The sequence below is a fragment of the Mesorhizobium sp. M0292 genome, from assembly GCF_040321695.1.
Taxonomy (GTDB): Bacteria; Pseudomonadota; Alphaproteobacteria; order Rhizobiales; family Rhizobiaceae; genus Mesorhizobium.
On the sequence record NZ_JAMYSB010000006.1, the window covers coordinates 275,504 to 390,006 of the forward strand.

Below are 114,503 nucleotides of genomic sequence, written 5' to 3' on the forward strand. Positions count from 1 at the left end.
GGCCCGACATGGCCGATGCAGAAACCGCGCGTCGCGCCCGAAAAACGACCGTCGGTGATGAGGGCGACCTTGCCGCCCATGCCCTGGCCGTAGAGCGCCGCAGTCGTCGACAGCATCTCGCGCATGCCCGGGCCGCCGCGCGGACCTTCGTAACGGATGACGAGAACCTCGCCTTCCCGGTAGTTGCGGTGCGTGACCGCCTCGAAACATTCCTCTTCCGAATCGAAACAGCGCGCCGGACCTGAGAATTTCAGCTCCGTCATGCCCGCGACCTTCACGATCGCGCCTTCGGGGGCAAGGTTGCCCTTCAAGCCCACGACACCGCCGGTTTGGGTGATTGGACGGTTGGCGGGACGGACCACATCCTGGCTATCATTCCAGGCAACATGCTCCATGTTTTCGGCCAAAGTACGGCCAGTCACGGTCATGCAGTCGCCATGGAGATAGCCGTGGTCGAGCAGCGTCTTCATCAACAGCGGAATGCCGCCGGCCTCGAACATGTCCTTGGCGACATATTTGCCGCCCGGCTTGAGGTCGGCGATGTAGGGCGTCTTCTCGAAAATCGCGGCAACGTCGAACAGGTCGAACTTGATGCCTGCCTCATGCGCGATCGCCGGCAGGTGCAAAGCCGCATTGGTCGAGCCGCCGGTGGCCGAAACCACGGTCGCCGCATTCTCCAGCGCCTTCAGCGTGACGACGTCGCGCGGCCGGATGTTCTTGGCGATCAGCTCCATGATCTTTTCGCCGGAGGCGAAATTGAAGCGGTCGCGCATCTCGTAAGGCGCCGGCGCACCGCAGGAGTACGGCAGCGCCAGGCCGATCGCCTCGGCGACGGTGGCCATGGTGTTGGCTGTGAACTGGGCCCCGCAGGAGCCGGCGGACGGACACGCCGCCTGCTCGATCTCGAGCAGTTCGGCATCGCTGACCGTGCCGACCGAATGCTGGCCGACTGCTTCGAACACGTCCTGCACAGTGATCTGGCGGCCGCGATAGGAGCCCGGCAGGATCGAGCCGCCATAGATGAAGATCGAAGGCACGTTGAGCCGCACCATGGCCATCATCATGCCGGGCAGCGACTTGTCGCAGCCGGCAAGGCCGACCAGCGCATCGTAGCAATGGCCGCGCATGGTGAGTTCGACCGAGTCGGCAATGACATCGCGCGACACCAGCGACGACTTCATGCCCTGGTGGCCCATGGCGATACCGTCGGTGACGGTGATGGTGCAGAATTCGCGCGGCGTGCCGTTGGCGGCCGCGACGCCTTTCTTGACCACTTGCGCCTGGCGCATCAGCGAGATGTTGCAAGGTGCCGCCTCGTTCCAGCAGGAAGCAACGCCGACCAGCGGCTGCGCGATCTCGGCTGCCGACAACCCCATCGCATAGAGATACGAACGATGCGGCGCACGCGCCGGACCAACGGTCACATGGCGGCTAGGCAGCTTGGCCTTGGAAATGACTTTGGCGTCCATACTCTTCCTTGCCGCGGGCGGTGCGGCCTGCCTCATCGCCGAGCCTTCTGGCGCGTGTCCCGAGACAAATTCGAGGTGCGCCGGGTTTATGGCGGGAAATGGGCAATTTGGTCGAGCGGGACCGTAGTGCGGGGGTTGGTCGGGAACTGTTGCCAAAACGTCACAATCGCGAGAGGCCAAAGTTGTGCGGCGGATTTGCAACGCAGGCCCTTGCCGATCCGATCTGACGCTAACCGCGCAACAAAAAGGCCGAGCGCTACCCAGCCTTTTGTTTTTATTTCCAAAGACTTAGAACTTAATTTTAACGCCACCAGAAATAGCTGTGACCAGATCGTTGCCGAAATCATAGCTGGAGTCTTCGCCAGCAACATAACCATTCTCTCCGGCCAATGTGCCGGAATGGCCGCTGGTCAGCACGCCGACCGCACCGCCCAAGCGAACTTCAACGTTTGGGGTCGGTGTATAGGCGACGCCGCCACCCAACGTCCAAGTGTCGGTCTGCGCACCGTAGCCATGCGAAGTTCCCCTATCCCAAGCTAGCTGACCGGCAGCACTCCACTGATCGTTGAACTTGTGACCAATACCGCCCGAAACAGTCCAGCCATCACGATACATCAGATCGAGCGACGTCACTTGACCCGGACCGTTCGTGAAACACACCGCTGGGGGAGCGAGGCCGGTCGGGCAGATTGGAACACTTTGCAGCACACTCCAGTTCACCCACTTGATCGAACCGAAGGCTAGCCAGCCTGGAGCGATACCCGACTGCAATTTCAACTCCAAGGAATCAGGCATGTACTGCGTGGAGCCGTAGATGGGCCTGACGATGGTCCCTCCCAAGCCATCCGGCAAAGTCAGCGAGCCAGAGATATTGTCGAGCTTAACCTGTGAATTGTAGACCAGACTCGCGCGCAGCGCGATGTCGGGGATTTCGTAAGCAACGCCAGCGCGCCAGCCCCAACCGCTGGTCTCCAGGTCGACACGACCTGTCAACGCCGGAAGGAGGTTCACTAGGCTTTCCTTGAAGCCCGAGATATCCTGATAGAACACGCCACCGATAAAACGGAGCTGACCCTTACCGGCATCAAACTTGTATGAGCAGGTGCCGGCGTAGTTGTTGCTCTTGATATCGGTTTCTGTATTAGAAAACGCACCGTTCCAAGCGGCACCCGGCGCAGTGTGGGCACCCCAAGGCTGCGAATAGTCGACCATGCAGTCGACACCCTGCACAACCTGAACTTTCATTCCGATACGCGGCACCCAATAGCCCTCGGCACCATCGGCCGAAGTGCCCAGGCCAAGGTCTTGCTTCGCTGGACCGAGGGCATTCTTGTACTTGCGATCCGGCATCACATAAGTCGCTTCGGCTTCCGTCGCGAACGGCGAGGCATCGAACAGCAGATCGATATCGTAGCCGCCGCGCTCCAGGCCGCCGGCATGAACGGAACCGATCAGGCCCAGCGAAAAACACCCCGCCCCCAGCAGTGTTTTCAAACGCAAATTGTTCATGGATGTCCTCCCCGAAATACTAGTGCGTCAAGCTAGAACCAATTCGGGTTAACGGCGCAACAATGAATTCAAATAGCGTACATGTACACTCTTGCGGACCGCATTTCGAACACAGTGGCCGCCCTGGCCGGCCGGTCCGAAAATGACCATTTGAGCGGCACACTGGGAAAAAATCAGAAAAAGTCGCTCAAAACGGCACGAAAACCGGCTATTTTGCCGGCATTCGGCCCCATTGTTACATTATGGCAACAATGGGGCTGAAACTTTCCGTTTACGTCAATATTAACGTTACGGAATGCCTATTTTTCGAGCAAAAGAACCTTCGCGAAGCGCTGCAAGCGTCTCGCGAATCCGGCGCTCAGCCGGCGTCGCGCACCCGGGTCAACGCCACCGAAAGCTTCTCCTGCTGATCACGGTATTCCGCGAGTTTTTCGCGCTCGGCCGCGACGATCTCTTCCGGCGCGCTGGCGACGAACCGTTCGTTCGACAGCTTCTTGTGCAGCCGCGCGATTTCCTCGGTCACCTTGGCCAGTTCCTTCTGCAGCCGCGCCGCCTCGGCGGACAGATCGATCAGGCTGCCGAGCGGCAGGCAGATCGTCGCCTCGTTGAGCACGATCTGGGCCGAGCCCTTGGGTGCGCCGTCCTGCAGCGAGATGTCGCCTACCCGCGCCAGCCGCTTGATGGCGGACGCATGGCGTTCCAGCCTCTGGTGAGTCTCGGCGCTGGCGCCGACCACCACCAGCGGCGCGATCGCCGCCGGCGGCACGTTCATTTCAGAGCGCACGGAGCGAATACCGGAGACCAGATCGACCAGCCAATTGATGTCGGCGGCTGCATCGGCGTCCTCGAAGTCGGGCGACGGCCAGGCGGCGTGGCACAGCAGCGTTGCGCGCGTCCTGCCCTCACCTGCCGTCTGCGCCCACAGCTCCTCCGTCATGAACGGCATCATGGGGTGAAGCAGCTTGTAGATCTCGTCGAGCACGAAGGCGACGCAGGCGCGGCTTTCGGCTTTGGCCGCCTCGTCAGTGCCCATGAACACCGGCTTGAGCAGTTCGAGATACCAGTCGCAAAACAGGTTCCAGACGAAGCGGTAGGCAGCCCCTGCCGCCTCGTTGAAGCGGTATGAGGTGATGCCCTCGGTGATCGCGTGCGACGCCCGGGTCAATTCGGTCAGGATCCAGCGGTTGACCGGCAACTTGGCGTCGTTCAGCCAGAAATCATCATTGCGCGCGACCTCGTTCATCTCGGCAAAGCGTGTCGCGTTCCACAGCTTGGTACCGAAATTGCGGTAGCCGGCGATGCGCGCCGGATCGAGCTTCACGTCGCGCCCCTGCGCCGCCATCACCGTCAGCGTGAAGCGCAGTGCATCGGCGCCAAACTCGTCGATGAGGTCGAGCGGATCGATGACGTTGCCTTTCGACTTCGACATCTTCTGCCCGTTCTTGTCGCGCACCAGCGCATGCACATAGACGGTGTGGAACGGCTCCTCGTGCATGAAATGCAGGCCCATCATCATCATCCGGGCGACCCAGAAGAAGATGATGTCGAAACCGGTCACCAGCACGTCGGTCTGGTAATAGGTCTTCAGCTCCGGCGTGTGATCCGGCCAGCCCAGTGTCGAGAACGGCCACAGTGCGGACGAGAACCAGGTGTCGAGCACGTCCTCGTCGCGGCTCAGGATTTCGCCCGGCTTGAAGGTCTCGAGCTTGTCCTCGACCCAGGCCTTCCACGGGCCTTCCAGCGCCAGATAATATTCAATCGCGGCGCCCAGCGCCTCTTCCTCGGTCTTCTCGACGAAGACGCGGCCGTCCGGCCCGTACCAGGCCGGGATCTGATGACCCCACCACAGCTGGCGTGAAATACACCAGGGCTGAATGTTCTCCATCCAGTCAAAATAGGTCTTTTCCCAGTTCTTCGGCACGAAGTTGGTACGGCCTTCACGCACCGATGCGATCGCCGGCTTGGCGAGCTCGGCGGCGTTTGCATACCACTGCTCGGTCAGAAACGGCTCGATCGGCACGCCGCCGCGGTCGCCATGCGGCACGGCGTGGCGGTGCGGCTCGATCTTGTCGAGGAAGCCGCCGGTCTCCATCAGCTCGACGATTTTCTTGCGCGCGACGAAACGGTCGAGACCGTCGAGCTCGTCCCAGACGGCCTGACGCTCCGGCGTCACGTCGAGCCCGGCGAGAAAATCCTCATTATCCCTGAGCGTTATTGCCGCCTCGATGGTCAGGATGTTGATCGCCGGCAGCTTGTGGCGCTTGCCGACCTCGAAATCGTTGAAGTCGTGCGCCGGCGTGATCTTGACCGCGCCGGAACCCTTTTCCGGGTCGGAATACTCGTCAGCCACAACCGGGATTTTCCGGCCGACGATCGGCAGCACGACATTTTTCCCGACCAGATGCCGGTAGCGCTCGTCGTCCGGGTGCACGGCAACCGCCGTATCGCCAAGCATCGTCTCGGGCCGTGTCGTCGCCACGGTAATGAAGGTCGCCGAATTTTCCGGATCGAAAGTCTCGCCTTCGATCGGATAGCGGAAGTGCCAGAGATTGCCGTTGATCTCCTGGGGCTCGACCTCCAGGTCGGAGATCGCCGTCAACAGCTTCGGGTCCCAGTTCACAAGGCGCTTGTCCTTGTAGATCAGCCCTTCCTTGTAGAGGCTGACGAATACTTCGAGCACGGCCTTGGACAGGCCTTCATCCATGGTAAAACGTTCGCGCGACCAGTCCGCCGAGGCGCCGAGCCGCTTCAGCTGGTTGAAGATGGCGCCGCCGGACTCGGCCTTCCACTCCCAGACCTTCTCGATGAACTGCTCGCGGGTGAGATCGCGGCGATGGATCTGCTCCTCCATCAGCTGGCGCTCGACCACCATCTGGGTGGCGATGCCGGCATGGTCCATGCCCGGCTGCCACAGCACGTTCTTGCCGCGCATGCGCTCGAAGCGCACGAGTATGTCCTGTAGCGTGTTGTTGAGTGCGTGGCCCATATGCAGCGAGCCGGTGACGTTGGGCGGCGGGATGACGATGGTGAAGGCCTCCGCCCCCTCCTCGGCGCCGGCGCCGGCGCGAAATGCGTCCGCCTCTTCCCAGATTTTGGCGATCCTGGGCTCGACGGTCTTGGCGTCGTAGGTCTTTTCAAGCATGGGAAAGTGGTCCGCGCGGTCGGGAGTTTTGCTGACCCGGTGTAAATCGGAAGGTTTTGGCCAAGTCAACCGCGAGGGCTGCCTCAGTCCTTCAACGCAAATAGGCGGGGCCCTGGTCATTTCAACGGGAAGGCCATGCGTGCACCTTCATCGTCAGCGATCCCGACGGTAACCTGATCGTGTTCGCGACATCGGCCGGAAGCTGACCTGCAGCGAAAGCTCCGCCCGAAGGCGGCGCTTTAATCCGGAACGGGCTGTGGTAGTGCCTACTGCGCGCCGCGCGCGACGCGCTCGATTTCCTCGCGCACCAGCCGCTCGACCAGCGTCGGCAGGTTGTTGTCCAGCCAGTCCTGCAACATCGGCCGCAGCATCTCCTCGGCCATCTCGTCGAAGGTCTTCTTGCTGCGGCTGGCAAAGGCGTCGGAGAGCTCGCCGAAGGCCGCAGCGACCTGCCGTCCCGTATGTTCCGAAACGATCGCCGGCCGAACCGGAGTTGTATCGGCCGTGCGCGCGTGCTCGCTGCGCGAAGGATGAGGCTCGAAAGCCGGCTCGGCAGCGAGATCGTCTTCGAAAGCCTCGACCTCCGCGATTGCTGCCTGCCGATTTTCAGTCTCTGGCTGCCTGATCTCCGGCTGCCTGATCTCGGGCCGCCGTACTGTGTCAGCCGGTTTTGCCTGATTGCCAACGGCCGCGATTTCGCGGCGCCAATCCGTGACGATCGAGTCGGTGGTTTCCGCCTTTGCCCGCACTGCAGCTTCTGCCCTGACGGCGGGAGCTGGCTCACTGGCTATCCTGGCGCTTACTTCCGCCAATGTCATCGGAGCATGCGCGGGTGGCGCGGCGGTCGTGGCATTTGCCGCAATGGCCGGCTTCACTGGCGACGGGTCGGAGCGCGGCTCCAGCCGCGCAACCACCGGCTCGGCCAGTTGGGCCTGCACCTCGGCCAGCGTCACCGGCTTCTTGCTTTCGGTCGAGCTGTGCAATTCGCTGCGGAAGGCCTCGACATCCGAAACAGGCCCGGCGGCCGGCACAAGGTCCTGTCGCAACTCATCGGCGTCGCCCGGCAGCTTGCGGCCGGTGTCGCTGTCTTCGATGATCCTCCTGATGGAAGCCAGTATTTCTTCCATGGAAGGTTCGCGCTGTGCGCTGCTTGCCGTCGCCATCGTCACATCCGCCGCCCCCGCGCATGATCCCGAAAATCGATCTTCGATTTTCGAAGAGGATCAGGCGCAAAATCAAAGTTCTACAGCCTCCTTTGCGCATCCATCGGACGCGTGGCGCTGTAGTGACCCGTTCCTGGATTCCTGTCCGGCAAAGCCGGATACGAATCATGGCGACAGCGTAGCCGACGGATCGCCATCCGAGAATCCCCAATCTCGGAAGACGCCGGATTTCAACAATTTAGGCTACAAAAGACAAACGCCGCACATCCTTGGGAAGCGCGGCGCTACGATACTTTCAATCTTGGCGGGATTTGAACCGCTCAGTCGCGATCAACGACCGTCCGGCGTACGCAGCCCGATCCATTTGTCCTTGACGGCTCTGTAGTGCTCTTCAGGCTTGTACTTCACCACATTCAACGCCAGGCGATCGGCCGACAGGCGGCCCATGGCCGACAGGATGGCGTAGCTCGCTACAACCACATCGCGCTCGGAGCTGGCGAGGTCGATCTTTGCCGAGATGACGGCGTTCTGGGCATTCAACACGTCGAGCGTGGTGCGCTGTCCGACATTGCGCTCCTCGATGACGCCGTTGAGCGCCAACTGTGCGGCCGCGATCACCTGCCGATTAGCGTCGACGCTTTCACGCGCTGCGATGTATTGCGTCCATGCCGAGGTCACGGCCTGGCGCACCGAGTCACGGCTGACATCCACCTCGATGCGAGCCTGGCTGAGCGATTCCTTCGACTGACGAACGAGTGCGGAGGTACGGCCGCCCGAATAGATCGGAACGGTCAGCGTCGCGCCGACGGTGGCGGCATTGGAATCGCCGTCCGAATCCCCCGCGCCAGGTACGGTATTTTGATAGACATGGGAAAGGCCGGCACTGGCAGTCAACTGCGGCAGCAACGCACCCTCCTGCGTCTTTACATCAAATCCGGCTGCATCGACGGAATGTAGGGCGGCCAGGATGGCCGGATGCTCGTTCGATGCAATGCCGATCGCCGCCTCGAGACTCCTCGGCAACAGCTTCGCCAACGGCGACGCGGCCTTCAGCTTGCCCGGCTCGTCACCGACGATCTGATGATAGGTTGCCGCACTGGCCAGAGCCTGCGCACGGGCAGCACTCAATTGCGCCACCGCGGCCGAACGCGACGCGTCGGCCTGCGCCACATCGGTGCGCGTGCCCTCGCCGACCTCGAAGCGCGAGCGTGCCGCGCGCGCCTGCTCGGTCAGGAACTGCAGATTCTGTTCGGTCAGCACCGCCACCTGGCGGTCGCGAATCACGTCCATATAGGCGCTCGCCGCGTTGAACAGCGTGTTCTCTTCGGTGTTGCGCAGGCCCTCGACCGAGGCCCTCACCTGTGCAGCGGCCGACGCGACCCTGTTCTTGGTCTGGAAGCCGTCGAACAGCGTCTGATCAATCCGAACGCCGAAGCTGCCGGTGGTCAATGCCAGGCTCGCGTTCCTGCCGTTTAGGTGCCTGGAGGTGTAATCGATATCAGCCGAACCAGTGATCACCGGGCGATAGCCCGACTTGGCGATCGCCACGCCCTCATCGGTGACGCGCACGCCGGCACGGGCCGAATTCAGCGAGGAATTGTTCTGGTAGGCCTTGGAAAGCGCGCCGAGAATGGTTTCCGCAGAGGCGGCTATCGGCGAAAGCGCTGTCGCGGAAATGAGGACAGTAACAAACAAACTCTTGGCTAAGGACGGCACTTTATATCCCTCATTCGTTTTTGCACGGGAACCACGCCACGCCAGCCCATCCCTAGGGATCGGCCAGCGCCGCGTCGATGTATCGTTCCCCCGCTGACAGCCTCCCGAAACCCCGGTTAACCAATCAGCAACGATTGTTCAATCGCAAGCCAACATGACAGAGTCTTTGCTGCAAGGCAAAATCACTTAGAACTCGAAGGCATGAATGCGTTCAAATCCGGGTAGTGGCTTAATTGCCGCATTAAATGCCCGTCTTCCGGTTACAACCCCCCCTGCATTGAAAAAGAGCCGGGCTACGCCCGCATTGCCCTGCCCTTCCACAGCCACCAGCCGGCCGCCTTCGGCAAGCTGGTCAAGCAGCGCCGCAGGCACTTTCTCGACGCTGCCGCCGATGAGAATCACATTGTAGGGCGCCTTGGCGGCATGACCTTGCGGCAGTGGGCCGGTGACCACGGTGACGTTATCGCAGCCCTGCGCCGAAAGCGCCGCTTTGGCTGCTTCCGCCAGTGTGGTATCGCTTTCCAGCGCCACGACGGATTTGGCCAGCCTGGACAGCAGCGCCGCGGAATAACCGGTGCCGCAGCCGACATCGAGCACCGAATCGCCGGCGTCGATCTCGGCCAACTGCAAAAGCTTGGCCAGTGGCGACGGCTCCATGAGGTAGCGCGCACCGCTGCCATCGGCGCCGTCGGAGATGCGGATATCCTCGTCGATATAGGCGAGAGCCTGTTGGCCGGCCCCGACAAAGGCCTCGCGCGGCACGGCAAGCATGGCATCGAGCAATGCTGCGTCGGTCACATCGGTGGTGCGGACCTGGCCGTCGACCATCTTGACGCGAAGTTCGGAGAAATCAGCGCTCATGTCCCAACCAATCCGTCAAAGCCAATGCGCTGAAATGCGCTTGTCGCGCCGACACTGCGGCGCATTCGACCGGAACTCAAGCCCCCGGCATGCGGGAGTTGAAGCGATTGGAGGCCTCGCCCGGAATCGAACCGGGGTGCAAGGATTTGCAGTCCTCTGCGTAACCACTCCGCCACGAGGCCTCATCGCTCCCGGCGAGCGAACTCAATATGGTGGCAGCGAAAGGTCGTCAAGCGTCCGCGCGGCATTCCGGCGCGCTTTCCTCATCAGCCGCCGCAACGGGGTTCCCGAGCGGTTTCAGCGCTTGGCGCACCGGCATATTGGCCGCTCCTCAAGCATGGCTGCGCGACCGGCGAAACTCGAACCCGCGGCTTTACGCAGCGGGTGCAAACTGGCTTCCACCGTAAACGCGCGGCTGACACCAGGGCTGCCGTTCTCAAGGAGATATTCGAGGGGAAGGTCTGCGAGGGGCTGGAAGCGAAGCGTCCACTGAACCGGGACCGCGCGCCATCGCTTTCAATTTGGCCGGCGACGCCGTTCCCACCAGACGACGAACCGGCGCCGCAGGCGGCGCACCGCGGCAAATTCGTAGGAAAGCACCAAAAGGCCGAGCGGAATCATCCAGAAGCCGAGAATCGGCAGGAAACCGAGAAGGCCGAAAAACACCAGCATGATACCGATGGCGATCCTCAGCCCGCGCGAGCGCGGCATGGTGAACTCGCGCCCGAACACCGAGATTTTCCGCGCCGGTGCCTGGTTTTCGTCTGCTGCAGTCATGTCGAAAGTCGATCCGGTTGCCTTCGATAAAGCCATATGCGCTAAAGGCTGCAATCGCCTTTCAGGTTCCGCCGACCAAGGTCCGACGGCGCCCAAGACGGCTCATATGTGGTGTCATCCGGCGATTGCCAGAAACCATTGGGTGAAAATGCGCTAAAAAATGCGAAATGCTTCTTTGCAAAGCCGAAAAGGGTTTGCTATAGGCTGCGCCACTCACATGAGAGCCTCTATTCCCCGGTAGCTCAGTGGTAGAGCAACCGGCTGTTAACCGGTTGGTCGCTGGTTCGAATCCGGCCCGGGGAGCCACCGCCTTTTCTAAGCCGTGGTGCGATCTTGTACACTACAGCGCCATTGTCCGCGCACTTCGGTCCGCTTAGTTTCTGCCAGAACGGCTGGTAACAGCTACGAAGCCGATCGAGGCAGTTTGGTGGGCATCGCGCCCCTGCCCTCGCCCGAAGGCAGCCTGATAACGCCCGGTATCACCTATGAAAATACCAAATCGGGAGGACGTTGGTGCAAACCAAGAAGATCATCAATGACGGCAATCGGGCCGTCGACGAGATGCTGGAAGGCATCCTGGCTGCGCATCCCCGCCATCTCAAAGCCGTTGACGGAAGCCCGCGCTCGATCATCGCCCGCGATGGACCGCGCCAAGGCAAGGTAGGCCTCGTCATTGGTGGCGGCTCGGGCCACGAGCCGAGTTTTCTCGGCTTCGTCGGCAAGGGGCTGGCCGACGCGGCGGCGATCGGCAATGTCTTCGCCTCTCCGCCGCCCGACCCGATCCTCGAATGCGCCAAGGCGGCGAGCGGCGGCGCCGGTGTGCTGTTCATGTACGGCAACTATGCCGGCGACGTCATGAATTTCGACATGGCGGCCGAGATGGCCGCGATGGACGACATCGAGGTGCGCACGGTGCTGAGCACCGACGACGTCGCTTCCGCGCCCGTTGGTGACAGGCACAAGCGGCGCGGTGTCGCAGGGAACTTCTTCATCTTCAAGGCGGCAGGCGCCGCCTGCGACCGCATGTTGTCTTTCGATGAATGCGAACGCATTGCCGGGAAAGCCAACGACCACACCTTTACCATGGGCGTCGCATTGGCGCCCTGTTCGTTGCCGCAAACCCGCCGGCCGAATTTCGAAATCGGACCCGACGAGATGGAGATCGGCATGGGCATCCATGGCGAACCCGGCATCGCACGCGGAAAACTCAAAACGGCCGACGAGATCACCGACGAAATGTTGGACAGGATTCTCGCCGAGATGGCGCCGGCACGCGGCGAGAAGGTCGCCGTGCTGGTCAATTCGCTGGGTTCGACACCGCTGATGGAACTCTACATCATGAACCGGCGCGTGAAGCAGCGGCTTGACGATATCGGTGTATCCATTCACGCAAGCTGGGTCGGCAATTACTGCACCTCGCTCGAAATGGCCGGCGCTTCGATCACGCTGCACCACCTCGACGACGAGTTGCAAACGATGCTCGACCACCCTTGCGACTGCGCCATGTTTCGCGCCGGGTAAACTGGGGACGGCAAGGAACAACAGATGACAACAATCGACACCACCCGCCTTGCCGCGATGTTCGTTGCCATCACCGACGCCATGTCAGCCGACCGGGACCGGTTGTGCGCGCTTGACGGGGTGATCGGCGATGCCGACCACGGCATTGCCATGGAGTTGGGATTTGCCGCGGCACGCGACGCGGTGGCCGTATTGGACGACGGGACCACCGATCCGACCATCTTGCTGAACACGGCGGCGAAGTCGTTCCTCAACGCCGTCGGCGCCTCCTCGGGCCCGCTCTATGCCACGGCATTCATGCGCGGCGCGGCCGCCGTCAAGGGCAAGGCGACGCTCGACGACGCCGACGCGGTCGCTATGTTCCAAGCGATGGCCAGAGGCATTCAGGATCGCGGCAAGGCCGAGCCTGGGGAAAAGACGATGATCGATGCGTGGGCGCCGGCCGCGACGGCTGCGGGCGAGGCACTGGCCGCCGGCAAGGGGCTGGCCGGCAGCCTCGCGGCTGCAGCCGAGGCGGCAAAGGCCGGCGCGGAGGCGACCAAGGCGATGATCGCCACCAAGGGCCGGGCCTCCCGCCTCGGCGAACGCTCGCTTGGCCATATGGATCCAGGCGCGGCGTCCGCCGTAACCGTCATCGAGGCGATGCGGATCGCCTTGACCGGCTAGGTCGGGAGCGGATCCTCAGCGCTTCGCGTCGAGCTTGTCGACAGCCTGCACGTTGGCGGCAGAGGGACCGTTCGGATCGAACTCCGAGGCCAGCCAGGCGTCGGCGATCGATTTGGCCAGTTCGGGGCCGATGACGCGCGCACCCATGGTGATGATCTGGGCATTGTTGGATTTCGCAGCGCGTTCCGCCGAATAGGTGTCGTGGGTTAGCGCGGCACGGATTCCGGGCACCTTGTTGGCCGAGATGCTGACGCCGATGCCGGTGCCGCAAAACAGGATGGCGCGGTCGTAATTGCCGTCGACAATTTCGTGGCCGACCGCAGCGGCAATATCGGCGTAGAATCCGGCCTGGCTGAGATCGACGACCTGCAGTTCTGGCTTGGTGGCGAGATGCTTGGCGATGACATCGAGCAGCGGCTTGCCGGCGCTGTCGGCTCCGAGTGCGATCTTCATGGCAATGAACTCCTTCGTTTTCGTGGTCAGCGCGCGATGGCGGCCGACGCCTTTTTGAGAATGTCGATATAGTCTTCCGCTTGCCATGCCGAGCGGCCGATGAACAGCCCATCGATACGCGGCTGGCCAATCAGTTCAGCCGCGTTGCCGGGATTGACGCTGCCGCCGTAGAGCACAAGCGGGGCGGTCGGCAACCGGGTTGCTGCGACCTGCTTGATCAGCGCCTGCTGCTTGTCGGCATAGTCGGCGCTGGCCGGAATGCCTTTCTCGCCGATCGCCCACACCGGTTCATAGGCAAAGAGTATCTCTGCCGACAACTCATTGTTTGCGAGACCCTGCAGCGCGCCCAAGACCTGCGCGGTCAGAATTTCGTCGGCGCGGCCGCCCTCGCGCTCGGCCAGCGTCTCGCCGACACAGATCAGCGGCACAAAGCCGTGCCTGACCGCCGCCGCCGTTTTCAGTCCTACGGTCCTGTCCGTCTCACCAAAATGCTCGCGGCGTTCGCTATGGCCTAGTTCGATCAGGTCGAGCCCGCAATCCCTTAGCATCACCGGCGAAATCTCGCCCGTCCAGGCACCGGCATCGGCCCAATGCATGTTCTGGGCGCCAACCTTGACGCGGGTGTTGGCGAGCGCCGCCTTGACCTGCCGCACCGCGGTGAAGGGCGGAATGACGAAAGGCTGTATCGCCGGATCGAAGCCGGGCACGAAGGCAGCCAATGCCTCGGCGAACTGCAGCGCCTCCGCCAGCGTCTTGTTCATCTTCCAGCTCGTGCCGACCCAATATGGGGCCATTCTTCTCTCCTTCGATCCGAAATTCGAATGATGCGTGTTTCCGGGTCTGCGCCGGCCTTCGGGCCGGCGGTTTGCCTCAAGCGCGAGGCTTGAGACTTTCGCGGCCGCTGTCGATGTAAGGCGCCCAGAAATCCACCGACTCACGGATCATTGCAATAACCTGATGATCGACCGGTTCCCTCTCCCGGAAGGAAAGTTCAAGGCAGATTTCATTGTCGGTTCCGCCACCCGCCCGCACGGCGTCGAGCAGCTTCTGCGGGATGATGCGGCCATCCTTGTTGTAGGCGGCGGTGAACGGCCAGTGCCCGCCCTTGTTCATCGACGATTGCTTGATGTGGATGATCGGCGATTGCAACGGGAACGCTTTCGCCCAGGCATAGGGATCAGTGTCGTCAGGATTGGGCGAGGTCACGTCGCCATGGTCGATGTCGACCATCATCTGCATCGGGATCGGCAGCTTGGCCGCATCGATGGCGCCCTGCAATTCGACGCAGCTTTCGATCGTGTGGCCAAACTCGCGGCCGACCGACATCGGTTCCCAGAAAAGGTAGGTCAGGCCCGCCGCCTTGGCGTGCTCGGCCACTTCGCGCCAGCATTCGAGCGCGATGTCGAGAAGCGCCGCGCGCCGCTGCGGATCGTCAAAATCCTTGTAGGTGAATATGGCGAACTGCGTGCCCATGCCCGACGCGCCGAGTTCGGCGGAGATGTCGGCGAAGGTCTTGAACCAATCGACATAATAGCGGCGCACATCCGCGTCCGGATGGCCGAAATGATTGAGCCGGCCATAGGGACCGGTCATACCCGAAGTGATCCGCACGCCGGTCCGCGCCAGGGCGCTGTTGAACAGGCGAACGAACTTGGCGATCGTTGCCGCCGGCCAGCCCGGATTGACGAATTCATGCGTCAGTTGCACGTCGCGGATGCCGATGCCATAGGCAATGGCGTCGATCAGATCGTCGGGATCGGCGAAGCGATTGACCAGCGGGTTGGTGTTCAGCGAAAGCGTGAAGGCCATCAGTTCACCGCCGCCATTGTCTTTGTGCACCAGTCTTCGAATGTTTTCCGCTCGGCCGCATTGATATGCAGCCCGTGTTTGGTCCGGCGTTCGAGAACGTCGGCGGCGGTCATCGCCCATTCGGTCTCGAACAGGAAGACAGCTTCGAGCTCATAGAAATCCGGGCCGAAACGACGGCCGAGATCGGCTTCGCCTTTTACGCCTTTCAGCAAGGCGCGCGTGCGCGTGCCGTAGCTGCGGGCATAGTGCTTCACCAGCGACGGGCTAAGCCACGAAAACTCGGCGTGCAGATCGCCCAGGAACTGCTCGAAATCCGCGTTGGGCAGGTCGCCTCCCGGCAGGGGAATTTTGGCTGTCCAGGCCTTCTTCATGGTCGGAAAGAAGGGCTGGATCTTTTCCAGCGCATGTTCGGACAGTTTGCGGAAGGTGGTGATCTTGCCGCCGAACACAGAAAGCAGCGGCGCGCCACCGTTCGGGGCGTCGAGTTCGAAGATGTAGTCGCGCGTCACCGCGCTCGGGTTGTCGGCATTGTCGTCATAGAGCGGCCGCACGCCCGAGAAACTGTAGACCACGTCCTGCGCGGTGAGTTGGCGCTTGAAGTAGCGGTTGACCACCTTGATCAGATAATCGATTTCGCTGGCTTCGGCCGCCACTAGCTCAGGCCTGCCTTCATAGGGTATGTCGGTGGTGCCGATCAGCGCCAGATCGTTCTCATACGGATTGACGAAAATCACCCGCTTGTCGTTGTTCTGGATCAGATAGGCCTGCCGTCCCTCCCAGAATTTTGGCACGACGATATGGCTTCCTTTTACCAGGCGAACGTTGCGGGTGGAATTCTGTCCGGCGACGCGGCTGACGATGTCATTCACCCATGGCCCGGCCGCGTTGACCAACCCGCGTGCGCGGACCCTCGTCACAGCGCCCGTGCGGCCGTCCTGCATGTCGATCGACCACAGGCCGTCTTCGCGCCAGGCAGCAATACAGGCAGTGCGAGTGAAGACTTTTGCGCCGCGCTGACTGGCATCGAGCGCATTGAGCAGCACCAGCCTGGCGTCATCGACCCAGCAGTCGGAATATTCGAAGCCACGCTTGAATTCGTCCCTGATCGGCGCCCCTTCCGGCGCCGTTCTCAGGTTCAGTGTCCTCGTTCCCGGCAGCCGCTTGCGGCCGCCAAGATGGTCGTAGAGAAACAGCCCGAGCCGCACCAGCCATGCCGGCCGGTCCTCGGGGCTGTGCGGCAGCACGAAACGCATTGGCCAGATGATGTGCGGCGCCGCCTCAAGCAGCACCTCGCGCTCGATCAGCGCTTCGCGCACCAGCCGGAACTCGTAATATTCGAGATAGCGCAGGCCGCCATGCACCAGCTTGCCGGAACGCGAGCTGGTGCCTTGCGCCAGATCGTCCTTCTCGCACAGGATGACCGACAGCCCGCGACCCGCGGCATCGCGCGCTATGCCGGCGCCGTTGACGCCACCGCCGATCACGAAGAGATCGACAATATCCGTTGTATCGCTCAAGACTTAGCTCCTGTGCGGTGCGCCATCGATTTCCACACCGGATGCAGCGCCTGACGCGCCGCGACAAAAGACGGAAACAGCGCATCGTAGGTTTGCGAAAGCGCCTCGTCATAGGCGTCGCATTCGCCCAGAAGCGGCGTCACCCATTCGGCGCAGCAATCATCCATCGAGCGATAAAAGCCGAGCCCGACCGCGGCCATCATCGCCGCACCCGCGGCACCTGCTTCTTGGCGGCTGCTGGTTCTGACCTGCGCGCGGGTTGCCGCGGCGATAATACGGCGCAGCGACGGACTGCGCGCCGCGCCGCCAGACAGGCGGATCTCGCTGGGCATGCTGCCCATGGCCTGGTAGCAATCGCGGGCCGCGAAGGCCAATCCCTCGAGAACGGCGCGCGCCAGATCGCCAAAACCGTGCTTGACCGAGAGGCCGATGAAGCCCGCGCGTGCGTCGGGGTCAACGAACGGTCCGCGTTCGCCGGCGAGCGAGATATAGGGCTGATAGACCAGCGATCCCGGCTCCGATCCTTCGACCCAGACATCGAGCGCTTTCAGCAGCTCGTCGCGCGAAGGTTTTGCGCCGCTGGCGGTCAGCACGTCGCGCGCCAGGCCAAGCAGCCAGTCGATGTTGAGCGTCGCCGCCATATTGGATTGCAGCTGCGCATAGGCGCCCGGAACCGGCATGGCGATCGTGTAGCCGGAGGCATTGTCGTTGAGGACGACATCATCAGGAGTGCGCGCTAGGCGTGTGTGGATGCCGGTCGAGCCGATGACCGTGCAGCCGACATTGCCGCTTGGATCATAGAGGCCGGCGCCGAGCGCGGTGCTGACCATGTCGACGTAGCCCAGCACCACCGGCGTGCCCGCAAGCAGGCCGGTCTCGCCTGCTGCCGACGCAGAAAGCGGATGATGGTCGGTCGTGCCTTCGAGCATGGGGGGCAGCAGGCGGCGGTGCGACGTCAGATCCAGAATGTCGAGCACCTCGTCGGAATAGCTGCGCGCGCGGAAATCGCCGAAGGTGAATGTTCCCTCCGAAGGATCGGTGGCGCGCTCGCCGGTCATCTTGAAATAGAGCCAGTCCTTGCAGTGAAAGGCAGTGGCGGCGCGCTCCAGGATTTCCGGGCTGTTTTTCTTCAGCCAGCTGAGCTGAGCGCCCTGCTGGCAGGCGTTGAGCCCGGTGCCGGTGATCTCGAACCGCGTGCGATCCCGGGGATCGCCGCGCATCTCGTCCACCAGATGTCCGGCGCGCGCATCGAGCCAGAGCCACGCGCGCCCGACCGGCATGCCGTCGCCATCGATCAGCCAGGTGCCGTCGCCCTGCCCGGTGACCGCGACGGCCGCGGTTCGCCGCGCGAGGTCTGGAATTTTCGTCGCCAGATCGAGAACGGTCAGCACCATGTCGCGCCAGGTCTGATTAAGGTCCTGTTCGGCGCCGCCGCCTTCCAGCGTGACGAAGCTGTTGGTCACCGATGCCATGGCGAGCTGCCGCCCCGATAGATCGAAAGCGACCGATTTGATCACGGACGTTCCCGCGTCGATCCCGATCAGCAGGTCTTTCATGCCGCAAGTTCCGGATGGTTATGAAGGCAAGTCACAAGGAGCAGTCTTTGTTGTCTCGAAGCCATGGAAGAGCCAGGGAGTGTCCGCGAAGGACACCCCCTGAGCAGGTTTTTATTCCGACAGCACGAAGGGTGCGGTGTACTTGTCCACATTGTCCTTGGTGATGAGCAGGCAATCGAACAGTTGCTTCTCGCTGGTGGCGCCGGTAGCGCCCGTCTTGATGAACGAGTCGGCCTGCTGCACGGCCTTGGCCGAGAAGATGGCCACCGGCTGAAGCACGGTGTACTGCAGTTCGCCGGACTTGATGGCCGCAACCGCATCCGGGGAGCCGTCAAAGCCGCCGACCTTGATGCCGGCGAGCTTGCCGGCTTCCTTCAGCGCCGCAACCGCGCCAAGCGCCATTTCGTCGTTGCCGCTGATCACCGCGATGATGTCGGGATTGGCCTGCAGCATGCTCTGCATCTTGTCGTGTCCCTGGGTACGATCCCAGTTGGCGACCTGCGAAGCGGCCTTTTCGAGATCCGGATACTGGCTCAGCACAGTCGCGTAGCCGTTCGAGCGCGTGGCGGCGTTGTTGTCCGAGGGGGCGCCGAGCAGTTCGACATACTTGCCCTTTTCACCGACCGCCTGCACCCACTGCTGGGCGCCGAGAGCCGCACCCTGGGCGTTGTTGGAGACGAGCTGTCCCTTGGCAAGACCTTCCTGGTTGATCTCGGCATTGACGAGGAAAACCGGGATGTTGGCGGCAATCGCCTTCTTCACCGCGCCGACCGAACCATCGGCATTGGCCGGGTCGAGGATGATCGCCACCGACTTGTTGGTGATGGCGGTGTCGATCAGATTGCTTTCGGTATTGGTGTCGCCCTTGTGGGCGGCGACGTTGGCTGTATAGCCAAGCTTTTCGGCTTCGGCCTTGGCGACGTTGCCTTCGGTCAGCCAGTAGGGGTTGGCCGGATCGTTGACGATGATCGAGATCAGGCCCGCGGCCGATGCGGCTGCGCTAAACCCGACCACCATCGCGGCGGCAAGCAAACTTCTAAGCACGATTTTCATGTACATTCCTCCAATGATTTTACGCGGTCTTGCTGCCAGTCAGCTGGCAGTCTTCCCTTGGGCAGGATTGGCCGGTTCGGCCTTCCCCCGTTTCTGAGAAGTCGGTTGGCCGCCCGTCGAAGCTGGAAGCTTGCTACGGCGGCGATACTGAACGGCATTGAGGAGCACGGCGAGCACGATGACGGCGCCGGTGAACACTGTCTGCCAGTAGGATGAGATGCCGATGATCACCAGACCATCGGATAGGAAGCCGATGACGAAGGCTCCGAGCAAGGTGCCGCGAATGTTGCCGCGCCCGCCGGTGAGTGCGGCGCCGCCGATGACCACGGCGGCGATGGCCGTCAGTTCGTAGGTGGTGCCGGCGGTCGGCCCGGCCGAGGTCAGCTGCGAGGACAGGATCAGGCCGGCAATGGCGGCGCAGATGCCCGACAGCACATAGACCGAAATCTGCACGGTCTTGACCGGAACGCCGGAGAGTTCGGCGGCGCGCTCATTGCCGCCCGAGGCGTAGAGCCAGCGTCCAAAGGCGGTGCGGTTCAGGACGATGCTGCCGATCAGCGCGATAACCGCCAGCACCACCACGCCGGTCGGCACGCCGAACAGGCGGTTGAAGCCGAGAGCATCGAAACCGGTGTTGCCCAACTCCGGCTTGCCGCCGAGATTGTTGTAGGTCAGGCCGCTGGTCATCAGCAGTGCCAGGCCGCGCGCCATGTACATGACGCCGAGCGTGGCGACGAAGGCCGGAACCTTGAACCGCGCGATCAGCACGCCGTTGATAAGCCCGACGGCCGCACCCAGCATGCAGGCCAGCACCGCGACCATCCAGACCGGCGGGTAGAGAACGACGCCCAGCCAGGTCAGCGTCACGCCCTGCATCAGAAACCCAGCGACGACGCCGGCAAGCCCGAGCGTCGACCCCACCGACAGGTCGATGCCGCCATTGAGGATGACCAGCAGCATGCCGACGGCGAGAATCCCGAAGATGGCGACATGCGAGGCCATGGTCAGGAAATTCGCCACCGAGAGGTAATAGGGCGACAGGATCGAGAAGACGACAATGATGACGATCAGGGCAAAGAAGGCCCGGCCTTCGAGCAGCAGCTTGGCCACGTCGAAGCCCTCGCCGCCCGCATTGGGGCTGGACTGTTTGCTGGCCTGGCTGACATCGCTCATGGGTCGGGGCTCCGAAATTCTATGGTCAGGCGACCACGGCTTCGCCGGAGGCGGCCATGATCTGCTCTTTGGTGGCGTTGGCGCCGAATTCGGCTGAAATCTTGCCGCGCCGCATCACGACGATGCGATGGGCGATGCTGAGGCACTCATTGACCTCCGAGGTCGAGAAGACGACCGCCAGGCCTTGCGCGGCACGCTCGCTGAGCAAGCGAAAGACTTCGGCCTTGGCGCCGACATCGATGCCGCGGCTCGGCTCGTCGAGAAGGATGACCTTGGGATCTGTCGTCAGCATCTTGCCGATGACGACCTTCTGCTGGTTGCCGCCCGACAGCGATCCGATCATGGCGTTGCCGCCCGCGGTCTTGATGGTCACCTTGCGGATCGAATCGTCGATCAGTGCGCGTTCCCTCGGCCGGGAGAGGAACAGGCCTTTCGCGAACGCCTCGATGCTGGCAAGCGACAGATTGCGGCCGACGGTCATGGTCTGAACCAGGCCGTCGCGCTGGCGATCCTCGGGGACCAGAACCAGACCTCGGGCGATGCGCTGGGCAATGGTCAGCCCCGAAACGTCCTCACCCTCCAGCAGCGCCCGCCCGCCCGCCATGGGCACACGGCCGGCGACGGCCTCCAGCAATTCCGTGCGGCCCGCGCCCATCAGCCCATAGATGCAGACGATCTCGCCCGCTTTGACATCCAGCGACAGATGATCGACGACGTAGCCTGAACCCGAAGCGTCGGTGACGCTGACATCCTCGATCGACAGCGCGACCTCACCAAACGCATGGCCGGTCGGCGGCGAGCCGAGGTCGAAATTCTCACCCACCATGTTGCGGACGATCCATTCGAGGTCGATGTCCTTGGCTTCGGCCGTCGCCGTGATCGCCCCGTCACGCAGCACGACGGCGTAGTCGGTGACCTGCAGCGCCTCTTCGAGGTGATGCGAGATGTAGACGATGGAGACACCGCGGCTGGTCAGATCGCGGATCACCTTGAACAGCACTTCGACCTCCGTGGCGCTCAGCGCGGAGGTCGGCTCGTCCATAATCAGGATGCGGCTGTCGACCGATAGCGCGCGTGCGATCTCGACGATCTGCTGCTGCCCCAGGCGCAGGTCCTCCACCAAGGTCATCGGATCGATGTCTTCTTCGAGGTCGGCCATCAGCGCCCGCGCTTGGCGCGACTCCTCGGCGAAGTCGAGGCCGGTTCTGGTGCGCAGTTCGCGGCCCATGAAGATGTTGTCGCGAACGCTCAGATTCGGCGCCAGGCTGAGCTCCTGGTGGATGATCGAAATGCCGCGGTCGCGCGCGTCCGAAGACGAGGAAAAGCTGACGAGATTGCCGTCGAGCACGATGTCGCCGGATGTCGGCGTGACCACGCCGGACAGGATCTTCATCAGCGTCGACTTGCCGGCGCCATTCTCTCCGAACAGGGTGGTGACCTTGCCGCGATGGATGTCGAAGTTGACGCCCTTGAGCGCGTGGACGCCGCCATACGACATGACGACATTGCGCGCCGAAAGCACGGCATCGCCAGTCGCGGGTTCTGTGCCGGCAGCCATTGTCATTTGACGTCCAGCCTCACCGGCGTGACCAGCCAGCTCTTCGGATTGACCAGCTTGAAGACGCCGACCACCGCTATTGTCTTGCCGGTCAAGTCACTGGTATCGACTTTCGCCAGCACCTCCTTCTTCATCTCGTTGTTCAGCGCCGAGCCGGCGTCCTGATACTCGATCTGGTTGGTGAACTGACCAAAGGTGATCTTGCCGGTGGCGTCGCGAAGCTCGGTGCCGTTGATCGCCGGCCCAGTCTGTACGCGGACGGTCAACGTGTCCGGCAAACCGTCGACCGCGACCTTGTAGATGCCCGATTTTCCCTCGCCGACGACGCCGGTGAACTTGACCGAGATGACCGGTCCGACTCCCGCCGGCACGCCATATTCCTTTTCGGCCGTCGCCCTGTCCTTGGCGATCGCCGTTGCCACTGTTGCGGCGTCGGCGGCACGCGCTTCGACATCGGCCTGCACCTTGGGAAATTCAGACTTGCCGTAGTCGGCGGCCGAAAACACCGCGTTGCGAACATCGCCGGCAGAGCCGATCTTGATCACCTTGGTATCGAGCGCCATGGCGCCGAGCAGAACCACAACCGCAGCGCCGGCAAGCACCCGGCGCAGGCCGGGCGAAGCTTGCCGGGCGGTGGCCTTCGCGCTCATGATGCAACCACCAGCGGTGCGGATTGTCCGTTGTCACGCATTCGAAGTTCCTCCGTTCACGCAGCGCTTCGCGGTCCCGGCTGCATCGTCGAGCTCGACCAGCGCGCGGGCCGTGCATTCGTCGGTGATCAGGCCGCTGAGATAACGGCTTTCGAGTACTGCCTTGATGGCGCGCACCTTCACCTTGCCGCCGGCGACGGCAACGATCCTGCGGCCCTTCAACTGATCGCGCGGAAGCGCCAGTATTCTTTCCGACAGCGCCGTTTCGACCGGACGCCCCTTGTCGTCGAAGAAATGCGCCAGCAATTCACCAACGCCGCCGTCACGCTTGACCTCGTCGATTTCGGAAGGCTCGATCATGCCGGTGGCGACCAGCGACGCCTCCCGCTCGGCCGTGCCTATTCCGACGAACATCAGGTCGGACCGGCTGGCGAGAGCGAACACATCGCTGATGCCGCGCTGGCCAAGCAGCACTTCGCGGTCCTCGGCGGTATTGGCGACAAAAGGCACCGGCATGACGAAAGCCTGCGCGCCGGTCCGCTCTGCCAGGCGATGCATGACGTCGTGCGGGTTGGCGGCGAATTTGCGCGTCACGCCGCCAAGCAGCGAGACGAAACGGATGTGAGCAGCAGTTGCGCGCGTCAGATATTCGACGCTGGCGGCAAGCGTGCGGCCATGGCCGACGCCGATCAGCATGTCTTCGCCGCGATCGATTTCGCGCTTCAGGAACTGGGCGCCGGCAATGCCCAGCCCCTTGAGCGGCAGTTCGTCCTGATCGAGATCGGGAACCACCTCGCAATAGTGGAGCCCATAGGCGGCGATCAGGCGCTGTTCCAGGTCGACGCATTCGGCGACGTCGCCGTCGATGAAGACCCTGACCAGACCTTCCTGGTTGGCCTTGGTGATCAGCCTATGCGCCTTGAGGCTGGTCAGGCCAAGCCGCTTGGCCACCTGGGCCTGGGTCAGACCACCGGCATAGTGCAGCCAGGCCGCGCGCGTGGCGAGGCTGGATTCATGGTCGCGGTTTGCGCTTCCGCCGGAATTCAAGCCATCCCCTCCCCAGGGTGATAATATTATCTTTGTGTGCAAAAATTTTCATACCTTTGCACCGCTGTCAATCCCTCCGCAGATGGTTGCCTCAGCCGACGTTCGGCAGCCAACGCGAGCCTATTAGAAGGTAAGCATACAATATGACCATACGGTAGTGTTAATTTAACGTCAATTTGTGTTACCGGATCCAGTGACGGCATGAGCCCGTAGGCGCCGGCAAATCCCAATCCGGGTGCAAAATGGGAAGGTTGATGCACAGGGCGCAACAAGGGCAAATCGATCGGATTGCCTCAGGAAAAGCTAGGCGTCGGCGATCAAGCGATCAGTCCAGCCGCATCAGGTTCCTGCCTTCGAGCTCGACAACAGCGGCTTCGACCTCCCGCGTGAGGCGCTCGGTGCTCCACCCCAACGCCCGCCCCGCGATCGCGGCAATCTCCTGCAGGTCGCGGCTCGTCAGCGAGCCGCCTATCGCCAACGTGCTGCGGCGCATAACGACATCGGCCAGATGTTCGACGAACTCGTTGCGCGCGATGTAGTCGATTTCCGCCTTGCCGTAGCCGCCGGAGTCCGGCAGGCAACCCTCATCATCCGACCCGTGCCTGGCGATCTCAACGGCTCTGGTCCCGTAGCGCGACAGCAATTGATCAAGGCGCCCTTCCCCGGCGCCCGTTGCCTGCTGTGCCTCAGCCAGCCAGTCCGCGCGCGCGGCGGCATTGGCCGGAAAATCCCGCCCACCGCCGATCGGCATCGACTGAGTCGACATCTTGCGGCTGCGCTGCAAGCGCTTGAGTACGGTATCAGTGACTTCCTCGGCAAAGCCGCGGAACGTCGTCCATTTGCCGCCGACCAGCGAAATGACTGCAAAGGGCCTGTTGCCGTCCGGCTCGGCAACGGGCGCCGAATGATCGCGGCTGATCAGTCCGGGCGTCGCTGCTTCAGACGTCGGCAGCGGCCGGATGCCGCTATAGGCGTAGACGATCTGGTCGCGCTCGAACGCCATGCCCGGCAGCAGCGTTCGCACGCTGTCGAGCAGATAGTCGACTTCTTCGGGTTCGCAGCGGACCGCGTCCGGATTGTCGGCCTTGATGTCGGTCGAGCCGACCAGCGCCAGGCCGAGATAGTCGTAGACCAGGCAGATGCGGCCGTCATCGGCCTCGAAATAGAGCATGCGCCCGGCGAGGCTTTTGACCAGTTCGTCATGCCTTAAAAGGATATGCGAGCCCTTGGTGCCGCCGATCATCTTCGATGGAGCACCAAGCAGCGCGTTGACGTCGTCGATCCACGGACCGGCGGCGTTCACCACCAGCTTCGGCCGCACCGAAAAGGCCGCGCCGTTTTCCGGCTGGAAGGTGAGCACGCCATTGGCTGAAGCCGCCAGTGTCGTGTAGTTGGCACCGGCAGACGCCGCGTGAGCCTGCAAGCCGTCGAGGATCAGTTCCAGCACCAGCCTTTCCGGGTGACTTATCTTGGCGTCGTAGTAGGTGCCGGTGGCGACGATCGCCGGATTGAGCGCCGGCATCTCAACAAGCGCCTGCCGCCGCCCGACCATGCGGTGGCGCGGCATGACCTGGTTTCGTGAACCGTAGAAATCGTAGATCATCAAGCCGATCTTGATCAGTATGGCGCCGCGGCTGCGCGGCGCGCTGGTCGAGCCGAACAGCGTTCGCAACGCCGCGAGCATGCCCTTGCTCCACGAGAAGATCGGGATGACGGTCGGCAGCGGGCTGACATAGTGCGGCGCGTTTTGAAGAAGCAGATTGCGTTCGAGCGTCGACTGCGCCACCAGCCCGAACTCGCCGGTCTCGAGATATTTCAAGCCGCCGTGGATGAGCCTCGACGGCGCGGCACTGGTGCCCGAGCCGAAATCCGCCTTTTCGACGATCAGGCAGCTGACACCTTGCGCGCACAGATCGCGAAACAGCCCAGCCCCGTTGATGCCGGCGCCAAGAATGACGACGTCGACTTCGCCGGTCCCGGCCATCGCGGCGAGACGCCCGGCGGGATTGTCCGCCGCTGCTCCATCTGTTGGGTTCATGGCGCCTTCGTCTTGACGATGCGCAGTTTCACCCCGGCTCGCTCGAGGCTCTGCGCCTGCGCATCGCCGAGGCCCTCGGTCACCAGCACGGCGTCGAAACTGGTCAAATCGTCGAAGACATGCAGCGCGATCCGGTCGAATTTTGCGTGGTCGACCAAAAGGATGCGCTTCACGGAGGCGGTCATCATCGCCTGCTTGACCCGCACGACATTCGGATCCTGGATGAAAGCCGTGGTTCCGGTGACGGCCGAAGCCGAACAGATCAGCACATTGGCGCGCAACTGCGCCACGGCGTTCTCGCAGACGATGCCGATATAGGCATTGTAGGTGCCGTGATACTGGCCGCCGAGACAGATGAAGTCGAGGTCGTCGACATTGATCAGCAACGCAGCCGTCGACACGCTGTTGGTGACAACCGTCAGCGGCTTGACGTCGAGCAGCAGCGTCGCAACCGCGTTTGCCGTCGATGAATCGTCCAGCATCACCACCTGGCCGGCCTCGACATAGTCCAATGCTGCCCGCGCCAGCGCATCCTTCTCGGCTCGGTTGACCGTCACCCGGTAGCGGAAGGCGCTCTCATAGAGACCGGACGGCTGAACCGTCACGGCACCATGCAGCTTGCGCAGCACGCCCTGCTGCGCCAGCCGGTCGATGTGCCGGTGGATGGTCATGCGCGATACGCCGAAATGCTCGACCAGATCGTCGATGCGCACCTGGCCCAGCTTGATCACATAATCGGCGATCTCTTCGCGTCGTTCGTCGGCCTTGATCATGCGTCTCCCCTTGGCCGCGCCAGCCTTTCGATGTCCGGCCAATGCGACTTCAGCTGCTCGGCTATGCGGCAGTAGAGCGAAAACCGCTCATTGAACACAGCACTGGAGGCGGGCACCGGTTGATACGTCCGCTCCGTCATCCCAACCTGCCTTGCTCCCTCTTGCGGCGTCTTGAACAAGCCGACCGCAGCACCTGCGCAAAGCGCGGCACCGAGGGCCGCGGTCTCATCCGTCGAGGTGACGGTGACCGGGGCGTTCAGCACGTCGGCAAACATCTGGACGAAGGCAGGATTGCGCGAACCGCCGCCGGTCAGGCGGATCTCGCTGACGGCAAAGCCGTCGCGCAAAGCCTCGACATGGGTGCGGTGATTGAAGGCGATGCCTTCCAGAACCGCCTTCAGCATGTCGCCGCGATTGTGCCAGCCATGCAGGCCGACAAAGCTGCCGCTGGCCAAATCGCCATAGGGAGAGCCGAACAGATAGGGATGAAACAGGATGGTCGAAGGCTTGTTCAACGCCGCGTCGATCTCTCCCGCCAGCAATTCGTGGAGGGAGCCGCCATCCGTCCTGTCCTGCTCCGCGCGGCAAAACGTGTCGAGAAACCAGTCGTAGTTCGCGGTCGAGGCCGGCGAGATCGACATGTTGTTCCAACGGCCCGCGTCGATGGCGTTGCGGCAGAACCAACGCCGGTCGACGCGCGGTTGCGAAGAGACGACTTCATTGATGGAATAGGTGCCGGCGACGATGGCGAGCACGCCGTCTTCATGGCCGCCCATGCCAAGCGCCGAGGCGGCCACGTCGTGCAGGCCGCAGGCGACCGGTGTTCCCTTGCGAAGGCCGGTCCTTTCGGCGGCATCGGCTGTGACTTGACCGGCGACGTCAGCCGAATGCCCAACCGGCGGCAGCGCGTTGAACAGATCCTCCAACCCGAAGATGCGCAGCGCTTCAGGCGCATAGGCTTGCGTGCGAAAATCCGTGAATGAAGTGCTGGCCTCCGTGCGGTCGGTCCCGATCGTGCCGGTCAGGCAAAAGCGCAACCAGTCCTTGCAGGCCAGCACACGGCCGATGCGGCCATAGCGATCAGGATCGTTCTGCTTAAGCCACGCCAGCAGCGCCGACGGCGCCGAAACATGCGGCGTCTGGCCTGTCGTCGCCAGCGCATCGGTGAAAACGGTACCGGCGGACCACCTGTCGACAATGTCGCCGGCGCGGCTGTCGAGCGACAGGATGCCTGGTCCCAAAGGCTGACGATCATGATCGAGCACATAGAGACCATCGCCATGCGCGGTCGCCGCCACCGCCTTGATGTCTTCCGCCGGCCTGCCGGAGAGCGCGATCGCCTCCTTGATGGCGTCGGCTGTTGCTTGCCACAGGCCTGACATGTCGCGCTCCACCCAGCGCGCGTGGGGCATCGATTGCGGCACCCGGCGACGCGCCACGGACAATTGCGTGCCGTCGGCATCGAAGATGACCGCCTTGGTGACCGTGAGGCCGTTATCGATTCCGAGCAGGCTGGGCATGATCACCGCCTCTTTCAGCATTGGCGATTGCTACAGGGCGATCCTGCAGTCTGATGCAAGGGCGAAACACATGGCGACAACCCCGATAGAGCAAGGCGGATAAATGGCAAAAGTACCTTGCCCCGACAAAACACCCATATCTTTATGTGAATTTAACGTCAACATGCGCGACAAAAACCGCTACCGCGCCGTTAGAGGGCATGAATGGATCTCGCGGTTGCCAGGCGACGCGTAATCAGCTGCTAAGGCCGTCACGGATGGCGCTGAAATAGCGGTCGGTTCCAACCTGCCCGCCCTTGAGTGCCACCTCCAGCCCATCGATCGCCTTGACGCGCGAGTGAGCGACGCAAAGCGGCGAGCCCGGCGACGCCGGCAACGGCATCCGCACGGTCAGCGCATCGACACCCATCTGGCCGAGCGCGTGGCTCGACGTATCGCCGCCGGCAACGACCACGCGCTGCAACTTCTGCTCGATGGTCAGCGCGCGAAGCAGTTCGCCGAGGCCCCGCCCGAGCTTGTGGCGGGCGCCTTCCTGGCGGTCGATTTCGCCCCCCCTATCGGCCGCGGGTCCAAGGGCCGTGTAGAGAACGACGCTGCGCCCGGCTTCCAGACTGGCGCGACCGGCTGCCGTCGCGCGTGCGATCGCATCTCCGGAAGCTTCGGAGACCAGTTCGACGGGATCGACCTCGATGCCGTCGAAGCCGTCAGTCAAAGCGTGACGGATCTGTCGTTCGGTCGTCGACGAACAACTGCCCGAGACGACCGCGATCCGGTCGGCGGCACCCGGCGGCGAAAATTCTGGTTCAGCTCTGACTGTCCCGTTCGACACCCATTCGGCCAGCAGCGCATATTCGATCCCCGACGAGCCGACGACGAACGAACCGCCCGGCTTGCGGGCGCGCCATATCTCCTTGCCGGCAAGCGCCTGCGTCTCGAGGCTGTCGACATCGACAAGTACGATGTCGGTGCCCTTTGCGAGCAAGCGGTCGAAGGCTTCCGAGCGCGACGCCGACTGCAACGTCGCGAGATCGACCAGCCCCGACGTGAGCTCCGTCTGCCGCGACAGATGGATCAGCAGGTCGGATTCATCCATCGGCGTCGTCGGGTGGCGGCTCATCACCGGATGGCGGTCGATGCGGAAATACTTTTCACGATAGGCCGCGAATAGATGACCGAAGGCAGTGTAACGCTTGAGTTGCGGCGCCCCGACCAGCAGCGGCACGCTGTCCTGCGCGAAGACCGAGCGGCCGATCTCGATCGCCCGGCCGATGCTGCCGATCGCCGGGCTGGAATCGAAGGTGGAGCAGACCTTGTAGTGATAGATCGCGGCATTCAGCGTCTTCAGCCAAGCGAAGGCATCGCTCAGATGCGTGTTCATCCATTGCGGCGTCTCGCTGCGGCTGGTGCCGGCCAGGCCAATGGCGCGGCAATGGCTGAACTGCTCAACCATAGCCGCGTCCGGCTGGCGCATGAACAGCACGGTCGGGACGCCGCCGAGTTCAAGCGCTTCCATGACGTCGGTCGAACCGGTGAGGTCGTCGCCATAATAGCTGAGCAGCAGGTCTTGCATCGCTTCAGGCCGCTTTGCCGTCGCCGAATTTTTCGATCGACCGCGCCAGCTCCGGATGGCTCAAGGCGAAATCCGCCAGCGGAATGCCGTCGACCGCCGCCTGCCAGGCTTGCTGCACGGCACGCACCCCGGCGCCCGGTCCATCCGGATGGCTGACGATGCCGCCGCCGCACAGATAGAGCAGATCGACCGTCCGGCCGGTCCGTTCATAGGTCTCGGGCGCTTGCCCGCCCCATTGGCCGGAGCCCGCCACAGGCAAGGCGCAATCCTCAGGCGCAAAAATCGGCGTCGTCACCGCCTTGAAGGACTCGACGAAAGACGCGTCCGGCTCCCAGTATTTCGATTGGATGCCGTTGATCTGGAACTGGTCGACGCCGAGCAGCCGCCAGAATTGCTGCCAGACCTTGAAATCCATGCCGAGGCCGGGATGGCGAGTAAGAATGTCCCAGCCGTTGCGATGGGCATGCAGCACCAGGGTGGAGCGTCTTCTAAGAAACGCCATGCCACCGAAGCCTATCGAGTTGATGTTGACCACCGCGCAATTGCCGCCGGCCTTGGCCACCAGATCGTGATTGCGCATCATCTCGTCCGGGTCGGCATGCGAGATGCCGAAGGCATACATCACCTTCTTACCGGTCCTCTGCTCGTGGCCGAGGATCAGCGGCATGATTGCCTTTACCCGCTCCGCCAGCGGCGAATAGGCCGGGCTCATCAGCTTCTCATCGTCCTTGATGAAATCGACACCGGCGGCAATCAGCTCGCCCACCATCGCGGCGGTCTCGGGGGGCCGCAGCCCCAGCGCCGGCTTGACGATGGTGCCGATGATCGGCCGATCCGTGACACCTGTCAGCCTGCGGCTGCCGGCGACGCCGAATTGCGGACCTGGATGCGCGCCGCGGAATTGCTCCGGCAGCTTCATGTCGACAACGCGAATGCCGGTTAGGCCCTTGATCGAATAGGCGCCGCCGATGGCAATGGTTATCAGAGCCGACAGGTCGTGGCCGATGGCATCGAATGGAAAGGCGATGTCGACATCCGCGCGCTTGAACGGCCCGTTACCGGCCTCGGGAATGGAGGGGCGAAGTGCGTCCGGCAGGTGCCGAATGGCCAGAACGCGCGCGGCCACCCGGGCCTTCAGTTCCTCGGTTTCGCCGGGCAGCGCGACGAAGGTTCCGGTCGACTGGTCGCTCGCGATCTTGGCTGCCAGCGCCTCGATGCTGCCTGATGTTTCGATGCGGTAGGTGAGCGTGATCATGGTTCGTTGTCTGAGGGCGGAAGGTTCGAAAAGAGTTCCTTGATCGTCGAAATCTGGTATAATGAGTACATAAGCTTTGCAAGCAATATCCTGTCTTGCGGCTATGGCCGATGGGGGCGACGGCCATTCCGGGAATGGCTGTGGCAATGCTAGATAGAGACAGGTCAAGGGAGTGATTCGCGACGATGAACCGTTCGGAGCCGATCGTCCGGCGCAAACTTTCCGACGAAGTGTTTTTGCGGCTGAAGCGCCTGATCACCAGCGGAGAATTGACGCCGGGCGACGACATGCCGTCGGAGCGCGAGTTGATGGAGCGCTTCGAGGTCGGCCGTCCCGCGATCCGCGAGGCGATGCAGGCGCTGAGCAATATGGGCCTCGTCGCGATCTCGCATGGGGAACGCGCCAAGGTGCTCCAGCTGACCGCCAAGTCGATCATCAAGCAGGTCGATGGCGCAGCCAAGATCATCCTGTCGTCGTCGAAGGACACGTTGGAACACCTGAAAACGGCGCGCATCTTCTTCGAGCGCGGTATGGTCAGGGAAGCCGCCGAAAACGCCACTGCCGAGGACGTTGAGCAGCTGCGGGCCACAATTGCCGAACAGCGTGGCTTTCGCGGCGATTCCGAAGCCTTCATCTCCGCCGACATGAAGTTTCACACCCAGATCGCGGCGATCTCGGGCAACCCGATCTATATCGCCGTCAGCGAGGCGATGCTCGGTTGGCTGAAGGAATATCACACCGAAATGCTGATCTGGACCGGCAAGGAACAGTTCACGCTGACCGAGCATGAAGAGATCATCGGCCGCATTGAGAAGAAGGATGCCGACGGCGCCGAGAAGGCGATGATCAAGCACCTCGAGCGCTCGCGCGCGCTTTATGTGATGAACTCCGGCAACTGATTCAGCCGATCCGTGTGATCGCGTAAGGGGTCATCACCAGTTGGCCTCGGCCAAACGCTGAGATGTCGACCGTCACGTCGTTCGCCGTCAGGTTCGCCAGCCACGCCACGGTCTTGCCCGAAGCGGAGCGGCCGGCCAGCGCCAGCACCTTCGTCTGATCGCTCGTCCTTGCCGCCACATGCGCAAGGCCGGCCAGTTCGCAAAGCCCCTTGATGGCACCGAAGATCGGCCGAGGCGATCCTTCCGCGACGGGTTCGCCGGATGCTGCGAGCACGCCGAAGGGCCCGGCGAAGCCGGACAGCGTGAGCAGTTCCAGCCCAGCCGGCGCCACGCGCGCGGCATAGCCGATCGCCCATGCGGCTGCGAAGAGGCCGGCATGGCGAGGGTCGCGATCGGCCATGGCGATGCGCTGTCCCCCGGGATTGCCCTTGGTCGCGCCGCCATAGGGGTTCTGGCGCATGGCGATCGTCGACGGACCGATGCGGTAAGGCTTTGCCCCGAAGATCGCCCGCGCCGACGCGGTGATGAAGGGCAGCGCCTCCAGTGACTGCATGACGCTGAGATCGTCGGCGGCGTGCACGATCGGACACGTGCAGTGGGTGACGAAATCGAGCAGGCCCCCCGGCACGCGCTTGCGGTTGAGCTCGGTGAAATAGCTGAACATGCCGCCACCAAGCCGGATATCGGGAAAGGCGCGCCGCGCCGCGTCATAGACGTCTTCGAGCGGCGGACAGTCCGGCCACGCACTGCCCGGCGGTGTCGACTGCCGGTCAACCGAAGGCGAGACGGCAATGGCCGAAAGCTTCAACCCGGCTTGACGCACCATGTCGGCAACGCCTGACAGCTCGGCATCGAGGTCGCCCGCGCAGGCAACGACGCATTCCAGCGTCGTCTGCACCGGATAGGCGGCGGTGAGCCTTGCATAAGACTGCAATGCTTCGAGACCGTGGCCGCGCGTCGGATCGTAGTGGAAGACAAGTTGCTGCGGGCCGAGCTCGGTCAATGTCGAAAGATTTGCGAGCGCTGCTTCGACCTCATCCGGGTAGATGATCACGCCGAGATCCGGCAGCCTCTGCCCGGTCTCGCCGAGTTCGACGCTGACCGGTTCGGCGGCAGATGCTGCGGCCGACATTCTCCCCTCGCTGGTGATGAGCAGGCTGACCGTCTGGCTTACAGTTTGGCCGGCCGGCAGCACATAGGGCCAAGGCAGCGCCAGTGGCCGCACATAGGTCTTGTAGGACGCGTCCGACCAGTTGCGCTGGTCCTCCATCTCGAAAGTGTCGCCCTCCATCCGGCATTCGGCAGTGATGCCCGGCCGGACCTCATGAGTGATCGCGCGCAAATCCTTGAAAGGCTGCCAGGGATCGATCAACAGCGGCAGCTTCGCCGCCACCAAGCTGCCGTCCGTATGCTCGACCGTGACCGGGCTGCCGGCGAGGCCGGCGATCGGATGCAGGACGCAAAAACCGCAGCGATTGGTCTCGAAATCGCTTTCAGGGACCGCGCTGACGTCGAACACCAGGTTACCGTTGGCGGAGCCCTTGATCGTAGCGCGAAAGTCGAGCCGGCTTCCGCCCGGTGCTAAGCAAGTTGCGGAGTAGCTGACGGAGAAGCTGTCGGCGTCCTGATCGACGGCAAGGTCCGTCAGCGCCGGTTCATAGGTGCCCCAGTCGCGGTCGCGCACGATGTAGGCGATGGCGCGCAGCACTTCGATGCCGCCGTAACGGATGGTGCGCAGGCTGCCGTTGACAAAGTCGGCGCTGAGCAAGCCCGCACTCAGCCTAACCGGCTCGGCCTCGACCACGCGTGTGCCGTATAGGAGGAAGGCGTCGGCTGTCATGTCAGCAAGCCATCCAGGTGGACAGGTTCGTGGCTCGCGGCGCCCAGATAGGCCGCCTCGACCAGCGCGAATGTCTTGAGATTGTCGGCGCCCGAGGTCGCCGGCTCGGTTCCCTTTGCCAGGCAGTCGACCCAGTGCTGCTGGATGGCGACGACGCTCTCCTGGATGTTGTGCCATGGGCGCGATGCCCAGGCGAGTACGGGCGGCGAAACGTCGGTGATCTTCGTGCCGCTCCTGCCGGTGACGGTGAGCCGATATCCCTGCGCCAAGCGGATCGTGCCGTCGCTGCCGTCGATCTCGATCAGCGTTTCGGGAAACGGTTCGGTGGCGAGCTTCGTCGCGTAGCTACAGTCGACCACTGACGTCGCCCCGCTCTTGTGGTCCATCAGCATCGTCGCGACATCTTCGCCCGCGATGCCGGGGTTGATGCGCGCGGTTCGCGTCGTGATCGTCGACACGTCGCCCAGTAGAAAACGGGCGATGTCGAGACTGTGGATACCGAGGTCCTCGATGATGAAGCGCTTTCCCTTGGCGAGATAGGGCTGGCCGGAAAACACGTCATAGGCAGAGCGGAAGGAGATGCGCCCGAAGAACGGCGTGCCGATCTCGCCGCTGTCGAGCACGGCACGCACCGCCTGGATCGCCGACTGCCAGCGAAAATTCTCATGCACCATCAGCGGTACGCCGGCTTCCACGCAGGCCCTCACCATCGCCTTGGCGTCGGCAAGCGTCGGCGCGAACGGCTTTTGGCAAATCACCGGCACACGGTGCAGCGCCGCCATCTCGACCAGCGGACGATGGCTGGGAACGGTAGTGGCGATATCGACGAAGTCGAGGCTTTCGCTTGCAAACATCTCTGCCGCGTCGGTGTAGCGCTTCGCAATGCCGAACTGGTCGCCGATGATGCGCAGCCGCTCCGGGTCGCGGTCGCAAATGGCGACCATCGCGGCGCCTTCAATGTCGCGCCAGGCATGCATCTGGTTGATGGCAAAGAAGCCGCAGCCGATGAGCCCTCCCCGCAACTCCGCCATGCTCAGCCTGCCTTTGCCATCTGCATCAACGTCACCCGGCTCTGCAGCCGGCGCTGCGCCTGGTCGACGACGACGGCGACGATGATGACAAGGCCCTTGATCACCATCTGCCAGAAGGAACTCACGCCCATCATCACCAACCCGTCCGAAAGAATGCCGATGACGAAGGCGCCGACAATGGTGCCGCCGATCGTGCCGCGCCCACCTGACATCGAGGTGCCGCCGAGCACTGCCGCCGCGATGGCGTTGAGCTCGAAACTTTCGCCCGTTGCCGGGTGCGAGGCCATCAGTTCGGACGAGATGATCAAACCGACGATCGCCGCGCAAAAGCCGGAGAACATGTAGACGAACATTTTCACCACGTTGACACGAACGCCCGAAATTCGCGACGCCCGTTCATTGCCGCCGACGGCGAAGATGTGGCGGCCGAGCGGCGTGTATTTGGCGAGATATGCCGCCGCCAGCGCAACGACGATCAGGATCCAGATCGCCACCGGCAGGCCGAGCAGCCGCCCGGCGCCGAGGAAACCAAACCCGGTGGTGCCAAGCTCCGGCTTGCCGACCAGGTTGGGGAAGGTGCGGCCGTCCGACGACAGCAACGCCAGGCCGCGCGCGACATAGAGCACGCCAAGCGTGGCGATGAACGGCGCGACGTTCAGCCTGGTGATCAGCAATCCGTTGACGGCGCCGATCAGGATGCCAACCGCCAGCGTGATCAGCGCGATCTCGACGACGTTGAAATAGATAGTGTAGCCGAATTGCAGGTCGATGCCGTTCAGCACGAGGTAGCCGGCGACCATGCCGCACAGGCCGACGATCGAGCCGACCGACAGGTCGATGCCGCCGGTGATGATGACGAAGGTCATGCCCATGGCGAGGAAGGCGTTCAGCGCCACATGTTTCGACATCAGGATCAGGTTGGCGGTCGACAGGAAATTCGGCGCCGCGATCGAGAAGAAGATCAAGACGGCGATCAGCGCGATGAAGGTCCTCGCCTTCATCAGCGTCAGCAGCAGCGAGCCGCTCGAAACGGAGGAGACAGCCGCCTTGGCCGGGATGTCAGTCATGGGTTCTCCGTGTGCGGGGCCGGTCCGTGGCCAAGTGCCGAGGCGGCGACAAGGGCTGCCTCCGTCGCCTCGGCGCGATCGAACATGCCGGTCAGTTTTCCATTGCTCATCACCGCGATCCGGTCGGACAGCGCCATCACCTCATCGAGATCGGAGGTGGCGAACAGAATACCGAGCCCATCGCGCGACAGTTTGCGCATGGTGCGGAAGACGTCGGCCTTGGCGCCGACATCGATGCCGCGGCTCGGCTCGTCCATCAGCAGCACCTTCGGCCCGGTGAGCAGCGCCTTGCCGATCACCACCTTTTGCTGGTTGCCGCCCGACAGCGACGAGACCTCCTGCGCCGGGTCGGCAACCTTGATCGCCAGTTCCCGCACCATCTGCGTCACCGCCTGCTTCTCCTGGCCGCCACTGATGTGGAACAGGCGGACAAAGCGCGACAGGCTGGCCAGCGTCAGATTGCTGGCGACGGAGAGGATCGACACCAGCCCTTCGCGTTGGCGGTCTTCGGGGATCAGCGCCAGCCCGCGCCGGATACGCCGCGTCGTGTCGCGCTCCTTGACCTTTTTGCCGGCGATGAAGATCGCGCCGGTCGCCTGGCCATGGCGGCCCATGATGCAGTCGAACAGCTCGCTCCGCCCAGCGCCCATCAGGCCGTATATGCCGAGGATCTCGCCGGCGCGCAGCGACAGCGAGACGTGATCGACCGCCAGCCCGCCGGTGGCGCGCGGCAGGCAGATGTCCTCGGCGCGGAATATCTCTTCGCCGGGAACATGGCCGTCGGCCTTGGCGAAATCCTTGGCGTCGGAGCCGATCATCTGCCGCACGATCCACCGGGTGTCGACGTTTTTCATCTCCTCCTGGCCGGTGATGTGCCCATCGCGCAGCACCGTGATGTAGTCGCCGATGCGGATCAGCTCTTCCAGCCGGTGCGAGATGTAGACGATCGCCACGCCGCGCGCCTTGAGGTCGGCGATCACCTTGAACAGGATCTCGACTTCCGCCGCACTGAGCGCCGAGGTCGGCTCGTCCATGATCAGGATGCGCGCATCGAGCGAAACCGCCTTGGCGATCTCGACCAGCTGCTGCTGGCCGATGCGCAGATCCTCGACCAGCATGTCGGGCCTTATCCCGGCCTGCAGGCGTTCGAGAAATTGCGCCGCGCGACGCTCCTGCTCCTTGCGGTCGATCTTGCGGAACCGGTTGGTGATCTCGCGCGTGGCGAAGATGTTCTCGGCGACGGTCATATTGCCAAACAGGTTCAGCTCCTGGAACACCATGCCGATGCCGCGGTTCACCGCGTCGCCCGATGACGAGAAGGAGACCTCCTCCCCTTCCAGGAGGATCCGGCCGAGCGTCGGCTGTTCGACGCCGGCGATGATCTTCATCAGCGTCGATTTGCCGGCGCCGTTTTCGCCGACCAGCACATTGACCGCGCCCTTGCGCACCTCGAAATTCGCGCGCTTGACCGCGACGGTGCCGGAATAGACCTTGGAGACGTCCTCCAGCTTCAAGACGACATCGTGAGCAACCGCAGCGCTCATGGCTTCCGCCCGATTTCTGCCTCCGCCGGCGTCACCAGCGGCAGGTCCTGGCCGCTCTCGAGCGTATAGGCGCCGAGAACCTTGGCGGTCCGGCCTTCCAGCGCGTCACGCGGCAGTTTGGCAAACAGGACCTTGACGGCATAGGCGTTGAACGCCTTGCCGAACTGGGCAAAGTCGATCTGATTGGTAAAATCGTTGAACTGGATGAAATCGAGGCTGTCGCGCAGCGCGGTTCCCCGCATCGCCGGTCCGATTTGCACCCGCGCATCGGCCTTGCCGTCGCCGTCGACATCGACATCAATGGTCGCTGCCCGCGACTGCGTGTTGGCGGCGATGATCTTGCCCTCGACGCGAACCGCGAAGGTCCAGGGCGAATTCGCCTGCTTGTTCGGATTGCCATATTTGGCGCCGGCGGAAGCAGGATCGGTTTTTGCCAGAGCGTGGACTTGCACAAACGGCCCGGCTTTCTGCTGGAGGTAAGGCACGACCTTCGCCGCCCATATCTCCTCGACCATCTTGTCCGGGTTGAAGACGGCGGCATTGCCGCTGTCCCCCGAGGCGGTCGGGAGGATCTTGCAGGCGGTCAAGCTGATGCCGAGTATCACGGCAAGGATCGGCCAGGTCGGCTTGTTGTTCAGCATGATGGCTTGTTGAGCATGGTGATCAGTACCCACGGAAAATGGCGACGAGGGACGACCCTTGGGTCGCCCCTCGCTATTCATGTCACGCCGGCTCAGTTGGTAAGCGCAAAAGTTTCCAGCTTGGAAGCATTGTCGCCATTGACCAGGACGCAGTCCATCAACTGCTTTTCCTTGGCCGGCGACTTCTTGTTCTTGATGAAGTCGTTGGCCTGCTCGACCGCCATCTGCGCCTGCGCATAAGCCGGCTGCAGCACGGTTGCCTTGATGCCGCCCGCGGTGATGGAGTCGCGCACGTCATTCGACCCGTCGAAGCCGACGACGATGACGTCCTTGCGGTTTGCCGCGACCAGCGCCGCATAGGCGCCCATCGCCATCGTGTCGTTGCCGGAGATGACGCCCTTGATATCCGGGTTGGCCTGGAGGATCGATTCCATCTTGGAATACGCTTCCGTCTGGCTCCAGTTTGCCGACTGCTGGGCGACCATCTTCAGATCCGGATAATCGTCGATGACGTCGTGATAGCCCTTCGAGCGAATGCCGGCATTGGTATCGGATTCCTTGCCGACCAGCTCGACGAAATTGCCCTTCTCGCCCATCAGCTTGACGAACTCCTGCGCGCCGAGCTGGGCGCCCTGGTAGTTGTTGGAGACGATCTGAGCCACGGCGACGCCGGTGGCGTTGATCTCGCGATCGATCAGGAACGACGGCACGCCTGCGTCCTTGGCCTTCTGCACGGCAGCGACAGTGGCGTCGGCGCCGGCATTGTCGAGGATGATCGCCTTGGCGCCGCGACCGATCGCCGTATCGATCAATTCGGATTGCTTGTTGGCATCGTCGTCATGGACGAGCACAAGCGCTTCGTAGCCGAGTTCCTTGGCCTTGGCTTCGGCGCCGACGGCTTCCGCCTTGAAGAACGGATTGTCGTGCGAGGGCGTGATGATGGCAATGAGGTCGGCCGCATAGGCGGGTACCGCCGTGCCAAGCGCCAGCATGCCGGCGAACGCCGCAAGTGTCATTCTGCGTGTGAGTTTCATGATGTCCTCCCGTTTGAAAAATTGCCTTGATCAATCAAGGCCTCTGCATTCGAATTCGTCGCGCAGCGCGGGCCGCCGATCGGTTCGGGCTGAAATGCCGTTGCCGGCTTCCCAAACGATCGCTGCTCCCCCGCCGTCCCTCCACTCGCCCAGGCTTCGTACTTCCCGCGGACCCTTGCTCAAGCCATCAACAGCTAAGCCAACTGGTATGATGAGTCAATCATGAATTGAGGTGACGTGTGCCCACCGAGCAAAAACATCTGGGCGTCATGGCGGGTGTGTCGAGCCATCGAGGCGCTCCGGCAAGCCCCCCGACTCGGCCTGTCTCAGGTAATGCGCCGAATGCTCGCGGCGATCTCTTCCGGCTCGAACACCCGCTTCCAGTCGTCGCGCATCAGCACCGGCTTGCCGAATTCGATCGCCTTGTTGCAGGCATCCGAGAATACGCCCTTGGTCTCGCCGAAAATCACGGCGCCGAGCACGTTCATGTGGCCGAGCAGGAAATCGAGCGCCGCCTGTTGGTCGACGCCTCGCGCGACGACCTCGTCGACGGCTTCCTTCATGACGACAAGCAGTGACGCGCACACCGTCTCCGATAGACCGGGCTCCAGCAGCGCCATCTGTTCGACGGTGACACGGTGCGAGCGCATGACCGGCGCCCAGATGATTTTTGCGACCGCCTCGCCCTTGGCGTAGTCCGCTTCCGGCCCCTGCATCAGCGCGCTGACCATATGCTGCTTGGCCTTGACGCCGCCAAAATAATCCTTCTTGGCCGCCATGTCGGTCTCGTCGTTGAAGATCGGCGGATGACAGGGATGGGTGACGAAATAGGTCAGGTCCGGCCGGTTGGGCAGATGGCCGGCGAAGGGTGCGGCCGCGTCGAGCACTATCACCATCGTGCCAGGCGCGAGCTTGCTCTCGATATCAGCCGCCACCTTGCCGATATGCGTGTCGGGAACGGCCAGGATGACGATATCCGCCCCGTCCAGCGCCGCATCGGCACTGACCGCGTCAAAGCCCAGTCCGGTCTTCAGCCGATCGCGGCCGGCCTCGCTGACCTCGACATGGCGTACCGTGTAGGGCGATCCGCGAAAATTGGTCGACAGGCGGTAACCCATTTTGCCGCCGGCACCGAACAGCGCAATCGTCGTCATCTATCCCTACTCCCGCTTTGAACGACGGCCGCGCCGATCGTCATGTTATTAACTGGTATAATCACCTTACCACGAATTGAGGAGTTGAACAGGGCTTTGATGAGCGGCTATGCAGTCGCCGTTTGGCTTCCGTCCGCACGATTTCCGCGGTGGCGGCCGATAATTCAACCAAGCCAGAGCGCCGTTGCCTTTCCAGACAATCGATGCCCGCGCTAGAAGCCTCCAGGTCCATTTTCTCGGGGGCTCGGTTGCGAAGTGACGGTGGGGGCGTCACCAGCAAGGCGAAGCGCGTCCGCGCGGTCCGGTCGCGTTTTCGGGCCGTGAGTTCTCACGGCGATTTGGCGAAGGGGCTATAGAGAATTCGCGCTTCGCCGGGGTTCCGGCGAGCCAAATCACTTCTAGTCGATCATGCCGACAACTATTTACCGGTAGCTTCCCGAGTCCTTGGCTTTCTCCGCCCGACAGCTGTCCGTGCGTTGCGCCGCCGTGCGGTAAGCGCCTTCATAAAACCTGATGGCTCTCTTGAATTCGGGGGGATTGGGTATCAGGTGTTTATCTTGCACATCGTACAAGATGTATATCGCCGTTATTTTGGATTTTCCGTCTGGAGTCAGCTGCAGCGCCGGGCATCGCGTCGTAACGGCGATGACGTTAGCTGACCATGTTACGACCAATTTCAACTGGGCGTCGGACAGCCCGGCCAGATAGTTGATGTTTTTTTGATAGGCAGGGTCGATGTGTTGTCGATTATCTTTTGCAGACGCAGCGGAAGACAGGACACCTACCACGCCGAGTATAATCAATATGCATTTCAAAAGCTGCCTCCCCCAATGTTACGGCCATCTCGACCACGGCATTGTCCGTCCCCACAAAGCAGGTTGAAACAAGTCAATTCGAAAAGCAATTGGGGTTCGCGACCTTATACGGATCACCGCACCTTCAGAACCCGGTTGCTCGCGGACGCCCTTCTTCAACCAGGTGAAACCGGTAGCGATCGCGCACGAACTCGTTGAAAAATTGCCCTTTCGAGAAGGCGGCGCGGAACGCCGCGTAGGTCTCGGGCTCGACCTCCTCGTAGTCGTAGCGGGCTCCGCTCGGGACGAACCAGACCGAGAGGATTTTCGTCGACGGGTCGTAGTGGGTATTGCGGATGGCAGTGGACGGCATGTCGAAAATCCCGCTTCGTCCCCAAATCTTCTCCAAATCCTGCTTCGAACATGCGTAATGCCGCAACGATGCGGAGGTTCCGACAGGGAGGCGCACCACAACGCCGAAAATCTTGCCCGGGTGGCGAGGCTTCCTATCTCTCCGTCAGATGGCACAGACGAAATCCAGTACAACAGCGTATGCCAGCCCGGGCGATCTCTTCGGCGCGGCCGACACGCTGCCGGAAGGATTTTCTTACCGGCCTAGCCTGATCACAACGGACGAAGAGGCGGAACTGGTCCGTCACCTCAATGAACTGTCCTTCAAGCCGTTCGATTTCCACGGCCACCTTGCCAACCGGCAGGTCGCCGGCTTCGGCTGGCGCTACGACTACGACCGGCGCCAGGTCGTCGAAGCGCCGCCCATCCCGAAATTCCTGCTGCCGCTTCGCGACAAGGTCGCGGATTTTGCCGGCAGGCAGGCCACGGAATTCGCGCAAGTGCTCATCAACGAGTATCGGCCGGGCGCGGGCATAGGTTGGCATCGCGACAAGCCGCATTTCGATCTCGTCGCCGGCGTCTCGCTGCTGGCGCCCTGCAGCTTTCGGCTGCGCCGAAAAAACGGCTCGAAATGGGATCGCGAGACGATCGAGGTTCAGCCGAGATCTGTCTATCTCATTGACGGCCCGGCGCGCCACGAGTGGGAGCACAGCATTCCGCCGGTCGCCGGGCACCGCTATTCGATCACGCTGCGCACTCTGAAATAGGCCACACTCCAAGCCACGCAGCAGCCGCTCTGGAAGGCCGAGCGCAGTTGTGCTTGGATCGCACATGAGCGTGGATCGCAGCAGAGTTTTGGTTACCCGCGTGGCGCTCTTTCTGTGGGCATGCCTGTCCTGCGTTCTGGCTCTGCAGTGGCTCGTCGACCTTGGCATGGTCGGCTTTCCCGACGGATACATAACGCCCTATGCCCGAGCAACGAGCACGCTGTTACATGGCCTTGTCTGGGCATGCCTGGCTCAAAGTCTCTACTTCGCTTGCCGAGCCTTGTTTGGCAAACGCTTCGAGCCTGCTCCTCTCTTCCTGCAAATCCTGATCGCCGCCGCACTGACTGTCGTGCCGGTATTCATCGTAAAACACTGTCCGCGGTCCCAGGTATGCAGCAACATCTATGAAGCGCTCACGAATACGATGATGGACGACGGCACCGGCGGATGACGTTGTGTCTCCAGTAACTGACGAGAGTTAGAACCTTGGCGTCGCGCCGCGCGGTGGCGGTAAAACCTGGAGGAACCATGCGAAAGATCCTGGCATCGATGCTGCTGTTCGCGGCAGCGCTATCTGCAAACCCCGCTCGGGCGCTGGACAGTACCATCCCGCCGGTTGTCGTCACGCCGCTTGCCGATCGCAGCCAGACGGCGTCCGGTCAGCCGATCGTGCTGCCGCAGAAAAATGTCCAGGTCCTGGTTTCAACCTATGACATTGCGGTCGGCGCCACTCTGCCGGTGCACAAGCACCCGTTTGCCCGCTACGCCTATGTCGAGGCCGGGACACTCAAAGTGACGAATGTCGAGACCGGCAACAGCAACACCTACAAGACGGGCGATTTCATCATCGAGATGATCGGCCAATGGCACCAGGCCACCAACATCGGCGACGCCCCGGTCAAGCTGCTGGTCATCGACCAGGCCGAACAAGGCGCCAAGAACACGGTGCTGCAGAAACAATAGATCTCTCGCTACGGACCTAGGCAGGGTTGCCGGGCTGGCCCAAGCAGCGACGGGCTGTTCCGGCTTCCCCACCAACCGAGCCGATGCTAGGGCTGGCCGTCATGCAATCATGAAGGATCGCCCCTTGGCCGGAAATGCTCGCCCCCTGATCGAAATCTGCGTCGAAGGCATCGATGGACTGCTGGCCGCGCAGGCCGCCGGCGCCGACCGGGTCGAGCTCTGCGCCAGCCTGGTCGAAGGCGGCATCACGCCCAGCCTCGGCACGGTGCGCGCCGCACTCGAGAGCGCGACAATTCCCTTCCATGTCATCGTGCGGCCGCGCGGCGGCGATTTCCTCTACAGCGAGGCCGAATACAGCTCGATGCTCGCCGATGTCGCAGCGCTTCGTGACCTCGGCGTCGCCGGTGTCGTCGTCGGTTGCCTCAATGCCGACGGCACCATCGATGAAACCCGCATGGGCGCACTGGTCGATGCCGCCTGTCCGCTCGCCGTCACCTGCCACCGCGCCTTCGACATGACGCGCGACCCGGCCGAGGCGCTGGAAGCGCTGATCCGCTGCAAGGTCGGCCGCGTGCTGACCAGCGGCCAGAGGGACACCGCGGTGGAAGGCGCCGGCCTGTTGGCGGATCTCGTCCGCCAGGCCGACGGCCGCATCATCATCCTCGGCTGCGGCGCGCTGGAGCCCGAAAACATCGCCGGGGTGCTGGCATCAACCGGGCTGACGGAACTGCATTTCGCCGCGCTCAAGGACGTACCGAGCGCCATGGCCTACCGCAACCCGCAAGTCGGCATGGGCGGCGCCGATCTGGACCGCGAATACCGCACCACAGTCACCGATGGGGCGCTGGTTGCCGCGACGATTGCGGCGGCCAGAGCATGATGAGCGAAGCCGTGACTGGGCCGTCGCCGATCAGCCGTGTCTCGCCTCAGGACGAAGCGGCCATCCTCGCACTCAACAATGAGCACGCCGCCGAACTGTCATGGCTCGAGCCCGAACGGCTGTCTTTCCTGCTTGGCGAAGCGTTTTACGTCAGGCGCATCGGCGCGCTCGAAGCCTTCATCATGACCTTCGACCAAAATGCGGCCTACGACAGCCCGAATTTCCTCTGGTTCCGCGAGCGCTATCCACGTTTCGTCTATGTCGACCGTGTCGTCGTCGCGGCGCAAGCACGCGGCCGCGGCCATGCCCGCCGGCTCTACGAGGATCTGTTCGGGGAAGTCGCCCGCGCGGGCCACAGCATCGTCACCTGCGAGGTCAATGTCGAACCGCCCAATCCGGCTTCGGACGCCTTCCATGCGGCGCTTGGCTTCGGCGAGGTCGGCGAAGCGGCGATCCATGGCGGCCAGAAGACCGTGCGCTACTACCTCAGGCAGATCGCGGGCTGACACATCGCTGGGCGCCACAGGCCCTTGGTGGCCCGCCTGTCACCAATTCCGGTTCAGCCAGGCCCGCGCGGGCTTCTCGACCAGATAATAGCTGCATAGTGCACAGGCGAAGACAGCCGCCAGCATCGGGATCGGCGCACTGCCCTGCTTGGCGACGAATTTGTAGAAGGGCTGTTGCCAGAGATAGAGCGAGTACGACCATAGCCCGATCATCACCATCGGCCTGGATGAAAGCAGGCCGGTAAGATGCCAGTTGCTGGTGTCCAGCGTATTGACGGCAAGCGCCAGCAACGGCACCGCCAGTAGGTAATGGATCGGCGTCGGCACCGGATCGAGGAACAGCAATATAGCCGCCGCCGCCGACACGAGGCTGACATAGGGGCTCGTCAGGAATGCCGGCAGCCGGTCATCGTGCTTGAGCAGGCAGATCGATGCCGACAGCAGGATCGAGGCGATATGCACATCGGTGCGCCAATAGCTGTGCTCGTAATCTATGCCGAGTGCCCAGTACGAAATGGCGCCATTGGCCATCGCCAGCAGCGACAGCGTCACCAGCAGCCGAACGACATTACCCCGCCCGGTCACCACCACGCTGATCAGCGCCAGGATGATGTAGGCATGCTCCTCTACGCATAGCGACCAGATGTGGTCGAGCGCGCCGGCGCGGGTGATGAGAATTCCGGCATAGTTGTAGGTGAATGTCAGCGCCGTCAGCGCCGCCTTCCATTTGAAGCCGATAAAGGTGCCGGAGAGCCCGATCATGGCTGATGTCACGAACACCAGCAGCGCGGGATAGATGCGCGAAAAGCGACGCTTGAAGAATTTTTTCAGCGGAAAGCGTTCGATGAACAGTATCTCGCCCATCAGCCGGCCTGAGAGCACGAAGAAGAACTCGACGCCGAGCACGCCGAGATTGATCCCGGGAACGGGGAAGAAATGGCCGATCAGCACCAGTGCGATCGAAAGCCCGCGCCAGCCATCGAGATAGGCCAGTCTTGCTCTGGCTGCTTTGTCGGCTGTGGCCCGCGGCAGGGCAACAGACGCTGCGGAGATGTCGGCCATGCCGATCCTCTACGACGCAAGATCTTGGCGCAGCTCACACCGCCGCGCGCAGAATCCACCCCGTGTTCCGCCAAGCTATACATATTGCAGTGCAATATCAGATTGTGCAAGTGCGAGAATGGGGCTAGGCAGTCCCTTGGGAAGTATGCGCCTGTTCTTGCACGGGAATTACCTGAAACAACGGATTTGCGCGTGGCAGCGAACCCGCAAGGACTGGGCAGTTACAGCCCGCCGCAGACGAACAAAGGGGCCGCGATGGCCCCTTTCCTTGTCAGTAGCTTTATGATGTCAGGCGTTGGCTGCCGCCACCGCGCGCTTGGCCATCACGGCGATCAAATTGGCACGGTATTCGGCCGAAGCGTGGAGGTCGGTCATCAAATTCTTCGCCGGCACTTTCACGCCGTCGAGCGCCGATGCGGCAAAATTCTTCGCCAGTGCGGCTTCGATCTCCTTCGAGCGGAACACGCCGTCATCGCCGGCACCGGCAACGGCAACGCTGACCCCGTCCTTGCCCTTGGCCACGAACACGCCGACAATCGCATAGCGCGAGGCCGGGTTGCGGAATTTTTCGTAAGCAGCCTTGGCCGGCGCGGCAAAACTCACCGCGGTGATGATCTCGCCTTCTTTCAGCGCCGTTTCGAACAGGCCGGTGAAGAATTTCGCGGCTGAAATCTCGCGCTTGTTGGTGACGATGGTGGCGCCCAGCGCCAAGAGCGCCGCCGGATAATCGGCGGCTGGGTCGTTGTTGGCGACCGAGCCGCCGATCGTGCCCTTGTGGCGCACCGCCGGATCGCCAATCACCGACGCAAGGTGCGCAAGCGCCGGACAGGCCTTCCGCAGCTTCTCGTCATTGGCGACGTCGTAATGGGTTGTGGCGGCGCCGATGGTGACGGTCTTGCCCGACACCTTGACGCCTTGCAGTTCCTTGATCCGCGACAGGTCGATCAGGTCGGAGGGTGCGGCGAGCCGCGTCTTCATCGCCGGGATCAGCGTCATGCCGCCTGACAAAAGCCTGGCGTCGCCGCTCTTCACCAGCTTGGCGGCGTCGGCGACCGAGGCGGCGCGGTGGTAGTTGACTGCGTACATGGGATCCTCCCCTGAAGTGGTTAGGCAGTAGTGAGTAGGGAGTAGGGAATAGGGACGCTGTCATCTCCGGTAATGCCCATTCCCTACTCACTACTCCCTACTCACTCATTTCTTCGCCCTAATCGCCGCCCACACCGTCGACGGCGAGGCCGGCATGGCGATGTCCACAATCCCCAAAGCGTCGGTGATGGCGTTGATGACCGCCGGCGGCGAGCCGATGGCGCCGGCCTCGCCACAGCCCTTGATGCCGAGCGGATTGCTCGGACACGGCGTGTTCGAGGTCGACACCTTGAATGACGGCAGGTCGTCCGCGCGGGGCATGGTGTAGTCCATATAGCTCGCCGTCAAAAGCTGCCCGCTATCGTCATAGTGAGCGCCTTCCAGCAGCGCCTGGCCGATGCCCTGGGCGATGCCGCCATGCACCTGGCCCTCGACGATCATCGGGTTGATGATGTTGCCGAAATCGTCCGCGGCGACGAACTGGACGATCTCGGTCGTGCCGGTTTCCGGATCGATCTCGACCTCGCAGATGTAGCAGCCGGCCGGGAAAGTGAAGTTCGCCGGATCGTAGAAGGCGGTTTCCTTCAGTCCCGGCTCCATGCCTGCCGGCAGATTGTGAGCGGTGTAGGCGGCAAGAGCCACCTGGAACCAGGGCAGGCTCTTGTCGGTGCCGGCGACCTTGACCTCGCCATTCTCGATGACGATGTCGCCCTCGTCGGCTTCGAGCAGATGGGCGGCGATTTTCTTGGCCTTGGCCTCGACCTTGTCGAGCGCCTTGGCGATTGCCGACATGCCGACCGCGCCCGAGCGCGAACCGTAGGTGCCCATACCCATCTGCACCTTGTCGGTGTCGCCATGGACGATCGAGACCGAGTCCAGTGGCACGCCAAAACGCTGGTTGACGAGTTGCGCGAAGGTCGTCTCATGGCCCTGACCATGACTGTGCGAGCCGGTCAGCACCTCGATCGTGCCGACGGCATTGACCCGCACTTCGGCCGATTCCCACAGGCCGACGCCGGCGCCGAGCGAGCCGACCGCCGCCGACGGCGCGATGCCGCAGGCCTCGATGTAACAGCTCATGCCGATGCCGCGCAGCCTGCCTTGGTTGGCGGCGGCAGCCTTGCGTTCGGCAAAGCCGGCATAGTCGGACGCCTTTGTCGCCGCATCGAGCGAAGCGCCATAATCGCCGGCGTCATAATTCATGATGACCGGCGTCTGGTGCGGAAACTCGGTTATGAAATTGATGCGCCGCAACTCCGCCGGAGAGACCCCAAGTTCACGCGCGGCGGTCTCCATTGTCCGTTCGAGCAGATACGTGGCTTCCGGCCGCCCTGCCCCGCGATAGGCATCGACGGGTGCCGTGTTGGTGTAGACGGTGCGCACATTGGCGTGGATCGTCGGGATGTTGTACTGGCCCGACAGCAGCGTCGCGTAGAGATAGGTCGGCACGCAAGACGAGAACAGCGACATGTAGGCGCCGAGATTGGCGATGGTGTCGACTTTGAAGCCGGTGATCTTGTTGTTCCTGTCGAAGGCCATTTCGACCGTCGAGACATGGTCGCGGCCATGTGCGTCGGTGAGGAAGCTTTCGGTGCGGTCGGCGACCCATTTGACCGGCACGCCGGTCTTCTTCGACGCCCAAAGGCAGACGATCTCTTCGGGATAGATGTAGATCTTCGAGCCGAAGCCGCCGCCGACATCGGGCGCAATGACGCGCAGTTTGTTTTCCGGTGCGACATTGTAGAAGGCGCTCATCACCAGCCGCGCGACATGCGGGTTCTGCGACGTCGTCCAGCAGGTAAAATGGTCCTCGGCCTTGTCGTAATGGCCAAGGGCCGCGCGCGGCTCCATGGCGTTGGGAACCAGCCGGTTGTTGACGATCTTCATGCGGGTGACATGGGCCGCCGCCTGGATCGCCGCGTCGGTCGCCTTGGCATCGCCGATCTCCCAGTCGAAGATAAGATTGTCCTCGGCTTCGGCATGGACCTGCGGCGCACCTTTTTGCAGCGCCTTGGTGGCATCGACCACCGCCTTCAATTCCTTGTAGGTGATCTCGACCGCTTCGGCCGCGTCGCGGGCCTGGCCCTTGGTTTCCGCCACCACGATGACGACCGCGTCGCCGACATAGCGCACCTTGTCGACGGCCAGCGGCGACCACGCGCCCATCTTCATCGGCGAGCCGTCCTTGGAATGGATCATCCAGCCGCAGATCAGGTTGCCGATGCCGTCGGCCTTGAGCTCCTTGCCGGTCAAGACGCCGATGACGCCGGGCATCGCCTGCGCTCGTCTGACGTCGATCTTCCTGATCTGAGCATGCGCGTGCGGGCTGCGCACGAAAGCGGCATGCTTCATGCCGGGAACCACCATGTCGTCGACATAGCGGCCGGCGCCGGTGATGAACCGTTTGTCTTCCTTGCGCACGACCCGAGCGCCGATGCCTTCAATGCCCATAGGAATTCCTCCGGAATAGCGAATAGTGAGTAGCGAATAGTGAACAATGAGTAGGGAATTGTGCTCGGAGCGGTTCGGCTAAACCGACTACTCGCTATTCACTATTCACTACTCGCTTCCTTCTTACGCTGCCTGTTTCGCCCTGCCCTTCGGCACCTTCGCCATCGTCTGCGATGCGGCGAGGATCGCCTTGACGATGTTGTGGTAGCCGGTGCAGCGGCAGATGTTGCCTTCGAGCTCGGCGCGCACCGTCGCCTCGTCAAGGCCTTCGGGATGGCGCGCGATCATGTCGGTCGCCGTCATGATCATGCCCGGCGTGCAGAAGCCGCATTGCAGCCCATGATGTTCCTTGAACGCGGCCTGCATCGGATGCAGGTCGCCGCCATTGGCAAGCCCTTCGATCGTCACCACGGTCGACCCGGAGGCCTGCACAGCCAGCATCGAACAGGACTTCACTGCCCTGCCGTCGACATGCACGACGCAGGCGCCGCATTGAGAGGTGTCACAACCGACATGCGTTCCGGTGAGACCAAGATTTTCGCGCAGGAAATGAACCAGAAGCGTTCGGTCCTCGGCAGCGCCGCTGATCCGTTTTCCGTTCACGACAAACGAAACGTCCGACATGCATCCTCCCTGGGTATGACCTTGGTAGTCATGCTGCCGATGCGGCTTTGGCGCTCGGCCATGCCCTATTGGTACACTGCACAAAGCGCAAAAAACACACGGCGCTCATTGTACTTTCGGTCATGGACAAAACGAAAATCATGGGCCTGTCCGCCCCATTGCCAAAGAGCGAATAGGGGGCAACAATGCCCTCGACGCCAGCGCGCCGAGAGACATAAAACGGGCGCGCGCAGGAAGCGTCGGAGGATATCGGGAGGAAGCCTCTGGCCAGTTCACGGACGAGCTATGCATCCGGTCTGTCGGCGCTCACCACCGACGAGCCCGACGCCGATGCATTCGCCCTGGCGGTCGCCGTCGAGGCCGCAGCCATCGATGCCGGCTTTGCCCTGCTGTTCTTCTCCCAGAGCCTGTTTGACGCGAGCGTCCTTTCGCAAGGGCTGAAGACCCACGCGCCGACGCTGGCCTACGCCGCCTGCTCGACCGCCGGCGAGATTACCCCCCAGGGCCTGGAGGAAGGCCATGTGCTGGCGCTGCTCTTTCCCTCCGCGTCGTTTTCGGCGGTCAGCACCATGGTCGACAATCTCTCCTCGTCGGGCATGGACAGGATCACTGATGAAGTCGAGGGCTTGCGGCGCCTGCTGCGCGGACGCACCGGCAGTTGCCATGCCAAAAGCACTTTCGCGCTCTGCTTCATCGACGGCCTGTCCTTTGCCGAGGAAGCTGTAACCTCGGCCATCCATTGGGGGCTGGACGACATCCCGCTGATAGGCGGTTCGGCGGGCGACGATTTGAAATTCGAAACCACCAGGCTGATTTCGAACGGCAAGGTTGCGTCCGACAGCGCCATCATTGTGCTGATCGCCACCGAGATCCCGTTCCATGTCTTCAAGACCGACAATTTCATCCCAACCGACGAGAAGCTGGTGGTGACGGCATCCGATCCGGACCACCGCACCGTGCGCGAATTCAACGCCACCAACGCGGCTGAGGAATATGCAGCCTCGGTCGGCATCGTTGCGCAGAACCTGACGCCGATGAGCTTCGCCTCGCACCCGGTGGTGGTGAAAGTGGGCGGCGAATATTACTGCCGCTCGATCCAGAAGATGCATGCCGACGGTTCCCTGTCATTCTTTTGCGCCATAGACGACGGCGTCGTGCTGTCCATCGCCCAGCCCAAGGACATGGTGGAATCCACGCGCGCCGCACTGCGCGACGTCGAGCAACGGCTCGGCGGCATCGACATGATCCTCGGCTTCGATTGCGTGCTGCGCCGGCTCGACGCCCGCAACCGCCAGGTGTTCCGCGACATTTCGGAGCTCTACCGGGTCAACAATGTCATCGGCTTCGGCACCTATGGCGAACAGTACCGTTCGATGCATCTGAACCAAACCTTCACCGGCATCGCCTTCGGCGAACGCCAGGCGGCGGAATAGCGCATGCCGCTCAGGGACATCAACGACGTCGACAGGCTGAAGAAGATCAACGCCGCTCTGGTCAGCCGCGTCGAGCGCTCAATGGACCAGCAGGGCAACGCCTTCTCGCTGTTCCAGACCGCAATTTCACTGGAAAACCGCGTGCGCATGCGCACCGAGGAACTACACTCGACCTTGCGCCGGCTGGAACAGTCGAACATCGACCTCAGCGCCGCCAAGGAAAACGCCGAACTGGCAAACCTGTCCAAGACCAGGTTCCTGGCCGCCGCCAGCCATGACGTGCTGCAGCCGCTGAACGCCGCCCACCTCTCCGTCTCGGCGCTGGCCGAAGTGCAGACCAGCGACGAGGGCAAGAAACTTGTCCGTCAGGTCGAGCGCTCGCTGGAGACCATGGAAGACCTGTTGCGCACGCTGCTCGACATTTCCAAGCTCGATGCCGGTGTGGTGCAGCCCGACATCGGCGATGTCAATCTGGAGACGCTGTTTTCCTCGCTGCGGTCGGATTTCCTGCCCGTGGCCGAGATGAAGGGGCTGGCGCTGAAGTTCCGCCCGGTCAGCGCCGTGGTGCGTTCGGACCGCACGCTCTTGCGCCGCATCCTGCAAAACATCCTGTCCAATGCGCTGCGCTATACCCCTTCGGGCGGCGTGCTTGTCGGCACAAGGCATCGCGGCGATACCATCCGCATCGATGTCGCCGACACCGGCTGCGGCATTCCCGACGACCAGCGCGAGGCGGTGTTCGAGGAGTTCCATCGCGGCTCCGCCATTCCAGCCGACACCGGGATCTCCGGCGGCGGGCTGGGCCTGGGCCTTGCCATCGTGCGGCGCATGGCTGCCGCGCTCGGTCATCCCGTGACGTTCTCCTCGAGGGTTGGGCGCGGCACCATCTTCCACATCGACGTGCCGGTCGGCATCGGCGCCAGCGCCGACGCCATCGCCAGCCTTGCCGAGATGGAGCGGCCGCGCGGCTACGGCCTGTTCGGCACCAAGGTGCTGCTGGTCGAAAATGACGCCGACGTGTTGCAGGCGATGACCTTCCTGCTCGAGCGCTGGCAGTGCCTGGTGCGCGCCGCGACCTCGACCGAGGCTGCGATCAGCCTGCTTGGCGACACCGACTGGGTGCCCGACATCGTCATTGCCGACCAGCATCTCGACGACGGCGACCTCGGCACCGCAACAATAGCCGAAGTGCGCGATTATCTCGGCCGCGCCGTGCCGGCGCTGATCGTCACCGCCGACGGATCGGAGGCCGTCGCCAAAGCCGCCCGCGCCGCCGGCATCGAACTGATGCGCAAGCCGCTGAAACCGGCGCAGCTAAGGGCGCTGCTGGCGCATTTGCTGGCTTGAGCCCCATACCCTCCCCTCGATGGGGAGGGTCGGCGCGCAGCGCCGGGGCGGGGTGCAGCGCCAAGCTCCCCCACCCCGCTCCGCTTCGCGGATCGACCCTCCCCACAAGGGGGAGGGTAAAGATCAAAACCCCGCCTGATCCCTGAACAACTCCGCATTGTCCAGCTTCGACACCTCGATCACCGCTTGCGTGCGGCTGTAGACGTTTAGCTTGCGTAGGATCTCCGAGACGTGCGCCTTCACCGTGGTCTCGCCGACCTGCAGCTCGTAGGCGATCTGCTTGTTGAGCAGGCCCTGGCGCAGCATCTGCAGCACCCGCAACTGCTGCGGCGTCAGTTTCGCCAGCCGCTGCACCATGTCGGCGCGGTCAGTGCTGTCGGCGTCCGGCGGCTGTCCCTCATAGTTTTCCGGCACGTAGATCGCGCCTTCCATCACCGAGCGTATGGCGGCGGCGAGATCGCTTTTGCGCGCCGATTTCGGGATGAAGCCGGCAGCGCCATAGGACAGCGCCTCCGAAATGATCTTCGGCTCCTCATAGCCCGAGACGACGACCACCGGCAGCCGCGGATGGCGGGTCCTGAGCTGCAGCAGGCCGTCGAAGCCATGGACATCGGGCATGTTGAGATCGAGCAGCGCCAGATCGAACGGTTTTATCCCACCCAGGAGATCGAGCGCTTCGGCGATCGAGCGCGCCTCCACCGTGTCGACTTCCGGGTACGCCATCTGCACGGCGCTGTGCAACGCCTCGCGAAACAGCGGATGGTCATCGATGATCAGAAACCGGGCGCGATCGTTGATTGCGGTCATGGTGTTCGTTTCAGTCCTCCCTGGGCAGGATACTCCCCGGACCATGGGCAGCTTATTGGCAAATAGTCTATCGCCATCTTAACCCCCGAAGGCGAAGCCGACTTTATCCGACAATCAAGGCGCAGCCGATGCTTTTGCGGACGCCGATGCCTTGCCCGGCGGTTCAAATCGGTCAAATGTGCCGGCAGCTGAAGCAGAAAGACCTGGCATGACAGACTTCGTCCTTCCCTTGCCCGCAACCTCGTCGGTCGCCATAGCAGGCTCGTCGGCTCGCTTTGCGGTGCGCCGCATCTTCTGCGTCGGCCGCAACTACGCCGCGCACGCCCGCGAACTCGGCAATGACGAACGCGACCCGCCCTTCTTCTTCACCAAGCCGGCCGATGCGGTGGTCGATAGCGGCACCACGGTCCCGTACCCGCCTTTGACCAAAAACCTGCACCATGAGATCGAGCTGGTGGCGGCGATCGGCAAGGCCGGCTTCCGCATCCCGCGCGCGCAAGCGCTCGACCATGTCTGGGGCTACGGCGCCGGTATCGACCTCACCCGCCGCGACCTGCAGGACGAGGCCAAGAAAGCGGCGCGGCCGTGGGACTGGTCGAAGGCCTTCGACCGCTCGGCGCCTTGCGGCCCGTTGGTATCAGCCGCCAAATCCGGCCACCCGCAAAAGGGCCGCATCTGGCTCGCCGTCGACGGCACGGTGAAACAGGAGGGCGACCTCGCCGAACTGATCTGGCCGATCGCCGATATCGTTTCGATCTGCAGCGGTGCGGTTGTACTACAACCGGGCGACCTGATCTTCACCGGCACGCCGGCCGGCGTCGGCGCGGTGGTGCCGGGCCAGACGATGACCGGCGGCGTCGACGGCATCGGCACCATCGAGATCACTGTCGGCCAAGATTCGATCGGCCAAAATTCCACCGACAAGCCGTGATCCAATGAGCGACCTCGTCCTCCACAACTACTACCGCTCTTCCACCTCCTATCGCGCACGCATTGCGCTGGAGATGAAGGGCCTGACCTACGATTACGTGCCGCATCATCTGCGTCATGGCGACCATCTGGAGCCGGCTTACCTGGCGGTCAATCCGCAGGGGCTGGTGCCGGCGCTGATCCTGGGCGACGGCACGCTTTTGACGCAGTCGCTGGCGATCATCGAATATCTCGACGAGACCCATCCCGAACCGCCGCTGTTGCCGAAGGACGCGCTCGGCCGGGCGCGCGTGCGAATGTTGGCGCAGATGATCGCCTGCGACATCCACCCGGTGAACAATCTGCGCGTGCTGACCTCGCTGCGCACTTTGTTCGGCGCCGGCGACCAGGATGTCATCCACTGGTTTCGCCACTGGGTGAACGAAGGGTTCCAGCCGCTTGAAAAGATTCTGGCTTCATCGGATGAGACCGGCACATTTTGCCATGGCGACGCACCGGGCCTCGCCGACATCTGCCTGGTCGCCCAGATCGCCAGCAACGCCCGCTTCGGCGTCGACCTGACACCCTACCCCGAGATCTCGCGCATCCACGCCGCCTGCATGGCGCTGCCGGCCTTTCAGAAGGCGGCGCCGGAGAATCAGATAGATGCCGAATAGGCTCACAATGCCGGAGCAGAGCACGGGGAGTTGCCGATGAAAGCCGTCGTCTTCGAAAAATTCGGTGAGACGCCGAGAATCCTGACCGTGCCGGATCCGAAACCGGCTGCCGACGGCGTCGTCATCAAGGTCGAGGCGACCGGGCTCTGCCGTAGCGACTGGCATGGCTGGATGGGTCATGATGACGGCATCACGCTGCCGCATGTGCCGGGCCATGAACTGGCCGGCATCGTCGTCGCCGTCGGCAAGCAGGTGACCCGCTGGAAGGCCGGCGAACGCGTCACCGTGCCGTTCTGCGTCGGCTGCGGCCGCTGCTTCGAATGCAATTCGGGCAATCATCAGGTCTGCGAACAACAAACGCAGCCGGGATTCACCGCCTGGGGATCGTTTGCCGAATATGTCGCCATCGAGCATGCCGACACCAATCTCGTGCGCCTGCCCGAGGAGATGGAGTTCGCCACCGCCGCCAGCCTCGGCTGCCGCTTCGTCACCTCGTTTCGCGCCATTGTCGACCAGGGCCGGGTGACGCCGGGGGAATGGGTGGCGGTGCATGGCTGCGGCGGCGTCGGCCTGTCGGCGATCATGATCGCCAGTTCCATGGGCGCCAATGTCATCGCCATCGACCTCACCGACGAGAAACTGGACTTCGCCAGAAAGATCGGCGCCGTGGCGACCATCAACGCCTCGACCACGCCGAACGTGGTCAAGGCGGTCAAGCAGATCACCAATGGCGGGGCGCATATGTCTATGGACGCGCTCGGCCACTCCACGACCTCGTTCAATTCGATCGCGAACCTGCGCCGGCGCGGCCGCCATGTGCAGGTCGGCCTGATGCTGGGCGAACACGCCCGCCCGCAAGTGCCCATGGACAAGGTGATCGCCTTCGAGCTGGAAATCCTCGGCAGCCACGGCATGCAGGCCTACCGCTACCCCGCAATGATGGAGATGATCCGCACCGGCAAGCTCAAGCCCGAACTGCTGGTCGGCAGAAAGATCAGCCTCGACGAGGCGCCTGCGGCGCTGATGGCAATGGGCGGGTTCGAGGGGATTGGCATTGGGGTGGTGACGAAGTTCTAGGGCGGAGTCGCCCTCCACCACCAAACCCCTAGCGTGCAAACTTCTTCGCCCCGAACACGCAAGCCACCACGCCGAGCGTGACGACCACCATCAGCGGGCTGACCTGCTCGTGCAGCAGCGACGCTGCCAGCGCGAGGCCGAAGAAGGGCTGCAGCAGTTGCAACTGCCCGACCGCGGCGATGCCGCCTTGCGCCAGGCCGCGATACCAGAACACGAAGCCGATCAGCATGCTGAACAGCGAGACATAGGCGAGACCGACCCAGGCGCCGGAGCCGACGCCGGCAAAGGATGGCGGCAGCGTCGCAAAGGTCAGCACAAGCATGATCGGCAGCGAGATCGCCAGCGCCCAGCAGATCACCTGCCAGCCGCCCAGCCTGCGCGACAATGCGGCCCCCTCGGCATAGCCCAATCCGCAGACGATGATTGCGGCCAGCATCAGGCCGTCGCCGACAGGTGAGGCCGTCACGCCTTGCATCAGGGCAAAACCGGCGACCAGCGCGCTGCCGATGCAGGAAAACAGCCAGAAGGCCGGGCGCGGACGCTCGCCACCGCGCAGCACGCCGAAGATCGCGGTGGCCAGCGGCAGCAGGCCGACGAAGATGATAGAGTGGGCAGAGGTGACGTGCTTGAGCGCCAGAGCGGTGAGCAAGGGAAAGCCGACAACCACCCCAAGGGCGACGATCACCAGCGACAGAAAATCGCTGCGCGCCGGGCGCTTCTGCTGGAACAGGACGAGCATCGCGAGACCAAGCAGCCCGGCAATCGCGGCGCGGGCCGAGGTCAGGAATGTCGGATCGAACTCCGCCACGGCGACGCGCGTCGCCGGCAGCGAGCCTGAGAAGATCAACACGCCGATGAATCCGTTCACCCAGCCGCTCGCGGTCTTGTCCATTCCAGGCTCCATTGCTTTCGCCCTCTATCGGGCACGTGCCTATGGTGCAGCCAGAGACAATGCAGTACAATTCCATCAAACTGTAATGGCTGATTGAGCAATACAGATGACTGGTCTCGTTCTGGAAGTCGACACCGCACGCACTGTTGCCGCGGCCACTCTGGTCGAAACTGTCATGGCGACCATCCGCCAGCGGATTGCCGCGCGCAGCCTGACGCCGGGCGCGCGGCTGCCTTCGATCCGCGCCTTCGCCAAGGCCATGCAGGTGTCCAAATCCACCGTCGTCGAAGCCTATGAGCGGCTTGCTGCCGAAGGCGCGATCCGCTCGCGGCCGGGCTCGGGTTTCTATGCCGCCGGATCGCTGGCGCCGCTATCGCTGGCCGAGATCGGCCCTCGGCTCGACCGCGCTGTCGATCCGCTTTGGGTTTCGCGCCAGTCGCTGGAAGCCGGCGACGAGATGCTGAAACCCGGCTGCGGCTGGATGCCGGCCTCATGGATGCCGCAGGCGGCCTTGCGCCGGGCGCTGCGCACCGTGGCGCGCGCCGACGATGTCGACCTCGCCGATTACGGCACGCCGCTCGGCCTGCCGCCGCTCAGGCAATTGCTCGCGCGGCGCATGGCTGGCCACGGCATCGAGGTCTCGCCCGAACAGATCATGCTGACCGAATCGGGCACGCAGGCCATCGATCTTCTGTGCCGCTTCCTGATCGAACCCGGCGATACCGTGCTGGTCGACGACCCCTGCTATTTCAATTTCCACGCGCTGCTGCGCGCCCACCGCGCCAAGGTCGTCAGCGTGCCCTACACGCCATCCGGGCCTGATATCGAGCTGTTCGCCCAGGCACTGGCCGAGCACAGACCGCGCCTCTACATCACCAATTCCGCCATCCACAACCCGACCGGCGCGATCCTGTCGCCGGTCACCGCGCACCGGCTGCTGAAACTCGCCGACCAGTCGGACCTGACCATCATCGAGGACGATATCTTCGCCGATTTCGAGCACAGCCCCGCGCCCCGGCTGGCGGCGTTCGACGGCCTCAACCGCGTCGTCCATATCGGCAGCTTCTCCAAGACGCTATCGGCATCGGTTCGCTGCGGCTTCATCGCGGCACCGCGCGACTGGATCGAGCAACTCACCGACCTCAAGATTGCCACCACCTTCGGCGGCGGCCGGCTGGCGGCCGAACTGGTGCTGACGCTGCTTAGGGACGGCAGCTACCGCAAGCACATGGAATTGCTGCGCGCGCGGCTTTCCCGCGCCATGGGCGAGACGGGCGCGCGCCTGAAGGCGATCGGCATCACGCCCTGGATCGACCAACCGGCCGGCTTGTTCCTATGGTGCAGCCTGCCGGATGGCGTGGACGCGGCTGAAATGGCACGCCGCGCGCTGGCCGACAACATCGTGCTGGCGCCCGGCAATGCATTCAGCCTGTCGGGAACCGCCAGCCGGTTCCTGCGCTTCAACGTTGCCCAATGCCAAGACGAGCGGATTTTCAGGGTGCTCAAGGCGGCAATGGCGCGCTGAGCGCTCAGCGGGAGGCCGCGCAGACCTCCCGAATGCAATCTCGCAGCCAGCGTTGCGCCGGATCGGCATCGAGCCGTGGATGCCAGAGCATCGAGATGGTGACCTCCACCGTGGCAACCGGCAGCAGAAAGCTGACCATGTCGGCGCGTGCGCCTTGCGTGTGCCGTTCGGGCACGCTGGCAATAAGGTCCGAAGCGCGCGCCATGGAGAGTGCAGCCGAAAAGCCGGAGACCATGCACGCCACGGTTCGCTGCAGGCCGAGCAGCGCCAAAGTCTGATCGATCGGCCCTCTTTCCCGACCCCGCCGTGAAACGCTGATGTGGCGGCCGGCCGCGTAGCGTTCAGGCGTTACCGCGCCTTCACTCAAAGGGTGGCCGGCTCGCACAGCACCGACGAAGCGGTCGCGAAACAGCGCCTGTATCAGCACTTCAGGTCCGGCCTCGCCGGCAACGCCGATTTCGAGGTCGATGTCGGCGTCGCGCAATGAGGCGACATCCTTGTCGGCTTTCGGCGCAAAGCGCAGCCGCACGCCCGGCGCCTCGGCCTGGATGCGGGCGACAAGACGCGGCCCGAATTCCTCGACGAACCCTTCATTGGTGCGCAGCGTGAAGATCTGTTCCAGCTTCGCGAGATCGAGAGGCCTGGCAGGGCGCAGCAGCATTTCCGCTTCCTGGACAACACGGCCGGCCTGCTGCCGCAATGCCTCCGCGCGCGGCGTCGGGACCAGGCCGCGGCCGGCGCGGACCAGCAGCGGATCACCGGTCGCTTCCCGCAGCCGCGCCAGCGTGCGGCTCATCGCCGACGGGCTGAGCCGTAGCCGGCTGGCGGCGCGCGCCACGCTGCCTTCGGCGAGCAAAACGTCGAGCGCGAACAGCAGATTGAGATCGGGCGATGCCATCGGCGGATTGTAGCACATGCCATGGCGTTTGGCGCACGAATAAGATGCAAATGCTGCGCCTTCCGCCATTCCACCCCGACGACTAGATCTCGGTTGCGGGACTGACAAGGAGGAAATCGCCATGGCAACTGCCGAGCAGAACGAGTGCGCATCGGCGCCGCAGAAAACCCGGTCCGCAGGCCTGGCCCACTCTCCTGTCTTGGCATTGGCCAGCCTGTCGTTCGCCACGCTGCTGTCGTCGCTTGGAACCAGCATTGCCAGCGTCGGACTGCCTACCCTGATGCAGGCGTTCGGTGCGTCGTTCCAGTCCGTGCAATGGGTGGTTCTCGCCTATCTGCTCGCCATCACGGCCCTGATCGTCAGCGCTGGCCGACTGGCCGATATGGTCGGCCGCCGGCCGTTGCTGCTCGGCGGCATCGCGCTGTTCACGCTGGCTTCGGTGCTCTGCGGCCTGGCGCCCACGCTCTGGCTGCTGGTCGCGGCGCGCGCCGTGCAAGGGCTGGGTGCCGCGCTGATGATGGCGTTGACGCTGGCCTTTGTCGCGGAGACCGTGACCAAGGAGAGAACCGGCAGCGCCATGGGCCTGCTCGGCGCCATGTCGGCGATCGGCACGACGCTCGGACCCTCGCTCGGCGGCTTGCTGATCGCCGGCTTTGGCTGGCGGGCGATCTTCCTCGTCAATGTGCCGCTCGGCCTCCTGACCTTTGCCCTCGCCTGGCTGGCCCTGCCTGCCCGCGGCAAGGCTGCGGGCGTTCAAGGCGGGTTCGACGCGATCGGGACGGTCTTGCTAGGCCTGACGCTCGCCGCCTATGCACTGGCCATGACGCTCGGCCACGGCCATTTCGGCGCCCTCAACACCGGCCTGCTGGTTGCCGCCGGCATCGGCGTCGTTCTGTTCGGCGTCGCGCAGAAGAGGGCGAAGAATCCCTTGATCCGGCTTGCCCGGTTGTACGACATCCGGCTCAGCGCCAGCCTCGCCACGAACCTCGTTGTCGCCACAGTGATGATGGCGACCCTGGTGGTCGCTCCATTCTATCTGTCGCGAGCGCTGGGGCTCAGTGCTGCGATGGTCGGCGTGGTCCTGTCGACAGGTCCGCTGGTCTCCGCGCTCTCGGCGCTCGTCGCCGGCCGCCTCACCGATCGCTTCGGCGCGCACAGGATGATGGCCGTCGGACTGTTCAGTCTTGCCGTCGGAACCTCATTGTTGTCGCTCGCCGCAACAAAACTCGGCATTGCCAGCTATATCGTGCCGATCGCCGTCACCTGCTTCGGGTACGCCCTGTTCCAGACATCCAACAATGCCGCCGTCATGAGCGGTGTCGCTGCCGGCGAGCGCGGCGTGGTGTCCGGCCTGCTCAATCTGTCGCGCAATCTCGGCCTGATCACCGGCGCATCGCTTATGGGCGCCATTTTTGCGGCTGCCTCGACGGGAGAACGGCAAAGCCAGGACATGCTGACCTCAGCGGCAGCCGCGCACGGCATGCAGGTTACCTTTCAGACGGCAACGGTCCTGGCGGTGGCTGCGCTGTTGCTGGCACTGCTCTCGACCCGCGCCGGCGGCAGGCTGTCGGTGCGGCAACAGCCATCATGACCGAAGATAGGGAGCTTACGCTCCCGCCCGCTTGCGCCGCTCATAAAGCATGACCAGCGTTTCGGCGGTCAGCGCCGGCCTCTGTTCGCCCTCGATCTCGACCGTATTGGCGGCCTTCATCAGATACTGGCCCGGCCCCTTGTCCTCCACCGACAACAGCGTCGTGCGCAGCCGGATGCGTGCGCCGACCCTGACGGGCGCCAGGAACCGCACCTTGTCGAAGCCGTAATTGAAGGCGGCTTGCGTGTTTTCGGGGACGATGCCCATGCCCAGCGCCAGCGCGCCGATGATCGACAGCGTCAGATAGCCATGCGCGATCGTGGTTCGAAATGGGCTCTGCCGCTTCGCCCGCTCCGGATCGACGTGGATCCACTGATGGTCGCCTGTGCATTCGGCAAACTGGTTGATGCGGTTCTGGTCGACGGTCGTCCATTCCGACACGCCGAGCTCCTGCCCGGCCATCGCCCTTAACTGCTCGAAGGTCGGCGGCGTTTTCGGCCGTAGTTCCGTCATTCCTGCTTTCCCGGTGGCTCCCAGTGCCTCGGACCACGAACGGACGGCTCCTGTCAATTCGCCCGTTGCGATTCCGTTCCGCCATTTTCCGCCAAACAGCGTCCCTCGTCCATGCTCATGCGCCGCAACCGGCCCACTCCTCTCATGGTTGCGTTGAGAGTCACTTCTTGTCATAGCCCGAGCGGATTTCCTCCATCGCTTCCTTGATGCGGCTGCGCAGGATTTCGATCGATTCGGTGCCGGATTTCTTGACCAGCTCGGCCACTTCGCCGGCATTTTTCAGGGCGGCTTCGAAGGATTTCCTGGCGAACTCCGCCTGTTTTGTCATCAGTTCCTGGGGATTGCCCGGCGCCTTGTAGCTCTGCGCCATGTCGCTGACTTCACGCAGCGTGTCCTGCAGCATCTCGCGCTGTCTGGACAACAATGAGGTCGCGCCGGCAGCTCCCGCCCGCGCCGATCTTTCCAGCGCCTCGAGGTTCTTGCGGTGATGCGCGAGGATCGCCTCGACATTCGGCACCTTCAGGTCACGGCCGAACCGGCTGAACATGTCCAGGAACGAATCGGAGTCGGGTTGTTTGGCCATTGCTCGTGCTCCCCAGTTGTCGCAAATGCTGAACCTCGAGCAATTCCAGGAAAAGTGTGAAACGGTTTTCCGTCAGGAATTGCGTCAAAACAAAGAGTTAGAGCAGGTCGCCGTTTCCTTGAAACGGTGAACTGTTCTGTTCTGGACAATAGCACTCGCGCGCCGTGTGTCCATTCGGACGCCCAAGCAATTCAGCGGCAAATGCAGCATCAGCCAGCGAGAAACAGCCTCTCCGCCGTGTAGAGCACGAGACCGGCCAGGCCGCCGATAATCATGCCATTGAAGCGGATATATTGCAGGTCCCTGCCGATGTTCATCTCGATCAGCCTCGTCAGCTGGGCAAGGTCCCAGCGCTTGACCTGATCGGCGATGAACGTCGACACACCGCTCTTCTGGCTCTCGACGAATGACGACAGCGCCACGACAAAGCCCTGGTTCATGTCGGCCCTGATCTGCGGATCGCCTGAGAGATGGCGGCCGACCTCGACGAACATGTTGGCGAGATGCGCGCGAACAATCGAATTCTCCGCCTTGGCGTCCTGTTCGATGAACAGGCTGAGGCTCTGCCACATGTCGCCGGCGAGCGACTTCACTTCCGGCCGCGCCAGGAAATCGCGCTTCAGCTTCTCGGCCCGTTTGGCGTATTGCTTCGAGGTTCTGAGCCGCTCGATGAAGCTGTGCGCGAAACGGTCGAATTCGGCGCGCATCGGATGGTCGGGATCGGCCCGCACCTCGTCAAGCAGCGAACCGGCGGAAGCGACGATCTTCTTCAGCAGATAGGCGTCGGCTCTGAACAGGTTGAACAGCGACGGCAATTCCTCGCGGATCTTTTCGCGCATGGTCGCCAGCGCTTCCTCGTCGTTCAGGAACCGGCCAATCACCCTGGTGAATTCGTCGAACAGTTTCTGGTGGCGGCGGTCGTCGGTGAGCGCCGACAGCAATTCGGCGGCCAGCGGCGCCAGCGGCACCTTGTCGATCTGCTCCAGCATGCGGCTGGTGACGAAGCCGCGCAGGCCGGATTGCTCGATCGCCGCAAGCGTCTGCGGCACCAACCGCACGACGAAGCGCGACAGGCCGGCAGAGCGTTCGGCGTCAGTCAGCCAGTCGGCGACGAGTGCTGCAAAATCAACCTCGGCCAGCTTTTCGCGCACCGGCTCCGGCGCCAGAAAATTGACCTCGATGAAGCGGCCCAGATTATCGGCGATGCGGTTCTGGTTCGCTGGGATGATGGCGGTGTGCGGGATCGGCAGGCCCAGCGGCCGCTTGAACAGCGCCACCACCGCGTACCAGTCGGCCAGGCCGCCAATGGTCGCCGCCTCCGCGAAGGCCGCCACGAAGCCCAGCCACGGATACTTGGCCTCGAACGATTTGGCCACGGCAAAAACCACGACGCAAAGCACCAGCGCAGCCGTGGCGAGGAACTTTGTCCGCCGCAACGCGAAAAGCTTGGCGCCCGTCTCGGCATCAAAACCGCCAGGCGCCAGGGACGAAGCCGATTGGGACATGATACGCCGCTCCTCATCGATCTCTTGGCTATCTGGCATGGGCTATTTAGGGGGTGTTTGGGCCCGTAGCATGATCGGATGGGCCGATTTCGTCCGGGAATTGCCGGTTTCGCACGCAAAGTTGACAAGAATGTTCATCTATCATGCAATCCCAGTCTGGAATTGTTCCAAGGTATAGGCCATATTCCGATCAGGCCAGTGTGGGCGAATCCGAAACTCCGGGTGAGAAAGCCGCACCAGCACAATCTAAAATCTGGTGCAGTTCCAACGCGCCAGGACTCGGGTGAGGAATGAAATGCGGCTGACGCGCCAGACCAACTACGCCATGCGCATCCTGATGTATTGCGCCGCCAACAACGATCGCCTGAGCCGCATCCCCGAGATTGCGGCCGCCTATTCGGTGTCGGAGCTTTTCCTGTTCAAGATCCTGCAGCCGCTGGTCGAGCATGGCCTGGTCGAGACGGTGCGCGGCAGGAATGGCGGCGTGAGAATCGGCCGCCCCGCCGAGCAGATCAGCCTGTTCGACGTCGTACGGGTGACCGAAGAGAGCTTCGCCATGGCCGAGTGCTTCGAAAACGACGCCGCCGAATGCCCGCTGGTCGACAGCTGCCAGCTGAATTCGGCGCTGCGCGAGGCGCTCAACGCCTTCTTTGCCGTACTCTCCCGCTACACTATCGCCGATATGGTGGCGGCGCGCCCGAATGTGCGTCATTTGCTCGGCATCGACATGCTGGTCCAGCGAGCTCCGGCCGCCTGAGTTTTCTAGTGCATGTCGCTCAAAAGTGGCCCCGGTTTTGAGACAACGACATGCATAAAGACAAAGACCTAAAGCGCGTCGCCTGAGTCCGTTCAAACGCGACGCGCTTTAGGCGGCTGACTGCGGCAAGACGAACGGCATGTTCGCCGCCGGTAACACACCGACCCTTAGCCGACAATCGAACACCTTTTCGATCAGATCGTCGCTCAGCACCTCCTGCGGTGAACCGTCGGCGGCGAGCCGGCCGCGATGCATGACGAAAATCCGGTCGGCATACATGGCCGTCAGATTGAGGTCGTGCAGGATGGCGATCACACCGCCGCCGCGCCGGGCGAAATCGCGGGCGATGTTCATGATGATCAGCTGGTGCTTGATATCGAGGCTGGAGACCGGCTCGTCGAGATAGAGATAGCGCGGCTTGCCGTCCAGCACCGGCGCCCAGACCTGGCACAGCACGCGCGCCAGCTGCACACGCTGTTGTTCGCCGCCCGAAAGCTCCTGATAGAAGCGGCCGGCAAAGCCGTCGAGGTCGACCCGCGCCAGCGCCCGCTCGGGCAGACGATCATCTTCGCCCGGCAGAACGCCGGAACGGCCGCCGATAAGGCCGAGCCTGACCACTTCGTGCACGGTGAAGGGAAAGGACAGCGTCGCGGCCTGCGGCAGCACGGCACGCACGGTGGCGGCCTCCACCGGCCTCATCGCGGAGAGGTCGCGCCCGTTGACGGCCACTGTCCCCGCAAACGCCAGATCGCCCGACAACGCCTTCAAAAACGTCGTCTTGCCCGAGCCGTTGGGTCCGACGATTGCCGCAATTTCGCCCGGCCGCGCGACGAAATCGACATTGGCAACAATGCGCTTGCCGCCGATCGCCACCGAGACATCGCGTGCTTCGATCATGCCGCCTCACAAGTCGATTACGCCGCGCTTGCGCAGCAGGATCCAGAGGAAGAACGGCGCGCCGGCGATCGCCGTGACGATGCCGATTGGCAATTCGGCCGGCGCCACGATGACGCGGGCAACTGCGTCGGCAAGAAGCAGCATCGAGGCGCCGAGCAGCGCCGATGCGAGCAAAAGATAGCGATTGTCCGGACCGATCAGCAGCCGCAGCAGATGCGGCACGACGATGCCGACAAAACCGATGCCTCCGCTGACTGCGACAGAGGCGCCGACCGCTGCCGAGACGCCGACGATCGCGGTGTATTTCAGCCGCTGTACCGGGATGCCGAGATGTCCGGCCGTCGCCTCGCCGAGCGCCAGGGCGTTGAGGCCTTTGGCCAGGAACGGCATTGCCGCAAGCGCCAGCACGATGATCGGCCCGACGGAAGCGATCTTCGGCCAGGTCGCGCCGCCAAGCGAGCCCAGCTGCCAGAAGGTCAGGTCGCGCAACTGCCGGTCGTCGGCCATGAAGATGAGAATGCCGGTCAGCGCCATGGCAAGGGCTGCGAGCGCAATGCCGGCAAGCAGCATGGTGGCAACCGATGTGCGACCCTGCCGCGTGGCGACGCGGTAGAGCACCAGCGTGACCGCAAGGCCGCCGCAGAAAGCGGCGAGCGGCAAGGCCAGCCCGCCGAGCGCCAGAGTGAGCGGCGCCAGCCACGTCGTGCCGAGCACGATGACGGCGACCGCGCCGAGGCTCGACCCGGCGGAAACGCCGATCAGGCCGGGATCGGCGAGCGGGTTGCGAAACAGGCCTTGCATGACCGCACCCGATACGGCCAGTGCCGCCCCGATGAGCACACCGAGAAGTACGCGCGGCATGCGGATATCGTAGACGATCAGCCGGTCGCGGGCACCAAGCGCGGCGTCGTCCGGCATGGTGCCGGTCAGCCAGTCACGAATGACAGCAACGGCCGATGCATCGGAAGCGCCCGACCTCAGCGACAGGAACATCGAAAGGGCAAGCGCCACACACAGGAGCACAATAACCAGGCGAGCGCGCCCGGAACGATCGCCCTCGGCCACCTTGCCCGCCGCGCCGGTGATCGACTGATCCACCATCGGCTCAGTCCGTGACCTGGCTGCGATAGAGCGAGGCGGCCAGATCGTGGATGGCATCGGCCGTGCGCGGCCCGAAGCCGAGCAGATAGCTGCCATCCATCAGGATCAGTTTGCGGCCTTCACCCGCCGGCGTCGAGGTGATCGACGGGATGGCGAACAGCTCGGCCTCCGCAATCGGCGGTCCGGCATTTTTCATCGCCAGGATCACGTCCGGCCTGGCGGTTACGATGGCCTCGTCGGACATCTGCTTGTAGCCGGAAAAACCTTCAACGGCGTTGACCGCACCGGCGAGCTTGATGATGCCGTCGCCGGCGGTGTCGGTGCCGGCGGCCAGGATCTTGCCGCCCTGGATCGACAGCACGAACAGGACGCGCTTGCGCTGCTTGATCGACGCCGTCTGCTTCTCGGCCGCCTTCAGCTTGGCATCGGTCTCAGCCACCAGCGTCTCGGCCTTGGCGTCGACGCCGAGCGCCTTGCCGACGATGCGGATCTTTTCCAGGATGCCGTCATGGCTGTAATGCTCGGGCACGTCGATGAACGGAACGCTCGACTTTTTCAGCACATCGACCGCTTCCTTCGGCCCACTGCCATGCAGCGCCAGAATGCCCGAAGGATTGACCGACAACACGCCTTCCGGCGACAGCTGGCGCATATAGCCGACGTCGGGCAGCGCGACCGCGGCGGCGGGGTAGCGGCTGGTCGAATCGCGGGCGACGAGATGACCTTCCTCGCCAAGCGCGTAGACGATCTCGGTGATCGAACCGCCGATCGCCACGATCCGCGACGTGTCGGCAAACACGGCCACGTTCTCGCTGGCCGGCACTGGGGCGGCAATAAACAGCGACAGGCCCATGGCCGCGGCAAGCATCCTGAACAGTGAAATCATCGTCGTTTCCTCAGGCTGCGGTCGGGCTTGGAATGCGCGGCAGGTTCTCGGCAAGGAACCGCCAGTCGTCGCGCTCGCCCTCGCCTTCATGGCGCTTGCCGAAGAACTGGATGATCATCTTGCCGTCGGCGCCATAGGCTTCGAGCGAGGTGACATGACCGTCCTTGGTCGGTTTGCGCACCGCCCACACCTCCTGGATGTGGTCGGTGCGCAGATGCAGGTGGAACGTCTCGTCCATCACGTTGATCCACGGCCCCATCGGCCTGATCGACTTGACGGGACCGGAATGGATCTGGATGCAGCCTCGGTTTCCGACAAAACACATGATCGGCATGCCGTCGGCGGCGGCATGGTGGAACATGGCGCCGATGGCGTCATTGTCGAGCAGCCAGGCATAGTCCTGGCCGACCATGCGCACGGCCTGGCGGCGGGTGAGCTTCAGCGTTTTCAACATGCCAAAGAACTGATGCACGTCGGTCAGCCGGCTCCAGCGGTCGCGCAGATCATCGATGTCTGCGGCAATGCCCGACGTCTCCGCGTCGTCGTCGGCCAGGCCTTCGATAGACACGGTTGCCTCCTGGTTCGGCGATTCGAGTGCGGCCACGAGCTTCTGGTAGGCATAGAGATTGGACGCCGGCCGCAGATGCACCTTGTGCACCGCATCGCCGGCCGCGTCGAAGAATTGCAGGCTGCGGCGGATGTCGCCACCGTCGCGCTTTTCCACGGCAAAGCCATGCGCCCAGACCTTTGGAAAGATACGCAGGTCGATGTTTTCGCCCAGCACCATGGCATTGTGCGTGCCTGTGACAACCTTGTTGTAGACGCCGATCTTCTCGTGCACCGCGCTTTCGTTGCGGGTCAGCGCCATCACTTCGCCGACGGCGTCGAGGCCGGTCAGAAGATCGTTGACCCTGGGCTCGACGCGCACGACACCGTCGCCGCAATGCGCGGCCACCAGCTCGGCTTCGGAAATACCGAGCTCGGCGGCAAGATCGCGCTCGCGCGCTTTCGGATTGTCTGCCCGCGCTCGCCGGATTTCATGCGGTGCGGGTTTTACGCGCTGGTCCATGTCCTGCTTACCTGTCCTGCCTGGCGTTTTGGCCTGCCTGGCTGTTTCGTCACTTGTTGAGGATGAGCTTGCCCTGGCGGGTGATCTTCAGCCGATAGAGCGCCCCATGGTGCTCGATGCCGATCTCGTGCTCGCCCTGGAACAGCGTGTTGGAGGACAGCGTCCGCACCGCCAGCGGCACCCGGTCGAAGCGGGTCGGCGTCTCCTCGGAACGGCGGACGCGGTAACGGAAGTCGTTGGGATTGTGGGTGTTCATCTCTTTCGATCCCTTTCCTGTGCCGGGCAACTGGCTAGCGTTGTAAAAATGCCGATTCATTTCTTGACTCGTGTTTATTAGTCAGTGCAATACCGGACAAAATGAGTCAACATTTAAGACGCCGGACAGAATGAAAAATGCCAGCGAGCACCAAGCCAGCCAGCATCGAACCTGGAATTTTGGAGTTGGGGCATGGGCTTGGGAAATTGTGGACCACTGGGTCTGGCGAACGCCGATCGGGTGCATCGGCCTATGGCAAAGGCAATGGCAGCCTTGCTTGCGGGGGCAGCGACGATCGCGCTGCTGACATCGCCGGCCAGCGCTCAGCCGGCCGCTGACCAGGCCGACCAGACCAGGAAAACCGAGGACACCAAGCCGGCGCCCGCCGGCGCGACCCTGCTGGACAAGATCCTCGTCATCAGCCGCACCGGCGAGACGGCAATCGAATCGCTGGCCTCAGCCAGCCATGTCGACCAGGAACAGCTCGACCGCCGCATGGCGACGACGCCGAACGAAATGCTGCTCGGTGTGCCTGGTGTCGCCGTGCAGGCCGATGCGCGACGCGTCAGCTCCAGCATCAACATCCGCGGCCTGCAGGATTTCGGTCGCGTCGCCGTCATCGTCGACGGTGCCAGGCAGAATTTCCAGCGCTCAGACCACGGCACGCAGTCGACCTTCTATGTCGATCCCGAGCTCATCAAATCCGTTGACGTCATTCGCGGACCGACCGCCAACACCTACGGCTCCGGCGCCATTGGCGGCGTCGTCTTCTTCGACACCAAGGATGCGGTGGATTTCCTCAGACCGGGCGAAACCTGGGCCGGCTCCGTCACCGGGCGCTATGAAAGCAACGGCAAGGGCTGGACCGCCAGCGCCAGCGGCGCCTACAAATTCAACGACGATTTGGATGTGCTGGGCAACATCGTCTACCGCGACTACGGCGACTACAAGAATGGCAGCGGCGACACCGTCGCCGGCACCGGCTTCGACCTGCTGAGCGGCCTGCTCAAGACCACAATCCGCCCCAGCGAAGACAGCGAATTGAAGCTCGGCTGGGTCGGCTCGAGCGACGGCTGGACGGAAACCAGCGGCGGCGTGCCGGCCAACGAGGTCTACGTGAAGTCGAACACCTTCACCGCCCGCTACAACATCACCGACGACGCCAGGAGCTGGCTCGATCTCCACATCAACGCCTCCTACAACAAGACCAATCTCGACCTCACCACGCTGGTCCCGCAGAACCGCTTCGATCCGTCGACCGGCCTTCCCGTGCTGCTGCCCGTCGGTTCGACCTCGACCTTCGACGTTGGCACGGCCGGCGTCGACATCTGGAACACGTCGCGCTTCGAAACAGCCGGTGTTGCGCACGAATTGACCTATGGCGGCGACTGGGTGGGTGACGATGTCGAGACCGGCGGCACCGCCGGCGGCGACAGCTTCTACACCCCATCGGGCAAGCGTAGTGTTTCGGGCGCCTACATCCAGGACAAGCTCACCTGGGACTGGCTCGAGGTCATTGCCGGGCTGCGTTACGACAATTACAGCCTCGAAGACAGCACCCACGAAACGTCAGGTGATCGTCTGTCGCCGCGCATCACCGTTGGTGTCACGCCCTTCGAAAGCGCCAGCCTGGCGGGCCTGCAGTTCTATGGCACCTACGCGGAAGGCTACCGCTCGCCGTCGCTGACCGAAACGCTGATCAGCGGCAACCATCCGGCGGGCGTCACCTTCCCGTTCCTGCCCAATCCGAACCTGCGGCCAGAAACCGGCAAGACCACTGAATTCGGCGTCAACTACAAGCTGAACGACCTTATCGAGGCCGGCGACGCGTTCCGGCTCAAGGCCGGCTACTTCCACAACGATGTCGACGACTACATCGAAGGCGTCACGTTGTCGGCATTCGACCCGACCAGCGGTTGCCCGTTCGGCCCCGGCATCCCGATCTGCTTCCAGTACCAGAACGTCGCCCAGGCCAAGATCAACGGCTTCGAACTGGAAAGCGTCTACGATGCCGGCTGGGGCTATGCTGGCCTCTCAGCCTCGATCATCAACGGCCACACCATCTCCGATGAAGGCGAGCGGGCCGACCTTGCCACCATCCCGTCCTCGCAGGTCACCGGGCAGCTCGGCTTCCGCTTCCTTCAGGACAAGCTGACCGTCGGCGGCGAGGTGCAGTACAACGGCAAGCCGAAGGGCAACCCCGTGGCCAAGGATTATACTCTGGTCAACGCCTTCGCCAGTTACCAGGCCACCGACAATCTGAAGGTGGACTTCCGCGCCGACAATTTGTTCGACGTCAAATACACCAACCCGCTGAACGGCGGTACCACCGCCGTCATCTATGAACCCGGCATCACGCTGAAGCTGGCCGCAACCATGCGCTTTGGAGGCTGACACCCATGACAAGTTTGACGGCATCGCTTCGCCTCCTGACCTCGACGCTGGCGATGTCGCTTGGCTTGATGCCGGCGTGGGCTCAGTCCGCGTCGGCTCCGCAACTCAGCCTCGAGCTCAATGCCGCGCAGCCCTCCGAAAAGGGTTGCCGGCTGACCTTCGTCGTCAACAATGCGCTCGGCGCCGATCTTTCCAAGGCGGCATTCGAAATCGCGCTGTTCAACGAGGCCGGCATTGTCGACCGCCTGAGCGTGCTCGACTTCAAGGACCTGCCGGCCGGCAAGACCAAGGTGACCCGCTTCGACCTCGCCGGCACCGACTGCACCAAACTCAGCCGCGTGCTGATCAACAGCGCCACCGAATGCGCCGGCGTCGAACCGGGCGCCTGCATGCGCGGCCTGAAGACGCAGACCAAGACCGGTATCGCATTCGGCGTCTGAGGTGGGCCTGCATCCCGCCTTCCTGCACGACAATGCGACACGACCCGTCGCAGCTCCGCCGTCATGGCCGGCAACCGATCTTGATTTGACAATCCCACCCCGCTCGCGGCAGGTCTCGCCGCGAACCATGCAGGACATCACCCCCCTCCCCGACGCCGGCAACGAACCGGCGATTACGATGGACGAGCTCGCACAGCCGGCAGCCGCGGACCGCAAATGGACTGTGGCGATCGTCGCGTCCTGCCTGCTCCATGCCGCTGCCGCAGCGGCGTTCTTCATCGGACCCGCAGGGACATTCGATTCCAGTAACGCGATACAATCCGAAGGCACCGACCAATCGGGCGCCGAGGTGGTCGGCAGCGCCTTGGACAGCCAGGCTCCCGACGCGGTCGATGTTACCCTGGTAACCGATCCGCAGCCGGCCAAGCCCGAGGCCGTTCGACCCGTGCCGCCGACCGAGGCGCCTCAACCGGTAAAGGAGCCGGCGGCGCCCAAGCCTGCGCCGGAAGCCGCCGAACAGGCGACCGCCGCGCCAGATACACTGACGGCCGCCATCCCGAATGATCAAACTGTCGCCCCAAGCGCTGAGACGTCGACTCCGCCAGGGGTTCAAACGCAAAGTTCAGAGGCACCGCCCGCCGACGAGCCCGCCGTTGATTTGCCTGCTGCCAAACCACCAGTCCCGAGCCCGCGGCCGACCCCTCCAGCCGGATCTGGAGATACCCGCGGTGCGGCAGATGGCGAAGAACGCGACGCACCGGCGGTTGCCAGCAAGGGTAAAAACCAGGACGCGGCTGGCAATGCGATGGAATCTCGTTACGGCGGTGAAATTCAAAAGAAGCTTGCCCGCGCTAACCGGCGCGTTTCGAAGGAAATTCAAGCCAAGGCTCGCAACAATGCCAGGGTCTATTTCGTCGTCATGGCTGACGGCAGCGTCAGCGACTTGCAGCTTGTCGAAAGTTCAGGGTCTGCCGAACTAGACCAATTCGCTTTGAAACTGGTGCGCCAGCAAGCCCCGTTCCCGCCCATTCCACCCGAGACCGGATTATCAAGTTGGGTGTTCAGGGCGCGGATCGGTCCGTTTTAACCAGCTCGCAGACCTTCGCCAAATCGTCCATCAATTCAAGAGGAAGCCCAATGTACATCGCCATGAACCGCTTCAAGGTCCAGAACGGCTCGGAGACCGCTTTCGAGGATGTCTGGAAGAACCGCGATTCGAGCCTCTCGGAGATGAAAGGCTTCAGGGAATTCCACTTGCTGCGCGGCCCGGTCAACGAGCCCGAGGGTTACACGCTATTTGCCTCGCACACGGTGTGGGCAAGCCATGAGGATTTCGTCGCCTGGACCAAATCCGAGAATTTTCGCGCCGCCCACCGCAACACCGGCACGTCGAAGGTGCACTATCTCGGCCATCCGCAGTTCGAAGGCTTTTCGGTCGTCGAAGGCGCCTGATTGAGATTTCACCCGTCGACGAGATCTGACGACGGGCAGATGCCGTCATGTTCCGGTTGAATTCCGGCCGCCCAGTCGCTGAAGCCACTGGGCAATGTGCAGGCGCAGCCGCCGCCAGGGCTGTCCGCGTGTCAGGTAGCGCGCCAACCGCGGATCACCGGCCAGCTCCGGGAATTGGCGCACATGCTGCGTCAGGAATGCAGCTATGAAATTGCGCCCGTTGAGATCGCTGAGCCAGGCAGAATTCGCCAGCAAATAGTCTGCGGCATCCGCCGCCAACACGCTCCTGTAGCTCCTGTATGCAGGCGTTTGCCGCACATTGCCGCCGGCAAAGGCAGTTCCGGTGGACAGGTTGGAGCCATGCAGGCGATAGAGCCCGAGACCTTCTGACAGGATGAGGCTGCCGCCGGCCTGGTGCGCGAGTGTCGCCGTCAGATAATCCGTCCCGACCTTGGCCTTGAACGGGAAGGACAATACCGGTTCCAGCGCGCCACGCCGGTACATGATCGCCGAGCATTGCGACCACAGCCAGCCCGTCACCGCAGGTGCGAAATAGGTTACCGGATGCTCCGATGCGTAGGCGATCCCGGGCGCCATGCCGGCAAGCCGGCCACCGGGCGCGATGGCGACGCCACTGCGATCCGCTCCGGACCGCGGTTTGCGCAAGGCAAGGAAGGTACCGCCCAGCAAGGTGCCGTCGCCATCGACAAGGAACACATCGGAACTCGACAGTGCGGCCGAATGCGTCGTGTTGAGGTGGGCGGACAGATGCGCGAGGAGAAAATCCGGCAGCCACACGTCATCGGCGTCGAGAAACGCCACGAAGGGCGCGTCGGTTGCGGCAAAGCCGTCGCGGAATCCCGCGGTCTGGCCGCCATTCTCCGTGCGCGCCAACAGGCGCAGGCGCGGGTCGTCTATATCCCTTAGAAGCTGTCGGACATGGTCGGCCGAGCCGTCCGTCGAGGCATCGTCGACGATGACGCATTCCCAATTCCGGTAGGTCTGCGCCAGCACCGAGCGGATCGCCTGTTCGACGTACGGCCGATAGTTGAAGCAGGTGATGACCACCGCCACGCGCGGCAGCTCAAACGGTCGGGACGTGTCTTCCATCTGTTCGGCTGCCCCGCTCGAGTTGCTCTCTGTCCCTTGCGCATACCCTTGCAACCCGACGCAGGCAAGCGAGCCGCGAAAAGCCCCCTAGGCCGCCGCGAGCAGGCTGGCATTGCCGCCGGCAGCCGTGGTGTCGACGCAGACAGCGCGTTCATGCGCATAGGCCGCCGGGTTGAGCACCTCGCTGACCAGCGGCACGATCGGCCCGCTGCGGTCGGCAATGACCTTGCGCACGATCCGCGCCGCCTCGGGCCTGCCCGAGAAGGCGACGACATCGACGCGCAGCGAACGCGCTTCGACCGGGTCTGGCCGACCGTCTATGGCCGCCAGCGGCAACCCCTTGCCGGTCAGCGCCGACAGTGCTGCCGGCGCGCCCGGCGCCACGGCCAGCACCGCATTGCCGGCGGCCAGCGCCTGGATCGTCTGGGCAAGCAGCGTTTCGGCGTCCGGGCCGAGGCACAGCACCCGGCCGCGCGGCGACAGCGACAGCGTGTTGGCCTCGCCGGTCGGTCCGGGCAGGTCGACCTGGCCGAAATCGATGGCGGCTGCAGCGCCGATGGCTGCAGCGCCCTTGCCACGCAAATGCTTTCTCAGGATGGCGATGCGATCCGGCCGCGTCGACCAGCCGCCAAGCGTCGGATCGGGCAGATTGTCGGCGAGTTCGGTCGCAGTCACCTTGTGGCCCTCGGCAATCTCCGTGCCCGCCTCCGGCCCTTTGCGGAACCGCCGGAGATAATGCGGCCCGCCGGCCTTCGGCCCGGTGCCCGAAAGCCCCTCGCCGCCAAAGGGCTGCGAACCGACGACGGCGCCGATCTGGTTGCGGTTGACATAGATGTTGCCGGCATGGATGCCGTCGACGAAATGCTGCACGCGGCCTTCGATGCGGGTGTGCAGGCCGAAGGTCAGGCCATAGCCCTTGCGGTTGATGGCAGCGATGACAGCGTCGATGCCGTCAGCGTCGAAGCTCGCGACATGCAGCACCGGGCCGAACACCTCGCGCTCCATCTCCTCGATGCCTTTGACCCGGAACACATGCGGCGCGACGAAGCGGCCATCCTTTGGCGCCTCGAGCTTGGCGATCAGCCGGCCCTGCAGGCCCATCGTGGTGCAATAGTCACGGATCGAGCTTTGCGCTTCGTCGTCGATGACCGGACCGACATCGGTCGAGATCTGCCAGGGATCGCCGATGGTGAGCGCTTCCATGGCGCCCTTCAGCATCTCCAGCATCTTCTTCTCGACGTCTTTCTGGACGTAGAGCACGCGCAGCGCCGAGCAGCGCTGGCCGGCACTCTGGAAGGCAGACGCCAGTATGTCGCGCACCGCCTGTTCGGGCAGCGCAGTGGAATCGACGATCATGGCGTTGAGACCGCCGGTCTCGGCGATCAGCATGGCGTCCGGCGCAGCAGTCTCGGCCAGCTGTCTTTCGATCAGCTTGGCGACTTCGGTCGAGCCGGTGAAGCAGACGCCGGCAATGCGCGGATCCGCCGTCAGCGGTCCGCCGACCGACGGGCCGTCGCCCGGCAGAAGCTGGATGACATCCTCCGGCACGCCTGCTTCGCGCAACAGTTCGACGGCGCGAAAGGCGATCAGCGGCGTCTGTTCGGCCGGCTTGGCGATGACCGAATTGCCGGTGACGAGTGCTGCCGCGATCTGGCCGGTGAAAATGGCGAGCGGGAAATTCCATGGCGAGATGCAAACGATGGCGCCGCGCGCTTGCGTGCCCGCTTCGTTGTTCGCAGCCTCAGTCGCGTAGTAGCGCAGGAAGTCGACGGCTTCGCGCACCTCGGCGACGCCGTCGGCCAGCGACTTGCCGGCTTCGCGGGTGGCGAGCGCGAAGAACTCGACGGCATTAGCCTCATAGAGATCGGCGGCGCGGTTGAGGATGGCGGCGCGCTCGGCGACGGGGTGCTTTGCCCAGGCCGGCTGCGCTTCCACCGCAAAGCGCACGGCGGTGGCCACCTGCTTGGCGGCCGCTTCGCTGACCGTGCCGACGATCTCGGCAGGCTTGGCCGGATTGACCACCGGGCGCTGCTTGCCATAGCCGGCGGCGCGCGTGATCGGCTTGGCATGCCAGTGTTCGGGGCCGGCGAAGGCCGCCTTGGCCTTGTCGATCGCCGCCAGCGTCACCGGATCGGTGATGTCGAACCCCTTCGAGTTGCGGCGGCCGGCGCCGAAGATCGTCGCGGGGCGAGCGATTGCCGGATTGGCGGCCGGCCCCTGGCTCTCGATCGTCTCCAGCGGATCGCGCGCAATATCCTCCGGCTCGACATCCTCGTCGGTCAGCTGATGGACGAAAGAAGAGTTGGCGCCGTTCTCCAGCAAGCGGCGGACCAGATAGGCCAGGAGATCGGAATGCGCGCCGACCGGCGCATAGATGCGGCAGCGCGTGCCTTCGGCCTGGCGCACCGTCTCATGCAGCGCCTCGCCCATGCCGTGCAGACGCTGGAATTCGAAGGCGTCGCGATTGTCGGCCATCGACAGGATGGCGGCGACGGTATGGGCATTGTGGGTGGCGAATTGCGGATAGATGCGGTCGGTCATCGACAGCAGCTTCTTTGCGCAGGCCATGTAGGAAACGTCGGTGTTGGCCTTGCGGGTGAAGACGGGGTAGCCGGAAAGCCCGAGCGTCTGCGCCCGCTTGATCTCGGTGTCCCAATAGGCGCCCTTGACCACCCGCACCATGATGTTGCGGTTGTACTTTTTCGCCAGTGCATAGAGCCAGTCGATGGTGAAGGCCGCGCGCGGGCCGTAGGCCTGGACGACGACGCCAAAGCCGTTCCAGCCGGCGAGTTCCGGCTCGGCCAGCACGCGCTTGATGACATCCAGCGACAAATCGAGGCGGTCGGCCTCCTCGGCGTCGATGTTGAGGCCCATGCGCGAATGCCGCGCGGCCAGCGCCAGCGACAGCAGCCGCTCGGCCATCACCGGCAGCATCTTTTCCTTTTGTGCTTCCTCGTAGCGCGGATGCAGCGCCGACAGCTTGACCGAAATTCCATGGTTCTGCCTGATATCAGGACCGTTGGAGCCGGAATCGAGCGAGGAAATGGCGTCGGAATAGGCCTTGAGGTAGCGCAGCGCGTCGGCCTCGGTGCGGGCCGCCTCGCCCAGCATGTCGAAGGAATAGAGATAGCCTTTCTGGATCATTTGCCGGCCACGCTTGACGGCTTCCGCAATGGTGCGGCCAAGCACGAACTGCTCGCCCATTTCGCGCATGGCGGCGGCGACCGCCTTGCGGATCACCGGTTCGCCCAGACGGCGTACCATCGAACGCAGCGTGCCTTCGATGCCGCCCTCACCCTCATCGAGCACGCGGCCGGTCAGCATCAGCGCCCAGGTCGAGGCATTGACGAAGATCGAGCTCGAACCGCCCGAATGCGCCGACCAGTCGTGCGGCGCGATCTTGTCGGCGATCAGGTCGTCCATGGTCTCGGTATCGGGCACGCGCAGCAGCGCCTCTGCCAGGCACATCAGCGCCACGCCTTCCTTGGTGGAGAGGCCGTAGGCCGAAAGGAACACCTCCATCAGCCGCGGGTCGGACGAGCCGCGCACCGCCCGCACCAGATCGGCGGCGCGGGCCGAGATCGCATCGCGGTCTTCGGTGGAAAGCCCGGTTGCTTCGGCAAGCCTCTTCACCGCCGCGTCTTCGTCGGGCAGGTAGTTGGCGCGGATTTGCTGGCGGATGGTGTCGAGCGGCATGGCGGTCCTGCGGAGCGAGCATCTGGGAGCGGGCCGGCGGTCGCCGGACCGAATGGCGCAAGCTAGCACAAAGCCGTATTTTCAGCCGGTCCAAAGAAATCGACATGGCAGGCCGGTCGATCTATCATTGTGGTCAAATTCTCATCAAATGGGCTATGATAGTCGTGGCAGAAGACCAATTGGACCGCATCGACAAAAACATCCTGTCGTCTCTGGCGCGCGACGGGCGGCTGTCCATGTCGGAACTTGCCGGCAAGGTCGGCCTGTCGAAGACACCGGTGCAGGCGCGGGTGAAACGTCTGGAAAAAGACGGCTATATCAGGGGTTATCAGGCGATCATCGACCGCGAGCGCATGGGCGAAGGTCATGTCGCCTTCGTCCAGGTCAAACTGTCGGATACACGCTCGGCCGCGCTCGACGCTTTCAACCGCGCGGTGCAGGCAGTGCCGGAGATCGAGCAGTGCCACATGATGGCATCGAGCTTCGACTACCTCCTGAAGGTCCGCACCACCGACATCGCCGCCTACCGCCGTGTCCTCGGCGAACGCATCTCGGCGCTGCCGCACGTGGCCCAGACCTCCACCTTCGTGGCGATGGAAACGGTGAAGGATCGGTAGCTCAATCCGACAGCGTCTTCAAAAACGCCACCAGCGCCGCGCGTTCGCGGTCCGACAGCTGCAGCGGGTGCACCTCGGAGTTGCCTTCGACGCTCGCCTCCGCCTTCGCATAATGCGCCACCACTTCCTCCAGCGAGGAGAACTGTCCGGCATGCATATAGGGCGGCCGCGTCGCCGCGCCCCGCAGCGACGGCGTCTTGTAGGCGCGCATCAGTTCGGGCGCCGCTTTGACCATGAAGCGCAGTTCACCGCAGGCGCCGGCGTCGCCATCGCGGAAGGTGCCGAAGCAGTTGAACGGATCGGCCTGAACTTGAGCCACAGCATCGAAACGGCCGCGATCCAGCGGCAAATCCTTGACCGGCGGCACGCCGGTGTTGTGGAAACTGTTGTCGGTGAAGCGCGGACCGTTGTGGCAGGTCACGCAATTGGCCTTGCCGATGAACAGTTTCAGCCCGAGGATTTCCTCCGGCGAAAAGGTATCGTCGCCTTCCGGCTTGGCGCCGGACGCCAGGTCGATGGCAAAGCGGTCGAAGCGCGTCTGCGCCGGTTCGATCGACCGTTCGAAGGCCGCGATCGCCTTGCCGATGTTGGAAAAGACGCGGTTGACATCGTCCATCTGGGCCGCGGTCATCGCCTTCCACGCCGCCTGCTCGGCTTCATTGCCGAGCGGGCTGGCATTGGCCGGCACGGCGGAAAGGTCGGGCAGCGGCCCGAAGATGCGCTCGTAGCGGGCGCCGAAACGCTTCTGGATGTAATGGGCGAAGGCCGCGCGGTTTCCCGCCTGCTCGAGCGGGTTTTCCAGCGGCGTCAGCGCCTGCGCCCAAAGGCTGTCGCGCCTTCCATCCCAGAAGAACCACGGATTGCGCGCCACGCCGGCCAGCGGCATGCTGCGCCGGTTGGTGCGGCCGACGCCGACGGATTGCGGCAGGTCGTCCTGGAATTGCCTGTCGATCTTGTGGCAGGTCGAGCACGACACGTTGCCGTCATGGCTCATGCCCTGGTCGAAGAACAAGGTGGAACCCAGAGCCGCGGCGGCCGGGACATCGGCGAAGCGGTTGGTGGTGTCGGGCTTTAGCGCAGGCAAGCTGCTCAGCGCCAGCGAAGCGATAGTCTTCTTCTCGGCATCCGAAAACTGCGGCTTGCCGCAGCCGGCAACCAGCAAAACCGCCGCCAGTGCAAGAAGACGCAACAGGCGGTTCATCTGGTCACAGCACCACGTTGAAGACGACCGTGTCGGAACCGGCCGCGGCTGAAATGGCGAAGCGCAACTGCCACACGCCGCTCATGGTGAATTTCAACCCCTCGATGCGGTAGCGCCCCTCGCCCAGATAATCGGTGGCCTGCGGACTGGTCGGCAGGCCGTGACTGTGCTGCGGCATGCCACCGGAGACCGAAATCGCCGCGCCTTCCACCGGGGCGCCGGCAACCGTCTTCAGGGTAAGCAGCCAGGATTGCAGCTCGCCTTGTTTGATAACGCCCCGCTCCGGCTGAAAACTGGCGACAAACAGGCCGTTCGCCGTTTTCTTCGAGCGCGAAATATCCGGACCCGGCGCCGACTGTGGCGCGGTCAGATAGACGATCGCCAGTATGCCAGCCAGCAAGGCGGCCAGACCAAGGCCCGCAAGAAGATAACGCCATATCGATGCCAAACCGGTTCCTCTTCCAAACATAACGTCTCGGGAAGCAATTCGCGTCCCGCCGCTTCTGTGGGAAAACGCTTCTGGCGCAAAAATCCGCCGCCGCCAAGCATGGCGTTGCCGGCCGCAAAAAGATACAGCAGCGAACTGATCCGGAGACAGATACATGGCAACAGACGGCGTCGCTTCGATCGGTGAATGCATGCTCGAACTGTCCGGCCAGGCCGGGCCGAACTGGCGTATGGGCTTTGCCGGCGACACATTCAACACTCTGTGGGCGCTGCACGCGCTGAGCGGCGAGCGGCTCGCAACCTATGTCTCGGCCTTCGGCGACGATCCGTTCTCGCAGGGCCAGATCTTGTTCTTCGCTGAAAACGGCATCGACATCGGCGCCAGCCCGGTCATCCCAGGCGCACGGCCCGGCCTTTACGCCATCACCTTGACCGGCGCCGAACGCGCCTTCACCTATTGGCGCAGCGACGCGGCGGCCAGGCGGCTTGCCTCGGACCCGGTCGCCCTGGCAAAAAGCCTTGAAAACCAGGCGCTTGTCTATTTTTCCGGAATCACCTTGGCAATTCTGGACGCCGCCGCGCGCAAGACATTGCTGGAAGAAGTGGCCAAAGCGCGCGCTGCCGGTTCGCTCGTCGCCTTCGACCCCAACTACCGACCGCGGCTGTGGCCGAGCCGCGAGGAGGCGCAAGCCGCGATCCTCGATGCGCTTGCCGTCACCGACATTGCGCTGCCGACCTTTCCCGACGAGCAGATGCTGTTCGGCGACAGCGCACCGCAGGCGACCGCCGAGCGGTTCGGACAACTGGTCGGCGAAGTCGTCGTCAAGAATGGCGAGGAGCCGGCACTGATCGCCACTGGGGGAACCCTGCAGCCGGTTCCGGCCCAGCATGTCGCCACCCCGGTCGACACCACCGGCGCCGGCGATTCCTTCAACGGCGGCTATCTCGCCGCCCGGCTTGCCGGCCATGCGCCGGCGGACGCCGTGCAGCGCGCACACCGCGTTGCCGCCGCTGTCGTGCAGGTACGCGGCGCGCTGGCGCCGTTCGAAGTGCTAAGGATTGCGTTCGACAGCTAAAGGTCTGTTGAGATTCAGGTCAGGCCGGCCTCACCTGAATGTCGGCAGACCTCAGGGTAGGCGGAAGCGATATTCCGTCACTTGATGATAGATCTGGCCCGGCCACAGCGTCGCCTGCGGGAAATAGGGCCGGTTCGGCGCGTCGGGCCAGGCCTGTGCTTCCAGGCAAAAACCCGAAAAGGCCTTGTAGCGCCGCCCGTCCAGGCCGCCCGAAGTCGGCGTGACATACTGGCCAGTGTAAAGCTGCAGGCCAGGCTCGGTGGTCCAAACCTCCATCTCGACGCCTGAGTTTGCGCCTTGCGCCCACGCCACCTGGTGAAGCGGTCCTCGGACTGACGCAAGACAGAAATTGACGTCGTAGGGGAGCTGCTCGCCTTCCGTCTCCATGCGCAGCGGCCGCGCCTGGCGGAAGTCAAATGGGGTATCGTCGACAGGCTTGACCACGCCGGTCGGGATCATCTCGGCATCGACAGGGGTATAGGCGCCGGCATTCAGCATCAGCCGGTGGTCGAGAATGTCACCGGCGCCGCCATCGTCGAGATTGAAATAGGAATGCTGCGCCAGATTGCACAGCGTCGGCTCCTCGCAAGTGGCGGTCAGTTCCATCGAGAGCGTGCCGGGAATCTTCAGCCGGTAGGTGCAGGTGACGTCGAGCGCGCCGGGAAAGCCCATCGTGCCCTCGGGATCGTGCAGGGTCAGGGTGACAAAATCCCGGCCGTGCAGCGAAACCGTCCACGGCCGATGGAAGAAGCCCTCCGAGCCGCCATGCAGCGTGTGCTTGCCGAGGAAATTGCGCTCGGTCTGGTAGCGCTGGCCGGCAATGGTGAAGCGGCCGTCGCGGATGCGGTTGGCATAGCGGCCGACGACCGCGCCGAAGAAGGCCCGGTCGGTCTCGTAAGGCTCGAAGCGATCGTAGCCCAGCACCAGCGGCGCGTCGTGGCCGGCGAGCCGCAGATCCTGGATGATTGCGCCGAGCCCGATGATGTTGGCGCTGACGCCGCCGCCCCGGATGGTGAAACGGCGAACGGGTTCGCCTGCCTGCGTCGTGCCGAAGACTTCGCCGTCCTTCATCGCTATGTCCAAATGCTAATTCATCGATCTGTCGACTTAGAGCAATTCCAGGAAAAGTGTGAAACGGTTTTCCGTCCGGAATTGCAAAAAACAAAGAACTGGAGCGGTTCGGCGTTTCCGTGAAACGCTGAACCGCTCCAGTCCGGCTGAATGTCGTCTGGCAAGGGCAGGCGCGCGGCCTGCCCTGCCCGTGAATGATTTAGAGGCCGAGACCCCCGATGCAGACATATTTGGTGTCGAGATAATCCTCGATGCCCTGATGTCCGCCTTCCTTGCCGAGGCCCGATTCCTTGACGCCGCCGAACGGCGCTTCCGGCGTGGTGATCAGGCCTTCATTGACGCCGACCATGCCGTATTTCAGGCCTTCCATGACCCGGAAGGCGCGGCCGAGGTCGCCGGTGTAGAAATAGGCGGCCAGGCCGAACTCGGTGTCGTTGGCGAGCGCAATGGCTTCCTCCTCGGTCTCGAACTTGAACACCGGGGCGATCGGGCCAAAAATCTCTTCCTTCATGAAGCGCATGTCGGGCTTCGCATCGGCGATGACGGTCGGCTGGAAGAATGAGCCGCCAAGCGCGTGGCGCTTGCCGCCGGCAACGACCTTGCCGCCCTTCGACGTGGCGTCGGCGATGAATTCCTCGACCTTCTCGACCGCCTTCACGTCGATCAGCGGCCCCTGCTGCACGCCCTCTTCCAGGCCCGAGCCAACTTTCAGCGCATTGCTGGCAGCGGCCAGCCTCTCGACAAACTTGTCGTAGATGCCGGCCTGCACCAGGAAGCGGTTGGTGCACACGCAGGTCTGGCCTGAATTGCGGTATTTGGCGGTGATGGCGCCGGCGACGGCGCGATCGAGGTCGGCATCGTCGAAGACCAGGAACGGCGCATTGCCGCCGAGTTCCATCGAGACCTTCTTGACGGTGACGGACGACTTCTGGATCAGCAGCTTGCCGATCTCGGTCGAGCCGGTGAAGGTGATCTTCGACACCAGCGGATTGGCGCAGATCTCGTCGCCGATTTCGCCGGCAGCACCCGTCAGGATGTTGATGACGCCCTTTGGGAAGCCGACTTCCTCGGCGAGCGCGCCCCATGCAAGGCCGGAATACGGCGTCTGCGAGGCCGGCTTGACCACGGCGGTGCAGCCGGCGGCAAGCGCGGGGCCAAGCTTGCGGGCAAGCATCGAGGAGGGGAAATTCCACGGCGTGATGGCGGCAATGACGCCGACCGGCTCCTTGGTCACCAGGATGCGGCGATCGCCCCATGGCGATGGCACGACATCGCCATAGGTGCGGCGGCCTTCCTCGGCAAACCACATGATGTAGGCGGCAGCCGAACCGATCTCGCCCTTGGATTCGGCGAGCGACTTGCCCTGCTCGATGGTGAGCAGTTCGGCCAGCACATCCTGATTGTCCATCATCGCGTCATGCAGCTTGCGCAACAGCTTCGAGCGCTCAAGCGCGGTCGTCTTGCGCCAGGTCTTGAAGGCTTCGCTTGCGGCTTCGATGGCGCGGCGGGTTTCCGCCTTGCCCGACTTCGGCACGGTGCCGATCTTGAGACCGGTGGCCGGGTTGTTGACGTCGACCGTCTGGCCGCTGTCGGCCTGCACCCATTCGCCATTGATGAGATTGGCCTGGCGCATGAAATGGCTGGTTTTCTGCAGCATGGTCTAGCCTCCGTTCGGCGCACTGACGGGCCGGTTTCCTGGATCTCTTGAACGAGCGTGCACAATGGCGGCGGAGCCGACACGCTGAAGCCACTGCTCTTTACCTAGGGCAAGCCCGGCAAGCAATTGCAAGATGGCATATAGGCTTTGGGCCAGCCCAACGCCAGAGAAAATTCACATGTAAATTAGTTTGGGCCGCAGCCTTGTCAAAGACCAGCCTTGCCAAAGACCAGCCTTACAGAAGACCAAGCCTACCCAAAGACATGCACCACCACCGTCAGCCAAAAGGCGGTTGTAACAACCGCGCTTGCCGTGGCGATGGTCATCTGGTTCGACGCCAACGCCTGGCCGGTGTTGAACTGCACGGCGATGAGATAGGAATTGATGCCGGACGGCAGCGCCGCCACCACGACCGCCACTTTGGCCGTCAAGGGCGGCAGGCCAAACAGCCAGACCAGGCCGAGCACCAGCGCCGGCATCAGGAACAGTTTCAGCGTCGACAGCGCCAGCGCCGGTCGGATGTTACCGGAAATGCCGAAACGGCGCAGGCTGAGCCCCATGGCGAACAGCGCCACCGGCCCGGCGGTGTTAGCCAGCGCATCGGCCAATCGCATGGCAAGGTTCGGCAGCGGCGCGCCGGTGAGGCGCCATGCCAGCCCGGCCAGGATGCCGATGATCAACGGATTGGTGAACAGTCTTCTCAGAAAGCTCTGGATGATGCGCAGCGGGTGTACGGGCTCGCTGACGCCGCGGCCAAATATCTCGAACATGATGATCGAAGCCATCATCATGGTCGGCAGATGCACGGAAACGAGCAGCGACAGCACTTCGAATCCGCTGGACCCGAATACGCCGAGAACGAAGGGAATGCCCAGCAACACCACATTCGAGAAGGATGACGACACTCCACCGACGATGCCGGTGCGCGCGTCCCGCCCGAAGATCCGTGTCGTCACCAGATGGCCGGCGGCCCATGTCATTGCAACCGCCGCGAAATAAGCACCCCACAGCGACCAGGGCGCCACGCCGTGGAAATCCGAATTCACCATCGTCCGAAACAGCAGCAGCGGCATCGCGACGTTGATGGCGAATTCGGAGATGCCGTCCCCGCTGGCCGGTTTCAGATAGCCGGTGAGCCCGGTGACATAGCCGAGCGCGACGAGGCTGAAGACGAAAAGAACGGTTTCGGTGAGCGGAGACATTTTTCAGGGATAGGCGAGCCCGGATTCCAGCGCAATCGCCATGATCTTCAGAAACTGATCCTCGATCCGCCCGGCGCCTGAATTTGATAATGGTCGGGTGGCAGCGCTATACAGGCTTGGTATCATCAGGGCGGACACACAGCGAATGGTTGCGACGCCGAAACAGCGTCATTTCAGACAGGGGTGGCCGGTCAGACAAGTGTGGCTGGTCAGACAGGGGTGGCTGGCGGGTTTCGTCGCTATACTGCTTTGCCTTGGCGTATCTGAGGCCCAGGCCGCCGAGACCAAAAGTCTCAAGGGCGTGGCGCTGATCATCGGCCAGTCGAAATACGAACACATCGCAGCCCTTGCCAACCCGGCCAACGACGCCCGCGACATGGCCAAGATGCTGACCGACCTCGGCTTCGACGCCCGCAACGTCACCGATCGCGATGCCGCCAAGCTGAAGCGCGATCTCGGTCGCTTCGTCGAGGATGCCGAAGGCGCCGACGTCGCCTTCATCTATTATTCCGGCCACGGCATCGAGGCCGGCGGCGAGAACTATCTGGTGCCTGTCGACGCCGACGTCTCGTCGCTGAAAAATGCCGGTGAGGCGCTGGTGCCGATTTCAGCCGTTATGGACGAGCTGAAAAAGACCGTGCCGGTGACGATCGTGCTGCTTGACGCCTGCCGCACCAACCCGTTTCCGCCGGACGCGGTCGTGCGACGCGGGCCGACGGCTTCCGCCGAGCCTGTCGGCGCCGGCGGGCTGGAACCGGTGCGCGGCGCAAAAGCCCTCGCCGATGCCTCATTGGATGATGCCAGCCTGGGAACCGTGGTCGGCTTCGCCGCCGAGCCGGGCCGACCCGCACTTGATGGCGCCGCCGGCGAAAACAGCCCCTACGCCGCCGCCCTGCTGCGCCACCTCACCGCGATGAAAGGCACGGAATTCGGCTCGGTCATGCGCATGGTCACCGAGGAGGTCTATCTCGACACTAAGGCAAAGCAGCGCCCCTGGGTCAGCGAGAGTCTGCGTCGCCTGCTCTATTTCGGCGTCGCGCCGCCGGAACCGACCGGCGACGACGGGCTGATCACCGGTGAGCGGCGGCAATTGCTGCTGACCATTTCCGACCTGCCCGATCCCAAACGGGCTCAGGTGGAGTTGGCTTCTCTGCAGGACGGCGTGCCCCTTGACGCGCTCTACGGCGTGCTCAAGGCGCTCGGCACGGAAAAGATCCCTGAGGATCCCAACGACCTGCAGAAGGTGCTGGACAGCCAGGCCGAGCGTCTGAAGAAGATGATGGCCGAGCGCGCCGCATTACGCACCGACGATCCCGAGATCAGTCGCCTGGTCGCATCCGCCGACAAGGCCATAGGCCAGGGCGCCATGGTGACGGCGCGCAAATTCCTCGACGACGCGGTCGGCCGGATCGAGGAAAACAGCGGTGCGGTCGACGAAGCCGAGGACCTGCTCCGGCAGAAGCGCATCGCCGACGCCGCCATCTATGCCAAACGCGCCGACGCCGCCGCGCTGGTCTTCGACTACGAATCCGCCGCCAGCGACTACGCCAAGGCGTTTTCGCTGGTCGAGAAGTGGGACGAAAAGCTGCGCTGGAACTACAAGAACCAGGAGGCCGAGGCGCTGAACGCTTATGGCTACGCCACCGGCGACCTCGATGCACTACAACAGTCCATCGAGGCCTATCATGTCATCTTGAACTTCATTCCCAATGGCGAACAGAGCCGCGATTGGGCAATCACTCGCAACAACATGGCGGTCGTGCTGCAAACCATCGGCGAACGCGAAACCGAGACCGCGCATCTGGAAGAGGCAGCGCAGATCTTCCGCGGTTCGCTTGCCGTTTTCGAGCGCGAGAAAGATGATCGCAACTGGGCCGCTGCGCAGAACAACCTGGCCAATGTGCTGCTTAAGATCGGCGAACGCGAAAGCGACCCCAAGCGCCTGAACGATGCGGTGGCGGCAATGCGCGCCACGCTGGAGAAGCGCCCGCGCGACAAGCTGCCTTTGGACTGGGCCTCTTCGCAGAACAATCTTGGCCTCGCCCTCTATGCGCTCTCCGAACGCGAACCCACCGGCGAGCATCTGAAGCAGGCCAAAGCCGCCTACCGGCTGGCGCTCGAGGAGTACACGCGCGAAAAAACGCCGGTAGAATGGGCGATGATCGAGAACAATCTCGGCAACACGCTGGTCACGCTTGGCATCCAGCTCAACGACAAGGCGAAGATCAACGAGGCGGCCGACGCGTTTCGCGCCGCGCTGGAAGTGCGAACCCGCGAAACTTTCCCGGTGTCCTGGGCGACCAGCCGCCTCAACCTGGGCAATGCGCTGAGCGGTATCGCCCGCTTCGATATGGGCACGGCTACGCTCGAAGAAGCTGCTGCTGCCTATGACGACGCTCTGACGGTGTTTACCCGCAAGCGCTTCCCGATGGACTGGGCGTCAGCCCAGAACAATCTCGGCTCGATCTATCAGACGCTGGGCCAGCGCACGCGTGATGCGGCCAAGCTGGAACAGTCGGCGGCAGCCTTCCAGGCGGCACGGCAGGTCTATGTCAGGCGGAAGTTCCCGCAGGACTGGGCGATGAGCTACTACAATCTCGGCAACACGCTGCAGCTTCTCGGCGGCGTCACCGACAAGCCCGAGCATTACAGCGAGGCGGTCGACGCCTACGGCAATGCGTTGCGCGAGTACAAGCGCGAGACCAACCCGCGGCAATGGGCAATGGCCCAGGCCGGCCTGGGCTCGACGCTGCACTGGTTGAGCATGAGCAATGGCGATGCCAAGACGCTGCAGGATTCGATTGCGGCGCGGCGGGCAGCGCTCGAAATACTCACCATCGAGGCCGCGCCGGTCGACTGGGCCAACGCTCAAAATGGCATCGGTATGAGCCTGCTCAATCTCGGCAATCTCCAGCGGACCGACAAATATCTCAACGACGCCGAAGCGGCGTTCACGGCGGCGCTGAAGGTGTTTACGCGCGAAAGTCAGCCGCTGCAGTGGGCCTTCGAGCAGAACAATATCGGCGACGTCCACTGGAACCGCGCCAGCTATGGCGCGGGCAAGCCGGAATATCTCAAGGCGATCGAATTCTTCGAGAACGCCAAGCAGGGCTTCACCGAAGCCGGCTACACGATCCCTATCCCGCTCACCGATCAGAAGATCGAGCTGGCGAAGAAGCAAATGGCGAAAATGTGAAGCGAACCGAGGGTTCGCCTTTCGCTTGTCTTTGTGCCGGCTTTCCGATCCCTATATCAGAATGACCGGAGCGGCATCCGGCTCCCGGAAAGGTTTCGATGATTCGATTTGTGCTGTCGCTGTTCCTGCTTGCTGTTCCCGCCGTCGCCCACGCGACCGACGCCGGCTGGGCGCTGCTGCGTGACGGCGGCCATGTCGTGCTGCTTCGCCACGCACTGGTCACCGGCACCACCGACCCCGCCAATTTCGACATCGACAACTGCGCCACCCAGGTCAATCTATCGGCGCGCGGCAAGCAGCAGGCGAGCAAGATCGGCGCGCTGTTCGGCGCCCGCGCCGCCCCCATCGAGCGGGTGCTGTCCAGCCGCTATTGCCGCTGCCTCGACACCGCCCGCATCGCCTTCGAGGCGGAGCCGGAGCTTTTTGCGCCGCTCGACCTCCTGAGGAGCGATCCGACCGAGAAGGCCGCGCAGCTCGACGCGGTGATGAAGGAAATCCGCGCCTACACCGGTTCCGACAATCTGGTCATGGTCACGCATCTCGAAAACATCGTCGCGCTGACCGGCGTCTCGCCGCGCGAGGGCGAAGCGGTGGTGGTCGAGCCGCAGGGCGATGGCTTGCGCGTGCTCGGCCGCGTCACGTTCTGAGAAAGCCAGTGGTCAAGCTCCGTGAAAACTAAGCTGACGTAACGTCAACTGGGAGGGCCGCCGGCTTGTCGGGCGGCCCTTCTTGTCTTCACGGGAGGGCCATCCCATCTGCGCCCGGCGCATCAGGCCTTTTCCTGCCGGAAAAAACCGATTAGACAGCGCCCAAACCAGATGCGGACAGATTCCGCCCGCAACCGAAGGAAGAGCCCTTGTCCACCACGTTCGACAAAGTCGCCAAGATCATTGCCGACACCAGCGAGATCGATATCGACACCATCACTCCCGAGAGCCACACGATCGACGATCTCGGAATCGACAGTCTCGATTTCCTCGATATCGTCTTTGCCATCGACAAGGAATTCGGCATCAAGGTGCCGCTGGAAAAGTGGACCCAGGAAGTCAATGACGGCAAGGCTTCGACCGACGATTACTTCGTCATGAAGAACCTGTGCGCCAAGATCGACGCGCTGGTCGCCGCCAAGACCGCCTGATATCGGCTGGCGCGCGGCCTTGACGGGCTGCGCCGCCTGACCCACAAAGCCGCTCATGAGCAGCCCTCGCGACGTCGTCATCACCGGTATCGGCCTTGTCTCCTCGCTGGGAGAGGGTCCGGATACCCACTGGCAGAAGCTGGCGCAGCCGGGCCTGCAGCCGGTGCTCGAATCCGCACGCTTTGCGCCCTACACCGTGCATCCCCTGCCGGAGATCGACTGGAACCTGCAGATCGCCAAGCGCGGCGACCAGCGGCAGATGGAAACCTGGCAGAGGCTGGGCACCTATGCCGCCGGCATGGCGCTGGATGACGCCGGCATCAAGGGCAATGACGATCTCTGCACGACGATGGACATGGTGGTGGCCGCCGGCGGCGGCGAGCGGGACGAGGCGGTCGATGCCGCCATCCTCGCAGCGTCCGAGAGCCGCAACGACCGCGACGTGCTGCTCAACGAGAAACTGACCACCGAATTGCGGCCGACCCTTTTCCTGGCCCAGCTCTCCAATTTGCTCGCCGGCAACATCTCCATCGTCCACAAGGTGACGGGGTCGTCGAGGACCTTCATGGGCGAGGAAGGTGCCGGCGTCGCGGCCGTCGAGACCGCCGCCGCGCGCATCCGCTCCGGACAGTCGACGCACATACTGGTCGGCGGCGCCTTCCAGACCGAACATTCCGACATGCTGCTCGGCTATGAGCTGGCCGGTTATCTGCATCGCGGCCCATGGAAGCCGGTCTGGCAGAGACAGGGCGCCGAGGGCGGCGGCCTGGTCTCCGGCTCCGGTGGCGCCTTCCTGGTGCTGGAGCAGCGCGAACACGCGCAAAGCCGTGGGCGGAAAATCTATGCCGAGCTCGGACCGGTCGTCTCAGGCCGCGCCCGGCGCTCGCGCGGCGAGCTTGACGCCGAGATCGCGGCATTGCTCAAACAGGCGGCTCTCCCGAACGGCAAGTTGCTGGCCCTGTCGGGCGCCTCCGGGGCGCATACCGCAACGTCAGCCGAAAAGTCAGCGCTGGATGCCAATCCGGCGATATCGGCGCGCGGCTTCGCCACGCTGACCGGGCATATGAAGGAAGCGCAGTTTCCATTCGCGGTCGCCCTCGCCGCCCTGGCCGTCGACCGCAAGGCCGCCTACCCCGTGTTCGACGCCGCGGCCGAGAAGCCGTTCGAAGGCATTCCCGAAACCGTGCTCGCAACGGCGATCGGCTATCACCAATTCGAGGGCATGGCGCTGGTCAACGCTGCTTGAAGCAGCGCTGCGCGATCATGCTGCAAAGTTAAGAGGTTCCGGATGGCCAATCTCAGAGATCACATGGGCAGGCCGATCGTCGCCGTCACCGGCATCGGCGTGGTAACCTCGCTCGGCGTCGGCAAGGCAGACAATTGGGCGGCACTGACCTCCGGCAAATCGGGCATCCACCCGATCACCCGCTTTCCCGTCGACCACCTCAACACCCGCATCTCCGGTATGGTCGATTTCCTCGACTCAAGCTCGAAAGGCGCCAGCCTGCTGACCTACGAGCTGGCCGAAACCGCAGCGAAGGAGGCGGTGGCCGAATCCGGCCTCGATTCCTCTGATTTTGGCGGGCCTCTGTTCCTCGCCTCGCCGCCGGTCGAACTCGACTGGCAGGATCGCTTCGCGCTCTACAATTCCGACGCCAAAGGCGCCGGCGCCGAAAGGCTGCTCAGGGTGGCGCGCGGGCTGAAGGAAACAGATACGTTCGCAAGCACCCAGTTCGGCGCGATCGCCGACCGGCTGGCCGACCGCTTTGGCACGCGCGGCCTGCCGATCACGCTGTCGACGGCCTGCGCTTCGGGCGCCACCGCCATCCAGCTCGGCGTCGAAGCGATCCGCCGCGGCGAATGCGACCGGGCGCTGTCCATCGGCGCCGACGGTTCGGCAACCGCCGAGGCGCTGATCCGCTTTTCGTTGCTCTCGGCGCTGTCGACCCACAATGACATCCCTGAAAAGGCGTCAAAACCCTTCTCCAAGGACCGCGACGGCTTTGTGCTGGCCGAAGGCTCCGGCGCTCTTGTGCTGGAATCGCTTGAGGCAGCCCTTGCTCGGGGCGCCAGCGTTCTCGGCATCCTGCGCGGCTGCGGTGAAAAGGCCGACGATTTCCATCGCACCCGTTCCAAGCCCGACGGTTCGCCGGCGATCGCAGCAGTCCGCGCCGCCCTTGCCGATGCCGGCTTGAGCAAGGACGAGATCGACTACGTCAACGCTCACGGCACCTCGACACCGGAAAACGACAAGATGGAGCATCTGTCGCTGTCGACCGTGTTCGGCGATCGCATCGGCTCGATGCCGGTCTCGTCCAACAAGTCGATGATCGGCCACACGCTGTCGGCGGCCGGCGCCGTCGAAGCGGCGTTTTCGCTGATGACCATGCGCGAAAGCGTCATTCCGCCGACCATCAACTACGACAATCCCGACCCGGCAATCGTGCTCGACGTGGTGCCCAACAAGAAGCGCAATGCCGAGGTTCGTAGCGTTCTGTCGAACTCGTTCGGCTTCGGCGGCCAGAACACTTGCCTTGTCATGGCGCGGGAACCGGTCTAAGCGACCTTTTTCAGCCAGACTGAACTGACAGGCCCCATGCGCGCACTGCAACTTATCGAGGACCGCCGTCTTGAAACGGTGGACCTGCCGCCCCCGCCGCCCCCCGCATTGGGCGAAGTCACGCTGCGCATCAAGGCGGTGGCGCTGAACCATATCGACGTCTGGGGCTGGCGTGGCATGGCCTTCGCCAAGCGTAAGCTGCCGCTGGTCGTCGGCGCCGAAGCCTCCGGCGAGGTCGAAGCTGTCGGCCCCGGCGTCTCCAGCCTGCTGCCCGGACAATTGGTATCAATCTATGGCGCGCGCACCTGCGGCCTTTGCCGCGCCTGCCGCGAAGGCCGCGACAATCTCTGCGAACATGTCTCGGGCGTCCACGGCTTCCATCTCGATGGCTTTGCCCAGGAGAAGATCAACCTGCCGGCGCGCCTGCTGGTCCCTGCCCCTCCCGGCGTGACCGATGTCGGCGCGGCTGTCGCACCCGTTACCTTCGGCACCGTCGAGCACATGCTGTTCGACAATGCCAAGCTGCAGCCCGGCGAGACCATCCTCATCCATGCCGGCGGCTCCGGCATCGGCTCGGCGGCGATCCAGCTGGCCAAGCGCATGGGTTGCACCATCATCACCACGGTCGGTTCCAACGACAAGATCGACAAGGCCAAGGCGCTCGGCGCCGAGCATGTCATCAACTACCGCGACGATCGTTTCGAAGGGGTCGTGCGCAAGCTCACCAGGAAGAAGGGCGTCGACGTCGTCTTCGAACATGTCGGCGCCGACACCTTTGCCGCCTCGATGCTGTGCCTCAAGCGCGGCGGCCGCCTGGTCACCTGCGGCTCGACCTCCGGCGTGTCGACGCAGATCAATCTGATGCAGCTGTTCCAGCAGCAGCTGAAGCTGCTTGGGTCCTTCGGCTGCCGCATGGAGAACATGGCCAACGCCATGCAGAAGATGGCGGCGGGACAGGTCGCACCTGTCATCGACACCGAAGTCGGCTTCGACGGCATCGACGCCGCGTTGAAGCGCATGGAAGGCCGCGACGTGTTCGGCAAGATCATCCTGCGCGTTTCTTAGGACTATGGTCGGCAAGGTGTTAAAAAAAGCCCGCCGGGACTTCATGTTCCGCTATGGCCGAAGACTGCGCCAGATGGAGCACTGGCTGGTGGCGCGCGTGGCGATGACGATCATCTCGCTGCTGCGCCTCCTGCCCGCGGACAGGGCGCTCAATTTCGCCGACCGCGCGGCCCGGCGCATCGGTCCGCGGGTCGGGCGCCACCGTGTCGCCATCGACAATCTGCGCCTTGCCTATCCCGAAAAGAGCGATGTCGAGATCGAGGCCATCGCCTCCGACATGTGGGGCAACATGGCCCGGCTCGCCGCCGAATACATCTTTCTTGACGCGCTCTTCGATTATGATCCGAAGGCAGCGACGCCCGGCCGCGTCGAAGTCGGTGGCGCCGATCATTTCCATCAGATAGCTGGCGAGGACAAACCGCATATCCTGTTCACCGGCCATCTCGGCAATTTCGAACTGCTGCCGGTGGCTGCCGCGACGTTCGGCATGAAGATCACGGCGCTGTTTCGTCCGCCGAACAATCCTTACCTCGCCGATTATATCCATTCGACGCGGCGTTCGAGCATGGGCGCCTTGCTGCCGTCTTCGACCGGCGCCTCCTTCGCGCTGGCGTCGATTCTGGAGAAAGGCGGCAATATCGGCGTGCTGGTCGACCAGAAATTCTCCAGCGGACTGGAGACAATCTTCTTTAACCGCCCATGCCAGAGCAATCCGGTTCTGGGCATGCTCGCCCGTCACTATGATTGCGACGTCTATCCGGCGCGATGTGTGCGGCTGCCTGGCAACCGCTTCCGCCTCGAGATCGAGGACAAGCTGACCTTGCCGCGCAATGAAAGCGGCAGCGTCGATGTCGCGGCCACCACCCAACTGCTCGCCGACGTGGTCGAGCGCTGGGTGCGCGAGGATCCGGGACAGTGGATGTGGTTCCACAAAAGGTGGGAAATCTCAGGCCGGCGTCGCCGCCGGCGCGGACAGGCCAACGCCACCGGCCAGGGGCAGCGTCAATCTTAAGTCGTCGAAAGCCTCAGTTCGTCACAACGATCCGCGTATTGCCGAAGCCGACTTCGCGCACCATCGCATAGAACATCGCGGCATTGGCGGTGTGCAGCCGCACGCAGCCATGCGATGCCGGACGCCCTAGCTGCCTGACCGCGCCGGTGCCGTGGATGGCGTAGCCGCCATGGAAGAACACCGAGTAAGGCATTGGCGACATGTGGTATTTTTTCGAATACCACATCCGCGCCGTGCGTTGCGGCCGATAGGTGCCGCGCGGCGTGAAATAGCCGCTGCGCGCGGTCGACACGCTCCAGCGATAAAGCACCTGGCCGTATTGGCTGACGGTCATGGTCTGCGACGAGACGTCGATGCTGGCCACCAGCGAGGCAGCCCTGCTTTCGATGGACGTGCCGAACAGCATCGCAGCAAAAGCAGCTGCCATGAGAACGATTTTAGTCATGAGATCAAACCCCTTTGATGCCCCTTGCCTGCCCTGTCATCACGCGGTTTTTCATCTTTTTAACGACAGGTGAGTGATCTAACACACACTCCTTGATAAATTCGCCAATCTAAAGCAGCGAATTTGAACGATTTTCCCGCCATAGTTGCCGCTGCGACACGAAGTTTCGGCGCCAGTGGCGCGATGCTTGCAAAACCACCCCCTTGCCTGCTCAAATCCGGGAATGAGCGAACGACTCTTCAAAGCGATAGACGCCCGTGTTGATGACCTGGTCGCACTGACCGCCGACCTGATCCGCTTCCCGACCATCAACCCGCCCGGCGAAGCCTATCGCCCCTGCGCCGAATATATCGGTGCGCGCCTAGGCAGGCTTGGCTTCGAAACCGAATTCATCCGCGCCGAAGGCACGCCCGGCGACACCGACCGCTATCCCCGCGTCAATGTCGTCGCCCGCTTCGACGGCCGCTCGCCTGGGGCCTGCGTCCATTTCAACTCGCACATCGATGTGGTCGAAGCCGGCGAAGGCTGGAGCGTCGATCCCTTTGCCGGGGTGGTGAAGGACGGCAAGGTCTACGGCCGCGGCGCCTGCGACATGAAAGGGGGCATGGCCGCCTCGATCATCGCGGCGGAAGCCTTCATGGAGGTATTCCCCGACTTTCCTGGCGCCATCGAAATCTCCGGCACCGTCGATGAAGAGTCCGGCGGCTTCGGCGGCGTCGCCCATCTGGCGAAGCTTGGCTATTTCTCGAAACCCAAGGTCGACCACGTCATCATCCCCGAGCCGCTGAACAAGGACCGCATCTGTCTTGGCCATCGCGGCGTCTGGTGGGCGGAGATCGAGACCAAGGGCGAGATCGCGCATGGCTCGATGCCGTTCCTCGGCGACAATGCGGTGCGCCATATGGGCGCCGTGCTGCAGGCCTTCGAGGATGAACTGTTTCCGGCGCTCGATCGCAAGGTGACGCGCATGCCTGTCGTGCCCGAAGGCGCAAAGCGCTCGACCATGAACATCAACTCGATCCATGGCGGCCAGACCGAGGATTTCCGCCCCGGCCTGCCCTCACCCAACGTGCCCGACGCCTGCCGGCTTACCATCGATCGCCGCTTCCTGCTCGAGGAAGACCTTGCCACGGTCAAGAGCGAGGTGACCGATATCCTCGACCGGCTGAAGCGCGAGCGCAAAAAGTTCGACTACGAGATTCGCGACCTGATGGAGGTGCTGCCGCTGATGACCGAGCGCGACGCGCCGGTGGTCAAGGCGGTGGCGCAAGGCATCATGGCGATCTTCGACCGTGAGCCGGATTATGTCATTTCACCAGGCACTTACGACCAGAAGCACATCGCCCGCATCGGCCACATCTATGATTGCATCGCCTATGGCCCGGGCATTTTGGACCTCGCCCACCGGCCCGACGAATGGGTCGGTATCTCTGATATGGTGGAGTCGGCCAAGGTGATGGCGATCGGGCTGAATGTGCTGCTCAGGGGCACGGCCGCGGACTGAACCATCGGCTTCGCTGAAAAAACATTCCTCCCCGCGCCGCTGCGGAGCACGAAACGCAATTTACTCCACCTCGAAATCACGCTTCTATCGCATCAGGGTTCGAGCATTTGGGAGTTGCACGATGAAATTGTGGAAAACCATTCTTGCCGCCACGGTGCTGGCACTGGCCGGCAGTCAGGCATTTGCCGCACGCACCGACCTGGTGATCGGCATTCCGCTCGAGCCGCCGCATCTCGATCCGACCGCCGGTGCTGCCGCGGCGATCGACGAAGTGCTCTACGCCAACGTCTTCGAGGGCCTGACCCGCATCGGCCCGAATGGCGAAGTGCTGCCCGACCTTGCCGAGAGCTGGGCCATTTCCGACGATGGCAAGGTCTACACCTTCAAGCTGCACACCGGCGTCAAATTCCATGACGGCAGCGATTTCGACGCCGGCGACGTGAAGTTCTCGCTCGACCGCGCCCGTGCCGACAATTCCGTAAACGCGCAAAAGGCCCTGTTCGCCGCCATCGATACGGTCGAAGTCGTCGATCCGACAACGGTCAAGGTGACGCTGAAGAACCCGCAGGGGTCGTTCCTCTACAATCTGGGCTGGGGCGACGCGGTGATCGTGGCGCCGGAGAGCGCCGACACCAACAAGGAAAAGCCCATCGGCACCGGCCCGTTCAAATTCCAGAGCTGGGCCAAGGGCTCGTCGATCACGCTGGTCAAATCCGACAACTACTGGGGCGCTCCGGTATCCCTCGACAAGGCCGAATTCCGCATCGTTCCCGACGCCGCCGCCGCCGTGCCGGCGCTGCTCTCCGGCGACATCCAGGCTTTCCCTTTCTTCGATCCCGACAGCGTCGCGCAGGTCAAGGACGATCCGCGCTTCAAGGTGGTGATCGGCTCGACTGAGGGCGAGACCATTCTGGCGATCAACAACAAGAAGCCGCCTTTCGACAAGCTCGAGGTGCGGCAGGCAATTGCCTTCGCGCTCGACCGCAAGGCGATCATCGACGGCGCCTCGGCCGGCCTCGGCGTGCCGATCGGCTCGCACATGTCGCCGGCCAGCAAGGCCTATGTCGACCTCACCGGCCTCTATCCGCACAATGTCGACAAGGCCAAGGAACTGCTGAAGCAGGCCGGCCTGGAGAACGGCTTCAAGGCGATGCTGAAACTGCCGCCGCCTTCCTATGCGCGGCTTGGCGGCGAGATCATCGCTTCGCAGCTGCGCGATGTCGGCATCGACCTGGAAATCATTCCGGTCGAATGGGCGCAGTGGCTGGACCAGGTGTTCACCAAGAAGGATTACGACCTGACCATCGTCTCCCACACCGAGCCCAACGACATCGATATCTACTCGCGCAAGGACTACTACTTCAACTACGACAACCCCGCCTTCGACAAGATCATCGCCGAGCTGAACCTCACCTCCGACGACGCCAAGCGCAACACGCTGCTCGGCGAAGCACAGAAGATCCTGGCCGACGACGCCGTGGTCGGCTTCCTCTATGAACTGCCGAAGGTCGGCGTCTGGGACGCCAAGCTGCAGGGCCTGTGGGAGAATGCGCCGATCCAGGCGAATGATCTGACCAAGGTGAAGTGGACGGATTGAGGCGGCGGGCCAAAGGGCGGCGTTTGCGCTCCGTCACACCCCCCTCTGCCCTGCCGGGCATCTCCCCCGCAAGGGGGGAGATCGGGCTCTCATCTCCGCTTTCGCCTATCGCGAACGTTGAACGCTGGTCGACGACACAGAACCTGCTGATCTCCCCCCTTGCGGGGGGTGAGGAGTGGTCCGCGCAGCGGACGGAAAGCCAACTGCTTGGCTTTCCGAACAACGAACGCCCGAAGCGACAGCGAAGGGCCGGGTCCGGCAGGACAGAGGGGGGTGGGGGGGAACTCGACTTTCAAGGCGCAGCCGCACCGGGCGCCCCTCCACCATGACCGCCTACCTCCTCAAACGCCTCGCCATCGCCATCGCAACCTTGATCCTGGCCTCGATGGTCGTCTTCGCCGTGCTAGAAATCCTGCCCGGCGATCCGGCGCGGCTGATGCTTGGCCTCAACGCCAGCGCCGAGCAGGTCGAACTCCTGCGCAACCAGATGGGCCTCAACGCGCCGCTTCTCCTGCGCTACCTCCACTGGGTCGGCGGTCTGCTCAGCCTCGATTTCGGCCGCTCCTACACTTATTCAGTGCCGGTCATCGACCTTGTCCGCGAGCGCATGGCGGTTTCCCTGCCGCTGGCGCTGATCGCGCTGGCGCTGTCCACCATCATTGCCATCCCGGTCGGGCTCTATTCCGCCAGCCGGCGCGGGCGGGCCGGCGATACGATCGCCATGGGCGCCGCCCAGCTCGGCGTTGCCATCCCGAACTTCTGGTTCGCGCTGATGCTGATCTACCTCTTTGCCGTCTGGCTGCGGCTGGTGCCGGCCGGCGGCTTTCCCGGCTGGAGCGCCGGCGCCTGGCCGGCGCTGAAATCGCTGCTGCTGCCGGCCATCGCCCTCGCTCTGCCGCAGGCGGCGATCCTGGCGCGCGTTGCCCGCTCGGCGCTGATCGAGGTGCTGAACGAGGACTATATCCGCACCGCCCGCGCCAAGGGCCTGCCTTACCGCGCCGTGCTATGGCGGCACGCGCTGCGCAACGCGATGATCCCGGTTCTGACCATTCTGGGCCTGCAATTCGCCTTCCTGCTCGCCGGCACCATCATTATCGAGAACGTCTTTTATCTCCCCGGCCTCGGACGGCTGGTGTTCCAGGCGATCACTCAGCGCGACCTGATCGTGGTGGAAAGCATCGTCATGCTGCTGGTCGTCGCCGTCATTGCGGTCAACCTCGTCGTCGACGTCTCCTACGCCATCGTCGATCCGCGCCTTCGAGGCCGGCAATGACGCTGCACATCGACATCCCGCAGGAGACGTTGGGCAGCATTCTGGCCAAGGCCTTCCGCAACCGCTCCTTCCTCATCGGCTTCGCCATCACGGTGCTGGTGGCTGCAATAGCGGTCATCTCCTACGTCTGGACGCCCTACGACGTGGCCAAACTGGTGATCTCGGACAAGACGCTGGCGCCCTCTGCGGCGCACTGGTTCGGCACCGATCATTTCGGCCGCGACATCCTGTCGATGATCATGGTCGGCGCCCGCAACTCGATTGCCGTGGCGCTGGTCGCGGTCGGCATCGGCATGGGCGTCGGCGTGCCGCTCGGCGCCTTCGCCGCGGCGCGCGGCGGGTTGGTCGACGAGGCGCTGATGCGGCTGACCGACCTCGTCTTCGCCTTCCCGGCGCTGCTGTCGGCGATCATGATCACCGCCATCTTCGGACCGGGCGCAATCAACGCCATCATCGCCATCGGCATCTTCAACATCCCGGTGTTTGCGCGCGTCGCCCGCGCCGGCGCGCTGGCGATCTGGCCGCGCGAATTCATCCTCGCCGCCCGCGCCGCCGGCAAGAGCAAAGCGCAGATTACAACCGAGCACGTGCTGCCCAACATCGCCACGCTGCTTCTGGTGCAAGGCACCATCCAGTTCGCGCTTGGCATTTTGGCCGAAGCCGGCCTCTCCTATGTCGGCCTCGGCGCCCAGCCGCCAATGCCGAGCTGGGGCCGCATGCTGTTCGACGCTCAGACGCGCATGGTGGTGGCGCCTTGGATGGCCATCTTCCCCGGCATGGCCATCGTCGTCACGGTGCTTGGGCTCAATCTGCTCGGCGACGGCATCGCCGACATACTCGACCCGAAATCGCGGCGGCAGCGATGAGCCTGCTGCAGATGGAGAACCTGTCGCTGGCCATCGGCGACACGCCGATCCTGAAAGGGGTCGACCTCTCCGTCGCGCCCGGCGAGGTGATGGGGCTGGTCGGCGAATCCGGCTCGGGCAAATCGATGACGGCGCTGACCATCATGCAGCTTCTGCCGCATGCTGCGCGCGCCACCGGCCGCGTGACCTTCGACGGCATCGATATTCTGGCCGCAACCGAGGACCAGATGTGCGCGCTGCGCGGCGACGACATCGGCATGGTGTTCCAGGAGCCGATGACGGCGCTCAACCCCGTCAAGACCATCGGCGAGCAGGTCGCCGAAGGCATACGCTGGCACACTAGGGCAAGCCGTGCCGACGCCGAAGACCGCGCGCGCAAAATGCTCGACCGCGTCGGCCTGCCCGAGGCCAAATTCCCGCTGTCGCGCTATCCGCACGAATTGTCGGGCGGCCAGCGCCAGCGCGTCGTCATCGCCATTGCCTGCGCATTGAAACCCAAGCTGCTCATCGCCGACGAGCCGACCACGGCGCTCGACGTGGTGCTGCAGGCGCAGATCCTCGACCTCTTGCGCGGCCTTGTCAGCGAAAACCGCATGGGCCTGCTTCTGATCTCGCACGATCTCGCCGTCGTCACCGAAATGGCCGACCGCATCACCATCCTGCGTCATGGCGAGGTGATGGAAGCCGGCGACACCGCACGCACGCTATCGGAACAGCTGCATCCCTACACGCGCCAGCTGGCGCTGGCCTCCATGCACGTGCCCGCGCGCGCCAAGGTTCACGCCACCGGCCAGGGCAAACCGCTGCTTGAGGTCGAAGGCGTGACACGGGACTATCCGGGCCGGCGCACCTCCCTGTTCAAGTCAGCGGCTCCGATCCGCGCCGTCGACGACGTGTCCTTGTCGCTGGCGCCGGGCCAATCGGTGGCGCTGGTCGGCCGCTCCGGCTGCGGCAAGTCAACGCTTGCCCGCATGATCCTGGCGCTCGACAAATCGACATCGGGAACGATCCGCTTTCGCGGCGAGACCATAACCGGCAAAAGCGAGGCGGAGCTCAAAGCCGCGCGGCGCGACATGCAGGTCGTGTTCCAGGATCCCTACGGCTCTTTCGACCCGCGCCAGAAGGTCGTAAAACTGGTCGCCGAGCCGCTGCATGTACTGGAGACGAAGCCGACACCGGCTGAGCGGCGCGAGATGGTGGCGCATGCGCTGCACGAGGTCGGCCTCGGCACCAGCGACATGGACAAATATCCGCATGAGTTTTCCGGCGGCCAGCGCCAGCGCCTGTCGATCGCCCGCGCCATCATCACTAGGCCGAAGCTGGTCGTCGCCGACGAGCCGGTCTCGGCGCTCGACGTCTCGATCCGCGCCCAGATCCTCGATCTGTTCGCAGAGCTCAACCAGAAGCTCGGCATCGGCTATCTCTTCATCACCCACGATTTGACCGTCGCCCGCGCCATCACCGATGAGGTGCTGGTCATGCATGACGGCAGGATCGTCGAGCGCGGCAAGACCGGTGACGTGCTCGATCATCCGCAGTCGGAGGCGGCCAGGGCGCTGGTCGCGGCTGCGCCCGATCTGCATCGGGCGATCGCTCACCGTATGCAGGAACAGGGGTAAGTGACCGGTTCGCGCAGCGAATTCATCGTGCCAGTGGCACGATGAAAGGTCACAAACGCTGGGACGCTGCGAAGCAGCGGGGACCCGGCTGGGCGGCCGTTGCCCCTGGTCTGCCTCACTCCTCCGGCTTCACCACATCGACCGGGCTGATGTCGAGCAAATCGAGCGTGCGGCGCAACAGCCGCACTTCGCTCTCGGCCAGTTTGGAATCGGCTTTGGCGATCTCCGCCATGTGGAGCGCCAGCAACTTGCGCCGTTCGACATCGAGATCGCGGAACAGCGCAATGGCTTGCGAACCGTTGGTCTCGTAGCCGAAATCATTGAGATATTCGATGACCGCGTCGATGCTGGTTTCCGGGATGCCGAAGGCGTCCTTGCAGATGCGCCGGAAGGCGACCATCTCGCTCTCCGAAACCGAGCCGTCGGCCAGGATCATGCGAAACAGCATCAAGAGCTCCGCCGACAGCACAGGGTCGTCGGCAACCTTGCGCACGCCGGGGTCACCATCGAAGATCGAGCGTATCTGGTCGAGCAATGCCATCGCCAACAGTGTCCCTTTCCCGAGCCCGCCCAGCGCACATGACCCAAAACTGCGCAGCGGTACTGAGATAATGACATGCACCACAGGAAATCCAAGCGCAACGCGCTTGGATGGACGTAGCGCGGAATCGGCCTTGCGCAAACCGGATGGCCATGAGAAGGCGCGGCACCACCTTTCCCGCCGGAATGTTCAGAAAATCCCGATGCTCGACCTCGCCACCCAGACCGTCATCATGCTTGCCTTGGCCGCTTTTGCAGCCGGCTTTGTCGATTCGATAGCCGGCGGCGGCGGGCTGATCACCATCCCGGCCCTGCTGCTTGCCGGCTTCCCGCCGGTCGCAGCACTTGGAACCAACAAGCTGCAGGGCATTTTCGGCACCGCTTCGGCGACCATCCACTACGCCATGAAGGGCCATGTCGATCTGCGCCGACAGCTGCCATCGGCGCTTCTGGCCCTTGCCGGCAGTGCCGTCGGCGCCTTGCTGGCGGCATTCGTGCCGGGTGATCTCCTGCGAGCGCTGCTGCCGCTGCTTTTGATCGCCATCGCGATCTACTTCGCCGTGAAACCCAACATGAACGATGTCGACCGCGCCGAGCGCCTGTCGCACTTCCTGTTCGGGCTGGTCATCGCCCCTTTGGTCGGCTTCTATGACGGGCTGTTCGGGCCGGGAGCCGGCTCCTTCTATATGCTGGCCTTCGTCAGCCTTGCCGGCTTCGGCGTGCTCAAGGCGACGGCACACACCAAGCTGCTCAATTTCGCCTCCAACATTGGCGGCTTCATCGTCTTTGCCGTCGCCGGCGTCGTCTACTGGAAGATCGGGCTGATGATGGGCGTCGCCCAGTTCCTCGGCGCCCGGCTCGGCGCCAGCCTTGCCATCCGCATCGGCGCCCGGCTGATCAAGCCGCTGCTGGTGATCATCTGCCTGTCGCTGGCGGTGAAGCTGCTGGCCGACCCGGCGAACCCATTGCGCCAGCTGATTGGTGTATAAGCCTCACGCCTGATAGAGTGCCGTTGTACGAATCATGTTGGAGGGACCACACATGAATCTTAGTGCACCCACTCAGCTTGTTTTCATCATATCCCTAGTTATCGCCATCATCGGCGTGCTCGCCGCGCTTGGCGTTCTTGCGTTCATTCCTCTGGCTGCGGTGTGGATTGTCCTCATCGCATACATCGTGCTTGCCGCCGCCTGCCTGATGCGCGGCGCCTAGGCACCCGCGACTTCTGCATTCGAAGCGCCCGGTCAAAGCCGGGCGCTTTTGCTTTGGATGCATGGTCTGTTAGGCTCTTCCGCGCGGAAGGATGACCATGAAGCAAAGCGGACGCGCAGACCCGAGGATGGCGAAACGGTGGACGGTCCTACCTTGCTAACCCAAAAATCACATCGCACTCAAGATGGCGCTCCAGCTCGGTGGCGATCTCGTCCAGCGCTTTTTCCACGTCCGCGCGATAGTCGATGCCGCCGCCTTTCACGCCGAGGCTTTCCAGGAATCTCGCCCGGAAAGCGTCGGCGGAAAACAGGCCGTGCAGATAGGTGCCAAAAACCTTGCCGTCGGCGGAAATCGCACCGTCGTCGATGCCGTTGATCACAGCCGACGGCCGCGCCATGTCCGGCCCGGTGGTGCGGCCGAGATGAATTTCGTAGCCCTCGAGCGCCAGGCCGAACGGCACTGAGCGGGCGCTGACATTGCGCACCGTCTTTTCCGGTTCCATTACCGTCTCGATGTCGAGCAGGCCGAGTCCCTCGGCCTCGGTGACACTGCCCTCGATGCCATCGGGATCGCGCACCAGGCGGCCGAGCATCTGGAAACCGCCGCAGATACCGACGACATGGCCGCCGCGTTTGCGGTGCGCGAGGAGATCGCGATCCCAGCCATTCTCGCGGAACTTCATGAGATCGCCGATCGTCGATTTGGAACCGGGAATGACCACCAGGCCGGCATTCTCCGGCAAGCGCTGCCCCGGCGGCACGAACACCACTTCGACCTGCGGTTCGGCCTTGAGCGGATCGAGATCGTCGAAATTGGCGATGCGCGACAGCATCGGCACGGCGACCTTCAACGCCCGCTTCTCGCCCGACGTCAGGCGTTCGAGCACGACCGAATCCTCGGACGGCAATCGCGCCGCCGCCTTCAGCCACGGCACGACGCCAAAGCAGCGCCAGCCGGTGAAGCTTTCGATCGACCGGATGCCGTCGTCGAACAGCGAGACATCGCCGCGGAACTTATTGATGAGGTAGCCGACGATCATGCGCCTGTCTTCCTCCGGCAGGATCAGATGCGTGCCGGCGACCGAAGCGATGACGCCACCGCGGTCGATGTCGCCGACCAGAATCACCGGCACGTCGGCGCGTGTGGCAAAGCCCATATTGGCGATGTCGCGGCTGCGCAGGTTGATTTCGGCCGGCGATCCGGCGCCCTCGACGATGACCAGATCGGCGCCCTCACCGACCTTCGTCCAGGACTCCAGCACGGCGTCCATCAGCCCCGCTTTCATTGTCTGGTAGTCGCGCGCTCGCGCCTCGCCGAACACCTTGCCCTGCACGATCACCTGCGAACCGATGTCGCTCTGGGGTTTGAGCAGCACCGGATTCATATGCACGGTCGGCTGAACACCACACGCCAGCGCTTGCAGCCATTGCCCACGGCCAATCTCGCCGCCGCCGGGGCGGTCGTCGCCCGGAATGTCAGCGACGGCGGCATTGTTCGACATGTTCTGCGGCTTGAACGGCCTGACTTTCAGCCCGCGATTCCTGGCCGCGCGGCAGAGCCCCGCCACCAGCACCGTCTTGCCGACATCCGAACCCGTGCCTTGCAGCATGATCGCCTTGGCCATGCTCAGCCCCTGCCCTGCGCGCCGGAAACGGTCGATTTCTGCGCCAGCGGCCCGCCGCGCCAGATGTAGAGCGCCAGCAACGCTTCGCTGCCGGTGCGCATGGCATGGCTGACATTGGAGGCGTGATGGATAATTTCGCCCGCCTGGCGGGTGTGAAAGCCGCCTTCGCCCATGCGCCACTCGGTGCCGCCGGTCAGCGGAATGTAGATCTCCTCGGCAATGTGATGATGGTCGGGATAGGTGATGCCGGGCCCCAGGATCAGCAATCCGGCCGCGACCTCTTCATTGGCGAAATGGCCGCGCGTGCCAAACACCTCCAGCCAGCCGTATTTTTGCAAGAACGCTTCACCAAAATCGCTCGCGTTGTAGGTCTGCCCCCAGCACAGATCGTCACGACGCTCCGCCAGCAGTTGCACCAGGGGCTGCGGGTCCGGCGGCGCCAGTTCGACAATGCGGTCGAGCAGACCAAGGCAAGGCAGCGGATGCGCTTCGAGCACGCGCGCCGTCATATTCCAGCCGATCCGGGTCACGGCGTCCCGCACCAGCGCGTTGTCCACGCCCCGGAGATAGGCATGGAAGCGGTCGAGCAATTCGTCGAAATATGTCGGCACGCAATGCTCCGTTGATCCATTCATGCACAGCGGCTGCGCGGCGAGCCGGGTTGCGCGGCGGCATCATTGGTCTAGATTGAGCGGCGCGCAAAGCCAAAAACAACAGGCCAGCAAGCCAACCCCAGCTGGGGAAACATAGGGAGCACGCCATGGACGCCGCGGTCGATGCGAGCACCAGTCAGTTCGAACTCAATGAGGAGCAGCGCGCCATCCAGGAGATGGCACAGGCCTTCGCCGCCGATCGCGTTGCGCCCAATGCGCTCGAATGGGACCGGGCAAGACACTTTCCCGCCGATGTAATCCGCGAGACCGGCCCGCTTGGCCTTGGCGGCATCTATGTCAGGGACGATGTCGGCGGCTCGGCGCTCGGCCGGCTCGACGCCGTGCTGATCTTCGAGGCACTGTCGCACGCCGATCCGGCGTTTTCCTCCTTCATCTCGATCCACAATATGGCGGCGTCGATGATCGACCGCTTCGGCGACGACGAGCAGCGCCAACGCTTCCTGCCGAAGCTGACCTCTATGGAATGGCTGGCGAGCTACTGCCTGACCGAGCCGGGCTCAGGCTCGGATGCCGCGGCGCTGACGACGCGCGCGGTGAAGAGCGGCGACGACTATGTGCTTAACGGCGCCAAGCAGTTCATCTCCGGGGCCGGCGACAGCGACCTCTATGTCGTCATGGCGCGCACCGGCGCCGACGGGCCGAAGGGCATTTCCACCTTCGTCGTGCCGAAGGATGCGCCCGGCCTGTCCTTCGGCGCCAACGAGCACAAGATGGGCTGGCACATGCAGTCGACCCGCCAGGTGATCTTCGAGGACTGCAAGGTGCCGGCTGCAAACCTGCTGTCGGGGGAAGGCGCAGGTTTCGGCATCGCCATGGCCGGCCTTGACGGCGGCCGCCTCAACATCGCTGCCTGTTCGCTCGGCGGCGCGCAATCTGCGCTCGACAAGGCGCTGTCCTATACCGCCGAGCGCAAGGCTTTCGGCTCGAAGATCAACCAGTTCCAGGCGCTGCAGTTCAGGTTGGCCGACATGGAGACCGAATTGCAGGCAGCGCGGATCTTTCTCTACGCCGCCGCCTCGAAACTCGACCGCAAGGCGTCGGATGCCGGCAAATGGTCGGCCATGGCCAAGCGCTTCGTCACCGACATCGGCTTCAACGTCGCCAACGAGGCGCTGCAGCTGCATGGCGGTTATGGCTATCTTCATGATTACGGTATCGAAAAACTGGTGCGCGACCTGCGCGTCCACCAGATCCTCGAAGGCACCAACGAGATCATGCGCGTCATCATCGCGCGGGCGTTGATTGGACGGCAGTAGGCAGTAGGCAAAGGATGACCGGCAAGATCAACTCGTACAAGGATCTTATCGTATGGCAGCAGGCGATGGATCTGGCTGTCAGCACCTACTCATTGACCAAGACATGGCCCAAAGAGGAATTGTATGGGCTGACCAGCCAAATCCGCCGTTCAGCAACCTCTATCCCTGCAAACATCGCGGAAGGCTATGGCCGAGACAACCGAGGCTCCTATCAGCAATTTCTCAGGACAGCCCAAGGCTCGCTGAAGGAGTTCGAGACACACCTCCAAATCGCTCAACGCATTGGCGTTGCCACGCATGGGCAAGCTGAGCACCTGCTTCTGGCGGCCGAGGCCATCGGAAAGATGCTTCGCCAACTTGTTATCAAACTCGCACCCGAATAGGTCGCCCTACTGCCTACTGCCTACTGCCTACTGCCTACTGCCTACTGCCTACTCATCATGGAGCACCGCTATGACCACCATCGCCTTCATTGGTCTCGGAAATATGGGCAATCCGATGGCTGCCAATCTCGTCAAGGCGGGGCACGCGGTGCACGGCTTTGACCTGATGCCGGAAAACCTCACCGTCGCCCGCGAGCATGGCGTCATTGTCATGGCGAATGCCGTGGCGGCGGTGAAGGACGCCGATGTCGTGATCACCATGCTTCCCGCCGGCAAGCACGTGCTCTCGGTCTACGAGGACATCGCACCCAAGGCCAAACCAGGCGCCCTGTTCATTGATTCCTCGACCATCGATGTCGAGTCGGCCCGCAAGGCGCATGCCGTAGCAAGGAAGCAAGGGCTGCATTCGATCGACGCCCCCGTCTCCGGCGGCACCGGCGGTGCTGCTGCGGGAACGCTAACCTTCATGGCCGGCGGCGCCAAGGATGCCTTCGCCAAGGCCGAACCGGTCCTGAAGCCGATGGCAGGCCGCATCGTCCATTGCGGCGACGACGGCGCCGGTCAGGCAGCCAAAATCTGCAACAACATGATGCTCGGCATTTCGATGATCGGCGTCGCAGAGGCCTTCGTGCTGGCCGAAAAGCTCGGCCTCTCGCATCAGGCCCTGTTCGACGTTGCCTCGACCTCGTCGGGCCAGTGCTGGTCGCTGACCACCTACTGCCCGGTGCCGGGTCCCGTGCCGGCCTCACCCGCCAACCGCGACTACAAACCGGGCTTTGCCGCGGCACTCATGCTGAAGGACCTGAAACTGGCGCAGGAAGCCGCCCAAAGCGCCGGCGCGGTGACGCCGATGGGGGCCGAAGCGGCCCAGCTTTATGCGCTGTTCAACGCCCAGGGAAATGGCGGCGACGATTTTTCCGGCATCATAAATTTCCTTCGCGGCAGTTCTCTATAAGTTTCGAAATTTGGCAGCACTTTTCTCGATTTTTATTGCGCGGAAAAATTGCAAATTTAGATTTGCTTAAGCTCTCGATAACCCGGCGGTAACGATGTGCCTATATAACGGATGGCGAGGCGGACACATCGCATCCGCCCGGCGCTCCGGATCAGGTCTCGCGTACCGGAGCCCGTAAGTTTCGCAAGTGTATTGTTGGCGAAATGCCATGCGTATCTGGCAAAGCCGCGTTCCGATGGAGCGCGGTTTTTTGCGTTTTGCAGTCCTATACTGTTCGGTCTGAATTATATTCCGATTGCAGCGTTCGGAATTGCCTGATGGTCTTCATTGACCAGCACGATCGGTGCGCTGACCCCTTCGACCCTGACGATAAGCAGGCGCACAGTCCGGGCGCCCTGATTGCAAGGCGTCCGGCTGTCGTTCCATCTACTTCTTGCGCAAATCCGCTTGCGCCAGATCCAGCGCTTTGGCGATGCGATCGCAAGCCATGTCGATCGTCGCGCGGGTCCAGATCAGCGGCGGCGACAGGATCATCGTGTCGCCGGTGGCGCGCAGCATCAGGCCTTGCGCGATGGCGTGGTCGCGGACGGTGACGGCGGCACTGCCCGCCGGCAGGAAGCGCTCCTTGGTCGCCTTGTCCTTGACGATCTCGACCGCTCCCATCAGCCCGATCGATCGCACCTCGCCGACCAGTTCGTGGCCGGCAATGCGCTCCTGCAGCGCCTGGGCGAAGTAAGGTCCAGTGTCGTTCCTGACCCTGTCGACTAGGCCTTCTCGCTCCATGATCTCGAGATTCTTCAGCGCCACCGCGCACGCCACCGGGTGACCCGAATAGGTATAGCCGTGGTAGAATTCGCCGCCCTTTTCGACCAGCGTCGCCGCGATACGGTCGCCGACCAGCAGCGCCGACAGCGGCTGATAGCCCGAGGTCAGTGCCTTGGCCGTGGTGATGGTGTCCGGCTCGATGCCGAAGGTCTGCGCCGCAAACCATTCGCCGGTGCGGCCATAGCCGGTGATGACCTCGTCCAGCATCAAAAGCACATCGTATTTGCGGCAGATGCGCTGCACTTCCGGCCAATAGCTCATCGGCGGTATTTTCACCCCGCCCGCTCCCATCACCGGCTCGCCGATGAAGGCGGCGACCTTGTCGGCGCCGGCCTCCAGAATGGCATCCTCGACCGCCTTGGCCGCGCGCAGGCCGAAATCATGGTCGCTTTCGCCAGGCAGCGCCAACTCATAGGCATAGGGCATCATCACATGGACGATGTTGGGAACCGCCCCGCCGAGCTGCTTGTGCATCAAATCCATGCCGCCGAGCGACGTGCCGGCGACGGTCGAGCCGTGATAGGCCGACTTGCGCGAGATGATGCGGTTCTTCTCCGGTTTGCCTTCCAGCACCCAATAGTGGCGCACGAGCCGCAGCGCCGTGTCGTTGGCCTCCGAGCCGGAGGAGCCGTAAAACACCTGGGCGATGCCCTTGGGCGCCAGCTCGGCCAGCTTCTTCGACAGCAGCACGGGCGTCGGCGTCGAGCATTTGAAGAAGGAATTATAGTAGGGCAATTCCTTCATCTGCGCGTAAGCGGCGTCGGCCAACTCGTCGCGGCCATAGCCGACATTGACGCACCACAGCCCGGCCATGCCGTCGAGTATTTCGGTGCCGTCGGCATCGTAGATGAACGGGCCGTTGGCGTGGGTGATGATGCGCGAGCCGGTCTCGCGCAATTCCTTGTGGTCGGTGAAGGGATGCAGATGATGCGCGGCGTCAATCTGCTGAAGCTGCTTCAGCGAATAGTTCTGGTAAGTCATGGGTTTGCTCTTTCCTCTGGAATCAAACCGGCAAGCTGCCGGGGCGACTTCGTCAGAGGACGGCGGGCGGCGAATAGCCGATGCGGGCGCACAGCCTGAGCAGTTCGGCGCGCAGCGTGCGCGGCGACGGTGTCACCGCGACCCCGAAGGCGCCGGATGTGCTCATGTAGACCATGGCGGCAGTCTATGCCGCCCGAGGCCCGGAATTCAAGCGGTGCCGCTCAATACCCTTTGCAGGAACACGTATTTCATGGCGGTTTGCGCCGCTTGCGGCCGGCGGTCGCCGCGCCCGCCATGGCCGCCTTCCGTCTCCTCGAAGAACAACGTCTTGCCGTGACCTGCTTCCTGTAGCTTCGCCGCCATCTTGCGGGCATGGCCGGGATGGACGCGGTCGTCGGCGGTTGATGTCGTGAGCAGCACCGGGGGATAGACGGCATCGGCCGAGACATGATGGTACGGCGAATAGGCGGCGAGCCACTTGGCTTCTTCCGGTTTTGCCGGATCACCATATTCGCCGATCCACGAGGCGCCTGGCGGCAGTTCGGTGTAGCGCAGCATGTCGAGCAGCGGCACCTCGATGATGACGGCGCCGAACAGTTCGGGATGCTGCGTCAGGGAAACGCCGGTAAGCAGGCCGCCATTCGAGCCGCCCTGGATGCCGAGGGAAGCAGCGGTGGCGATGCCGCGCCTGACGACGTCCTGCGCCACCGCGGCGAAATCGTCGAAGGCAGTCTGGCGATTGCCCTTCAGCGCCGCCTGATGCCAGGCCGGCCCAAACTCACCGCCGCCGCGAATGCAGGCCTGCACATAGGCATTGCCCTTCTCCAGCCACAGCCTGCCGCGCACGCCGGCATAGCCGGGCAGCAGCGGTATTTCGAAGCCGCCATAACCATAGAGAAGCGCCGGTACCGGACCCTTCTGGTCGCGCCGCCTGACGACGAAATACGGGATCATGGTGCCGTCCTTCGAGCGCGCCTCGAACTGTTCCGAGACCAGCGGCGCGGCGTCGAACCGCGCCGGCTGCGATTTCACGGTGGCCAGCGTCACTCCGTCATCGTCCGACCAGATGATCGAACTCGGCGTCAGGAAATCGGTGAAGGAGAAGGAGACGCTGGAACCGAAATGCTCGGCATGCGCGATGCCGACATTGCCGTTCTCGGGCAGCGCCACCGGCTTCAGCGACCAGCGGTCGCCGCTGCGCTCGGCGACAACGACCTTGCCGCGCACATTGTCCATCAGATTGATGAACAGCCGGTCCTGAGTGCAGGCAATGCCGGCGACCGAAACACGGTGCGCTGGCGCGAGCATGGTTTCAACAGGGCCCAGGTCGCCGGTGTCGATCCAGTGTTCGAAATCGAAGGAATAGAGGCCGTCCGGCAAGCACTCAGTGCCGCCCGGCGCCGTCCATGGGCTGCGCACCCCGAACACGAACCGGCCCTTGAACAGCGCGGTGTCGGTGACATCGTCCGGCAGCGGGATGCGCCGGTTTTCGCCCGACGGCAGGCGCAGAAAACTGTGCGAGGAGAAGAAGGCGATCGTGCGGGCCAGAAACAAATACTGCCTGTCGCCATCATGCTCGACCCCCGCGCCGGCCGCGAGATCCTGCTTCTCGGCCTCGAAGATCGGCGTCGCCTCCTCCAACCGGGTGCCGCGCTTCCACAGTTTGACGACGCGCGGATAACCGGACTGGGTCTTGTCGTCTTCATTGAAGGCAGCCGAGACAATGACCGTGTCCTTGTCCAGCCAGGAAAAGCCGGATTTCGAGGCGGGAGCGCGGAAGCCGCCCTCGATGAATGATTTGGTCTCGATGTCGAATTCGCGCATCTCGCTGGCATCGCCGCCATCCGGCGACATCGCCACCAGGCAAAGGTTGAAATCGGGGTAAAGGCGGCTGGCGCCGCTGAACACCCACTTCACCCCCTCCTTGGCCGACAGCACGTCGAAGTCGATGATCGTCTCCCACACAGGCTTCTCGGTCTTGTAGGAAGCGACCGTCGTGCGGCGCCAGAGGCCGAGCACATTGGTCTTGTCCTGCCAGAAATTATAGACTTGGCCGTTGAGCGCGGCACCGACCGCAATGTTGTCCTCGGCCGTCATCAGGTCGAGCGCCGTCTCGAAGGCCGCCTGGTAGGACGGATCGCCCTGTAGTTCGGCCACGGTGATCTCGTTCTGGCGATGCACCCAGTCGAGCGATTCCTTGCTGGTCCGGTCCTCCAGCCAGAGGAACTTGTCCTCCACGGTGGCATCCGTCTGGCGTTTTGTCGTCGATTGGGTCACGCATGGTCTCCAGGCTAGTGGCGGGCAGCCCTGCCTACATCGCGTTGCAAGCGGTTCTATTCAAGATGGTACGTCAGGTCATCGGGGGAATGCGGCCTCAAACCATCCGCCGGCGCAGGACCGTGGCCACAGCCAGTGCCAGACAAATCGTGCCCAGCGTGATCGGCAGGCCGGAGGCGCCGATCACATCCATGACGCCACCCGCCAGCGGCGGCACCACGATGCCGCCGACGCCCCACATCAGGGAGAAGGCGGCATTGCCGGCGACCAGCGCCGAGCCGGTAAAGCGCTCGCCGAGCTCGATGATCGACATGGTGTAGATGCCATAGGAGACCGCGCCCCAGATAAAGACGCAAGGCCAGATCAGCGGCGTCTCGATGAGCAGCGGCAACAGGGCGCAGCCCAGCACCGTCACCACGACGCAGATGAATCGCACCAGCCGCGCCGTCAGCCGTTCCGCCAGCAAGCCGAGCGGCACCTGCATGGCGATGTTGCCTGCGATCATCACCGACAGCAGCGCCGACATGCGCGCTTCCGCGATGCCATGGTGCGTGCCGTAGACCGGCAGCAGCGCCAGCACGCCCTGTTCGAAACCGGCGGCAACGACCACCGCCGACAGCAGTAGCCATGCCAGGGGCATGAAGCCCATGACCGAAACCCTGTGCCCGGCTTCGTCGACCTTCGGCAGTCGCGGCAGCACCAGCGCCAGGCAGGCGCCGCAGAAGATGAAGGCGGCGATCCCCACCAGGAATGGCGGCCATCCCACGGTGCCGACCGCGAGCAGGCAGAGCGGCCCGGCAGCGAAGCCGGCCGAGATGATGGTTGAATAGACACCCATGACGCGACCGCGGCGCGATGGCGGCGCCAGTGCAATGACCCAGATTTCGCTCAAGACATAGAGCGGATTGGTCACCACCCCGATCAAGAAGCGCAGCGGAAACCACAGATAGACATTCTGCGTCCAGCCGATCAGCGCAAGCACAATAGCCGAAAACGCCGCGCAGGTAAGCGCGGTGCGCCCTGCCCCGAACCGGCGCGCCAGTGCCGGGATCAGCGGCGACGAGACAATGAAGCCGATCGGCGTCATTGCCGCCGAGAGCCCGATGATGGCCGGCGAAACGCCCTGGCGTTGCAGGATGAAGCTCAGCAGCGGATAGGACAGGCCTTGCGCGATGGCGAACACCGAGACGGTCGCGATCACGCCGCTGATCGCCGCCCACTGCATCTTCTCGTTGTCAGCTTCCGCCAGGTTCATCATTGGCACCTAAACCAGGCTCAGGACTAGCTTTTCTGTCCGACGCGGGTAAGCCCCGCCCCGGGAAAAACCGTTTGCTCCAGACAAGGCCTGTCATGAGTTTGGGCCTGTCAGGAGTTTTTGGGCCTGTCAGGAGTTTGGCGCTTGAACGATCGGTAAAGCGCGAAGCTCACCAGCAGCGCGTCGAGTCCGGCGATCACCACCGGCAGACCGAGCGGACCGATGGTCTGCATCAAGGCACCGGCGCCAGGCGGGCCGACAATGCCGCCGGCGCCCCACATCAATGCGAAGGCGGCGTTGCCGGCGACCAGCACGGTTCCCCTGAAGCGGCTGCCGAGCTCCACCAGCGCCATGGTGTAGACGCCGTAGCCAACAGCGCCCATGACGAGAAGGACGAGCCAGATCGCCGGCGTCGTGATCAGCAACGGCAGCAAAACCGCGCAGGTCGTTGTCGCCAACGCACAGAAGATGATCATCGCCCGCCCGCCGAAACGCTCGGCCAGCAGGCCGAGCGGGATCTGCAGGAAGATGTTTCCCAGCGACAGTGCCATCACCAGGGCCGCCAGCGTCCTTTCGGGCAGGCCATAGGCGGCACCGAAGACCGGCATCAAAGCGTAGGTGCCCTGCTGGACCGCCGCCGAAACCAGCACGGCAAACAACAGCGCCGGCGCCAGCCTGGCGAAACCGAAAAAGCCGCCGGGCAATTGGCCGTCATCCTCGAAGCCGGCGAGGCTTGACGAAACAGCACGAAGGATCGCGGCGCACAGGATGAAGCCGGCCATGCCGACCAGGAAAGGAACCCAGCCCGATATCCCTACCGCGGTCAGGACCAAAGGCCCCGCAGCATAGCCAGCGCCCAGCACGGTGTTGAATGCCCCCATCACCCTGCCGCGGCGCGACGGCGGCGCCAGCGACAGCGCCCATACTTCGCCCAGTATATAGAGCGGGTTGATGACGATACCGATGATGAAGCGGATGACGAACCAGCCCACCCAGTCCTGCAGGTAGCCGATGCCGAGGAAGCACAGCGCCCCAATCAATGAGCAACCCACAGCCAGGTTGCGCGCGCCGACCAGCCGAATGGCTGCCGGCACGAACGAGGCCGAAAGGATCAGGCCAAGCGGCATCATCGCTGCCGACAAGCCGATCAGCGCCGGCGACATGCCTTGCTTCTGCATCAGCAGCGTAAACAGCGGCGAGCTCAGCCCTTGCGCCGCACCGAACATCGCGAGGGCGGCAGTTACGCCGGCAAGCGCCGCCCATTGCGTCCCCGCTTCGCCATCGCTCGAACCGGTCGCAGCCATGATGCCTTCCACATGAATTGCCGGCCCATCCAGCGGCAAACCACTGAGCTAGCGGTTCGATTTAGGGAAAGGAAGGGCCGCGCCTGAAATCCCCTTGCGCCAAGAGCCGCAGTGGGCGCGTCCTGTCCGCTAATCCCCGGCAAGGTTGTCAACTATCGGACTGCCGTTCGGGCATGTCGCTTCCCTCGTCCTAGTGGTCGCCGCCTCCGCAATGGCCGGACAGCCGCCGGTCCATTATGCCGCCCGCTACCAGCATCGTACGAGGACCATCATGACCGCCGCCCTGCATCCAGCCGAACCGCCTTTGGCAACCGACCGGGCCCGTCGCGGTGGCCGTGCGGGCAAGCGCGCCGGCGGCTCGGCCGC

General features: G+C 63.4%; 102 protein-coding genes and 2 tRNA genes (2 of these 104 running past the window's edge). 41 read left to right on the plus strand and 63 right to left on the minus strand.

What is annotated here, in order from left to right; all coding sequences use genetic code 11:
• The 8 genes from ilvD to NKI96_RS12505 all read right to left on the minus strand — a co-directional run.
• Nucleotides 1–1,469 carry the 5' portion of a dihydroxy-acid dehydratase gene (gene ilvD / locus NKI96_RS12470; RefSeq protein WP_023753370.1) on the minus strand. Its footprint begins 256 nt before the window's first position, so only the first 1,469 of its 1,725 coding nucleotides appear in the window; the start codon lies at nt 1,467–1,469; the stop codon falls past the left edge of the window.
• Nucleotides 1,470–1,757: 288 nt separating this feature from the next.
• Nucleotides 1,758–2,978 (minus strand): OmpP1/FadL family transporter, encoded by a 1,221-nt coding sequence (locus NKI96_RS12475; protein WP_352668741.1) that lies wholly within the window; start codon nt 2,976–2,978, stop codon nt 1,758–1,760.
• A 358-nt stretch (nt 2,979–3,336) separates the two neighbouring features.
• Nucleotides 3,337–6,120, minus strand: coding sequence for a valine--tRNA ligase (locus NKI96_RS12480; RefSeq protein ID WP_352804600.1), 2,784 nt, complete (start codon nt 6,118–6,120; stop codon nt 3,337–3,339).
• A 266-nt stretch (nt 6,121–6,386) separates the two neighbouring features.
• A complete protein-coding gene (locus tag NKI96_RS12485; RefSeq protein WP_352804603.1) occupies nt 6,387–7,283 on the minus strand; it encodes a PopZ family protein in 897 nt (298 codons plus the stop codon).
• 330 nt (nt 7,284–7,613) lie between these two features.
• The gene (locus tag NKI96_RS12490; protein ID WP_023691095.1) at nt 7,614–8,999 is read right to left on the minus strand and encodes a TolC family outer membrane protein; all 1,386 of its coding nucleotides are present in this window, start codon (nt 8,997–8,999) and stop codon (nt 7,614–7,616) included.
• 186 nt (nt 9,000–9,185) lie between these two features.
• Nucleotides 9,186–9,860, minus strand: a complete 675-nt coding sequence (locus tag NKI96_RS12495; protein WP_023667707.1) for a protein-L-isoaspartate O-methyltransferase family protein — start codon at nt 9,858–9,860, stop codon at nt 9,186–9,188.
• Between the two features lie 108 nt (nt 9,861–9,968).
• Nucleotides 9,969–10,042 (minus strand) — tRNA-Cys (locus NKI96_RS12500).
• A gap of 334 nt (nt 10,043–10,376) precedes the next feature.
• On the minus strand, nt 10,377–10,637 hold the full coding sequence (locus tag NKI96_RS12505; RefSeq protein WP_023667708.1) for a PGPGW domain-containing protein: 261 nt from the start codon (nt 10,635–10,637) through the stop codon (nt 10,377–10,379).
• 231 nt (nt 10,638–10,868) lie between these two features.
• Between NKI96_RS12505 and NKI96_RS12510 the strand changes: the two genes are divergently transcribed.
• From NKI96_RS12510 to dhaL, 3 genes are all read left to right on the plus strand, one after another.
• Nucleotides 10,869–10,943: transfer RNA gene (locus NKI96_RS12510), tRNA-Asn, on the plus strand.
• A 207-nt stretch (nt 10,944–11,150) separates the two neighbouring features.
• Nucleotides 11,151–12,158 (plus strand): dihydroxyacetone kinase subunit DhaK, encoded by a 1,008-nt coding sequence (locus NKI96_RS12515; protein ID WP_023667709.1) that lies wholly within the window; start codon nt 11,151–11,153, stop codon nt 12,156–12,158.
• Nucleotides 12,159–12,182: 24 nt separating this feature from the next.
• Complete coding sequence (dhaL, locus tag NKI96_RS12520; RefSeq protein ID WP_352595559.1) at nt 12,183–12,824, plus strand: dihydroxyacetone kinase subunit DhaL; 642 nt, start codon at nt 12,183–12,185, stop codon at nt 12,822–12,824.
• A gap of 15 nt (nt 12,825–12,839) precedes the next feature.
• Here the strand turns inward: dhaL and derI are convergent, their stop codons facing one another.
• The 15 genes from derI to oiaX all read right to left on the minus strand — a co-directional run bounded on the left by derI (nt 12,840) and on the right by oiaX (nt 30,796).
• Nucleotides 12,840–13,277, minus strand: a complete 438-nt coding sequence (derI, locus tag NKI96_RS12525) for a D-erythrulose-4-phosphate isomerase (protein ID WP_023672592.1) — start codon at nt 13,275–13,277, stop codon at nt 12,840–12,842.
• Between the two features lie 26 nt (nt 13,278–13,303).
• Entirely contained in the window at nt 13,304–14,071 is a 768-nt protein-coding gene (locus tag NKI96_RS12530; RefSeq protein WP_023672593.1) for a triose-phosphate isomerase, read from the minus strand.
• Between the two features lie 76 nt (nt 14,072–14,147).
• A complete protein-coding gene (locus NKI96_RS12535) occupies nt 14,148–15,086 on the minus strand; it encodes a sugar phosphate isomerase/epimerase family protein (protein WP_023710712.1) in 939 nt (312 codons plus the stop codon).
• Nucleotides 15,086–16,603 carry a glycerol-3-phosphate dehydrogenase gene (locus NKI96_RS12540; protein ID WP_023672595.1) on the minus strand — a complete coding sequence of 506 codons (1,518 nt, stop codon included), beginning with the start codon at nt 16,601–16,603 and terminating at the stop codon, nt 15,086–15,088. The genes NKI96_RS12535 and NKI96_RS12540 overlap by 1 nt, the downstream gene beginning before the upstream one ends.
• Nucleotides 16,600–18,159, minus strand: a complete 1,560-nt coding sequence (locus NKI96_RS12545) for an FGGY-family carbohydrate kinase (RefSeq protein WP_023672596.1) — start codon at nt 18,157–18,159, stop codon at nt 16,600–16,602. Before NKI96_RS12545 ends, NKI96_RS12540 begins: the two co-directional genes overlap by 4 nt.
• A gap of 111 nt (nt 18,160–18,270) precedes the next feature.
• Nucleotides 18,271–19,212, minus strand: coding sequence for a D-ribose ABC transporter substrate-binding protein (locus NKI96_RS12550; protein ID WP_081726801.1), 942 nt, complete (start codon nt 19,210–19,212; stop codon nt 18,271–18,273).
• Between the two features lie 39 nt (nt 19,213–19,251).
• Entirely contained in the window at nt 19,252–20,385 is a 1,134-nt protein-coding gene (locus NKI96_RS12555; RefSeq protein WP_023672598.1) for an ABC transporter permease, read from the minus strand.
• A 25-nt stretch (nt 20,386–20,410) separates the two neighbouring features.
• Complete coding sequence (locus NKI96_RS12560; RefSeq protein WP_352804609.1) at nt 20,411–21,949, minus strand: sugar ABC transporter ATP-binding protein; 1,539 nt, start codon at nt 21,947–21,949, stop codon at nt 20,411–20,413.
• Nucleotides 21,946–22,593, minus strand: a complete 648-nt coding sequence (locus NKI96_RS12565; RefSeq protein WP_023672600.1) for a DUF2291 family protein — start codon at nt 22,591–22,593, stop codon at nt 21,946–21,948. Before NKI96_RS12565 ends, NKI96_RS12560 begins: the two co-directional genes overlap by 4 nt.
• A gap of 33 nt (nt 22,594–22,626) precedes the next feature.
• Complete coding sequence (locus tag NKI96_RS12570) at nt 22,627–23,640, minus strand: sugar-binding transcriptional regulator (RefSeq protein ID WP_023672601.1); 1,014 nt, start codon at nt 23,638–23,640, stop codon at nt 22,627–22,629.
• 325 nt (nt 23,641–23,965) lie between these two features.
• Nucleotides 23,966–25,678 (minus strand): glycerol-3-phosphate dehydrogenase/oxidase, encoded by a 1,713-nt coding sequence (locus tag NKI96_RS12575; protein WP_023735282.1) that lies wholly within the window; start codon nt 25,676–25,678, stop codon nt 23,966–23,968.
• Nucleotides 25,675–26,451, minus strand: coding sequence for a DeoR/GlpR family DNA-binding transcription regulator (locus NKI96_RS12580; RefSeq protein ID WP_352545347.1), 777 nt, complete (start codon nt 26,449–26,451; stop codon nt 25,675–25,677). Before NKI96_RS12580 ends, NKI96_RS12575 begins: the two co-directional genes overlap by 4 nt.
• Complete coding sequence (locus NKI96_RS12585) at nt 26,448–27,971, minus strand: FGGY-family carbohydrate kinase (protein ID WP_352804700.1); 1,524 nt, start codon at nt 27,969–27,971, stop codon at nt 26,448–26,450. The genes NKI96_RS12580 and NKI96_RS12585 overlap by 4 nt, the downstream gene beginning before the upstream one ends.
• A 235-nt stretch (nt 27,972–28,206) precedes the next feature.
• On the minus strand, nt 28,207–29,541 hold the full coding sequence (locus NKI96_RS12590; RefSeq protein WP_352804611.1) for a four-carbon acid sugar kinase family protein: 1,335 nt from the start codon (nt 29,539–29,541) through the stop codon (nt 28,207–28,209).
• A gap of 4 nt (nt 29,542–29,545) precedes the next feature.
• Nucleotides 29,546–30,796, minus strand: a complete 1,251-nt coding sequence (gene oiaX / locus NKI96_RS12595; protein ID WP_352804613.1) for a 3-oxo-isoapionate-4-phosphate decarboxylase OiaX — start codon at nt 30,794–30,796, stop codon at nt 29,546–29,548.
• A gap of 185 nt (nt 30,797–30,981) precedes the next feature.
• Here oiaX and NKI96_RS12600 point away from each other — a divergent pair, with 185 nt between their 5' ends.
• A complete protein-coding gene (locus NKI96_RS12600) occupies nt 30,982–31,695 on the plus strand; it encodes a transcriptional regulator NanR (protein WP_023672607.1) in 714 nt (237 codons plus the stop codon).
• Between the two features lies 1 nt (nt 31,696).
• Here NKI96_RS12600 and apnL read toward each other — a convergent pair whose 3' ends face one another.
• The 9 genes from apnL to NKI96_RS12645 form a co-directional block, all read right to left on the minus strand.
• Nucleotides 31,697–33,535: a D-apionate lactonase gene (apnL, locus tag NKI96_RS12605; RefSeq protein ID WP_352804616.1), complete on the minus strand. Its 1,839-nt coding sequence runs from the start codon at nt 33,533–33,535 to the stop codon at nt 31,697–31,699.
• Nucleotides 33,532–34,566 carry a Gfo/Idh/MocA family protein gene (locus tag NKI96_RS12610; protein ID WP_023681700.1) on the minus strand — a complete coding sequence of 345 codons (1,035 nt, stop codon included), beginning with the start codon at nt 34,564–34,566 and terminating at the stop codon, nt 33,532–33,534. The genes apnL and NKI96_RS12610 overlap by 4 nt, the downstream gene beginning before the upstream one ends.
• A gap of 2 nt (nt 34,567–34,568) precedes the next feature.
• Nucleotides 34,569–35,633 (minus strand): ABC transporter permease, encoded by a 1,065-nt coding sequence (locus NKI96_RS12615; protein ID WP_023741526.1) that lies wholly within the window; start codon nt 35,631–35,633, stop codon nt 34,569–34,571.
• Nucleotides 35,630–37,177 carry a sugar ABC transporter ATP-binding protein gene (locus NKI96_RS12620; RefSeq protein WP_023730742.1) on the minus strand — a complete coding sequence of 516 codons (1,548 nt, stop codon included), beginning with the start codon at nt 37,175–37,177 and terminating at the stop codon, nt 35,630–35,632. The genes NKI96_RS12615 and NKI96_RS12620 overlap by 4 nt, the downstream gene beginning before the upstream one ends.
• A complete protein-coding gene (locus NKI96_RS12625; RefSeq protein ID WP_352804620.1) occupies nt 37,174–37,818 on the minus strand; it encodes a DUF2291 family protein in 645 nt (214 codons plus the stop codon). Before NKI96_RS12625 ends, NKI96_RS12620 begins: the two co-directional genes overlap by 4 nt.
• A 92-nt stretch (nt 37,819–37,910) precedes the next feature.
• Nucleotides 37,911–38,852, minus strand: a complete 942-nt coding sequence (locus NKI96_RS12630; RefSeq protein ID WP_352652032.1) for a D-ribose ABC transporter substrate-binding protein — start codon at nt 38,850–38,852, stop codon at nt 37,911–37,913.
• Nucleotides 38,853–39,178: 326 nt separating this feature from the next.
• Nucleotides 39,179–40,006, minus strand: a complete 828-nt coding sequence (locus tag NKI96_RS12635; protein ID WP_023697644.1) for a phosphogluconate dehydrogenase C-terminal domain-containing protein — start codon at nt 40,004–40,006, stop codon at nt 39,179–39,181.
• Between the two features lie 422 nt (nt 40,007–40,428).
• Nucleotides 40,429–40,809, minus strand: a complete 381-nt coding sequence (locus NKI96_RS12640; protein ID WP_352804623.1) for a hypothetical protein — start codon at nt 40,807–40,809, stop codon at nt 40,429–40,431.
• Between the two features lie 136 nt (nt 40,810–40,945).
• Complete coding sequence (locus NKI96_RS12645; RefSeq protein WP_023691072.1) at nt 40,946–41,173, minus strand: KTSC domain-containing protein; 228 nt, start codon at nt 41,171–41,173, stop codon at nt 40,946–40,948.
• A gap of 148 nt (nt 41,174–41,321) precedes the next feature.
• Between NKI96_RS12645 and NKI96_RS12650 the strand changes: the two genes are divergently transcribed.
• From NKI96_RS12650 to NKI96_RS12670, 5 genes are all read left to right on the plus strand, one after another.
• A complete protein-coding gene (locus NKI96_RS12650) occupies nt 41,322–41,918 on the plus strand; it encodes an alpha-ketoglutarate-dependent dioxygenase AlkB (protein WP_352804626.1) in 597 nt (198 codons plus the stop codon).
• A 64-nt stretch (nt 41,919–41,982) separates the two neighbouring features.
• A complete protein-coding gene (locus NKI96_RS12655; protein ID WP_023733716.1) occupies nt 41,983–42,369 on the plus strand; it encodes a hypothetical protein in 387 nt (128 codons plus the stop codon).
• A gap of 77 nt (nt 42,370–42,446) precedes the next feature.
• Nucleotides 42,447–42,881, plus strand: a complete 435-nt coding sequence (locus NKI96_RS12660; protein WP_023730736.1) for a cupin domain-containing protein — start codon at nt 42,447–42,449, stop codon at nt 42,879–42,881.
• Between the two features lie 109 nt (nt 42,882–42,990).
• Entirely contained in the window at nt 42,991–43,761 is a 771-nt protein-coding gene (locus tag NKI96_RS12665) for a copper homeostasis protein CutC (protein WP_502900260.1), read from the plus strand.
• Nucleotides 43,761–44,267 carry a GNAT family N-acetyltransferase gene (locus NKI96_RS12670; protein ID WP_352763571.1) on the plus strand — a complete coding sequence of 169 codons (507 nt, stop codon included), beginning with the start codon at nt 43,761–43,763 and terminating at the stop codon, nt 44,265–44,267. Before NKI96_RS12665 ends, NKI96_RS12670 begins: the two co-directional genes overlap by 1 nt.
• Nucleotides 44,268–44,306: 39 nt before the next feature.
• Here NKI96_RS12670 and NKI96_RS12675 read toward each other — a convergent pair whose 3' ends face one another.
• From NKI96_RS12675 to NKI96_RS12690, 4 genes are all read right to left on the minus strand, one after another.
• The gene (locus tag NKI96_RS12675; RefSeq protein ID WP_352804633.1) at nt 44,307–45,329 is read right to left on the minus strand and encodes an acyltransferase family protein; all 1,023 of its coding nucleotides are present in this window, start codon (nt 45,327–45,329) and stop codon (nt 44,307–44,309) included.
• Between the two features lie 288 nt (nt 45,330–45,617).
• Nucleotides 45,618–46,415: an FAD binding domain-containing protein gene (locus NKI96_RS12680; protein ID WP_352804636.1), complete on the minus strand. Its 798-nt coding sequence runs from the start codon at nt 46,413–46,415 to the stop codon at nt 45,618–45,620.
• A gap of 105 nt (nt 46,416–46,520) precedes the next feature.
• Complete coding sequence (locus tag NKI96_RS12685; protein ID WP_352804639.1) at nt 46,521–48,866, minus strand: xanthine dehydrogenase family protein molybdopterin-binding subunit; 2,346 nt, start codon at nt 48,864–48,866, stop codon at nt 46,521–46,523.
• Nucleotides 48,867–48,989: 123 nt separating this feature from the next.
• A complete protein-coding gene (locus NKI96_RS12690) occupies nt 48,990–49,490 on the minus strand; it encodes a (2Fe-2S)-binding protein (RefSeq protein WP_023725653.1) in 501 nt (166 codons plus the stop codon).
• A gap of 341 nt (nt 49,491–49,831) precedes the next feature.
• Here NKI96_RS12690 and NKI96_RS12695 point away from each other — a divergent pair, with 341 nt between their 5' ends.
• A complete protein-coding gene (locus tag NKI96_RS12695) occupies nt 49,832–50,923 on the plus strand; it encodes an FIST signal transduction protein (RefSeq protein WP_031214137.1) in 1,092 nt (363 codons plus the stop codon).
• Nucleotides 50,924–50,926: 3 nt separating this feature from the next.
• A complete protein-coding gene (locus tag NKI96_RS12700) occupies nt 50,927–52,270 on the plus strand; it encodes a hybrid sensor histidine kinase/response regulator (RefSeq protein WP_023688174.1) in 1,344 nt (447 codons plus the stop codon).
• Nucleotides 52,271–52,393: 123 nt separating this feature from the next.
• Here NKI96_RS12700 and NKI96_RS12705 read toward each other — a convergent pair whose 3' ends face one another.
• Complete coding sequence (locus NKI96_RS12705; RefSeq protein WP_023681717.1) at nt 52,394–53,077, minus strand: response regulator; 684 nt, start codon at nt 53,075–53,077, stop codon at nt 52,394–52,396.
• Nucleotides 53,078–53,285: 208 nt separating this feature from the next.
• On the opposite strand from NKI96_RS12705, the gene NKI96_RS12710 reads away from it, so the two are divergent.
• Genes NKI96_RS12710 through NKI96_RS12720 form a run of 3 tightly spaced genes read left to right on the plus strand, consistent with a single transcriptional unit; the run spans nt 53,286 to nt 55,740 of the window.
• Nucleotides 53,286–54,008 (plus strand): fumarylacetoacetate hydrolase family protein, encoded by a 723-nt coding sequence (locus NKI96_RS12710; RefSeq protein WP_023735270.1) that lies wholly within the window; start codon nt 53,286–53,288, stop codon nt 54,006–54,008.
• Nucleotides 54,009–54,012: 4 nt separating this feature from the next.
• On the plus strand, nt 54,013–54,663 hold the full coding sequence (maiA, locus tag NKI96_RS12715; RefSeq protein ID WP_023688172.1) for a maleylacetoacetate isomerase: 651 nt from the start codon (nt 54,013–54,015) through the stop codon (nt 54,661–54,663).
• A gap of 36 nt (nt 54,664–54,699) precedes the next feature.
• Nucleotides 54,700–55,740 carry a zinc-dependent alcohol dehydrogenase family protein gene (locus NKI96_RS12720; protein ID WP_023735269.1) on the plus strand — a complete coding sequence of 347 codons (1,041 nt, stop codon included), beginning with the start codon at nt 54,700–54,702 and terminating at the stop codon, nt 55,738–55,740.
• 28 nt (nt 55,741–55,768) lie between these two features.
• Here NKI96_RS12720 and NKI96_RS12725 read toward each other — a convergent pair whose 3' ends face one another.
• Nucleotides 55,769–56,632, minus strand: coding sequence for a DMT family transporter (locus tag NKI96_RS12725; RefSeq protein ID WP_352804644.1), 864 nt, complete (start codon nt 56,630–56,632; stop codon nt 55,769–55,771).
• Nucleotides 56,633–56,738: 106 nt separating this feature from the next.
• Here NKI96_RS12725 and NKI96_RS12730 point away from each other — a divergent pair, with 106 nt between their 5' ends.
• The gene (locus NKI96_RS12730) at nt 56,739–58,157 is read left to right on the plus strand and encodes an aminotransferase-like domain-containing protein (protein WP_352804647.1); all 1,419 of its coding nucleotides are present in this window, start codon (nt 56,739–56,741) and stop codon (nt 58,155–58,157) included.
• 4 nt (nt 58,158–58,161) lie between these two features.
• Here NKI96_RS12730 and NKI96_RS12735 read toward each other — a convergent pair whose 3' ends face one another.
• The gene (locus NKI96_RS12735) at nt 58,162–59,055 is read right to left on the minus strand and encodes a LysR family transcriptional regulator (RefSeq protein WP_352804650.1); all 894 of its coding nucleotides are present in this window, start codon (nt 59,053–59,055) and stop codon (nt 58,162–58,164) included.
• 121 nt (nt 59,056–59,176) lie between these two features.
• On the opposite strand from NKI96_RS12735, the gene NKI96_RS12740 reads away from it, so the two are divergent.
• Entirely contained in the window at nt 59,177–60,646 is a 1,470-nt protein-coding gene (locus NKI96_RS12740) for an MFS transporter (protein ID WP_352804653.1), read from the plus strand.
• A gap of 15 nt (nt 60,647–60,661) precedes the next feature.
• Here NKI96_RS12740 and NKI96_RS12745 read toward each other — a convergent pair whose 3' ends face one another.
• The 3 genes from NKI96_RS12745 to NKI96_RS12755 all read right to left on the minus strand — a co-directional run bounded on the left by NKI96_RS12745 (nt 60,662) and on the right by NKI96_RS12755 (nt 63,247).
• A complete protein-coding gene (locus NKI96_RS12745; protein ID WP_023681725.1) occupies nt 60,662–61,159 on the minus strand; it encodes a MaoC family dehydratase in 498 nt (165 codons plus the stop codon).
• Between the two features lie 160 nt (nt 61,160–61,319).
• The gene (locus NKI96_RS12750) at nt 61,320–61,742 is read right to left on the minus strand and encodes a phasin family protein (RefSeq protein WP_023672638.1); all 423 of its coding nucleotides are present in this window, start codon (nt 61,740–61,742) and stop codon (nt 61,320–61,322) included.
• 209 nt (nt 61,743–61,951) lie between these two features.
• Entirely contained in the window at nt 61,952–63,247 is a 1,296-nt protein-coding gene (locus NKI96_RS12755) for a DUF445 domain-containing protein (RefSeq protein ID WP_023714385.1), read from the minus strand.
• A gap of 295 nt (nt 63,248–63,542) precedes the next feature.
• Here NKI96_RS12755 and rirA point away from each other — a divergent pair, with 295 nt between their 5' ends.
• Nucleotides 63,543–64,004 (plus strand): iron-responsive transcriptional regulator RirA, encoded by a 462-nt coding sequence (gene rirA / locus NKI96_RS12760; protein ID WP_023672640.1) that lies wholly within the window; start codon nt 63,543–63,545, stop codon nt 64,002–64,004.
• Nucleotides 64,005–64,112: 108 nt separating this feature from the next.
• Here the strand turns inward: rirA and NKI96_RS12765 are convergent, their stop codons facing one another.
• From NKI96_RS12765 to hemP, 5 genes are read right to left on the minus strand one after another with little or no spacing between them, the layout of a single operon-like run.
• Nucleotides 64,113–64,901 carry a heme ABC transporter ATP-binding protein gene (locus NKI96_RS12765; RefSeq protein ID WP_023697657.1) on the minus strand — a complete coding sequence of 263 codons (789 nt, stop codon included), beginning with the start codon at nt 64,899–64,901 and terminating at the stop codon, nt 64,113–64,115.
• A gap of 6 nt (nt 64,902–64,907) precedes the next feature.
• A complete protein-coding gene (locus NKI96_RS12770; protein ID WP_352497821.1) occupies nt 64,908–66,002 on the minus strand; it encodes a FecCD family ABC transporter permease in 1,095 nt (364 codons plus the stop codon).
• A gap of 4 nt (nt 66,003–66,006) precedes the next feature.
• Nucleotides 66,007–66,888 (minus strand): heme/hemin ABC transporter substrate-binding protein, encoded by an 882-nt coding sequence (locus tag NKI96_RS12775; protein WP_031208051.1) that lies wholly within the window; start codon nt 66,886–66,888, stop codon nt 66,007–66,009.
• A 10-nt stretch (nt 66,889–66,898) separates the two neighbouring features.
• Nucleotides 66,899–67,957, minus strand: coding sequence for a hemin-degrading factor (locus NKI96_RS12780; protein ID WP_352804657.1), 1,059 nt, complete (start codon nt 67,955–67,957; stop codon nt 66,899–66,901).
• A 49-nt stretch (nt 67,958–68,006) separates the two neighbouring features.
• Entirely contained in the window at nt 68,007–68,213 is a 207-nt protein-coding gene (hemP, locus tag NKI96_RS12785; protein ID WP_023673860.1) for a hemin uptake protein HemP, read from the minus strand.
• Between the two features lie 264 nt (nt 68,214–68,477).
• On the opposite strand from hemP, the gene NKI96_RS12790 reads away from it, so the two are divergent.
• The 4 genes from NKI96_RS12790 (at nt 68,478) to hmuQ (ending at nt 72,499) form a co-directional block, all read left to right on the plus strand.
• The gene (locus tag NKI96_RS12790; protein ID WP_352804660.1) at nt 68,478–70,607 is read left to right on the plus strand and encodes a TonB-dependent hemoglobin/transferrin/lactoferrin family receptor; all 2,130 of its coding nucleotides are present in this window, start codon (nt 68,478–68,480) and stop codon (nt 70,605–70,607) included.
• A gap of 5 nt (nt 70,608–70,612) precedes the next feature.
• The gene (locus NKI96_RS12795) at nt 70,613–71,047 is read left to right on the plus strand and encodes a hypothetical protein (RefSeq protein WP_023673858.1); all 435 of its coding nucleotides are present in this window, start codon (nt 70,613–70,615) and stop codon (nt 71,045–71,047) included.
• A 127-nt stretch (nt 71,048–71,174) separates the two neighbouring features.
• Nucleotides 71,175–72,134, plus strand: coding sequence for an energy transducer TonB family protein (locus NKI96_RS12800; RefSeq protein WP_023673857.1), 960 nt, complete (start codon nt 71,175–71,177; stop codon nt 72,132–72,134).
• 50 nt (nt 72,135–72,184) lie between these two features.
• Nucleotides 72,185–72,499, plus strand: coding sequence for a heme-degrading protein HmuQ (hmuQ, locus tag NKI96_RS12805; protein ID WP_023673856.1), 315 nt, complete (start codon nt 72,185–72,187; stop codon nt 72,497–72,499).
• A 45-nt stretch (nt 72,500–72,544) separates the two neighbouring features.
• On the opposite strand, the gene NKI96_RS12810 is transcribed toward hmuQ, so the two are convergent.
• Entirely contained in the window at nt 72,545–73,609 is a 1,065-nt protein-coding gene (locus tag NKI96_RS12810; RefSeq protein WP_023673855.1) for a glycosyltransferase, read from the minus strand.
• 87 nt (nt 73,610–73,696) lie between these two features.
• Nucleotides 73,697–77,305, minus strand: a complete 3,609-nt coding sequence (gene putA, locus NKI96_RS12815; RefSeq protein WP_352804663.1) for a bifunctional proline dehydrogenase/L-glutamate gamma-semialdehyde dehydrogenase PutA — start codon at nt 77,303–77,305, stop codon at nt 73,697–73,699.
• A gap of 155 nt (nt 77,306–77,460) precedes the next feature.
• On the opposite strand from putA, the gene NKI96_RS12820 reads away from it, so the two are divergent.
• On the plus strand, nt 77,461–77,922 hold the full coding sequence (locus tag NKI96_RS12820) for an Lrp/AsnC ligand binding domain-containing protein (protein WP_352804666.1): 462 nt from the start codon (nt 77,461–77,463) through the stop codon (nt 77,920–77,922).
• A gap of 1 nt (nt 77,923) precedes the next feature.
• Here the strand turns inward: NKI96_RS12820 and NKI96_RS12825 are convergent, their stop codons facing one another.
• Nucleotides 77,924–79,123, minus strand: coding sequence for a cytochrome-c peroxidase (locus NKI96_RS12825; RefSeq protein ID WP_352804669.1), 1,200 nt, complete (start codon nt 79,121–79,123; stop codon nt 77,924–77,926).
• A 4-nt stretch (nt 79,124–79,127) separates the two neighbouring features.
• Nucleotides 79,128–79,571: a FixH family protein gene (locus NKI96_RS12830; protein WP_352804703.1), complete on the minus strand. Its 444-nt coding sequence runs from the start codon at nt 79,569–79,571 to the stop codon at nt 79,128–79,130.
• A 154-nt stretch (nt 79,572–79,725) separates the two neighbouring features.
• Between NKI96_RS12830 and NKI96_RS12835 the strand changes: the two genes are divergently transcribed.
• Nucleotides 79,726–80,646 carry a sugar kinase gene (locus NKI96_RS12835; protein ID WP_352804672.1) on the plus strand — a complete coding sequence of 307 codons (921 nt, stop codon included), beginning with the start codon at nt 79,726–79,728 and terminating at the stop codon, nt 80,644–80,646.
• A gap of 51 nt (nt 80,647–80,697) precedes the next feature.
• On the opposite strand, the gene NKI96_RS12840 is transcribed toward NKI96_RS12835, so the two are convergent.
• The 3 genes from NKI96_RS12840 to NKI96_RS12850 form a co-directional block, all read right to left on the minus strand.
• Entirely contained in the window at nt 80,698–81,723 is a 1,026-nt protein-coding gene (locus NKI96_RS12840; protein WP_352804705.1) for an aldose epimerase family protein, read from the minus strand.
• Between the two features lie 193 nt (nt 81,724–81,916).
• Complete coding sequence (locus NKI96_RS12845) at nt 81,917–83,374, minus strand: NAD-dependent succinate-semialdehyde dehydrogenase (RefSeq protein ID WP_352459140.1); 1,458 nt, start codon at nt 83,372–83,374, stop codon at nt 81,917–81,919.
• A 251-nt stretch (nt 83,375–83,625) separates the two neighbouring features.
• Nucleotides 83,626–84,576: an AEC family transporter gene (locus NKI96_RS12850; RefSeq protein ID WP_023833822.1), complete on the minus strand. Its 951-nt coding sequence runs from the start codon at nt 84,574–84,576 to the stop codon at nt 83,626–83,628.
• A 199-nt stretch (nt 84,577–84,775) separates the two neighbouring features.
• On the opposite strand from NKI96_RS12850, the gene NKI96_RS12855 reads away from it, so the two are divergent.
• From NKI96_RS12855 to NKI96_RS12885, 7 genes are all read left to right on the plus strand, one after another.
• A complete protein-coding gene (locus NKI96_RS12855) occupies nt 84,776–87,772 on the plus strand; it encodes a caspase family protein (RefSeq protein WP_023691045.1) in 2,997 nt (998 codons plus the stop codon).
• Between the two features lie 98 nt (nt 87,773–87,870).
• Complete coding sequence (locus NKI96_RS12860; RefSeq protein ID WP_023691044.1) at nt 87,871–88,419, plus strand: histidine phosphatase family protein; 549 nt, start codon at nt 87,871–87,873, stop codon at nt 88,417–88,419.
• A 209-nt stretch (nt 88,420–88,628) separates the two neighbouring features.
• Complete coding sequence (locus NKI96_RS12865) at nt 88,629–88,910, plus strand: acyl carrier protein (RefSeq protein ID WP_010909964.1); 282 nt, start codon at nt 88,629–88,631, stop codon at nt 88,908–88,910.
• Between the two features lie 55 nt (nt 88,911–88,965).
• Nucleotides 88,966–90,156 carry a beta-ketoacyl-ACP synthase gene (locus NKI96_RS12870; protein WP_023681743.1) on the plus strand — a complete coding sequence of 397 codons (1,191 nt, stop codon included), beginning with the start codon at nt 88,966–88,968 and terminating at the stop codon, nt 90,154–90,156.
• Between the two features lie 42 nt (nt 90,157–90,198).
• On the plus strand, nt 90,199–91,470 hold the full coding sequence (locus NKI96_RS12875; RefSeq protein WP_023691043.1) for a beta-ketoacyl-ACP synthase: 1,272 nt from the start codon (nt 90,199–90,201) through the stop codon (nt 91,468–91,470).
• 36 nt (nt 91,471–91,506) lie between these two features.
• The gene (locus tag NKI96_RS12880) at nt 91,507–92,535 is read left to right on the plus strand and encodes a zinc-binding dehydrogenase (RefSeq protein ID WP_023691042.1); all 1,029 of its coding nucleotides are present in this window, start codon (nt 91,507–91,509) and stop codon (nt 92,533–92,535) included.
• 4 nt (nt 92,536–92,539) lie between these two features.
• On the plus strand, nt 92,540–93,547 hold the full coding sequence (locus NKI96_RS12885) for a lipid A biosynthesis lauroyl acyltransferase (RefSeq protein ID WP_352804676.1): 1,008 nt from the start codon (nt 92,540–92,542) through the stop codon (nt 93,545–93,547).
• Between the two features lie 13 nt (nt 93,548–93,560).
• Here the strand turns inward: NKI96_RS12885 and NKI96_RS12890 are convergent, their stop codons facing one another.
• Complete coding sequence (locus tag NKI96_RS12890) at nt 93,561–93,992, minus strand: L,D-transpeptidase (protein ID WP_023681747.1); 432 nt, start codon at nt 93,990–93,992, stop codon at nt 93,561–93,563.
• Nucleotides 93,993–94,215: 223 nt separating this feature from the next.
• On the opposite strand from NKI96_RS12890, the gene NKI96_RS12895 reads away from it, so the two are divergent.
• The 5 genes from NKI96_RS12895 to NKI96_RS12915 all read left to right on the plus strand — a co-directional run bounded on the left by NKI96_RS12895 (nt 94,216) and on the right by NKI96_RS12915 (nt 100,851).
• A complete protein-coding gene (locus NKI96_RS12895; protein WP_352711547.1) occupies nt 94,216–95,496 on the plus strand; it encodes an acetylornithine deacetylase/succinyl-diaminopimelate desuccinylase family protein in 1,281 nt (426 codons plus the stop codon).
• A gap of 121 nt (nt 95,497–95,617) precedes the next feature.
• On the plus strand, nt 95,618–97,093 hold the full coding sequence (locus NKI96_RS12900; RefSeq protein WP_352711550.1) for an ABC transporter substrate-binding protein: 1,476 nt from the start codon (nt 95,618–95,620) through the stop codon (nt 97,091–97,093).
• A gap of 325 nt (nt 97,094–97,418) precedes the next feature.
• Nucleotides 97,419–98,366: an ABC transporter permease gene (locus tag NKI96_RS12905; RefSeq protein ID WP_023710755.1), complete on the plus strand. Its 948-nt coding sequence runs from the start codon at nt 97,419–97,421 to the stop codon at nt 98,364–98,366.
• Nucleotides 98,363–99,232 (plus strand): ABC transporter permease, encoded by an 870-nt coding sequence (locus tag NKI96_RS12910; RefSeq protein WP_352711553.1) that lies wholly within the window; start codon nt 98,363–98,365, stop codon nt 99,230–99,232. The genes NKI96_RS12905 and NKI96_RS12910 overlap by 4 nt, the downstream gene beginning before the upstream one ends.
• Entirely contained in the window at nt 99,229–100,851 is a 1,623-nt protein-coding gene (locus tag NKI96_RS12915) for an ABC transporter ATP-binding protein (RefSeq protein WP_352804680.1), read from the plus strand. Before NKI96_RS12910 ends, NKI96_RS12915 begins: the two co-directional genes overlap by 4 nt.
• A 115-nt stretch (nt 100,852–100,966) precedes the next feature.
• On the opposite strand, the gene NKI96_RS12920 is transcribed toward NKI96_RS12915, so the two are convergent.
• The gene (locus tag NKI96_RS12920) at nt 100,967–101,398 is read right to left on the minus strand and encodes a TerB family tellurite resistance protein (protein WP_023688142.1); all 432 of its coding nucleotides are present in this window, start codon (nt 101,396–101,398) and stop codon (nt 100,967–100,969) included.
• A 196-nt stretch (nt 101,399–101,594) separates the two neighbouring features.
• On the opposite strand from NKI96_RS12920, the gene NKI96_RS12925 reads away from it, so the two are divergent.
• Together NKI96_RS12925 and NKI96_RS12930 are read left to right on the plus strand one after the other, a co-directional pair.
• Nucleotides 101,595–102,380 (plus strand): TSUP family transporter, encoded by a 786-nt coding sequence (locus NKI96_RS12925; protein ID WP_352543096.1) that lies wholly within the window; start codon nt 101,595–101,597, stop codon nt 102,378–102,380.
• 52 nt (nt 102,381–102,432) lie between these two features.
• Entirely contained in the window at nt 102,433–102,603 is a 171-nt protein-coding gene (locus tag NKI96_RS12930; RefSeq protein ID WP_023670429.1) for a hypothetical protein, read from the plus strand.
• 148 nt (nt 102,604–102,751) lie between these two features.
• Here NKI96_RS12930 and NKI96_RS12935 read toward each other — a convergent pair whose 3' ends face one another.
• Nucleotides 102,752–104,227, minus strand: coding sequence for a cobyric acid synthase (locus NKI96_RS12935; RefSeq protein ID WP_352804683.1), 1,476 nt, complete (start codon nt 104,225–104,227; stop codon nt 102,752–102,754).
• Nucleotides 104,228–104,229: 2 nt separating this feature from the next.
• A complete protein-coding gene (locus NKI96_RS12940) occupies nt 104,230–104,838 on the minus strand; it encodes a dimethylsulfonioproprionate lyase family protein (RefSeq protein WP_023670427.1) in 609 nt (202 codons plus the stop codon).
• A gap of 149 nt (nt 104,839–104,987) precedes the next feature.
• Here NKI96_RS12940 and NKI96_RS12945 point away from each other — a divergent pair, with 149 nt between their 5' ends.
• The 3 genes from NKI96_RS12945 (at nt 104,988) to mmsB (ending at nt 107,495) form a co-directional block, all read left to right on the plus strand.
• Complete coding sequence (locus tag NKI96_RS12945) at nt 104,988–106,157, plus strand: isobutyryl-CoA dehydrogenase (protein WP_023725617.1); 1,170 nt, start codon at nt 104,988–104,990, stop codon at nt 106,155–106,157.
• A gap of 14 nt (nt 106,158–106,171) precedes the next feature.
• A complete protein-coding gene (locus tag NKI96_RS12950) occupies nt 106,172–106,540 on the plus strand; it encodes a four helix bundle protein (RefSeq protein WP_023725616.1) in 369 nt (122 codons plus the stop codon).
• 70 nt (nt 106,541–106,610) lie between these two features.
• The gene (mmsB, locus tag NKI96_RS12955) at nt 106,611–107,495 is read left to right on the plus strand and encodes a 3-hydroxyisobutyrate dehydrogenase (RefSeq protein WP_023725615.1); all 885 of its coding nucleotides are present in this window, start codon (nt 106,611–106,613) and stop codon (nt 107,493–107,495) included.
• Nucleotides 107,496–107,921: 426 nt separating this feature from the next.
• On the opposite strand, the gene NKI96_RS12960 is transcribed toward mmsB, so the two are convergent.
• The 5 genes from NKI96_RS12960 to NKI96_RS12980 form a co-directional block, all read right to left on the minus strand.
• Entirely contained in the window at nt 107,922–109,301 is a 1,380-nt protein-coding gene (locus tag NKI96_RS12960) for an aspartate aminotransferase family protein (RefSeq protein WP_023706071.1), read from the minus strand.
• A gap of 52 nt (nt 109,302–109,353) precedes the next feature.
• Entirely contained in the window at nt 109,354–109,467 is a 114-nt protein-coding gene (locus tag NKI96_RS12965; RefSeq protein ID WP_245265757.1) for a capsid protein, read from the minus strand.
• A gap of 41 nt (nt 109,468–109,508) precedes the next feature.
• A complete protein-coding gene (locus NKI96_RS12970; RefSeq protein ID WP_023821493.1) occupies nt 109,509–111,578 on the minus strand; it encodes a prolyl oligopeptidase family serine peptidase in 2,070 nt (689 codons plus the stop codon).
• 97 nt (nt 111,579–111,675) lie between these two features.
• Nucleotides 111,676–112,833 carry an MFS transporter gene (locus NKI96_RS12975; RefSeq protein ID WP_352804688.1) on the minus strand — a complete coding sequence of 386 codons (1,158 nt, stop codon included), beginning with the start codon at nt 112,831–112,833 and terminating at the stop codon, nt 111,676–111,678.
• Between the two features lie 110 nt (nt 112,834–112,943).
• Complete coding sequence (locus NKI96_RS12980) at nt 112,944–114,137, minus strand: MFS transporter (protein ID WP_023753423.1); 1,194 nt, start codon at nt 114,135–114,137, stop codon at nt 112,944–112,946.
• Between the two features lie 271 nt (nt 114,138–114,408).
• Between NKI96_RS12980 and NKI96_RS12985 the strand changes: the two genes are divergently transcribed.
• Nucleotides 114,409–114,503, plus strand: partial view of a trimethylamine methyltransferase family protein gene (locus tag NKI96_RS12985; protein ID WP_352543088.1) — the 5' portion only. It continues 1,483 nt past the right edge of the window; only the first 95 of its 1,578 coding nucleotides appear in the window; it begins with the start codon at nt 114,409–114,411; its stop codon lies off the right edge, out of view.

Excerpts from the sequence above, each read along its gene's own strand:
- NKI96_RS12475 (WP_352668741.1), bottom strand. The coding sequence starts at position 2,978 with ATGAACAATTTGCGTTTGAAAACACTGCTGGGGGCGGGGTGTTTTTCG.
- NKI96_RS12480 (WP_352804600.1), bottom strand. The coding sequence starts at position 6,120 with ATGCTTGAAAAGACCTACGACGCCAAGACCGTCGAGCCCAGGATCGCC.
- NKI96_RS12485 (WP_352804603.1), bottom strand. The coding sequence starts at position 7,283 with ATGGCGACGGCAAGCAGCGCACAGCGCGAACCTTCCATGGAAGAAATA.
- NKI96_RS12495 (WP_023667707.1), bottom strand. The coding sequence starts at position 9,860 with ATGAGCGCTGATTTCTCCGAACTTCGCGTCAAGATGGTCGACGGCCAG.
- NKI96_RS12505 (WP_023667708.1), bottom strand. The coding sequence starts at position 10,637 with ATGACTGCAGCAGACGAAAACCAGGCACCGGCGCGGAAAATCTCGGTG.
- dhaL (WP_352595559.1), top strand. The coding sequence starts at position 12,183 with ATGACAACAATCGACACCACCCGCCTTGCCGCGATGTTCGTTGCCATC.
- derI (WP_023672592.1), bottom strand. The coding sequence starts at position 13,277 with ATGAAGATCGCACTCGGAGCCGACAGCGCCGGCAAGCCGCTGCTCGAT.
- NKI96_RS12530 (WP_023672593.1), bottom strand. The coding sequence starts at position 14,071 with ATGGCCCCATATTGGGTCGGCACGAGCTGGAAGATGAACAAGACGCTG.
- NKI96_RS12535 (WP_023710712.1), bottom strand. The coding sequence starts at position 15,086 with ATGGCCTTCACGCTTTCGCTGAACACCAACCCGCTGGTCAATCGCTTC.
- NKI96_RS12545 (WP_023672596.1), bottom strand. The coding sequence starts at position 18,159 with ATGAAAGACCTGCTGATCGGGATCGACGCGGGAACGTCCGTGATCAAA.
- NKI96_RS12550 (WP_081726801.1), bottom strand. The coding sequence starts at position 19,212 with ATGAAAATCGTGCTTAGAAGTTTGCTTGCCGCCGCGATGGTGGTCGGG.
- NKI96_RS12555 (WP_023672598.1), bottom strand. The coding sequence starts at position 20,385 with ATGAGCGATGTCAGCCAGGCCAGCAAACAGTCCAGCCCCAATGCGGGC.
- NKI96_RS12560 (WP_352804609.1), bottom strand. The coding sequence starts at position 21,949 with ATGACAATGGCTGCCGGCACAGAACCCGCGACTGGCGATGCCGTGCTT.
- NKI96_RS12565 (WP_023672600.1), bottom strand. The coding sequence starts at position 22,593 with ATGAGCGCGAAGGCCACCGCCCGGCAAGCTTCGCCCGGCCTGCGCCGG.
- NKI96_RS12575 (WP_023735282.1), bottom strand. The coding sequence starts at position 25,678 with ATGAACCCAACAGATGGAGCAGCGGCGGACAATCCCGCCGGGCGTCTC.
- NKI96_RS12580 (WP_352545347.1), bottom strand. The coding sequence starts at position 26,451 with ATGATCAAGGCCGACGAACGACGCGAAGAGATCGCCGATTATGTGATC.
- NKI96_RS12585 (WP_352804700.1), bottom strand. The coding sequence starts at position 27,971 with ATGCCCAGCCTGCTCGGAATCGATAACGGCCTCACGGTCACCAAGGCG.
- NKI96_RS12590 (WP_352804611.1), bottom strand. The coding sequence starts at position 29,541 with ATGCAAGACCTGCTGCTCAGCTATTATGGCGACGACCTCACCGGTTCG.
- oiaX (WP_352804613.1), bottom strand. The coding sequence starts at position 30,796 with ATGATCACGCTCACCTACCGCATCGAAACATCAGGCAGCATCGAGGCG.
- NKI96_RS12600 (WP_023672607.1), top strand. The coding sequence starts at position 30,982 with ATGAACCGTTCGGAGCCGATCGTCCGGCGCAAACTTTCCGACGAAGTG.
- apnL (WP_352804616.1), bottom strand. The coding sequence starts at position 33,535 with ATGACAGCCGACGCCTTCCTCCTATACGGCACACGCGTGGTCGAGGCC.
- NKI96_RS12610 (WP_023681700.1), bottom strand. The coding sequence starts at position 34,566 with ATGGCGGAGTTGCGGGGAGGGCTCATCGGCTGCGGCTTCTTTGCCATC.
- NKI96_RS12615 (WP_023741526.1), bottom strand. The coding sequence starts at position 35,633 with ATGACTGACATCCCGGCCAAGGCGGCTGTCTCCTCCGTTTCGAGCGGC.
- NKI96_RS12620 (WP_023730742.1), bottom strand. The coding sequence starts at position 37,177 with ATGAGCGCTGCGGTTGCTCACGATGTCGTCTTGAAGCTGGAGGACGTC.
- NKI96_RS12625 (WP_352804620.1), bottom strand. The coding sequence starts at position 37,818 with ATGCTGAACAACAAGCCGACCTGGCCGATCCTTGCCGTGATACTCGGC.
- NKI96_RS12630 (WP_352652032.1), bottom strand. The coding sequence starts at position 38,852 with ATGAAACTCACACGCAGAATGACACTTGCGGCGTTCGCCGGCATGCTG.
- NKI96_RS12635 (WP_023697644.1), bottom strand. The coding sequence starts at position 40,006 with ATGACGACGATTGCGCTGTTCGGTGCCGGCGGCAAAATGGGTTACCGC.
- NKI96_RS12645 (WP_023691072.1), bottom strand. The coding sequence starts at position 41,173 with ATGCCGTCCACTGCCATCCGCAATACCCACTACGACCCGTCGACGAAA.
- NKI96_RS12650 (WP_352804626.1), top strand. The coding sequence starts at position 41,322 with ATGGCACAGACGAAATCCAGTACAACAGCGTATGCCAGCCCGGGCGAT.
- NKI96_RS12655 (WP_023733716.1), top strand. The coding sequence starts at position 41,983 with ATGAGCGTGGATCGCAGCAGAGTTTTGGTTACCCGCGTGGCGCTCTTT.
- NKI96_RS12660 (WP_023730736.1), top strand. The coding sequence starts at position 42,447 with ATGCGAAAGATCCTGGCATCGATGCTGCTGTTCGCGGCAGCGCTATCT.
- NKI96_RS12665 (WP_502900260.1), top strand. The coding sequence starts at position 42,991 with ATGAAGGATCGCCCCTTGGCCGGAAATGCTCGCCCCCTGATCGAAATC.
- NKI96_RS12670 (WP_352763571.1), top strand. The coding sequence starts at position 43,761 with ATGAGCGAAGCCGTGACTGGGCCGTCGCCGATCAGCCGTGTCTCGCCT.
- NKI96_RS12675 (WP_352804633.1), bottom strand. The coding sequence starts at position 45,329 with ATGGCCGACATCTCCGCAGCGTCTGTTGCCCTGCCGCGGGCCACAGCC.
- NKI96_RS12680 (WP_352804636.1), bottom strand. The coding sequence starts at position 46,415 with ATGTACGCAGTCAACTACCACCGCGCCGCCTCGGTCGCCGACGCCGCC.
- NKI96_RS12685 (WP_352804639.1), bottom strand. The coding sequence starts at position 48,866 with ATGGGCATTGAAGGCATCGGCGCTCGGGTCGTGCGCAAGGAAGACAAA.
- NKI96_RS12690 (WP_023725653.1), bottom strand. The coding sequence starts at position 49,490 with ATGTCGGACGTTTCGTTTGTCGTGAACGGAAAACGGATCAGCGGCGCT.
- NKI96_RS12700 (WP_023688174.1), top strand. The coding sequence starts at position 50,927 with ATGCCGCTCAGGGACATCAACGACGTCGACAGGCTGAAGAAGATCAAC.
- NKI96_RS12705 (WP_023681717.1), bottom strand. The coding sequence starts at position 53,077 with ATGACCGCAATCAACGATCGCGCCCGGTTTCTGATCATCGATGACCAT.
- NKI96_RS12710 (WP_023735270.1), top strand. The coding sequence starts at position 53,286 with ATGACAGACTTCGTCCTTCCCTTGCCCGCAACCTCGTCGGTCGCCATA.
- maiA (WP_023688172.1), top strand. The coding sequence starts at position 54,013 with ATGAGCGACCTCGTCCTCCACAACTACTACCGCTCTTCCACCTCCTAT.
- NKI96_RS12720 (WP_023735269.1), top strand. The coding sequence starts at position 54,700 with ATGAAAGCCGTCGTCTTCGAAAAATTCGGTGAGACGCCGAGAATCCTG.
- NKI96_RS12725 (WP_352804644.1), bottom strand. The coding sequence starts at position 56,632 with ATGGACAAGACCGCGAGCGGCTGGGTGAACGGATTCATCGGCGTGTTG.
- NKI96_RS12730 (WP_352804647.1), top strand. The coding sequence starts at position 56,739 with ATGACTGGTCTCGTTCTGGAAGTCGACACCGCACGCACTGTTGCCGCG.
- NKI96_RS12735 (WP_352804650.1), bottom strand. The coding sequence starts at position 59,055 with ATGGCATCGCCCGATCTCAATCTGCTGTTCGCGCTCGACGTTTTGCTC.
- NKI96_RS12740 (WP_352804653.1), top strand. The coding sequence starts at position 59,177 with ATGGCAACTGCCGAGCAGAACGAGTGCGCATCGGCGCCGCAGAAAACC.
- NKI96_RS12745 (WP_023681725.1), bottom strand. The coding sequence starts at position 61,159 with ATGACGGAACTACGGCCGAAAACGCCGCCGACCTTCGAGCAGTTAAGG.
- NKI96_RS12750 (WP_023672638.1), bottom strand. The coding sequence starts at position 61,742 with ATGGCCAAACAACCCGACTCCGATTCGTTCCTGGACATGTTCAGCCGG.
- NKI96_RS12755 (WP_023714385.1), bottom strand. The coding sequence starts at position 63,247 with ATGTCCCAATCGGCTTCGTCCCTGGCGCCTGGCGGTTTTGATGCCGAG.
- rirA (WP_023672640.1), top strand. The coding sequence starts at position 63,543 with ATGCGGCTGACGCGCCAGACCAACTACGCCATGCGCATCCTGATGTAT.
- NKI96_RS12765 (WP_023697657.1), bottom strand. The coding sequence starts at position 64,901 with ATGATCGAAGCACGCGATGTCTCGGTGGCGATCGGCGGCAAGCGCATT.
- NKI96_RS12770 (WP_352497821.1), bottom strand. The coding sequence starts at position 66,002 with ATGGTGGATCAGTCGATCACCGGCGCGGCGGGCAAGGTGGCCGAGGGC.
- NKI96_RS12775 (WP_031208051.1), bottom strand. The coding sequence starts at position 66,888 with ATGATTTCACTGTTCAGGATGCTTGCCGCGGCCATGGGCCTGTCGCTG.
- NKI96_RS12780 (WP_352804657.1), bottom strand. The coding sequence starts at position 67,957 with ATGGACCAGCGCGTAAAACCCGCACCGCATGAAATCCGGCGAGCGCGG.
- hemP (WP_023673860.1), bottom strand. The coding sequence starts at position 68,213 with ATGAACACCCACAATCCCAACGACTTCCGTTACCGCGTCCGCCGTTCC.
- NKI96_RS12790 (WP_352804660.1), top strand. The coding sequence starts at position 68,478 with ATGGCAGCCTTGCTTGCGGGGGCAGCGACGATCGCGCTGCTGACATCG.
- NKI96_RS12795 (WP_023673858.1), top strand. The coding sequence starts at position 70,613 with ATGACAAGTTTGACGGCATCGCTTCGCCTCCTGACCTCGACGCTGGCG.
- NKI96_RS12800 (WP_023673857.1), top strand. The coding sequence starts at position 71,175 with ATGCAGGACATCACCCCCCTCCCCGACGCCGGCAACGAACCGGCGATT.
- hmuQ (WP_023673856.1), top strand. The coding sequence starts at position 72,185 with ATGTACATCGCCATGAACCGCTTCAAGGTCCAGAACGGCTCGGAGACC.
- NKI96_RS12810 (WP_023673855.1), bottom strand. The coding sequence starts at position 73,609 with ATGGAAGACACGTCCCGACCGTTTGAGCTGCCGCGCGTGGCGGTGGTC.
- putA (WP_352804663.1), bottom strand. The coding sequence starts at position 77,305 with ATGCCGCTCGACACCATCCGCCAGCAAATCCGCGCCAACTACCTGCCC.
- NKI96_RS12820 (WP_352804666.1), top strand. The coding sequence starts at position 77,461 with ATGATAGTCGTGGCAGAAGACCAATTGGACCGCATCGACAAAAACATC.
- NKI96_RS12825 (WP_352804669.1), bottom strand. The coding sequence starts at position 79,123 with ATGAACCGCCTGTTGCGTCTTCTTGCACTGGCGGCGGTTTTGCTGGTT.
- NKI96_RS12835 (WP_352804672.1), top strand. The coding sequence starts at position 79,726 with ATGGCAACAGACGGCGTCGCTTCGATCGGTGAATGCATGCTCGAACTG.
- NKI96_RS12845 (WP_352459140.1), bottom strand. The coding sequence starts at position 83,374 with ATGCTGCAGAAAACCAGCCATTTCATGCGCCAGGCCAATCTCATCAAT.
- NKI96_RS12850 (WP_023833822.1), bottom strand. The coding sequence starts at position 84,576 with ATGTCTCCGCTCACCGAAACCGTTCTTTTCGTCTTCAGCCTCGTCGCG.
- NKI96_RS12860 (WP_023691044.1), top strand. The coding sequence starts at position 87,871 with ATGATTCGATTTGTGCTGTCGCTGTTCCTGCTTGCTGTTCCCGCCGTC.
- NKI96_RS12870 (WP_023681743.1), top strand. The coding sequence starts at position 88,966 with ATGAGCAGCCCTCGCGACGTCGTCATCACCGGTATCGGCCTTGTCTCC.
- NKI96_RS12875 (WP_023691043.1), top strand. The coding sequence starts at position 90,199 with ATGGCCAATCTCAGAGATCACATGGGCAGGCCGATCGTCGCCGTCACC.
- NKI96_RS12880 (WP_023691042.1), top strand. The coding sequence starts at position 91,507 with ATGCGCGCACTGCAACTTATCGAGGACCGCCGTCTTGAAACGGTGGAC.
- NKI96_RS12885 (WP_352804676.1), top strand. The coding sequence starts at position 92,540 with ATGGTCGGCAAGGTGTTAAAAAAAGCCCGCCGGGACTTCATGTTCCGC.
- NKI96_RS12890 (WP_023681747.1), bottom strand. The coding sequence starts at position 93,992 with ATGACTAAAATCGTTCTCATGGCAGCTGCTTTTGCTGCGATGCTGTTC.
- NKI96_RS12895 (WP_352711547.1), top strand. The coding sequence starts at position 94,216 with ATGAGCGAACGACTCTTCAAAGCGATAGACGCCCGTGTTGATGACCTG.
- NKI96_RS12900 (WP_352711550.1), top strand. The coding sequence starts at position 95,618 with ATGAAATTGTGGAAAACCATTCTTGCCGCCACGGTGCTGGCACTGGCC.
- NKI96_RS12905 (WP_023710755.1), top strand. The coding sequence starts at position 97,419 with ATGACCGCCTACCTCCTCAAACGCCTCGCCATCGCCATCGCAACCTTG.
- NKI96_RS12910 (WP_352711553.1), top strand. The coding sequence starts at position 98,363 with ATGACGCTGCACATCGACATCCCGCAGGAGACGTTGGGCAGCATTCTG.
- NKI96_RS12915 (WP_352804680.1), top strand. The coding sequence starts at position 99,229 with ATGAGCCTGCTGCAGATGGAGAACCTGTCGCTGGCCATCGGCGACACG.
- NKI96_RS12925 (WP_352543096.1), top strand. The coding sequence starts at position 101,595 with ATGCTCGACCTCGCCACCCAGACCGTCATCATGCTTGCCTTGGCCGCT.
- NKI96_RS12930 (WP_023670429.1), top strand. The coding sequence starts at position 102,433 with ATGAATCTTAGTGCACCCACTCAGCTTGTTTTCATCATATCCCTAGTT.
- NKI96_RS12935 (WP_352804683.1), bottom strand. The coding sequence starts at position 104,227 with ATGGCCAAGGCGATCATGCTGCAAGGCACGGGTTCGGATGTCGGCAAG.
- NKI96_RS12945 (WP_023725617.1), top strand. The coding sequence starts at position 104,988 with ATGGACGCCGCGGTCGATGCGAGCACCAGTCAGTTCGAACTCAATGAG.
- NKI96_RS12950 (WP_023725616.1), top strand. The coding sequence starts at position 106,172 with ATGACCGGCAAGATCAACTCGTACAAGGATCTTATCGTATGGCAGCAG.
- mmsB (WP_023725615.1), top strand. The coding sequence starts at position 106,611 with ATGACCACCATCGCCTTCATTGGTCTCGGAAATATGGGCAATCCGATG.
- NKI96_RS12960 (WP_023706071.1), bottom strand. The coding sequence starts at position 109,301 with ATGACTTACCAGAACTATTCGCTGAAGCAGCTTCAGCAGATTGACGCC.
- NKI96_RS12965 (WP_245265757.1), bottom strand. The coding sequence starts at position 109,467 with ATGAGCACATCCGGCGCCTTCGGGGTCGCGGTGACACCGTCGCCGCGC.
- NKI96_RS12975 (WP_352804688.1), bottom strand. The coding sequence starts at position 112,833 with ATGAACCTGGCGGAAGCTGACAACGAGAAGATGCAGTGGGCGGCGATC.
- NKI96_RS12980 (WP_023753423.1), bottom strand. The coding sequence starts at position 114,137 with ATGGCTGCGACCGGTTCGAGCGATGGCGAAGCGGGGACGCAATGGGCG.